At 63.6% G+C, this 115,343-nt stretch carries 95 protein-coding genes (2 of these 95 running past the window's edge); 40 read left to right on the forward strand and 55 right to left on the reverse strand.

What is annotated here, in order from left to right:
- Together KIT10_06865 and KIT10_06870 are read left to right on the forward strand one after the other, a co-directional pair.
- Positions 1 to 454: the final stretch of a hypothetical protein gene (locus KIT10_06865; GenBank protein ID MCW5898974.1), read on the forward strand. 1,376 nt of this gene lie to the left of the window's left edge; only the last 454 of its 1,830 coding nucleotides appear in the window; its start codon lies off the left edge, out of view; its stop codon occupies positions 452 to 454.
- Between the two features lie 78 nt (positions 455 to 532).
- The gene (locus KIT10_06870) at positions 533 to 988 is read left to right on the forward strand and encodes a DinB family protein (GenBank protein MCW5898975.1); all 456 of its coding nucleotides are present in this window, start codon (positions 533 to 535) and stop codon (positions 986 to 988) included.
- A 58-nt stretch (positions 989 to 1,046) separates the two neighbouring features.
- Here the strand turns inward: KIT10_06870 and KIT10_06875 are convergent, their stop codons facing one another.
- The 4 genes from KIT10_06875 to KIT10_06890 form a co-directional block, all read right to left on the reverse strand.
- A complete protein-coding gene (locus tag KIT10_06875) occupies positions 1,047 to 1,751 on the reverse strand; it encodes a hypothetical protein (protein MCW5898976.1) in 705 nt (234 codons plus the stop codon).
- An 11-nt stretch (positions 1,752 to 1,762) separates the two neighbouring features.
- A complete protein-coding gene (locus tag KIT10_06880; protein ID MCW5898977.1) occupies positions 1,763 to 5,065 on the reverse strand; it encodes an N-6 DNA methylase in 3,303 nt (1,100 codons plus the stop codon).
- Positions 5,066 to 5,079: 14 nt separating this feature from the next.
- Positions 5,080 to 6,234 carry an MFS transporter gene (locus tag KIT10_06885; GenBank protein ID MCW5898978.1) on the reverse strand — a complete coding sequence of 385 codons (1,155 nt, stop codon included), beginning with the start codon at positions 6,232 to 6,234 and terminating at the stop codon, positions 5,080 to 5,082.
- A 178-nt stretch (positions 6,235 to 6,412) separates the two neighbouring features.
- Positions 6,413 to 7,087 carry an OmpA family protein gene (locus tag KIT10_06890; protein MCW5898979.1) on the reverse strand — a complete coding sequence of 225 codons (675 nt, stop codon included), beginning with the start codon at positions 7,085 to 7,087 and terminating at the stop codon, positions 6,413 to 6,415.
- 333 nt (positions 7,088 to 7,420) lie between these two features.
- On the opposite strand from KIT10_06890, the gene KIT10_06895 reads away from it, so the two are divergent.
- Positions 7,421 to 7,744: a TraR/DksA C4-type zinc finger protein gene (locus KIT10_06895; GenBank protein MCW5898980.1), complete on the forward strand. Its 324-nt coding sequence runs from the start codon at positions 7,421 to 7,423 to the stop codon at positions 7,742 to 7,744.
- A gap of 8 nt (positions 7,745 to 7,752) precedes the next feature.
- On the opposite strand, the gene KIT10_06900 is transcribed toward KIT10_06895, so the two are convergent.
- From KIT10_06900 to KIT10_06915, 4 genes are all read right to left on the reverse strand, one after another.
- Positions 7,753 to 9,282 carry a SulP family inorganic anion transporter gene (locus KIT10_06900; protein ID MCW5898981.1) on the reverse strand — a complete coding sequence of 510 codons (1,530 nt, stop codon included), beginning with the start codon at positions 9,280 to 9,282 and terminating at the stop codon, positions 7,753 to 7,755.
- A 91-nt stretch (positions 9,283 to 9,373) separates the two neighbouring features.
- Positions 9,374 to 9,589 (reverse strand): hypothetical protein, encoded by a 216-nt coding sequence (locus tag KIT10_06905; GenBank protein ID MCW5898982.1) that lies wholly within the window; start codon positions 9,587 to 9,589, stop codon positions 9,374 to 9,376.
- 88 nt (positions 9,590 to 9,677) lie between these two features.
- Complete coding sequence (locus KIT10_06910; GenBank protein MCW5898983.1) at positions 9,678 to 10,418, reverse strand: sulfite exporter TauE/SafE family protein; 741 nt, start codon at positions 10,416 to 10,418, stop codon at positions 9,678 to 9,680.
- 6 nt (positions 10,419 to 10,424) lie between these two features.
- A complete protein-coding gene (locus tag KIT10_06915) occupies positions 10,425 to 10,865 on the reverse strand; it encodes a 6-carboxytetrahydropterin synthase (protein ID MCW5898984.1) in 441 nt (146 codons plus the stop codon).
- Positions 10,866 to 10,997: 132 nt separating this feature from the next.
- Here KIT10_06915 and KIT10_06920 point away from each other — a divergent pair, with 132 nt between their 5' ends.
- Positions 10,998 to 12,641 carry an STAS domain-containing protein gene (locus KIT10_06920; protein ID MCW5898985.1) on the forward strand — a complete coding sequence of 548 codons (1,644 nt, stop codon included), beginning with the start codon at positions 10,998 to 11,000 and terminating at the stop codon, positions 12,639 to 12,641.
- A 10-nt stretch (positions 12,642 to 12,651) separates the two neighbouring features.
- Here the strand turns inward: KIT10_06920 and KIT10_06925 are convergent, their stop codons facing one another.
- The 4 genes from KIT10_06925 to KIT10_06940 form a co-directional block, all read right to left on the reverse strand.
- On the reverse strand, positions 12,652 to 13,320 hold the full coding sequence (locus KIT10_06925) for a carbonic anhydrase (protein MCW5898986.1): 669 nt from the start codon (positions 13,318 to 13,320) through the stop codon (positions 12,652 to 12,654).
- A 70-nt stretch (positions 13,321 to 13,390) separates the two neighbouring features.
- On the reverse strand, positions 13,391 to 14,803 hold the full coding sequence (locus tag KIT10_06930; protein MCW5898987.1) for an MBL fold metallo-hydrolase: 1,413 nt from the start codon (positions 14,801 to 14,803) through the stop codon (positions 13,391 to 13,393).
- 181 nt (positions 14,804 to 14,984) lie between these two features.
- Positions 14,985 to 15,401, reverse strand: coding sequence for a hypothetical protein (locus tag KIT10_06935; protein ID MCW5898988.1), 417 nt, complete (start codon positions 15,399 to 15,401; stop codon positions 14,985 to 14,987).
- A 101-nt stretch (positions 15,402 to 15,502) separates the two neighbouring features.
- On the reverse strand, positions 15,503 to 16,117 hold the full coding sequence (locus tag KIT10_06940) for a hypothetical protein (protein ID MCW5898989.1): 615 nt from the start codon (positions 16,115 to 16,117) through the stop codon (positions 15,503 to 15,505).
- 122 nt (positions 16,118 to 16,239) lie between these two features.
- Between KIT10_06940 and KIT10_06945 the strand changes: the two genes are divergently transcribed.
- Entirely contained in the window at positions 16,240 to 18,756 is a 2,517-nt protein-coding gene (locus KIT10_06945) for a cation-translocating P-type ATPase (protein ID MCW5898990.1), read from the forward strand.
- Between the two features lie 232 nt (positions 18,757 to 18,988).
- Here KIT10_06945 and KIT10_06950 read toward each other — a convergent pair whose 3' ends face one another.
- Positions 18,989 to 20,254 (reverse strand): hypothetical protein, encoded by a 1,266-nt coding sequence (locus KIT10_06950; protein MCW5898991.1) that lies wholly within the window; start codon positions 20,252 to 20,254, stop codon positions 18,989 to 18,991.
- A complete protein-coding gene (locus KIT10_06955; protein ID MCW5898992.1) occupies positions 20,241 to 22,859 on the reverse strand; it encodes an AAA family ATPase in 2,619 nt (872 codons plus the stop codon). Before KIT10_06955 ends, KIT10_06950 begins: the two co-directional genes overlap by 14 nt.
- An 85-nt stretch (positions 22,860 to 22,944) precedes the next feature.
- Here KIT10_06955 and KIT10_06960 point away from each other — a divergent pair, with 85 nt between their 5' ends.
- Complete coding sequence (locus tag KIT10_06960; GenBank protein MCW5898993.1) at positions 22,945 to 23,346, forward strand: hypothetical protein; 402 nt, start codon at positions 22,945 to 22,947, stop codon at positions 23,344 to 23,346.
- 7 nt (positions 23,347 to 23,353) lie between these two features.
- Positions 23,354 to 24,679, forward strand: a complete 1,326-nt coding sequence (locus tag KIT10_06965) for a hypothetical protein (GenBank protein ID MCW5898994.1) — start codon at positions 23,354 to 23,356, stop codon at positions 24,677 to 24,679.
- Positions 24,680 to 24,691: 12 nt separating this feature from the next.
- Here KIT10_06965 and KIT10_06970 read toward each other — a convergent pair whose 3' ends face one another.
- The gene (locus KIT10_06970; protein ID MCW5898995.1) at positions 24,692 to 28,636 is read right to left on the reverse strand and encodes an N-6 DNA methylase; all 3,945 of its coding nucleotides are present in this window, start codon (positions 28,634 to 28,636) and stop codon (positions 24,692 to 24,694) included.
- Positions 28,633 to 31,977, reverse strand: a complete 3,345-nt coding sequence (locus tag KIT10_06975) for a helicase (GenBank protein ID MCW5898996.1) — start codon at positions 31,975 to 31,977, stop codon at positions 28,633 to 28,635. The genes KIT10_06970 and KIT10_06975 overlap by 4 nt, the downstream gene beginning before the upstream one ends.
- A gap of 480 nt (positions 31,978 to 32,457) precedes the next feature.
- On the opposite strand from KIT10_06975, the gene KIT10_06980 reads away from it, so the two are divergent.
- From KIT10_06980 to KIT10_07005, 6 genes are all read left to right on the forward strand, one after another.
- Complete coding sequence (locus KIT10_06980) at positions 32,458 to 33,210, forward strand: outer membrane lipoprotein-sorting protein (protein MCW5898997.1); 753 nt, start codon at positions 32,458 to 32,460, stop codon at positions 33,208 to 33,210.
- Positions 33,211 to 33,213: 3 nt separating this feature from the next.
- A complete protein-coding gene (gene rsgA, locus KIT10_06985; protein MCW5898998.1) occupies positions 33,214 to 34,275 on the forward strand; it encodes a ribosome small subunit-dependent GTPase A in 1,062 nt (353 codons plus the stop codon).
- 24 nt (positions 34,276 to 34,299) lie between these two features.
- Positions 34,300 to 35,514, forward strand: coding sequence for an ABC transporter permease (locus tag KIT10_06990; protein ID MCW5898999.1), 1,215 nt, complete (start codon positions 34,300 to 34,302; stop codon positions 35,512 to 35,514).
- The gene (locus tag KIT10_06995) at positions 35,514 to 36,725 is read left to right on the forward strand and encodes an ABC transporter permease (protein MCW5899000.1); all 1,212 of its coding nucleotides are present in this window, start codon (positions 35,514 to 35,516) and stop codon (positions 36,723 to 36,725) included. Before KIT10_06990 ends, KIT10_06995 begins: the two co-directional genes overlap by 1 nt.
- Positions 36,722 to 37,450, forward strand: coding sequence for an ABC transporter ATP-binding protein (locus KIT10_07000; protein MCW5899001.1), 729 nt, complete (start codon positions 36,722 to 36,724; stop codon positions 37,448 to 37,450). Before KIT10_06995 ends, KIT10_07000 begins: the two co-directional genes overlap by 4 nt.
- 101 nt (positions 37,451 to 37,551) lie before the next feature.
- Positions 37,552 to 38,826, forward strand: coding sequence for a hypothetical protein (locus tag KIT10_07005; protein ID MCW5899002.1), 1,275 nt, complete (start codon positions 37,552 to 37,554; stop codon positions 38,824 to 38,826).
- 40 nt (positions 38,827 to 38,866) lie between these two features.
- On the opposite strand, the gene KIT10_07010 is transcribed toward KIT10_07005, so the two are convergent.
- Positions 38,867 to 39,295, reverse strand: a complete 429-nt coding sequence (locus KIT10_07010; GenBank protein MCW5899003.1) for a hypothetical protein — start codon at positions 39,293 to 39,295, stop codon at positions 38,867 to 38,869.
- 92 nt (positions 39,296 to 39,387) lie between these two features.
- On the opposite strand from KIT10_07010, the gene KIT10_07015 reads away from it, so the two are divergent.
- Positions 39,388 to 39,831 (forward strand): hypothetical protein, encoded by a 444-nt coding sequence (locus KIT10_07015; protein ID MCW5899004.1) that lies wholly within the window; start codon positions 39,388 to 39,390, stop codon positions 39,829 to 39,831.
- Between the two features lie 157 nt (positions 39,832 to 39,988).
- Positions 39,989 to 40,294 (forward strand): nucleotidyltransferase domain-containing protein, encoded by a 306-nt coding sequence (locus KIT10_07020; GenBank protein ID MCW5899005.1) that lies wholly within the window; start codon positions 39,989 to 39,991, stop codon positions 40,292 to 40,294.
- A 16-nt stretch (positions 40,295 to 40,310) separates the two neighbouring features.
- Here the strand turns inward: KIT10_07020 and KIT10_07025 are convergent, their stop codons facing one another.
- The 16 genes from KIT10_07025 to KIT10_07100 form a co-directional block, all read right to left on the reverse strand.
- The gene (locus tag KIT10_07025; GenBank protein ID MCW5899006.1) at positions 40,311 to 40,553 is read right to left on the reverse strand and encodes an acyl carrier protein; all 243 of its coding nucleotides are present in this window, start codon (positions 40,551 to 40,553) and stop codon (positions 40,311 to 40,313) included.
- Entirely contained in the window at positions 40,550 to 41,800 is a 1,251-nt protein-coding gene (locus tag KIT10_07030; GenBank protein ID MCW5899007.1) for a 2-oxo acid dehydrogenase subunit E2, read from the reverse strand. The genes KIT10_07025 and KIT10_07030 overlap by 4 nt, the downstream gene beginning before the upstream one ends.
- A complete protein-coding gene (locus KIT10_07035) occupies positions 41,797 to 43,974 on the reverse strand; it encodes a hypothetical protein (protein MCW5899008.1) in 2,178 nt (725 codons plus the stop codon). Before KIT10_07035 ends, KIT10_07030 begins: the two co-directional genes overlap by 4 nt.
- Before the next feature lie 18 nt (positions 43,975 to 43,992).
- On the reverse strand, positions 43,993 to 44,970 hold the full coding sequence (locus KIT10_07040; GenBank protein MCW5899009.1) for an alpha-ketoacid dehydrogenase subunit beta: 978 nt from the start codon (positions 44,968 to 44,970) through the stop codon (positions 43,993 to 43,995).
- Positions 44,967 to 45,944, reverse strand: coding sequence for a pyruvate dehydrogenase (acetyl-transferring) E1 component subunit alpha (gene pdhA / locus KIT10_07045; GenBank protein ID MCW5899010.1), 978 nt, complete (start codon positions 45,942 to 45,944; stop codon positions 44,967 to 44,969). Before pdhA ends, KIT10_07040 begins: the two co-directional genes overlap by 4 nt.
- Entirely contained in the window at positions 45,941 to 47,656 is a 1,716-nt protein-coding gene (acsA, locus tag KIT10_07050; GenBank protein ID MCW5899011.1) for an acetate--CoA ligase, read from the reverse strand. The genes pdhA and acsA overlap by 4 nt, the downstream gene beginning before the upstream one ends.
- A 174-nt stretch (positions 47,657 to 47,830) precedes the next feature.
- Complete coding sequence (locus KIT10_07055) at positions 47,831 to 50,389, reverse strand: adenosylcobalamin-dependent ribonucleoside-diphosphate reductase (protein MCW5899012.1); 2,559 nt, start codon at positions 50,387 to 50,389, stop codon at positions 47,831 to 47,833.
- 462 nt (positions 50,390 to 50,851) lie between these two features.
- Complete coding sequence (locus tag KIT10_07060; GenBank protein ID MCW5899013.1) at positions 50,852 to 51,418, reverse strand: fasciclin domain-containing protein; 567 nt, start codon at positions 51,416 to 51,418, stop codon at positions 50,852 to 50,854.
- Positions 51,419 to 51,537: 119 nt separating this feature from the next.
- Positions 51,538 to 52,008 (reverse strand): hypothetical protein, encoded by a 471-nt coding sequence (locus KIT10_07065; GenBank protein ID MCW5899014.1) that lies wholly within the window; start codon positions 52,006 to 52,008, stop codon positions 51,538 to 51,540.
- A complete protein-coding gene (locus tag KIT10_07070) occupies positions 52,008 to 52,775 on the reverse strand; it encodes an ABC transporter permease (GenBank protein MCW5899015.1) in 768 nt (255 codons plus the stop codon). The genes KIT10_07065 and KIT10_07070 overlap by 1 nt, the downstream gene beginning before the upstream one ends.
- A gap of 74 nt (positions 52,776 to 52,849) precedes the next feature.
- On the reverse strand, positions 52,850 to 53,608 hold the full coding sequence (locus tag KIT10_07075) for an ABC transporter ATP-binding protein (GenBank protein ID MCW5899016.1): 759 nt from the start codon (positions 53,606 to 53,608) through the stop codon (positions 52,850 to 52,852).
- The gene (locus tag KIT10_07080) at positions 53,595 to 54,929 is read right to left on the reverse strand and encodes a nitrous oxide reductase family maturation protein NosD (GenBank protein ID MCW5899017.1); all 1,335 of its coding nucleotides are present in this window, start codon (positions 54,927 to 54,929) and stop codon (positions 53,595 to 53,597) included. Before KIT10_07080 ends, KIT10_07075 begins: the two co-directional genes overlap by 14 nt.
- A gap of 1 nt (position 54,930) precedes the next feature.
- A complete protein-coding gene (locus KIT10_07085) occupies positions 54,931 to 55,368 on the reverse strand; it encodes a nitrous oxide reductase accessory protein NosL (GenBank protein ID MCW5899018.1) in 438 nt (145 codons plus the stop codon).
- Between the two features lie 6 nt (positions 55,369 to 55,374).
- The gene (locus KIT10_07090) at positions 55,375 to 55,965 is read right to left on the reverse strand and encodes a hypothetical protein (protein MCW5899019.1); all 591 of its coding nucleotides are present in this window, start codon (positions 55,963 to 55,965) and stop codon (positions 55,375 to 55,377) included.
- Between the two features lie 86 nt (positions 55,966 to 56,051).
- Complete coding sequence (gene nosZ / locus KIT10_07095) at positions 56,052 to 58,043, reverse strand: Sec-dependent nitrous-oxide reductase (protein MCW5899020.1); 1,992 nt, start codon at positions 58,041 to 58,043, stop codon at positions 56,052 to 56,054.
- A 30-nt stretch (positions 58,044 to 58,073) separates the two neighbouring features.
- Positions 58,074 to 58,532 (reverse strand): cytochrome c, encoded by a 459-nt coding sequence (locus KIT10_07100; protein MCW5899021.1) that lies wholly within the window; start codon positions 58,530 to 58,532, stop codon positions 58,074 to 58,076.
- Between the two features lie 120 nt (positions 58,533 to 58,652).
- On the opposite strand from KIT10_07100, the gene KIT10_07105 reads away from it, so the two are divergent.
- The 4 genes from KIT10_07105 to ric all read left to right on the forward strand — a co-directional run bounded on the left by KIT10_07105 (position 58,653) and on the right by ric (position 61,911).
- On the forward strand, positions 58,653 to 59,882 hold the full coding sequence (locus tag KIT10_07105) for a hypothetical protein (GenBank protein MCW5899022.1): 1,230 nt from the start codon (positions 58,653 to 58,655) through the stop codon (positions 59,880 to 59,882).
- 40 nt (positions 59,883 to 59,922) lie between these two features.
- On the forward strand, positions 59,923 to 60,363 hold the full coding sequence (locus KIT10_07110) for an Rrf2 family transcriptional regulator (protein MCW5899023.1): 441 nt from the start codon (positions 59,923 to 59,925) through the stop codon (positions 60,361 to 60,363).
- Positions 60,364 to 60,384: 21 nt separating this feature from the next.
- Entirely contained in the window at positions 60,385 to 61,074 is a 690-nt protein-coding gene (locus KIT10_07115; protein ID MCW5899024.1) for a Crp/Fnr family transcriptional regulator, read from the forward strand.
- 99 nt (positions 61,075 to 61,173) lie between these two features.
- Entirely contained in the window at positions 61,174 to 61,911 is a 738-nt protein-coding gene (gene ric / locus KIT10_07120) for an iron-sulfur cluster repair di-iron protein (GenBank protein MCW5899025.1), read from the forward strand.
- A gap of 62 nt (positions 61,912 to 61,973) precedes the next feature.
- Here the strand turns inward: ric and KIT10_07125 are convergent, their stop codons facing one another.
- The 3 genes from KIT10_07125 to KIT10_07135 all read right to left on the reverse strand — a co-directional run bounded on the left by KIT10_07125 (position 61,974) and on the right by KIT10_07135 (position 65,054).
- Positions 61,974 to 63,347, reverse strand: coding sequence for a tryptophanase (locus KIT10_07125; protein ID MCW5899026.1), 1,374 nt, complete (start codon positions 63,345 to 63,347; stop codon positions 61,974 to 61,976).
- 112 nt (positions 63,348 to 63,459) lie between these two features.
- On the reverse strand, positions 63,460 to 64,377 hold the full coding sequence (locus tag KIT10_07130; GenBank protein MCW5899027.1) for an SDR family oxidoreductase: 918 nt from the start codon (positions 64,375 to 64,377) through the stop codon (positions 63,460 to 63,462).
- The gene (locus KIT10_07135; protein ID MCW5899028.1) at positions 64,374 to 65,054 is read right to left on the reverse strand and encodes a phosphoadenylyl-sulfate reductase; all 681 of its coding nucleotides are present in this window, start codon (positions 65,052 to 65,054) and stop codon (positions 64,374 to 64,376) included. The genes KIT10_07130 and KIT10_07135 overlap by 4 nt, the downstream gene beginning before the upstream one ends.
- A 146-nt stretch (positions 65,055 to 65,200) precedes the next feature.
- On the opposite strand from KIT10_07135, the gene KIT10_07140 reads away from it, so the two are divergent.
- Positions 65,201 to 66,067, forward strand: a complete 867-nt coding sequence (locus KIT10_07140) for a hypothetical protein (protein MCW5899029.1) — start codon at positions 65,201 to 65,203, stop codon at positions 66,065 to 66,067.
- A 3-nt stretch (positions 66,068 to 66,070) separates the two neighbouring features.
- On the opposite strand, the gene KIT10_07145 is transcribed toward KIT10_07140, so the two are convergent.
- The 5 genes from KIT10_07145 to KIT10_07165 all read right to left on the reverse strand — a co-directional run bounded on the left by KIT10_07145 (position 66,071) and on the right by KIT10_07165 (position 72,112).
- Entirely contained in the window at positions 66,071 to 66,919 is an 849-nt protein-coding gene (locus tag KIT10_07145; protein MCW5899030.1) for a ChaN family lipoprotein, read from the reverse strand.
- Between the two features lie 197 nt (positions 66,920 to 67,116).
- Positions 67,117 to 67,848 (reverse strand): aquaporin family protein, encoded by a 732-nt coding sequence (locus KIT10_07150; GenBank protein ID MCW5899031.1) that lies wholly within the window; start codon positions 67,846 to 67,848, stop codon positions 67,117 to 67,119.
- A gap of 158 nt (positions 67,849 to 68,006) precedes the next feature.
- Positions 68,007 to 69,500: a glycerol kinase GlpK gene (gene glpK / locus KIT10_07155; protein MCW5899032.1), complete on the reverse strand. Its 1,494-nt coding sequence runs from the start codon at positions 69,498 to 69,500 to the stop codon at positions 68,007 to 68,009.
- A gap of 226 nt (positions 69,501 to 69,726) precedes the next feature.
- A complete protein-coding gene (locus KIT10_07160; protein ID MCW5899033.1) occupies positions 69,727 to 71,295 on the reverse strand; it encodes a glycerol-3-phosphate dehydrogenase/oxidase in 1,569 nt (522 codons plus the stop codon).
- A 7-nt stretch (positions 71,296 to 71,302) separates the two neighbouring features.
- Complete coding sequence (locus KIT10_07165) at positions 71,303 to 72,112, reverse strand: formate/nitrite transporter family protein (GenBank protein ID MCW5899034.1); 810 nt, start codon at positions 72,110 to 72,112, stop codon at positions 71,303 to 71,305.
- A gap of 67 nt (positions 72,113 to 72,179) precedes the next feature.
- On the opposite strand from KIT10_07165, the gene KIT10_07170 reads away from it, so the two are divergent.
- The 3 genes from KIT10_07170 to KIT10_07180 are packed head-to-tail and all read left to right on the forward strand — an operon-like array spanning position 72,180 to position 74,997.
- Entirely contained in the window at positions 72,180 to 72,860 is a 681-nt protein-coding gene (locus KIT10_07170) for a DUF4918 family protein (GenBank protein MCW5899035.1), read from the forward strand.
- Positions 72,861 to 72,904: 44 nt separating this feature from the next.
- The gene (locus KIT10_07175) at positions 72,905 to 73,531 is read left to right on the forward strand and encodes a hypothetical protein (GenBank protein MCW5899036.1); all 627 of its coding nucleotides are present in this window, start codon (positions 72,905 to 72,907) and stop codon (positions 73,529 to 73,531) included.
- Positions 73,532 to 73,587: 56 nt separating this feature from the next.
- The gene (locus KIT10_07180; GenBank protein ID MCW5899037.1) at positions 73,588 to 74,997 is read left to right on the forward strand and encodes an amidohydrolase family protein; all 1,410 of its coding nucleotides are present in this window, start codon (positions 73,588 to 73,590) and stop codon (positions 74,995 to 74,997) included.
- A gap of 72 nt (positions 74,998 to 75,069) precedes the next feature.
- Here KIT10_07180 and KIT10_07185 read toward each other — a convergent pair whose 3' ends face one another.
- Positions 75,070 to 75,423 carry a hypothetical protein gene (locus KIT10_07185; GenBank protein MCW5899038.1) on the reverse strand — a complete coding sequence of 118 codons (354 nt, stop codon included), beginning with the start codon at positions 75,421 to 75,423 and terminating at the stop codon, positions 75,070 to 75,072.
- Positions 75,424 to 75,560: 137 nt separating this feature from the next.
- Between KIT10_07185 and KIT10_07190 the strand changes: the two genes are divergently transcribed.
- The 7 genes from KIT10_07190 (at position 75,561) to KIT10_07220 (ending at position 82,643) form a co-directional block, all read left to right on the forward strand.
- Complete coding sequence (locus KIT10_07190; GenBank protein ID MCW5899039.1) at positions 75,561 to 75,992, forward strand: hypothetical protein; 432 nt, start codon at positions 75,561 to 75,563, stop codon at positions 75,990 to 75,992.
- A gap of 36 nt (positions 75,993 to 76,028) precedes the next feature.
- On the forward strand, positions 76,029 to 77,792 hold the full coding sequence (locus KIT10_07195) for a long-chain fatty acid--CoA ligase (protein ID MCW5899040.1): 1,764 nt from the start codon (positions 76,029 to 76,031) through the stop codon (positions 77,790 to 77,792).
- 37 nt (positions 77,793 to 77,829) lie between these two features.
- Positions 77,830 to 78,228, forward strand: coding sequence for a hypothetical protein (locus KIT10_07200; protein MCW5899041.1), 399 nt, complete (start codon positions 77,830 to 77,832; stop codon positions 78,226 to 78,228).
- A gap of 2 nt (positions 78,229 to 78,230) precedes the next feature.
- The gene (locus KIT10_07205; GenBank protein MCW5899042.1) at positions 78,231 to 78,938 is read left to right on the forward strand and encodes a DUF2490 domain-containing protein; all 708 of its coding nucleotides are present in this window, start codon (positions 78,231 to 78,233) and stop codon (positions 78,936 to 78,938) included.
- Positions 78,939 to 78,963: 25 nt separating this feature from the next.
- Positions 78,964 to 79,644, forward strand: coding sequence for an SCO family protein (locus tag KIT10_07210; protein MCW5899043.1), 681 nt, complete (start codon positions 78,964 to 78,966; stop codon positions 79,642 to 79,644).
- A gap of 78 nt (positions 79,645 to 79,722) precedes the next feature.
- Positions 79,723 to 80,697, forward strand: coding sequence for a phytanoyl-CoA dioxygenase family protein (locus KIT10_07215; GenBank protein ID MCW5899044.1), 975 nt, complete (start codon positions 79,723 to 79,725; stop codon positions 80,695 to 80,697).
- 38 nt (positions 80,698 to 80,735) lie between these two features.
- On the forward strand, positions 80,736 to 82,643 hold the full coding sequence (locus KIT10_07220; protein ID MCW5899045.1) for an ABC-F family ATP-binding cassette domain-containing protein: 1,908 nt from the start codon (positions 80,736 to 80,738) through the stop codon (positions 82,641 to 82,643).
- Positions 82,644 to 82,712: 69 nt separating this feature from the next.
- Here KIT10_07220 and KIT10_07225 read toward each other — a convergent pair whose 3' ends face one another.
- The 3 genes from KIT10_07225 to KIT10_07235 are packed head-to-tail and all read right to left on the reverse strand — an operon-like array spanning position 82,713 to position 89,812.
- The gene (locus KIT10_07225) at positions 82,713 to 83,714 is read right to left on the reverse strand and encodes a type IX secretion system membrane protein PorP/SprF (protein ID MCW5899046.1); all 1,002 of its coding nucleotides are present in this window, start codon (positions 83,712 to 83,714) and stop codon (positions 82,713 to 82,715) included.
- Positions 83,707 to 85,278 carry a PD40 domain-containing protein gene (locus KIT10_07230; GenBank protein MCW5899047.1) on the reverse strand — a complete coding sequence of 524 codons (1,572 nt, stop codon included), beginning with the start codon at positions 85,276 to 85,278 and terminating at the stop codon, positions 83,707 to 83,709. Before KIT10_07230 ends, KIT10_07225 begins: the two co-directional genes overlap by 8 nt.
- A 16-nt stretch (positions 85,279 to 85,294) precedes the next feature.
- Positions 85,295 to 89,812 carry a PKD domain-containing protein gene (locus KIT10_07235; protein MCW5899048.1) on the reverse strand — a complete coding sequence of 1,506 codons (4,518 nt, stop codon included), beginning with the start codon at positions 89,810 to 89,812 and terminating at the stop codon, positions 85,295 to 85,297.
- Between the two features lie 199 nt (positions 89,813 to 90,011).
- On the opposite strand from KIT10_07235, the gene KIT10_07240 reads away from it, so the two are divergent.
- Positions 90,012 to 91,508 (forward strand): NAD(P)/FAD-dependent oxidoreductase, encoded by a 1,497-nt coding sequence (locus tag KIT10_07240; GenBank protein ID MCW5899049.1) that lies wholly within the window; start codon positions 90,012 to 90,014, stop codon positions 91,506 to 91,508.
- A gap of 3 nt (positions 91,509 to 91,511) precedes the next feature.
- Here the strand turns inward: KIT10_07240 and KIT10_07245 are convergent, their stop codons facing one another.
- Genes KIT10_07245 through KIT10_07255 form a run of 3 tightly spaced genes read right to left on the reverse strand, consistent with a single transcriptional unit; the run spans position 91,512 to position 94,293 of the window.
- Positions 91,512 to 92,633 carry a cytochrome-c peroxidase gene (locus tag KIT10_07245; GenBank protein MCW5899050.1) on the reverse strand — a complete coding sequence of 374 codons (1,122 nt, stop codon included), beginning with the start codon at positions 92,631 to 92,633 and terminating at the stop codon, positions 91,512 to 91,514.
- On the reverse strand, positions 92,633 to 93,643 hold the full coding sequence (locus KIT10_07250; protein ID MCW5899051.1) for a cytochrome-c peroxidase: 1,011 nt from the start codon (positions 93,641 to 93,643) through the stop codon (positions 92,633 to 92,635). The genes KIT10_07245 and KIT10_07250 overlap by 1 nt, the downstream gene beginning before the upstream one ends.
- Positions 93,640 to 94,293: a hypothetical protein gene (locus KIT10_07255; protein ID MCW5899052.1), complete on the reverse strand. Its 654-nt coding sequence runs from the start codon at positions 94,291 to 94,293 to the stop codon at positions 93,640 to 93,642. The genes KIT10_07250 and KIT10_07255 overlap by 4 nt, the downstream gene beginning before the upstream one ends.
- 282 nt (positions 94,294 to 94,575) lie before the next feature.
- Between KIT10_07255 and KIT10_07260 the strand changes: the two genes are divergently transcribed.
- The gene (locus KIT10_07260; protein ID MCW5899053.1) at positions 94,576 to 97,707 is read left to right on the forward strand and encodes a UvrD-helicase domain-containing protein; all 3,132 of its coding nucleotides are present in this window, start codon (positions 94,576 to 94,578) and stop codon (positions 97,705 to 97,707) included.
- Positions 97,704 to 98,153, forward strand: a complete 450-nt coding sequence (locus tag KIT10_07265; protein MCW5899054.1) for a GNAT family N-acetyltransferase — start codon at positions 97,704 to 97,706, stop codon at positions 98,151 to 98,153. The genes KIT10_07260 and KIT10_07265 overlap by 4 nt, the downstream gene beginning before the upstream one ends.
- Before the next feature lie 4 nt (positions 98,154 to 98,157).
- Here KIT10_07265 and KIT10_07270 read toward each other — a convergent pair whose 3' ends face one another.
- The 3 genes from KIT10_07270 to KIT10_07280 all read right to left on the reverse strand — a co-directional run bounded on the left by KIT10_07270 (position 98,158) and on the right by KIT10_07280 (position 103,028).
- Complete coding sequence (locus KIT10_07270; GenBank protein MCW5899055.1) at positions 98,158 to 100,770, reverse strand: PKD domain-containing protein; 2,613 nt, start codon at positions 100,768 to 100,770, stop codon at positions 98,158 to 98,160.
- Between the two features lie 80 nt (positions 100,771 to 100,850).
- Positions 100,851 to 102,725, reverse strand: coding sequence for a gliding motility-associated C-terminal domain-containing protein (locus tag KIT10_07275; protein ID MCW5899056.1), 1,875 nt, complete (start codon positions 102,723 to 102,725; stop codon positions 100,851 to 100,853).
- 24 nt (positions 102,726 to 102,749) lie between these two features.
- Positions 102,750 to 103,028, reverse strand: a complete 279-nt coding sequence (locus KIT10_07280; GenBank protein MCW5899057.1) for a hypothetical protein — start codon at positions 103,026 to 103,028, stop codon at positions 102,750 to 102,752.
- Here KIT10_07280 and KIT10_07285 point away from each other — a divergent pair.
- Positions 103,027 to 105,771 carry a PD-(D/E)XK nuclease family protein gene (locus KIT10_07285; GenBank protein MCW5899058.1) on the forward strand — a complete coding sequence of 915 codons (2,745 nt, stop codon included), beginning with the start codon at positions 103,027 to 103,029 and terminating at the stop codon, positions 105,769 to 105,771. The genes KIT10_07280 and KIT10_07285 overlap by 2 nt on opposite strands.
- 82 nt (positions 105,772 to 105,853) lie before the next feature.
- Here KIT10_07285 and KIT10_07290 read toward each other — a convergent pair whose 3' ends face one another.
- On the reverse strand, positions 105,854 to 106,630 hold the full coding sequence (locus KIT10_07290; protein MCW5899059.1) for a T9SS type A sorting domain-containing protein: 777 nt from the start codon (positions 106,628 to 106,630) through the stop codon (positions 105,854 to 105,856).
- A 320-nt stretch (positions 106,631 to 106,950) separates the two neighbouring features.
- Positions 106,951 to 107,655 carry a response regulator transcription factor gene (locus tag KIT10_07295; protein ID MCW5899060.1) on the reverse strand — a complete coding sequence of 235 codons (705 nt, stop codon included), beginning with the start codon at positions 107,653 to 107,655 and terminating at the stop codon, positions 106,951 to 106,953.
- Between the two features lie 34 nt (positions 107,656 to 107,689).
- Between KIT10_07295 and KIT10_07300 the strand changes: the two genes are divergently transcribed.
- Genes KIT10_07300 through KIT10_07325 form a run of 6 tightly spaced genes read left to right on the forward strand, consistent with a single transcriptional unit; the run spans position 107,690 to position 113,963 of the window.
- On the forward strand, positions 107,690 to 108,109 hold the full coding sequence (locus tag KIT10_07300) for a hotdog fold thioesterase (protein ID MCW5899061.1): 420 nt from the start codon (positions 107,690 to 107,692) through the stop codon (positions 108,107 to 108,109).
- A 1-nt stretch (position 108,110) separates the two neighbouring features.
- Positions 108,111 to 109,205 carry a chorismate-binding protein gene (locus tag KIT10_07305; GenBank protein MCW5899062.1) on the forward strand — a complete coding sequence of 365 codons (1,095 nt, stop codon included), beginning with the start codon at positions 108,111 to 108,113 and terminating at the stop codon, positions 109,203 to 109,205.
- 5 nt (positions 109,206 to 109,210) lie between these two features.
- The gene (menD, locus tag KIT10_07310; protein MCW5899063.1) at positions 109,211 to 110,911 is read left to right on the forward strand and encodes a 2-succinyl-5-enolpyruvyl-6-hydroxy-3-cyclohexene-1-carboxylic-acid synthase; all 1,701 of its coding nucleotides are present in this window, start codon (positions 109,211 to 109,213) and stop codon (positions 110,909 to 110,911) included.
- On the forward strand, positions 110,898 to 111,797 hold the full coding sequence (gene menA / locus KIT10_07315) for a 1,4-dihydroxy-2-naphthoate octaprenyltransferase (protein MCW5899064.1): 900 nt from the start codon (positions 110,898 to 110,900) through the stop codon (positions 111,795 to 111,797). Before menD ends, menA begins: the two co-directional genes overlap by 14 nt.
- A complete protein-coding gene (locus KIT10_07320; protein MCW5899065.1) occupies positions 111,798 to 112,853 on the forward strand; it encodes an o-succinylbenzoate synthase in 1,056 nt (351 codons plus the stop codon).
- 12 nt (positions 112,854 to 112,865) lie between these two features.
- Positions 112,866 to 113,963 (forward strand): AMP-binding protein, encoded by a 1,098-nt coding sequence (locus KIT10_07325; GenBank protein ID MCW5899066.1) that lies wholly within the window; start codon positions 112,866 to 112,868, stop codon positions 113,961 to 113,963.
- A gap of 6 nt (positions 113,964 to 113,969) precedes the next feature.
- Here KIT10_07325 and KIT10_07330 read toward each other — a convergent pair whose 3' ends face one another.
- Positions 113,970 to 115,061 (reverse strand): RluA family pseudouridine synthase, encoded by a 1,092-nt coding sequence (locus KIT10_07330; protein MCW5899067.1) that lies wholly within the window; start codon positions 115,059 to 115,061, stop codon positions 113,970 to 113,972.
- Positions 115,061 to 115,343, reverse strand: partial view of a T9SS type A sorting domain-containing protein gene (locus tag KIT10_07335; protein ID MCW5899068.1) — the 3' portion only. It continues 1,991 nt past the right edge of the window; the window shows 283 of its 2,274 coding nt (coding positions 1,992–2,274); its start codon lies beyond the right edge, outside the window; it ends in the stop codon at positions 115,061 to 115,063. Before KIT10_07335 ends, KIT10_07330 begins: the two co-directional genes overlap by 1 nt.

A 115,343-nucleotide genomic window follows, 5' to 3' on the forward strand; every position in this document is an offset into this window, starting at 1 on the left:
CGAACGCGACAACGACCACTTCGAGGTGGAACGCTCGGTGGACCTGATCGATTGGCACACCATCGGATCCCTCGCTGGAGCCGGGACTTCCCAGGCCATGCACGAGTACGACCTTTTCGATGAAGCTCCTCTGCCGGGTTGGAACTACTTCCGGCTGAAGCAGGTGGATCTCGATGGTTCCGCCTCCTGGTCCGAAGCGGTCCCGGTCTGGTTCGATCCTCCGCCGGACGTACTGGTGTACCCACAACCCAGCACCGGTGAGTTCCAAGTGATGGCGATACTGCGGGCGCCGGTGCTATTGAACGCCATGGGGCAGCGAGTCCCGATCGAGGTGGGCCACGACCTGGAACATGGATCCACGCGGATACGGCTCAAGGAGCCGGCCGCCGGCACTTACGTTCTCATGGATCCCGATACCAAAGGACGCTTCCGCTTGTTGATCGTGGAGCCATAGCGTGGATCGTGGTCATACTGAACACATGCCTGGCGTGCCATCGGTCCAAGTACAGAGCTCCCGATGCATCTTCGACCCATGGATCCCCGCACCGCCTCCCTCCTCGCCCTCTTCACCGAAGGCCGCACGCGCTTCACCAAGGTGCTCGACACCCTCACCGAGGCTGACCTGCCGAAGAAGCTCGCACCCTCGCCCAACAGCGCCGGTTTCCTCATCCGCCACATCGGTGATGTGGAGTTGCTCTTCGCGAAGAACGTCTTCGGCCTGGAAGGCGTGGAAGTGCGCGCCAAGACCGTGTCCAAGGGCTTCGATACCGGCGAATGGACCGACCTCGCGGCGCTGAAGGCCTATGTGCAGGAGAGCGCCGACACGCTGCGCCGCGCGGTCGAGGCCACGCCCGAAGCGGATTGGGACACCTTCATCGAGACCAAGGAGTTCGGGCGGAAGACCAAGGCCGAAGCGCTGGGCCGGATCGTGACGCACACGGCCTACCACGCGGGGCAGTTGGCGATGGTGGAGAAGTACGGCAGTTGATCACTCCTTCCGCAGCGTGCGTATCCACTTCTCCGATGAACGGTCCAACACGGACGGTCTATCCGCGCAGCTTCGTGATCCGTGATGCGATCGCCGATGGTTGCCGCTGCAACACCTCGCTGATGGCGAGCCGCGCGAGGCCTTTGTCCAGCATCTCCACGATCAGCTGATCCTCCGCCGGGCTCCAGCGCATATAGGCCCGGGGGTGCTTGCGGCGCACCTTCTCGAGATGCGCGGGCAACGCATCATTCGCTTCCAGCGGGGTAACGATGGCCGCTGCACGCCTGCTCCACGCCTCGCGCGGTGCATCCAGCTTGCGGTCGGGAATGGTGCTGTGGATCAGGTCGGCCACCCGCACGATGCTGCGCGCCTCCTTGCACATGGCGGCATAGGCATCCGCATCGCCGTCCACACTCAGCAGCACGCCCATCTCCCGGTTCTGACGCTCCGATCCGCCCAACAGGTTCAAGCTGGTGATCACGCCTTCGCGCTCGTTGAAGTAGCATTTGGCGTGCAGTTCCTTCAAAAAGTACAAGCGCATGTTCGGCAGCTCACGCAGGTCGCGGAACACGCCCTGATCCATGGGTTTCTTTCCGAAGAGGATGGTGATCTCCACCCCGCCCTCACCGGCATCCTGCAAGCGTTGCAGGTGAACGATACGGGGGAACACGAAGGCGCTGATGAGCGTGAGGGACGCATGGGCCTCGCGGATCACCCGCTCAATGGCGGCGCTGCTGTCGGTGGTGGTGAGGAAGGTGGCCATGGCTCATTTTGTCACACCACCCCCACCGTATCCACCTCCTCCATCACCTTCCCCGTTTCCGTGAGCGCCACGATCATGCGCTGGTAGTGGCGGATGTCATCGAAGGTGAGCGTGCGGCCGTGGCGGTCCTTCAGCCATTTCTGGGCGGGCTGGTAGCCGCCGATGTAGAAGTTCCAGGCCACCTCGGGCACACCGGCGAAGTACTGTGTGTCGTTGATCCACACCTTGCCCAGGCCCTTGCCGGTGGCCTCGAAACCGGGACTCTTCGCGCTCATCTTGCGCGTTACCTCGTTGCTGCCGCCCACGGGGTATTGCGTGATGTACCGGTCGATGCCCTCCCACTCCAGCAGGTGCAGTTGCCGCAGTTGGGCGCCCAGTTGCACCAGTGCGCGGAACTTCTTCGCATCGGTGGGGAACGGGATGCGCGGAAAGTCGCTCTTGAGGAACTCCTTATACTTGGCGCGGTACGCGGGGCTGTGCAGCACGGCGTAGCAGAAGTCCAGCACATCCAGCGGCGTTAGCTCCTTGGCCGTTCCATGTGCGAAGAGCCTGTCTGCCGGCAAGGCAGGCGCCTCGGGCTTGAAGGTGTACGTGAGTCCTACGCCCTTGGCCAGTTGCTCCACCAGCTTCGCATCCAAGTTGGGTTGCACTGCTTGGGCTACGGCTCTGGTCTGTTTGGTGGTTTCGGGGTAGAGGTAGAGCGGTGAAGCCATTACCCCACCGCGGTAGAACATGTTGAAGTCGGTAAGCTGATCCGTGCAGTACACCAGATTCCATTCCATGGCCCCCACGACTTGCCCTTGTCGGCCGATGACGATGCCAAGGTTCTTGCCATCAATGAAGTGACGCATGATCTTCCGTTGAGGACTTGCGTAGATGCCTCGCGAGTTTCCCGAATAGAAGGTCATTCTTGTGTCGAACGGCCGATACGCACAAGGCACAAGCTTCTCATCGCTGAAGTTCGCTATCACATCTCGCTTTGCCGTTGGCACAGCCCAGTCCCGTGCATCCTTCGCCTTCAAGCCAAAGCGTGACCGAATCGCTGCATCATCATTCTCTTTCAGGAAGAGCATGTTCGCTCTTACAACGGCTTTGTCGAAGTCAATCGTGATGCCATCCTTGCCAGTGACGAATCCAACTGTTGAATTGGTGAAGATGTCCTGAACGGAGAATCCTTTTTGATACTGCTTGGATGCACCGTCATCGACTGGCTGGAAGAAATACGCTGGATCTGAATAGTTAGCTTCTGCAAACGAGACATTCGTCAACCGCTCATCTTTCAATGTGTCGTACTTCAATTCGCGCGCACCCCAGAGGTCCGCGTGAAAGACCTTTCCGAGCTGGCCTTTCTTCTTCTGTGCGGTGCGGACGAATAGATTGATGCTCACACCTTGTTGGATGTCGAACACGTTCTCGTCCTTGCTGCCATCGGGTGCCACTTCCTTCTTCTTGCTGTTGCCGTGCAGGTCGATCACGTAGATCTTGTCGAAGGTGTTCAGCAGATGCCAGCGCATGCCCCGGAAGGTGGGGTTGTCCAGAAAGCTGTGGTTGTTGATGTAGGCCAGCACGCCTTCACCGGTCTTCTCAATGAAGTGCTCCCCGAAGCGGATGAACTTCACGTAGTCGTCACCGAGCCAGTGCTTCTTCTCGCCGAAGTGCTGCCCGTCCACGTACTTGTAGTCCTCGATCAAACTGCTGATCCACTCGCCCTTGTTGGTGCTGATGCCGCTGTACGGCGGGTTCCCCAGCACCACCATCACGGGCGTATCGCGCTTCACGGCGTTGGCCTCGTTGGCCTCCTGGCTCAGCCAACTGGCGAAGAGGGTGCCGGTATCGGGGTGGGCTTCTTCAAGAGAGTTGGTGAGGAAGACTCGTAAGCGTTGTTGGGCCTCGGCTCCGCTCGGCCTGACAACGCCTCCGCGCGCATTCGCGTTGGGTGTTCCATGCGGCTGGCCCATGTCGTAGCCGGTATCGCGCAGCACCAGGTCCAGTTTCAAATGTGCCATGGCATAGCTGGCCATCAGCAACTCGAAGCCGTTAAGGCGCGGGATCAGGTGTTGCTCCACGTATGCCGGCCATAGGCCCTGCTGCCCCTCGAACTTGGCGTAAACCTGCCGCACCACTTCGGCGAGGAAGGTGCCGGTGCCGGTGGCGGGGTCCAGCACCTGCACGCGGTGTACCTCTTCTTCAATGGCCACCTCCTTCACCTTGGCGTTCCCATGCCTCCCCTGGGTCACCACCTTCCGTTTGATCTTCACCTTGCTCGCATCCGCAAGCCCTGCCACCAGGCCGAACTCGCTCTTCAAGATCTCGTCCACCGCGCGCACGATGAAGCGCACCACGGCATCGGGGGTGTACCACACGCCGCGGCTCTTGCGCAATTTGGGGTCGTATTGCGCGAGGAAGTCTTCGTAGAAGTGCATGAAGGCATCCTCGCGGCCGCTGCCCTTGCCGAAGCCGCCGAGCAGCTTGGCGATGTCGGTGGCGCGGAAGATGTCGGCCAGCGCATCCACGATCCACTCGATGCGCGTGTCCAGGTCGTTGCCGCTGATGCTGTTGAAGAGCTTGCGCAGGAAGGGGTTGCTCTTGGGGATCAGCTTGGCGGCTTCTTCGCGGCTGAAGCTGTCCGGGCTGGGGTCGTGCAGCCGCGCGGCGAACATGCCGTAGGCGATGGTCTGCGCGTAGAGGTCGGCGAAGGCCTTGGGGGTGATGTCGTGGATGAGGATGACCTTGAAGGCATCAAGCTGCTGGCGCAGGTCGGTGTTGGCCTGGCTGGCTTCATCGCTGCTCACGGCCTGCTCGATCACATCGGCCAGCAGGCGGGCCTTGCCCGCCATCATGCTGGCGAGCTTCTTCGCGCTGGTGATGGTCTGCCCCTGCCACGCGGCGAAGTCGGCGATGAGGGCGGTGAACTTGTCGAACTCGGCGGGCAGCGGCTTCACCTTCCCGTTGCTCACCTCGCCGATGCGGATGCTGGTGGTGGGTTCGCCGTTCCGGAAGAAGCAGAACTCGAGGTAGTCGGTGATGATGAGGTTGTCCAGCGATCCCCGGTAGCGGTCGAACTGTTCCTTCAGGCTCTTGCTGCCCAGGTCCACGCCGATGTCCTTGGCCTCGATGTAGCCCACGGGGATGTCCTTGCGCGTGAGGATGTAGTCCGGCGCGCCGCAGGCGATGCGCTGGGGCTCGTTGGTGACGGCCACACCGGGGCACAGGGCGCTGAGCAGGCGTTGCAGGTCGCCCCGGTAGCTGTGCTCGGTGGCGCGGCCGCTGGCGTGGAGCTTGGCGAGGGCGGTGAGGTATTCGGGAAGGGTCATTCGGGATCAAAATATCAAAGCGGAACCGAATGCTCCGGTCGCGGCACCATCAGGACCAGGTAAACCGTTGTGATCAACGCCACCATCCCCGTCACCCCGAACGTCACCTCCGGCCCGAAGGCGAACCACAGCCAGCCCGCGAAGGCGCTGGCGAAGAGCGCGGCGATGCTCTGGAAGCCCGCGTAGGTGCCGATGGCCGTGGCCGTCTCGGTGCGCGGCACGATGCTGCCGATCCACGCCTTCGCGATGCCCTCGGTGGCGGCCGCGTATAGCCCATAGCCTGCGAAGAGCAGCGCCACTGCGACCAAGGTGCCGCCCATGGCCATGCCGAAGTACACCGCCGCGAAGAGCAGCAGGCCGAGGATGAAGACGCGCTTCAGGCCGATGCGGTCCGCCAGGGCGCCCAGCGGGAAGGCGAACAGGGCGTACACCAGGTTGTAGCCGATGTACACGCCGATGGTGCCGGTGTCGCTGAGGCCGATGTTCTTCGCCTGCAGGAGCAGGAAGACATCGCTGCTGTTGAAGAGCGCGAAAAGCAGCAGCCCGGTGGTGAGCTTGCGGTAGGCCACGGGGCTCTCCTTCCAATAACGCAGGAAGCCGAAGAACCCCGTGGGTTTGGGTGCCGCAGGGTCACCTCCTGCGTCGGGAGACCCGGTGGAGGCTTCAGGCACAGTGCGCGGCTTGTCCTTCACCAGCAGGCTGAGCCCTATGGCCGCCACGCCCGGCGCGAAGGCGATGAAGAAGAGCGGCACATAGTCGCCAGGGTTGTAATGCAGGTAGAGCAGCGCCAACGCAGGACCGATCACCGCGCCCAGCGTGTCCATACCGCGGTGCAGGCCGAACACGCGGCCTTTCGTGGCGGGTGTCGCTTCATCGTTGAGGATGGCATCGCGGGCACCGGTGCGCAGGCCCTTGCCCAGTCTGTCCAACGTACGGGCGAAGAAGATCCACAGCGGCGCGATGAGCACGGCCATCATGGGCTTGCTGATGGCGCTGAGCGCATAGCCCCATTGCACGAAGGGTGCGCGACGACCCAGCCGGTCGCTGCGCATGCCGAAGTAGCCCTTGCTCAACCCCGCCGTCGCTTCGGCCACACCTTCCAGCACGCCTATGAGCAGCACCCCGAAGCCGATCTCCTTCAGGTACAGCGGCAGCACGGGGTAGAGCATCTCGCTGGCCGTGTCGGTGAACAGGCTGATGAGCGAGAGGATCCAGACGGTGCGGGTGATGACGCGTTGTGAAGCCACTCGGCAAAGTTGACGCGTTGTCGCTGAGCACGAACGCGGCGACGATCAGGGTCCTGCCCCGATCATCGCCCCGCAAGCGGCGCATGGTGAACAGCCGGGATCACAGTTCGCCTTTCTCCGCCGCCTTCTTCATCCGCTTGTTGGCATAGATGGCGATCTCCACGCGGCGGTTGCTCGCCTTGCCGGCGGCGGTGCCGTTGTCCGCAACAGGCTGCAATTCGCCATAGCCCACGGTGGTGAATCTGGCGGACCGAACGCCCTGGCCCACGAGGTAGGCCTTGACACTGTTCGCCCGGCGTTCCGAGAGGGCCTGGTTGTGGTCCTCGGATCCGTCCGAATCGGTATGGCCCTCCACGAGGATGTCGGTATCGTCGTACTTCTTGAGCGTGGCGGCCAGGTCGTTGAGGTTCCCCTGTGCCTTGGCGTTGAGTGCGCTTTGGTCCACCCCGAAGAGCAGCCCGCTGTCAAAGGTGATCTTGATGCCTTCGCCGACACGCGTCACCGTGGCGCCTTCGAGGTCCTTCCGCAGTTCCTCCGCCTGCTTGTCCATGTGGCGGCCGATCAACGCGCCGGCCGTGCCACCCACCGCCGCGCCGATGATGGCGCCCACGGCGGTCCCGTTGTCACCGAACTGGTTGCCGATGACGGCACCGACACCGGCGCCCGCACCTGCGCCGATCATTCCGCCCTTCGCCGTGCGCGACATGCGGCAGGCGGGCAGCACAAGGGCCAGGCACAAGCCGATGGCCGCGAAACGTGACAATTGCGCTCTCATGTTCTATGGGGTTTTGGTTGTTGATGGTGGCGGAAGTGTTCCGGCGACCCGGTCCTCCACGCCAGGGATCCACGTTCGCCCACTGCGATCCCCAAGCGAGTGCCACGGACCATGCGACCGATGGAATGGCGCACCGCACCACGATCCACAGGTCCTTGGGCGTATCCAGAGCATGCGTTCCAGAGCGCCCGGATGGGGAATCCTCTTCCCAACGGTGGGGGATGCGGCGCCACACGCGTAGCATCGCCCGGCGACACCGCCCCATGCCATCGGGCCCATGTCAACGTCGTTCCGGTCCCATGGCCAATATCACCCCGACCCTACCTTCACGCCATGGACACCTCCGCCTTCAAGGCCGCTCTGGACGCCGAACTGGAGAAGACCCGTGCCTCCATCGCCGCGCTGCGCGACCTCACCGCTCCGGTGGCTCCCGACGAGGCCATCGGCCGCATCTCCCGCATGGACGCCATCAACAACAAAGCGATCAACGATGCGGCGCTACGGAAGGCCGAGGAGAAGTTGCAGCAGCTGGATCGGATGACCGTCCTGGTGGATGAACCCGGCTTCGGGCTGTGCAAGAAGTGCGGGGCGGCGATCCCCATGCAACGGCTGATCCTGATGCCGCAGAGCATGTTCTGCGTGCGGTGCGCGAACTGATCGGATGGTCAGATCCTGTCCAGCACCACCTTGTAGCTGGGGTCCTCCATGATGTTCACATCAATGACCTCCTCGGCGTCCTTCAACAGTTGGCGGCAATCGGCGCTGAGGTGCCGCAGGTGGATCCTCTTGCCCGCCTCGCGGTAGCGTTCGGTGATGCGGTCCAGCGCCTCGATGCCGCTCATGTCCACCACGCGGCTCTCGGCGAAGTCGATGATGACCTCGTCGGGGTCTCCCGTGATGTCGAACTTCTCGTTGAAGGCCTGCACGCTGCCGAAAAAGAGCGGACCGAAGATCTCGTAGTGCTTTACCCCTTGCTCGTCCACGTACTTGCGGGCGCGGATGCGCTTGGCATTCTCCCAGGCGAACACCAGTGCGCTGATGACCACCCCGGTCAGCACGGCCACGGCCAGGTTGTGGAAGAACACGGTGATGGCCATCACCACCAGCATCACGAACACATCGTGGCGCGGCATGCGGCCGAAGCTCCGCAGACTGGCCCACTCGAAGGTGCCGATGGCCACCATGAACATCACACCCACCAGCGCGGCCATGGGCAATTGCTCGATCATCGGCGCGGCGAACATGACGAACACCAGCAACATCACCGCCGCCACGATACCGCTGAGGCGGGCGCGTGCTCCACTGCTCACGTTGATCAGACTCTGCCCGATCATGGCGCATCCGCCCATGCCGCTGAACACGCCGCTGAGGATGTTGGCCGCGCCTTGTGCCACGGCTTCCTTGTTGCTGCGGCCGCGCGTGTTGGTGATCTCGTCCAGCAGGTTCAGCGTGAGCAGGCTTTCGATCAGGCCCACGCCCGCCACGATCGCCGCATAGGGCAGGATGATGGTGAGCGTCTCCAGCGTGAAGGGCACGGCCGGCAAATGGAAAGGCGGGAAACCACCGGCGATGCTGGCGATGTCGCCCACGGAGCGCGTTTCGATGTTGAGGCCGATGATGATGCCCGCCACCACCAGGATGGCCACCAACGAGCCGGGCACCACCTTGCTGAGCTTGGGCATGGCCCAGATGATGAACATGGTGAGCAGCACGAAGCCGAGCATGATGAACAGCGGCGTGCCGGTGAGCCAACCTCCGTCCGCTCCCTTGAACTGGTCCAGCTGCGCCATGAAGATCACGATGGCCAGGCCATTCACGAAGCCGAACATCACCGGGTGCGGCACCAGGCGGATGAACTTGCCCAAACGCAACAGTCCTGACGCCACCTGGAAGATGCCCGCGAGCACGACGGCCGCGAAGACATACTCCACGCCATGCCGCGACGCCAGCGCCACGATCACCACGGCGATGGCACCCGTGGCGCCGCTTATCATGCCCGGCCGGCCGCCGAAGACACTGGTGATGAGACCCACCACGAAAGCGGCGTACAAGCCTGTGAGCGGCGAAAGGCCCGCGATGAGGGCAAAGGCCACGGCCTCGGGTATCAGGGCCAGGGCCACCGTGAGGCCGGCAAGGACCTCGGTGCGGTAGTCCACTTTCTGGCTGAGATCGAACAAACGGATGTACTGGCGCATGCTGCGTCGAAAAGAGTTCGTGAAAGCTCTGGTGTGCGGACCGCCGGACGATCACGAGTGCCGCGGCCCGGAGGCCACCCTCGACCCCGGATCACCGGGGGAGCTCCACTGCAAGCGGCGGCGAAAGTAGCTCGCTTGACCGGATCCCCTTCGCGTGGGACCGCGGAACCGGAAGAAAGCTCGCCTTGTTCGGCCCTTCCTCCACACTCATCAGCGCCACGAAGACATGACTCTCGGGGCTGAGCACCTCGGACAGCTCCACCGCGTCGACCGCTTCTGCGAGAAGTATGTCCTTCGGAGCTTGCATGGCGCAAAGCTACCTGGGCCATTTGCTGCGCGATCTACGCCGGATCTATGCTTGTGTCAAGCTTGTCCCGACCTGGCGATCCAGTGGATCACCCCGCGATCAACAGCTTCACCCCGGCGGTCATCAGCACCAGGAAGAGCGCGGCCAGAATGGCCCGGGCCCCAAGGCGCGACACGCCCAGCCACGATCCGAGCAGCCCGCCCAGCACCACCGCCAGCAGCCACCAAGGGATGAAGGGGTGCAGCTCCAGCCCGGTGCTTATGCGGCCCGCCAGTCCGGAGAGGGAGTTGACCAGGATGAACAGGGCCGAAATGCCGGACACATCGCGCAGCGCCGCCCAGCGCCCCTGGATGAGCACCGGCGAAAGGAAGATGCCGCCGCCCACGCCGATGATGCCACTGACGAAGCCGATGGGCGCACCCACGGCGAGTGAAGCGGTGAACGGCATGGGCCGATGTCCCCCCTTCTCGGGCTTGCGCAACGCCCGCCAGGCGATGAGCAAGGCCGAAGTCAGCAGGAACACGCCCGCCACGATGGCGAAGACGCGTACGGGAAGTTCCAACCTTCCGCCGACGAAGGCCAGCGGAAGGGCGATCGCCGTCACCGGCCAGAAGACTTTCCAGTTGAAGCGGCCCGCGCGCAGGTAACGCCAGCTGGCGATGCCCGCCACCACCACGTTGAGGATGAGCGAAGTGGGCTTGATGGTCTCCGGCGCGAAGCCCAGCAGCGCCATCACCGCCAGGTAGCCGCTGGCGCCCGCGTGGCCCACGCTGCTGTACAGGGCGGCGATGAGGAAGAAGATGGGGAGGGCGAGGAAAGCGGGGTCCATCCGGGATCAGGCTGCCCACTCCGCCCAACTCGTCGCCGTCTCCTGCAGGCGTGCGGCCGCCAACTTCACATCGGCCGGCATCTTCGGCGCCAGTTCCTCCATGATCGCCAGCAGGATATTCTCGCAGGTGGGCTGCCAGGGCGTGAAGATCACCCGGCCGAAGAGGGCGTTGGAGAGGTCCACCGAGCCACGCTCCTTCTCATGCAGGAAGAGCGCATGGTCGTACCGGTCCACGATGGGCTTCACCAGGGCCTTCAGGTCGGCGAAGTCGATGACCATGCCGTCCTTGGGGTGGCCGGGGGCTTCGGCGGGCACACCGCTGATGGTGATGTCCAGCACGTAGCTGTGGCCATGGACATTGGCGCACTGGCCATCGTGGCAGCGCAGGGCATGCGCCATCTCGAAGGTGAAGCGTTTGGTGACGCGGACTGTGCGGGAGAAGCTCATCGGTGCGAAGATCGGACAGCGACGCCTTCATGTCCGCCGTTATGCGCCTCGGAAACCAAGGAACAGCCTCCGGTGGATAGCCCCTGACCATGGTCACCCGCGCAACACGGTGCCCCCCGGTAGCTTCGCCCCGTGGCCCAGGAATTCGTTCCCAAGCTCCTCACCACGCTTCGTTCCGGGTACACCCGGAAGCAGTTCGGCAGGGATGCGACAGCCGGTGTGATCGTCGGCATCGTGGCGCTGCCCCTGGCCATCGCCTTCGCCATCGCTTCGGGCGTGCCCCCCGAGAAAGGCCTGATCACCGCCGTGGTGGCCGGTTTCTTCATCAGCGCCTTCGGAGGCAGCCGTGTGCAGATCGGTGGGCCCACCGGCGCCTTCATCGTCATCGTGTACGGCATCGTGCAGCAACACGGGCTCGCCGGACTCACCGTGGCCACCTTCCTCGCGGGGCTGCTGCTCATCGTGATGGGGCTGCTGCGCTTCGGTGCCCTGCTGCGCTACTTCCCACACACGCTCATCGTGGGCTTCACCACCGGCATCGCGGTCATCATCTTCTCCACGCAGATCAACGACCTGCTCGGATTGGGCATCAACAAGGTGCCGGCCGACTTCCTGGAGAAGTGGCCGGTCTACTTCCGGAGCGGGACCATCGACCCCACCAGTGCGGCCATCGGTGTGGGGACCATCCTGGTCACGGTGCTCGCGCGCCGGATCACCAAGGTCATCCCCGGCTCGTTGATCGCCATCGTGCTGGCCACGGTGGCCGTGCAGATGCTGGACCTTCCCGTGGCCACCATCGGTTCGCGCTTCGGCAGCATCCCGGACAGCATGCCCATGCCGGAGTTCCATGGGGTGGACCTGTCCACGGTGAAGGAACTGCTGCGCCCCGCCCTGGCCATCGCCTTGTTGGGCGGCATCGAATCGCTGCTGAGCGCCGTGGTGGCCGATGGCTCCATCGGTGGCCGCCACCGCAGCAACATGGAACTGGTGGCCCAGGGCGGCGCCAACATGCTCTCGGCGCTTTTCGGCGGCATCCCCGCCACGGGCGCCATCGCGCGTACGGCCACCAATGTGAAGAACGGTGGCCGAACTCCCGTGGCCGGCCTGGTCCACGCCATCGTGCTGCTGGTGATCATGCTCGTGGCCGGGCAATGGGCCGCCATGATCCCCATGGCCTGCCTCGCGGGCATCCTGGTGGTGGTGGCGTGGAACATGGCCGAGTTGCACGGCTTCATCGCCGTGTTCAAGACCAGCCGGCACGACATGGCGGTGCTGCTCGCCACCTTCCTGCTCACCGTGCTGTTCGACCTGATCATCGCGATCGAGGTGGGCATGGTCCTCGCCGCCTTCCTCTTCATGAAGCGCATGGGCGATGCGCTTGTGCTGAAGCCGCTGTCCATGGACCCGAACAATGGCGATGCGCTGCTGGAGGCGGAACTGGGGCGCATCCCTGCCGGGGTGATGGTCTACGAGATCAACGGTCCGCTCTTCTTCGGTGCGGCCCAGACCTTCGTGGACGCGCTGCGGACGATCGGGGACAAGCACCACACGCTGGTGCTGCGCATGCGCCACGTGCCCTTCATCGATGCCACCGGGCTGCACCGTTTGGGCGACATCCGGGCGACGATGGACCAGCGCAAGGTGAAGCTGTCGCTCACGGAGGTCCAGCCCGAGGTGCTGCAGGCCATCGTGAAGGCTGGAACGCTGGATGCCACGGAGGTGCATGCCACCGTGCAGGAGGCCATCGCCAAGGCGGGCGCGCGGGGTGGCGCGTGACGACCGCCCGTCAAAGCCACTCCACGTGGCCGTCCTCGATGTGGTACACGGCCCCCACCACCTTGGCATGCATGGGGTTCCCGCCCTCCTCGATCTCGCGGAACAGCCATTCGATCTCCTGGACGCCATGCGCGATGTTGGCGCGCGTGGCCTCATCGATCGTGAGGCCATCCACGGATGCCTCCTGCTGTTCCGACTCCGCCTCCAGGTAGGCCACCAATTGCTTCATGTGTCCGTTGCAGGGGTGTTCGCTTTCGTTCAGGTAAGCGTTGATCGCCCCGCAATGCGTGTGGCCCATCACGATCACCAGCGGTGCGCCCAGGTGTTCCACCGCATACTCCACGCTGGCCAGCTCGTACTCGCCCACCACGTTGCCCGCGGTGCGCACGGTGAAGAGGTCGCCCAGCCCTTGATCGAACACCAACTCGGGCACTACGCGCGAATCGGAGCAGCTGATCACCACGGCCCAGGGATGCTGGCCACCCAGCAGTTCCTTGATGCGCTCCGGGCCCTGGTCCGGGTGGATGGCGTGGAAGTCGTGGAAGCGTTCATTGCCGGCGCGGAGCATCCGCAGCACTTCATCGGGGGTGCTTGGCGCACGGGCCGGGGTGGCCTCGCCAGGGCGGGTGCAGGCCGCCAGGAGCAGCGCCGGCAGCACCAGAAAGTGTATCGGTCTCATCGGGGATCGGTTCTTGAAGCGCGCCCGGCCAACGTGCACCGGGCGCTTCGTCCTGCAGGTTCCTTGTTGCTTAGAGCAGGGTCGTGGGGCACACGTATTCCGTGCGTTTCACATCCGTGTTCTTGATGGCGTTGAAGCCACCGGCCACGTCCACGAAGTTGTCCCAGCCACGCTGTTTCAGGATGGAAGCGGCGATCATGCTGCGGTAGCCGCCGGCGCAGTGCAGGATGAAGGGCTTGTCCTTGGGGAACTGGGCCAGGTGCTGGTTGATCCGGTTCAGCGGCACGTTGATGGCGCCCACCACATGCTCGCTGTCGAACTCGCTCTGCTTGCGCACGTCGATCACCACGGGATCCTGCTTGTACCGCTTGGCGAACTCGGCGGCATCGATGCGCTGCACCGTGTCCACCTCCTTGCCGGCCGCCTTCCAGGCCTCGAAGCCGCCCTTCAGATAGCCGATGGTGTTGTCGTAACCCACGCGGCTCAGGCGGATGATGCTCTCCTCCTCCTTGCCGGGCTCGGTCACCAGCAGGATGGTCTGTTTGATGTCGGGGATCATCTCCCCCACCCACATGGCGAAGTTGCTGTCCAGCCCGATGTTGATGCTGTTGGGGATGAAGCCCTTGGCGAAGACCCCGTTGGCACGGGTGTCCAGCACCAATGGGCGTTCCTCGTTGGCCACCACCTCGAACTCCTCCGGCGTGTAGCCCCGCTTGGCGCGCTCCATGATGCTGTCCAGGCTCTCGTAGCCCTGGATGTTCATCAGCACGTTCTTGGGGAAGTAGCCCGGTGGCGGGGCGAGGCCGGAGAGCACCTCCTTGATGAACTCCTCCTTGGTCATGTCGGCACGCAGGGCGTAGTTGGTCTTCTTCTGGTTGCCCAGCGTGTCGGTGGTCTCCTTGCTCATCATCTTGCCGCAGGCGCTGCCGGCCCCGTGGTTGGGGTACACGATCAGGTCGTCGCTCAGGGGCATGATCTTGTTGCGCAGGCTGTCGAACAGGTGGCCTGCGAGCTTCTCCTCGGTGAGGTCGGCGATCACGTGCTGGGCCAGATCGGGGCGGCCCACATCGCCGATGAAGAGCGTGTCTCCGGTGATGATGCCGTGCTCCTTCCCATGCTCATCGATCACCAGCCAGGTGGTGCTTTCCATGGTGTGGCCGGGCGTGTGGATGGCCTTCACCCTGGCCTTGCCCACGTGGAACACCTCTCCGTCCGAGGCCACATGCGCCTCGAAGCCTGGCCTGGCCGTGGGGCCATACACGATGGTGGCGCCGGTCTTGGCGGCCAGGTCCAGGTGGCCGCTCACGAAATCGGCGTGGAAGTGGGTCTCGAAGACGTACTTGATCCTGGCCACGTCGGCGTTGGCCTGGTCGATGTAGGGCTGCACCTCGCGCAGGGGGTCGAAGATGGCCACCTCGCCATCGCTCTCCAGGTAGTAGGCGGCGTGGGCGATGCATCCGGTATAGATCTGCTTCAGCTTCATGGTCGTGGTCATTGACGGGTCCGTGGTGATCGTGACGGCACAAAGGTCCGCCCCGCCCATGGCCTTGCGCAGTGATCTCCGTCACGTGACGATCGTCAGATCCAACGCGTGGAGCACGCGGAACGTCGGCAACGAAAAAGGCCCGGATCGCTCCGGGCCTTTCGATGTGATCAATGCGGGATCAGTGGTTCGGCTGTTCTGCCGGAGCCTCTTCGGTCCTGGTGTCACCGTGGTTGTGGGCTTCGGCCTTGCCGGAGCATCCGGCCTTGTCGGCGGTCTTGCCGGCGCAGCAGGCTTTCTTGTCGGCATCGGCCATACCGGCGCAGCAGGCCGCTTTGGGCGCGGCGGCGGCTTCGGTGGTGGCGGCCGCATCCATGGCCGTGGAAGCATCCGTGGACGCTTCGGCCTTGCCCGCCTTGCTGGAGCACGACGCGGCGGCGGTCTTGCCAGCGCAGCAGCCGGCCTTGGGCGCAGCATCGGTGGTGCTCACCGCCGTGGTCTTGTCGGCCTTGCGGGCCTTCTTCTCGGTGGAAACGTCTTGTGCCGACGTGGAGGCCATGAAGGCCACAGCGGCGATGAAGGTCAACAGGATGCGCATGGTCTTGAGGGTGTGTTGGATGACCAAATGTACGGGGATCGGCCCGCGCCGTTTCCCAACAGCTTGTTAAGGTTCCCCGTGGATGGGGATCCTGGACGGCCTTACTCCTTCATGAATCGCCCCTGGAAGCCGCGTCCATCGGCCCGGGCCACATAGCCGTAAAGGCCTGGCCGGGCACCGGGCAGCACTATGCGGTGTTCGCGGCCCGTGCGGCCCTCCTGCTCCAGAACGACCCTGCCGGCCATGTCGAAGATCAGCAGGTCCACCCGCGCCGAGGCGGGCACGTTCAGCAGCAGCGTGGCCTCGTCGCGCATGGGCGAGGGAAAGAAGCGCTGGTCACTGGTGGTGAGCTGGGCAAAGGCCACGGACTTCACCGAGCTGTAGCCCTCCAGCCCCAGGCGTATCCGGTAGGACACCGTGCTCAACTCGGGCGGCGACGCGTCCATCCACAGGTAGGGTACATCCAGGGCGGCATCCCCGCAGATGCCTTCCAGCCGGTGGACGGGGGTGAAGTCCACGCCATTGGTGGAGCGGAGCACCTCGCTGCCGTCGCAGGTGCTGCCGCCCTGCATGGTCCAGGTCACCAGGATGCGGCCATCGAGGACGGTCAATTCGAAGGTCTTGATGAAGGGATGCTCCACTTCCTGCCCGGACGCGGCCCTCCAAGGCATTCCTGCTGCAAGCAGAACCAGAAGAACGGCGGAGCGGCTGGGCATCAGGCAAAGGTATCATGCAAGCTCCCGGAGGGGATGGCCTGCCCCGCTGGTGCGGACCGACCCGCCCACTCTGCCGATCATGTCGCACCCAATTGAACTGCGGACTACCTTCCCCTGCTTTCATGTCGTCTCCCGCCAACCCCTTCCCCTTCACCGGCCTCACCCAGCAGGAGGTGGAAGCCGCGCGCGCCGCACACGGCAGCAACACGCTCGATGGGCAACAGGGCAGCGGCTTCTGGAAAGCCCTGCGCACGGCCGTCACCGAGCCTATGTTCCTGCTGCTGCTCGCGGCGGCCACCATCTATTTCATTCTCGGCGAGCTCAGCGAGGCCTTCTTCATGGTCGGCGCCATCGTGCTCATCAGCGCCATCTCCCTCTACCAGGACCACCGCAGCCGCCGCGCGCTGGAGGCGCTCGAGCAGTTCACCCACCCACAGGCGCGCGTGATCCGGGGCAATGAAGTGATCGACATCCCCTCCGACGACATCGTGCTCGGCGACCTCGTGGTGGTGCAGGAAGGCGAGCTGGTGCCGGCCGACGGACAGGTGGTGCATGCCAACGACTTCTCGGTGAACGAGTCCATCCTCACCGGCGAGGCCTTCAGCGTGCCCAAGGAAGTGAGCGATGACAAGCCCGGACGCGTGTACCGCGGCACGCAGGCCGTGGGCGGGCTCGCCGTGGTGCGCGTCGCCGCCGTGGGCAAGGCCACCGAGATCGGCCGCATCGGCACCTCGCTGGCCGCCATCGAAGAAGGGCGCTCGCCGCTGGAACGGCAGATCCAGCGCTTCGTGCGCAACATGGCCATCGTGGGCGCGCTCTTCTTCCTCATCGTGTGGGGCCTCAACTTCATGGACTCGCACGACTGGCTGGACAGCCTGCTGAAGGGCCTCACCCTCGCCATGAGCATCCTGCCCGAGGAGATCCCCGTGGCCTTCACCACCTTCATGGCGCTGGGCGCCTGGCGCATGATGCGCGCCGGGGTGCTGGTGAAGCACGCCAAGACCGTGGAGACCCTCGGCGCCGCCACCGTGATCTGCACCGACAAGACCGGCACCATCACCGAGAACCGCATGGAACTGGTGACGCTGCAACTGCGCAACGATGCCACGCCGCGCACACCGGAGCAGTGGTCCACACCCGAGGTGCAGCACCTGATCGAAACCGCCATGTGGGCCAGCGAGCCCGTGCCCTTCGACCCCATGGAGACCGCGCTGCATGCCGCCTACGCCCGCAGCACCGCCACGGATCGTCGTCCCGCCTTCCGCATGGTGCACGAGTACCCGCTCAGCGGCAAGCCGCCCATGATGACGCACGTCTTCGCCAACGACGCGGGCGAACGCATCATCGCCGCCAAGGGCGCGCCCGAATCCATCCTCGCGTGCAGCGACCTGCCCGCCGCCGAGCGCGACGCAGTGCTGCAACACGTGCATGCCCTTGCCACGCAGGGCTACCGCATCCTGGCCGTGGGCGAGACCACCCATCAGGGCAGCGAATGGCCCAAGGAGCAGCAGCACTTCACCTTCACCTACCTCGGGCTGGTGGCCTTCCACGATCCGCCGAAGAAGAACATCGAGCGCGTGTTCCGCAGCTTCACCGAGGCCGGCATCCGCACCGTCATCATCACCGGCGACAACCCGGTCACCGCCACGGCCATCGCCCGGCAGGTCCACTTCCCCATCGCCGGCGAACCCGTCACCGGCGATGCCGTGCACGCCATGGACGATGCCGCACTGGCCAACACCGTGCGCACCAGCAACCTCTTCACCCGCATGTTCCCCGAGGCCAAGTTGCGCGTGGTGAAGGCCCTCAAAGCGCAGGGCGAAGTGGTGGCCATGACGGGCGATGGCGTCAACGACGGTCCCGCGCTGAAAGCCGCGCACATCGGCATCGCCATGGGCAAGCGCGGCAGCGAGCTGGCCAAGGAGGCCGCCGCGCTGGTGCTGCTGGACGATGACCTGGGCCGCATGGTGGATGCCGTGGCGCAGGGCCGCCGCATCTACGGCAACCTCAAGAAGGCCATCCAGTACATCATCAGCATCCACATCCCCATCATCCTCACCGTGGCGCTGCCCCTGCTGCTCGGCTGGCTCTACCCCAACATCTTCACGCCGGTGCACGTCATCTTCCTGGAGCTGCTCATGGGCCCCACGTGCAGCATCGCCTACGAGAGCGAACCGCCCGAGCCCGGCAGCATGCGCCGTCGCCCCCGCCGCATGGACCTCACCTTCCTCTCCTGGACCGAGCTGCGCACCAGCCTCGCCCAGGGCCTCATGATCACCGCCGGCACCCTCTTCTGCTACCAGTATGCCGTGCATGACGACCTCGGCGAAGAACTCACGCGCACCCTCGTCTTCACCTCCCTCGTGGTGGCCAACATCGCCCTCACGCTCGTCAACCGCTCCTTCGAGCATTCCCTCCTCGACACCCTGCGCTACCCCAACGCCCTGCTGCGCGGCATCCTCGCGGGCACCGTGGTCATGCTGCTCGCGCTGCTCTACGTGCCGCTCTTCCGCGACTTCTTCCACCTGGCGTCTCCGGGCATCGGGCTGCTGGCGCTGGCCAGCGGTGTTGGGCTGGCGAGCGTGCTGTGGTACGAGGGGGTGAAGGGGTGGAAGCGCAAGAGGACCTTGGCTGCTTGAGCCGTGGGGGTTGGGAGTTGGGTGTTGGGTTGGGCGTGTCGGCGCTCAAATGCAGCGCCGTCGCGTGCTCCGCTGTAGTTGCCTTGTCCCGGTCCGCATCGCATCGGGCTGCGGGGCCTGCTCGTTCCTCGCAGTCTCCTCGCTCCGTGCGCTGCTGGCCCGGTCCGGCAGCAAGCTGCCGCTGCGCCCGCTCACGCAGCTTCCGCCACTACACGAAGCCTTCTCTATATGCTCAGGTCAACTCGCCAAGCACCTTGGACCCGCAACCTTGCTTGAGGGATCCATTCGCATTGAACAGGTCCGCATAGGCCATCCCGCATCCATGCGGCCAATCGGCCAAGGGCCCTGCCAGATGATATCCCGATGAGATGCTCGAGTTTCCCGGTACGGCTGGATACATCAACACGCTCCTCCCCGCATCGAACTGCACATTGTACACGAACATCTGTTTCAGGTCCGCATCGTTGGGCTTGCCGTTGGGCGGCACCTTCCACTTCGTATCTACGATGACGCGTTTGCGTTCATTCGCCTTCGTGTACTCCAGCACCATGTCCGGGCGGATGGTCTTGCGGTTCCAGAAGCGCATGGAGCGCTGGTTGCGGATGGAAAGGTCGAGCGCGCGGAACTCCGGCGCTTTGGCAGCATTGCGCAGCACGCGGAACACGAACTCCTCGAAGAGCCGGTTCATGTCGAACATCAGACCGATGAGCGGCATGTTCCCGCCTTTCACGTCCGGAGCGTGGTTCAGTACGATCATTTTGGCAAGCTGTACCGCACGGGCATAAGGCGCGGTCTTGCGGTCCAGTATGATGCGGTCGAGGGCTTGGGGCGTGAGTGCCCTGTCGGCGACGGTCTCAAAAGCCCAATCCAAACCCTTGGCGCGGCCGGTCACCTCGGTGTCGCGGCCTAAGTCGGACACAAGGACCAGAGCGCGTTTGAGCAGACTGTGCAACAGGTGGTCGGTGTCGTACACCTGATGCTCCACATAGAACCGTTCCTGGTGTATCAGGTTTTGTTGGATGTGGCGCGGGAAGTCGATGCGGCCTTTCAGCGCCATCTGGTTGCCGCGGGTGCGTCGGTAGCGCTTCACCAATCCTTGGTGCACCAGTTCCTCCACTTCGCTAACGAATAGTCCGAAAAAGAAGTCAAGGATGCTGCTGCTGCGCTTGTGCAGGTCAGCCTCCGTGGTGCTGGAGAGAGGTAGGTCGTACACCTCGCGGAGCATGGTAAGCAGTGCGTTCTGCCACTTGGCCTTGGCCGCAAGACCATTGTCTTCAGAGCGATCGGCTTTGGGCAGCACTTCAATGACCGTGCGTCCCACCTGCACCACGCCCACATGCTCGGTGAAGGTGAAGCTCTTGTGCCCCACGGTGAAGAAACGGTTGCCGCTCGACTCGTTCCAAGCGATGAGGCGGTCCACTTGGGCAACGGTCAAACCTGCCTCCTTCCACGAGAGGCGTTGATGCTCGAAGACCTTGATGGGCTCAGACCTTCTCATGGAGCGAACGGAAGGCCTTTTCGTCCCACGTGCTCATGGGGGTTACCGCATAGACCATACGCGGCTCATGCGACACTGCTGCTTCATCGCCCAGGAACAGGTCATCGGCGGGGTCTGTGCCTTGCACGAAATACTCGCCGAGGACGAGTTGGAGCTTGGCCCTGTCGCGATGGAAGTACTCTTCCAGCTGTGGGATCACCTTGTCCTTGAACACGCGGCGCAGTGCGGGTAGTGGGTCCGCCTCCTTGTGCAGTTCCCAGAAGTGGCTGTGGCCGATCTGGTGGTCCTCGTCCAGCAGTTGCACCAAACGCGCGTTGATGCGGTCCAACATGGCGGTGATGTTGATGGCCGAACCCTGCAATGGCTTGAGCATATCCGCTTTCGGCATCATGGCCACGAAGCTGAAGCGACGGCGCAAGGCAGCATCGAGCGCCTCCACGCTGCGATCGGCGGTGTTCATGGTGCCGATGATGTAGAGGTTGTCCGGAATGCTGAATGGTTCCTGGGAATATGGCAAGGTCACTTCTAGCGCTTCCGGACGGCCTTTGCGTTTGTTCTCTTCGATGAGCGTGATCAGCTCTCCGAAGATGCCCGCAACATTGCCGCGGTTGATCTCGTCGATGATCAACACGAAGTGCTTGACCTCAGTTGTAGCCTGTGCAGATGCGGATGCCCGTACGAAGAAGTCGCGCTTGATGTCCTCCTTCCTCAGTTTATAGATGGTCTGCTGAGAGAACTGCTTGTTGTAGATCTCTTGGTACGGAATGTCCTCGTCGACGACCAGCCACTCCACCGTCCGGAAGTGAGGGTAGCCGATGGGTGAGTCTGCGTGGTAGGTGTAATCGCCGGTGACCTTGCCTATCGCACGCACACTGTAGAGGCCGTTGGTGATCACGACGTAATCATCCTTACGCAAATGGTGTACGAAAAAGCTCATCGCCTTGGGGCCGTAAATGGTCTGATCTGACCGCCTTTCCAATGCTCTGATCTCCTGTTCGCTTTTACCGGTCAGGTCGTGCTGGTCCAGAAATCCGATAGCGATCACGTTGTTCTTGATGCAATACTCGTAGATGAGCTGGTCTTCGGGGTTCTGTGAATCGCCCAAGGAGATCTTGTAGAATTCGGGCTTGTCGTACTGATCCGGAGTGAAACTCAATATGGTCCTCACTTTAGCCGCCTCGCCGCTGGCGTGGTAGTCGGCCAGGCGGACCATCTGCTTCAAGATGCCTGGTCGCACATCATACTTCACGAACGTATCGCCCTCTTCCGGTTTCAATGGCTTGATGCCCTCCACAAAGTCCTCATAACTGAAGCTCTGGTGGAAGGTGCAGAAGCCGATCCGCCCATCCGCCTTCCCCCAGTCCCGGATCAACAAGGCGTTGAACCGCTCACGCAGCTTGTCGTGGTCGTCCTTGTGCTGGGCATAGTAGGCGGGGTCGCATACGGCCACAGCGGCGCCCACGGTGTGGAAGGTCTTGCCGGTACCGGGTGGACCATAGAAAATGCGGTTCAGGGGAGTGCTCATTCGCTTCTGCTCAATTGCGGTGCTGTTCGTTGGCTGCGGCGATCCCTGGCTGACGACCCAGTTCCGCAACTTGTTCAATGTTCCTGCCTGCGCAGGATTGAGACCAATGGCCTCATCAATGATCCGTAGAGCCGTGTCGGGGTGCTCCAGGTAGATGAAGCCGTTCTGGCCCATGCGCTGCTTGTCCTCCAGGTAGCCCTTGGCCTTGATGTCGTCCAACTTGTTCGGCAGGACCAGGGATAGGGAGCGGTCGCCGATCACGTTGTAGAGATTGCCATCACTGGCTTGTGGCTTGTCCTTCAAGAACCGCCCCTTGCCATAGAAGCCCACCACCTTGCCTTGGCTGTGGAAGATGACCAGGTTATTTTCGCCCTCCAGCTTTGGTGGAGCCGTATGCTGCACGAACCCAAGAACCTGTCCAGCCGGGTTGCGGGCGTTCTCCAGGTCGAAGTTCCAGCTCTCCATGGGCGTGTTGCCCGCCTTCACGTAGTCATGGTTGCTCTTGTCCTGACTTGGTCGCGTCCAATCATTGCTGTTCCACGTAAGGTTCACCATGATGAGCCCCAGTGGACCCGCCAGTTCCGACACCGCAACACCGTTCACCACCGCATACCGCAACGCTTCGTTGTCCGTGCCGGAACCCCGACGGATCTCCACCAGCTTGGTGCCCTTGATCTTCTCATACTCCCATCGCATGGCCTTCTCGTTCAAGGCCAACAGTTCAGGCGGAATGTCCGCCCAAGTGGGCACGGTGAACTTCACGATGGCCGTTTCGCCCCTGGGCTGGAAGTAGTGCACGTTGGGATTGAGTTCCTGCGGTACCAAAGGCACATCGGCCTCCATCAACAGCAGGCCCACACGAATGCCACCCACGCCCTCGCTATGCCGGAAGGCCGCCCTCACGCCGAACTCCATCAGGCTCTTGCCCCGGTGCAGGGCCATGCGCACATGGTAGGGGTCCGCGCCGATGCGCTGGAACAGATCGTGAGCGCTGCGGATGAAAGCATCGTAGCTGGCCTTGTCCTGAAGCCCAGTATAATGCGCCCGCAAGGCTCGCAGGTGGTCCTCCGTGTAGTCCATGGCAGGCTAAACTAGGCCTCATCCATTTACCAGCCGCTGGTGCTCAAGACATTGCCCTTCATCCACTTGTGTACTTTTGACCGCCATGCGCATCCGCAAACCCACGCACAGCAGGAACAAGGCCCGGCGTATCAGCCCCTTGGCTGGTGTGGACTATGCCGCGCTGTCGCGCAAAGCGAAATTCGTAGGAAGCCCCGTGCATAAGTCCGTGCATACCTGGCTGGGCAACCCGCAGCTCATCCCAAAGGCCAATCGCAGCATTTGCCCGGAACAATGGCGCACAGAGAAGGACAGGAAAATGTTGGAGAAGCAATTGAAGAAGGCCATCAACGATGGAAAGGTTTCCGCCATGCATCTGGGCGGATTCCCCAAACAGGTGTGGTGCCGCATCGAGGGCCGGGTGTACGAGGGCTTCCTGATCGAACAAGGCCAGGGCACATACAAAGGCTATCCATTGGACCAGGAAGAATGCCCACCGGGCTTATGAACAGGCTATGAGCGGATTGAAATTCGAACACGGTTGGGAAGACCCAGCAGGGGCCGAGGGGGCCGAATACCGAGCCACCTGGGGCAGCCTTACGGTGCGTGTGAACGACTGGCCGGTATCGAAGTACTACGACCAGGAAGTGCGGTCCGTATCCACGCGGCTCTACCTGCCGCTCTATCCGGTCGCGGAATGGATGGTGGAGAACTGGTGGTCCATCCTGCACGAGGTGGAGAACGGCCACAACCTATCCGATCCCGAATATCCCGTACGCCACGACCTGAACCGCGCCACCGGAGCCTTTGCGCTGCCGCCATTGCGCTTCAGCTCCCTGGGCGAGGCGATCGAACTGCGTTGGCGGCGGGCGGAACTGCCCTCCAAGCGGGTGGAGTTCCTCTCCTACGGCAAAGCCATTCTGGACCTGCAACAAGTCGAGGACGAACTCACGCGCTTCATCTCCATCGTCATCGAACGGCTGCATTCCTTCGAGGTGAAGAATACACCCCTCCAGCAGGATTGGGCCGCCATCCAGGCGCTGGATGAGGACGAGCGCGCCTTCTGCAAAGCCGCAGCCTTGGCGGGCATGGACCCCTTCGCCATCAGCAAGGCCGATGTGCGGCGGCTCGAAGAGGCGGCCAAGCTGCTGCCCGAGCACTTACTCGAAGACCTGCTGGCCATCCTGCGGACCGACGAGTTCAGCAAGGCCCGCAAGGAATTGGACGCCTTGGACCAACTCACCCAAACGAACGCCGCGCCCCAGCGCCGTCTGGCACGCCTGAGGGGTTCCTTGAGCCATGGCTCAGGACCAGTGCCCTACCGTGTGGGTTATGCCCGCGCCGGTGAGGTACGCGAGGCCTTGGGCCTCAACGGCGATCTGCTTGCCACCACGGACCGCTTCATGGAAGCGGTGAAACTGCAGGCCCAAGGCGGCGTGCAAGGGCACCGGTTCCAATTGACCGAGCTGGAAGGCTACCTGGGCTACGCAGGCAAGGACAACGCCTGCTTCGTGCTGGGCTCCGAAACGGACAGCCCGCGCGGCCGCTTCAAGCTGGCCCGCTGCCTGCACGATTTCCTGTACGGCTCACCGGGCACCGCCCAGGTGGTGACCAAGGCTGACAGCTTCCAACAGCGGGTGAACCGCAGCTTCGCCGCGGAACTGCTGGCGCCAGGGCGCGTGCTGGCCAAGCGTGTGCGCAAGCCCTTCGTGGTGCCCAGCGAATTGGAAGACCTTGCCGTGGAGTTCGGCGTCTCATCCTGGCTCATCAAGCACCAGTTGGAGAACCACAAGATCGCCAAGGTGCACAGCGGGTATGACGACGGCGACGGTTTCTACTGATCGGCGCCCGGCTCACCCGGCCACCCTATACCTCGCCCCCTTCTTCTCCCCCTGCCGCTCCACCTTCCCTTCGGCCAGCAGTTGTTTGATGGTCGGGTTCCATCCATCGGCACTTACGCCGCTGCCTTCCAGTATGGCGCTCTTGCCGTGCCAGCCCGTGTTGGCCCGCAGGAACTTGAGGATGGCCGCTGAGCCTGCCAGCCGGGGCTGGGCTTGGCCGTTGCTGTGTGCGCTTTCCGGGGCACGACTTGCCGCGCGTTTCGGTGGTGGCGGTTCATCCAACACCTGCCCGAACAAGGTGCCCTCATCCGTCAACCCCGTTACACCGGGGTCGCTCACCATGCCGCCAGGTGCCTCCTCCTCCTGGGGCAGCTCAATGGCATCGTACTCCTCCTTGCTCAGCGCCAGCTCCGGGTCCACCACCTTGGCCTGCTCCCAGCTCAAACCATACAGCTTGCACACCAGCGCGTCGATCTCGCGCTCCAGGGCGGTGGTGTCTTGCTTCTTGCGCTTTCCGTTTAGAATACCATCGACAAGAGCCTCAATTGGCTTCGGGTTGTAGACTCGGAGCAATGGCGCATCCAACAGAGGCTCGCTGTCAATCTGAAAGTTGGAGCCTTGTAGCTTCCCTTGGGTACGAAACCAGAACTCCATCAATTTGGAGTTAAGTATCGCGGTCAGGAACTTGGGGCTGTTGCGCTTTGTCTTGATGACGTTGAATGCCATCATCACATACATCTCAGCCTCTGTGTAGGTGAAGCTTGGCCGCTCGCACTTTCGAATCGATAGTATCCTCGGTCCACTAAAGAAACCCTCTGTCCGTGGCCAATGAAGATGGTAGTACTCCAAACGCCCGTTGAGATTTTCCCTGCGCGCAGCCATAATGCTGCGATAAGGGGAAAGATGCTTCACAAGGGATGGTGCGTCACCCTTGTATCCGGTTTTCGTCAGGTAGAGTAGTTCTTGGCGATAGCCTGCGACATCGAGATAGCGGCCCGTATCGCTCGGGTCGATGCACGGCTTCACATAACTGCGTTCCTTCGGGGACAGGTGGTCAAATGCTCCGCGTTGCACAACGAACACGCCGTCTCCAATGCGAATCTTCGATTGCTCAATCAGTTCTGGCGAGATGCGCTTAATGTTCCTTGAGTTGACAATGTCCGGATTAGGAACAATCCCCTGCGCTATTTCAGCATCCTGTAGTCTGAAGTTCGAAGCATTCCGAATTGCTGCAACGACATCGGCCTCGCTGACATCATCAAACGTGATGTACCTACCTTTAAGGATGGCTGGCGTAACGACAACACTTGCCTTGCGTGCTGGAATGCCCCGGTCCGTGAAGTCGAGAAATTGGACGAGCTCTGAATCACTTATGTCTGGTGCAGTAAGCAGAGAGTACTTCACCGGGTATGATGCACGCGGAATTGATTTGGATAGTACAAAGACCATCGTTTGAACACCCGCCGACTTGAAGACTTTGCGATCTCCAAAATCGGTGAAGGTCAGGATCTCCGTTTCGGCTAAAACCTTTGCTCGAAGGGTCGATGCGCCTGCGCTGGTAATCCAGTTGTTCTGTGCGATAAAGCAAACAACACCCTCGGGTCGAAGCTTGTCGATAGCGCTACAGGCAAATGCGTACCACAGGTCCATCTTTCCCTGATAGTAGTAGCCCTTGGTTTTGATGCCATCAAAGGCCTCTCGATTCGTGTACTCCTTAATGTAGGGCGGATTGCCGATGAGTATGTCAAAGCCAGGGATAGCCGTTGCAACTGGGTTGAGTATCTCGGGAAAGTCCAGTTGCCAGTTGAAGTAATCCAGCGGCTTGTCCTTCTGCTTAGCGAGTCTCAATTGACCCAACGTTTCCTCAAATGCTGCCAGTTCCTCCTTCTGCTCGGTGGCTTTCACCATTTCTGTCTTGGTGAGGTCACCGATGCGGCCCACGCTGCTCATGTGTGCCTTGAACCTGTCCCTGTTCAGTTCCAATTGCTTGCTAAGCAGGTCGATCTTCAAGGCGCGCACCTCGGTCGCCAACTTCTCCTTCTTCGCCTTTGGCTGGTCCCGGAAGTAGAGCTCTGTCTTTGTGTGCAGGGCATCGATTAACGCACGCATTTGCTTTACGCGATCGGTGGTGCCCTTCAGTTCCCAATCGATCTCAAGCACCTTGCCATTGAACTTGCCCAGCAGGCTGTCGCCCACCACGATCTTGTAGTCCAAGTTGGGCAGGGTGCGGGGCCGCGGCTCATCCACAATAATGCTGAGCCAGAAGCGCAGCCGCGCGATGTCCACCGCGCCGCGTTCGATGTCCACACCGTAGATGCTGTGCTGGATGATGCGCAGCTTCACCTCGGCGGGCTCCCATTCCGCCAAGCCCCAGGTGCTGCTGAACTCATCGGGGCTGAACTCCTGCAGGTGGTACACGGCCTGGAACACCTCGTGCAGGATGCCCATGGGGAAGGCGCCGCTGCCAATGGCCGGGTCGCACACCTTCACTTCGTAGAGCGCCTTCAGCAGCAGGCCGCTGTAGCGGCTCAGGCCCGCGCCGGTGCCGTCCTTCAGGAAGCGGCGCAGTTGGTCTTCGAGGCTTGGGCTTTGGTGAGACTCCGGATAGGCGGGTCCCGCAGCGCTTTCGCGCTGCCCGCCTTCCGGAGTGACGGCTGCGCCGTGGCGCTCCAAGTAGTTCTTCAGGTACTGTGTCAGGCTCTCCTGGCACATGTAGTGTACGATCTCCTTCGGTGTGTAGAAGGCGCCCTTGTCCTTGTTGTCCTCCAGCAGGTTCTCGAAGATGTGCCCGAGCATCTCGGGATCCACGGCCAGGGTCTGTTCCTCCGGCCCGGCCTCGTGTACCGTGAAGTTGTAGGCGTTCAGGAAATCCAGGAAGCCGCGCTTGTCGGGGTCCTCGGCCTGGGCGGGTTTGCTGAAGAGCTCGGGTGGGAAGGTGAGCAAGCGCGTCTTGCGGTCCAGTTCATCCATGTCAAACAAGCCGCCATTGAGGAATGGCACCTTGCGGATCGTGCCGTCGGGCATACGGTATTCGTCCTCCTTTCGGTCACCGTTGTTGAGCGTATCGAAGAAGAGGTCCACCAGTACGTTCGGGTAGAAGCCATCGTTGCCGCCGCTTTCGCCAAAGAGCTTGAAGACGAAGTCGTGTTCGCCGTCCTTATAGTTGGTAGCCGTGGCGCCGAGCCAGCGCTTCTTCTGCAAAAAGTAGAGGAAGACCAGCCGGCCCATGAGCTTCTTGCAGAAGTCGCGGGCGTCCTTCTCGCTGCCGTTGAAGTAGGTGGCCAGCTTGGGGCTGGGTGCGCCGGTCTTCTTCTCCACCCACTTGCCCTTCTCCTTCACCATGCGCTTGCCGGTGAGGTGCTCCACGAAGGCCTGGTAGTGCTCCTTGTATTCTTTGAAGAAGGCCTTGCTCACCTTCTCCACGCTGAAGGCATCGAGCAGGTCCTTCAGGATGGACCTTCCGGCCTTGTCGGTGAGCGCCTCGAACTGGCGCGCAGCGGTGAGGCATTTTTCGCCCCGGCCCAGCAGATAGGTGTAGCGCTTGGGGTTGGTGGTGTCCCAGGTGCCATCGTCCTTCAGCGTGTTGCTGTAAAAGCTGAAGCGCCACAGGCCCTGGGCGCTGTCCACAAAGGCAATGAGTGCGCCGCTGAGGCCGCTTTGCTTCACGGGCTGCTCAATGGCCTTGCGCACGGCCACGCGGTTGCGTGTGAGGTCCACGCCGGGCATCACCTCCACCTCGAAGAGGGCCACCTGGTTGCCATCGGCCAGCTGCACATCGCCGAACTGGAGCATGCGCTGCACCTGTCTGCGGCCCTGCTGGGTGGTGGCCGCGTGCTCCACGGGCCGGGCGAACACGTCGCGGCCGGGGAAGAGGGCGGTGATCAGCTGCTTCCAGTGCTCGCGGTCGTAGGGCTTTTCCAGCAGCGCGCGGATCTCTCTCTCGGTCATGACGGTCAAACGAACGATTCGGAAATGATCACTTGGGGCATGGGCTTGAGGCCACCGGTGCGCTCCACCTTGTGGCGGTCGGCCTTGGCGCCCTTCAGGGGCAGGTGCTCATCATCGGCCGCCTCCAGCAGGGGGAACTCGCGCAGGATGGTCATGAGCTTCTTGAAGGTCTGCTCGCGGGCGGGCACCACCACGCTGGGCAGCTCGCCCGGGGCCACCGCCACGGGCTTGCCGGTGTGGATGCTCTTGAGCAGTTTGTTCAACTCGCGCGGCAGCTTCTGGAAGCGGCCCCGGCGGATGCTCACCTTGGCGTTCTCCAGATAGACCTTGTCCTCGCCGGTGGCGTACTCCATCCATCCGGCCTGGTTCAGGAAGTGCAGGGCCTTCTGCTCGTTGGGGCCCAGTTTGGTGCTGGCGCGTTCGCCCAATGCGGCCACCTGCTGCTCGGTGTGGAAGCTGTTGAGGGCGGCCTCGATCTGCGCGTGGTGCTGCGCGTGCAGGGGCCTGGCCTTCTCGGTGGCGTGCGCCTCGAAGATCTTGGCGGCCTCCACGAAGGTCTTCTCGTCGATGCCGAGGTCTTCGTTGATGAAGTAGAAGGCGTCGCGCTTGCGGTCCTTGATGAAGGCGATGGTGGTGCCGCTGGTGAGGGGCAGCTTGCGGCCTACGCGGGCGCGCAGCGGCACGGTGGCGCGGATGCGCAGGTACTCGTCCGGGCTTTCGGCCCGGAAGCGGCGCAGCACTTCCAGGTAGTGCAGGCGTTCGTCGCGCTCCTCCTCGGGCACGCGCTCGAAGAGGCCGAAGGTGCCGTAGGTCTCGCGCTGCGAGTAGATCTGGCTGTCCTCACCCAGCGCGCTGTGGAAGGCCTGCAGTTTCATGAAGGCCTTCTTCTCCAATTCGATCTCCTTCTCGGTACGTGCCGTGGGGAAGAAGTTGAAGATGTGGATGAGATCGCTGCGTGTGCCGATGCGGTTCACCCGGCCGATGCGCTGCATGAGGCGCGTGGCGTTCCAAGGGGTGTCGTAGTTCACGATCACGTTGGCGCGGTGCAGGTTCACGCCCTCGGCCAGCACCTCGGTGGTGAAGATGATGTCGATGTCATCGGCCTGCTCCTTCACCGGCGCATTGGCATCGAAGTTGGCGCGGATGGTGGCCTCCAGCTCCCTGCGGTTGCTGCTGTCCACCGCCAATACGCGGGTGATGCCGTCCTGCCGCATGCGCTCCACCACGTAGCCGGTGGTCTCCTTGCTTTCGCTGAAGATGACCAGCTTGTGGTTGTCGTTCACCTCGCGCTTGAAGAGCTCGGCATCCAGCCGGCGCTTGAACTCGTCGTACTTGGGGTCCACGGCCACAAGGTCCCACGCGGCCACCAGTTCGTCCAGGATCTCCTGGTCGCGCGCCATGCCCTGGATGAACTCCTCCATGAAGTCCTCGCGCTGGTACACCTGCACCTCCTTGCTGTCCTCGGCCTCGGCCAGCAGGCGCTCCAGGGCGGCATCGTCCTCGTTCAGCACGTATTCGTTCACCTCGTACTTGGGCGCGATGAACACGCGGTCGCTGGCCAGCATCATCAGCATGGCCTTGTTGGCCTGCTGGTAGCGGCGCAGGGTGGCCTTGAAGGCGAAGAAGCTGCTGTCGATGCGTTTCACCAGCAGGGTCTTGATGATGAAGGCGAGCTGCTCGCTGATGCGCACGGCCTGCTGCTGTTTCACCCCGGTGGCGCGCTCGTGGGCGGCGCGGGCCTCGGGGTTCATGTAGCGGATGGCCTGGTAGCGGAAGAAGCCCAGGCCGTTGATGCTGTCGCTGGCGTAGAGGATGGTGCGGTCGTAGAGGGCGTCCAGCTCGTCGTCCAGCTGGTAGAGGATCTGGTGCGGGGGCACCACATCGGGGAAGCTGAGGCCCTGCTCCTGGATGTCCTGCTGGTACTCGGGCGTGTTCTTGATGTCCGTGCGGGTACGGCGCACGATCACGGGCTCCAGCACCTTGGTGCGGATCTTCTCGCCCATGATCTTCAGCTCGTGGGCGAGCGTGCGGGGGTCGGCCTCCTTCTTCAGCTTGCGGTAGTGCTCGATGAGCGGGGTGAAGAAGTTCTGCAGGTTGCCGATCTCCAGGGTGCTGCGCTTGCTGTCCTGGAAGAGGTAGAGCTGGTTGCGGATGTCCTCCGGCCGGTTGTTCAGCGGCGTAGCACTGATCAGGATCACCTTCTTCTGCACGCTGCCATCGGGCGCGGGTCGCTTGCGGGGCGTTTTGCAGATGCGCTGCAGCTCGTGGAACATGCGGGCCTCGTCGCTGCGGAACTTGTGCGCTTCGTCCACGATGATCAGGTCGTACTGCTCCGCGCGGTTGATGCTGTGCAAGCTGCCGTTGGTGACGAAGTCCACGTTGGGCACCTCGAAATCATCCTTGATGGTGCGCTTCCAGGAAGTTTCCAGCGCGGGCGGATGCACCACCAGGATGCGCGTACGGTAACCGTTGCTGAAGTAGAACTTCTTGGCGATGATGCTGGCGATGATGGTCTTGCCCAGGCCCACCACGTCGGCCAGGAAGAAGCCGTTGTGCTTCATCAGCTTGGCGTAGCCATCGTTCACCGCATCGATCTGGTACACCAGCTTCTTGTAGCCCTTGGGCAGGTCGGTGATGCTCTCCGGGTCGTACTCGATGGCCGTACCGAAGTACTCCATCAGGAACTTGATGTACACCTCGAAGGGCGTGAAGCCATCGCTGAGGTAGGTCTTGTCCTTCAGCTCGGCGATGTTGCTGGACAATACCTCCACCGCCTCCAGCCACAGCTGCTCGAAGGTCTTGGTGGCAAAGGCGACATCGTCGTAGTCGCGGATCTCCACGTTGAACTCGAAGTTCGTTTCGAGCCCCTGCACGCTCAGGTTGCTGCTGCCGGTGATGACGCAGCCACCGCTGTGCTCATTGAAGGGCTCCGGCCGGAAGATGTAGATCTTGGCGTGGATGTTCTTGTCCGGGTGCGCCTTGATCTTGATGCGCCCGTTGACCACATCGGTGATGAACTCCAGGATGCCCTCCTCCACCTCCTGGGTGTAGGCGCTTTTCTCGATGTCGTCCCGCAGCTCGCGTATCAACTCCTCCTGCGTGACCTCGGTATTGAAGTTGAACTCCAGCCCCTTCTTGGCCGCCTCGCTGATGAGGTGGTCCACATCGATGCCCACCAGGATGCGGATCTGCCCCACCCCCCGCAGGTGCTCCCTGAGCCTGAAGTAGCCGCTGCTCCGGAAGAAGCCCACCAAGGCATCGAACTCCGCCACGCGAACGTGGCTGAAGATGCCCTTGAACTTGTTCAGGAGGGTGTTGTCCCCGGTGTTGGTGAAGAAACGCGTCGACATGGGCGGTGAAAATAGGAACCCCATCCCGTCAAAACAGGACGTTGTGCGGGGCATGGGGCAAAAAGGTGCGCAGCAATTGGTCGCCGCAGGCGAAAGGGCGTGTGGCAGATCGGGGGATCGGGCAATCAGATGATCAGAGAATGTGGGCGCGTACCTCGATCCCGATCTCAGCGGTGGCCGGTGGGCCTCAAAGCCTGTGGCCCAAAAGCCAATCCGCCTTTGGTGGCCTGATGGCCCTGTTTGCCTGGCGTGCAGCAAGCGGTCGCCGCACGCGGAAATGCTTGTGGACTGTTGACCTCTCCGCCCTTGGCGGCCTGTGGCCTGATGGCCTCAAAGCCTTTGGCCGCTCCCTGCGGGCCAATGCCGACCAGGCGCTCTCTTCCTGTTTCGGCGCCCTAAGGACGATCGGATGCTCCCACGCTCCCCCACCCTGATCCCCATCAAGATAAGTTCCCGTTCCCTTCCAGACCTTCGGCTTTCATGGCGCACTTGAAACACCTCTTCACCACCGCATTGCTCGCCGCGTTCGCCGCGCCCCTCGCCGCGCAGGACGCCACGGAGATCGTGCGCCGCGCCGATGCCCACGCGCGCGGCAAGACGAGCCAGGGCGAGATGACGATGACGGTGGTGCGGCCCACCTGGCAGCGCGAGATGGGCATGAAGACCTGGAGCCAGGGCAACGACTTCGCGATGGTGCTGATCACCGCGCCGGCAAAGGAGAAGGGCATCGTGTATCTGAAGCGGGTGCGCGAGGTGTGGAATTGGATCCCGAGCGTGGAGCGCACCATCAAGATGCCGCCCAGCATGATGAGCCAGAGCTGGATGGGGACCGATTTCACCAACGACGACCTGGTGCGCGAAAGCAGCATCGTGGAGGACTACACGCATGTGCTGGCCGGCGATACGGTGATCGACGGGCGCGCCTGCCACACCGTGGTGATGACGCCCAAGCCGCGCGCCGCCGTGGTGTGGGGCAGGGTGCTGCTGTGGATCGACAAGAAGGACTTCCTCATGCTGCGCGCGGAGTACTACGACGAGTACGGCGAGCTGGTGAACACGCTGGTGAGCAGCGAGGTGAAGCTGATGGGCGGCCGCCTGCTGCCCACGCGCACGGAGATGATCCCCGCCGACAAGCCCGGGCACAAGACGGTGATCGTGTACAAGTCGCTGGTGTTCGACCAGCCGATCCCGGAGGGTTTCTTCACGACGCAGAACATCACACGGGTGCGGTGAACCATGACGCTCGACGACCTTGGATACACCGATGCGCTGGAGCGCTTCAGGACCGAACAAGGTCTTGAGGGCTACACCGTCGGCCGCGTGGTGGCGGAGCACCGGGAACGTTACGTGGTGCGGACCACCGAAGGCGATCTGGAAGCGGAGATCATCGGCAAGCTGCGCGCGGAGGCCCGTGACCGGATGGACTTCCCGGCCGTGGGCGACTGGGTGGCGCTGCGGTTGCACGAGCCGGGGCATGCCACGATCCATCGGGTGTTCCCGCGTTCATCGGCGATCACCCGGAAAGCGATCGGTGAATACGGCGGCACCCAGATCATCGCCACCAACATCGACCATGCCTTCCTGGTGCAGGCCATGGACCGCGACTTCAACATCAACCGGCTGGAGCGCTACCTCACCATCTGCCACGCCAGCGGGGTGCGGCCGATCATCGTGCTCACCAAGACCGACCTGTTCGGAGCGGAGCAAGTGGACGAGCTGAAGGAACAGGTCCGGGCACGCATCGCGCACGTGCCCATCATCGCGCTGAGCAACTTGACCACGAATGGCTGCGATGCCGTGCGCCGGATCATGGAAAAAGGGAAGACCTATTGCCTGCTCGGTTCTTCCGGCGTGGGCAAGTCGAGCCTGCTGAACAACCTGGTCGGCACGGAGACCCTGCGCACCGGCGCCATCAACGCCAGCACCGGCAAGGGCCGGCACATCACCAGCCACCGCGAGCTCTTCGTCCTGGGAACGGGCGGCATCATCATCGACAATCCCGGCATGCGGGAAGTGGGCGTCACCGATGTGGAAGGCGGACTGGAGCTCACCTTCGAGCAGATCGCTTCACTCGCCCAGGACTGCAGATTCTCGGATTGCACACACACTCAGGAGGTCGGTTGCGCGGTGCTGGCGGCGTTGCAGCGCGGCGAAGTGGACGAGGCCTCCTATGCGAACTACCAGAAGATGAAGAACGAGGCCGCGTTCTTCCGATCGACCCTTGCCGAGCGCAGGAAGAAGGACAAGCAATTCGGGAAGATGGTGAAGCGCTACAAGAAGGACCTTGGCAAGATGTGATCCGCAACGACCGAACGACCACCCATGATCGCCAAGCTCATCTGGCGGAACCTCTGGCGCAACAAGCGGCGCACGCTGATCACCACCTCGTCGGTGACCTTCGCCGTGCTGCTGGCCGTGGTGACGCAGGCGCTGGTGAAGGGCACCTTCGGTAACCTGATCGACAGCGTGGTGGGCGGCTACAGCGGCCACATCCAAGTGCACGCCACCGGCTATTGGGACGAGCCCTCGCTCGAGCTGCTGATGGACGACGACGATGCGCTGCGCGGAACGCTGGAGGCCATCCCCGGTGTGACGGCCGTGGTGCCGCGCATGGAGACCTTCATGTTGGTGAGCGCGGACAGCCTTACGCGCGGCGCGATGGTGATGGGCGTGGACGGTGCGCTGGAGCAGCACCTGATGAAGCTCGACGAGCGCATCGTGCGCGGGGCTGCGGTGCGCAACGGCGTTCACGGCGTGGTGATGGCCGAAGGGCTGGCGCGACGCCTGGCCGTGGACGTGAACGACACCATCGTGCTGCTGGGCCAGGGCTACCACGGCAGCATGGCGGCAGGCAAGTACCCGGTGCGCGGCATCGCCCGCTTCGGCGCGCCCCAACTGAACGACGGCCTCGTCTACCTGCCGCTGGCCACCGCGCAAGAGTTGCTCTCCACGCCGGGCATGGTGACCACCTGGGCCTTCGCGCTGGACGAGCCCAAATTGATGGACGCGGTGCAGGCAAGCGTGGTGTCCACGATCGGCGAAGGGCGCAGCGTGATGAACTGGAAGCAGATGATGCCCGAGGTGGACAACCACATCCGCAGCGACCAGGCCAGCACGGGCATCATCATCGGCGTGCTCTACCTCGTGGTGGCCTTCGGCATCTTCGGCACCATCCTGATGATGCTGCACGAGCGCACCTACGAGTTCGGGATGCTGCTGGCGGTGGGCATGGGACGTCGACTGCTCGCGTTGGTGATCGTCATCGAATCGGTGCTGCTCTCGCTCTTCGGCGCGCTCATGGGCGTGCTGCTGGCCTGGCCGGTGGTGTGGCTGATGCAGGAGCGGCCCATCCGCCTGAGCGGCGCCATGGCCGAGGTGTACGCCGACTACGGCTTCGCACCGATCATGCCCGCCGTGCTCGATCCGCGCATCTTCATCGACCAGACGCTGGTGGTGCTGGCGATCGCGCTGGTGCTCGCCATCTACCCGTTGCGGCACGTGCTGAAGCTGCTGCCCCTCACCGCCATGAAACGTTGATGTTATTGCGGCTCGCCTGGCGCAATGTGTGGCGCCACCCCGGACGCAGCGGCATCATCATCGGTGCAGTGGCCATCGGCCTCTTCGCCTCGCTCTTCCTCATGGCCTTCTACCAAGGGATGATCGAGCAGCGCATCGACAGCGTGGTGCGGCACGAGACCTCGCACATCCAGCTGCACCATCCGGACTACGTCGCCGACCAGGACATCAACTTCCGCATCGCCGGTGCCGATTGCCTGGTGCACGAGCTGGCGCAGCTGCCGCGCGTAGTGGGCGTGGCGCCGCGCGTGGCGGTGCCCGGCATGATCCAATCGCCCACCGGCAGCGCGGGGCTGCGCATCAACGGCGTGGACCCGGAGCTGGAGGACCGCACCACCGGCCTGTCGGCCTTCGTGAAGGAGGGCGAATGGTTCGGTCCCGAGCGGCGGCACGGCATCCTCATCAGCGCCAAGGTGGCCCGCCAGCTGAAGGTGCAACTGCGCGGCAAGGTGGTGCTGATGGCGCAGGGTCCCAGCGGCGAGATCGCCAGCGGCGCCTTCCGCGTGATCGGCATCTACGGCACCCTCAACGGTCCACGCGATGATGCCAACGCGTACATCACCCGAGAAGATGCCGCTGAGATGCTGGATCTGGGCGATGAGGTGCACGAGATCGCGATCCTGCTCGACCACAGCGATGCGGTCGATGCCTCGGTGGCGCGGCTGCGAACGGCCTATCCCCAGCTGCTGGTGCGCGGCTGGACCGAGTTGAGCCCCGAGATGGAGATCCTGATCGGCACCTTCGACCAGATGATGTTCATCATGCTGGGCATCATCTTCATCGCGCTCGCCTTCGGGCTGGTGAACACCATGCTGATGGCGGTGCTCGAACGCACGCGTGAGATCGGGATGCTGATGGCCGTGGGCATGGGCCGCGCGCGCATCTTCGGCATGGTGGTGCTGGAGACGCTGCTGGTGGTGCTGGCCGGCGTGCCGGTGGGCGGCGCGTTCTCGGCAGCGGCCATCGGCTGGGGCGCCGCGAAGGGCATCAACCTGAGCGCCTGGGGAGAGACCGCCACGCAGTTCGGCTACGACCCCCACGTGATCCTCGCCCTCAAGCCCTACCATGCGTTGGTGGTGCTCGCCATGGTGGTGGCCATCTCGCTGCTCTCGGCGATCTACCCCGCCGTGAAGGCCCTGAAACTGAACGCCGCTGAAGCCATCCGGAAATGAAGCACGACCCCGCAAGCCATTTGGCCTCGAAGCAGAACAGCAACGTGGTGATCGACGCACACGAGCTGGTGAAGACCTATGACGCGGACAAGATCCCCGTGCATGCGGTGAACGGCGTGCACCTGCACATCGAACGGGGCGAGTTCGTGGCACTGCGCGGACCCAGCGGCAGCGGCAAGACCACCGTGCTGAACATGATCGGCGGGCTGGACCGTCCCACCAGTGGCCACGTGTCGGTGAACGGCGTGGACATCGGCAAGCTCACCGACAACCAGCTGATCGACTTCCGCCTGCGCCACATCGGCTTCGTGTTCCAGAGCTACAACCTGATCCCGGTGTTCACCGCGCGGGAGAACATCGAGTTCACCATGCTGCTGCAGGGGCGGCCGCGGAAGGAGATCGATGCGCGTGTGGACGAGCTGCTGCGCGAGACAGGGCTGACGGACAAGGCGGACAAGCGTCCGAACGAGTTGAGCGGCGGTCAGCAGCAGCGCGTGGCCGTGGCGCGGGCCCTCGCCCCCAAGCCGCAGTTCGTGCTGGCCGACGAGCCCACCGCCAACCTCGATTCGGTGGCCGCCTTCAAGTTGCTGGACACCATGGCGAAGCTCAACGCCGAGGAGCACATCACCTTCCTGTTCAGCACCCATGACCAGCGTGTGATCGAACGGGCGCGGCGGGTGATCACCTTGGAGGATGGGAAGGTGGTGGATGATAAGATGCAGTGAAGGCGATGCGCACCGCAGAGAAGCAGGGACGCAAAGGACGCAGAACGCAGAGGCGCGGAGAATGCAAAGGTTTTCCTCTGCGAGCTCCGCGTTCTCTGCGGTTGACTGCATTCCACATCGCGCTCCGGTCGCTCCGCGTCTTTGCGCCTCTGCGGCTTATCGCATTCCACATTGGGCTTCGTTCGCTCAGCGTCTCTGCGTCTCTGCGGCTAATTGCATTCCTGCTGTTCTCTTCCCCCGCAAACGCCCAGGACACCACCTCCTTCAAGCCCACCCTCACCGCCGGCGGTTACCTGAAGTACCTGCACGGCACGAGTTGGGTGAACGCCATCGACCAGCTCACCACCAACGAGCTGATCCACCACCGCCTCAACCTCAGCAGCGACATCGCCCCGCACACCACATTGCGTGTCGGCATGCGCAACCGCTTCTTCTATGGCGAGGCCGTGAAGCTGCAGCCGGAGTTCGGCACCATCGTGGATACCGACACCGGCAACGTGCGCATGAGCATCCTGTGGGTGGACGAGCCCGGCGCGGTGCTGCTCACCACCTTCGACCGGGCCATGGTGCGTTACGCCCGCGACAAGTGGGAGGCGCACATCGGCCGCCAGCGCATCAACTGGGGCATCAACAACGTGTGGAACCCCAACGACCTCTTCAACGCCTTCAACTTCCTGGACTTCGACTACGAGGAACGCCCCGGCAGCGACGCCGTGCGCGTACTGCTCCACCCCGCCATGGACCACACCGTGGAACTGGCCTACGCGCTGGGCAACGGCCCGGACGACCACATCGCCGCAGGGCTCTATCGCTTCAACCGACGGCGTTTCGACTACCAGGTGCTCGCCGGCTTGTACAGGACCGACCTCGTGCTGGGCGGCGGCTGGGCGGGCCACATCCGCGATGCGGGCTTCAAGGGCGAGGCCTCGTGGTTCCTGCCGAAGGACAAGCCGCTCGACAGCACCGGCGTGTTCACCGCCTCGCTCATGGCCGACCGCACCTTCGGCAACAACTGGTACGTGTCGGCCAGCTACCTCTACAACTCGCTCGGCGATGCCGCACCCATGACCGGTGCCGGTGCGGGCGACATCCAAAGCCCGCTGCTCAGTCTGCCGCTCACCGCCAAACGGCTCCTCCCCTTCGAGCACACCTTCTACGCCGGCTTCAACAAGGCCTTCTCACCCATCACCGGGCTGAACGTTTCCTTCCTCTACAGCCCCTACAACAACACCGTCGTGTTCTTCCCGGCCTTCACCTGGAACGTGGCCACCGGCTTCGACCTGGACCTCACGGCACAATCGTTCCTGAACGATGATGGGGAAGCGTGGCGCACGCAGGGGAATGCGGTGTACTTGAGGATCAGGTGGAGTTATTGAGGTCGCTCAGCAGATCTCCTGAACACAGTATCAGCAACACTTATCCATTCGTTCGGCCCAGCACCCATGCCGCGCAAGCCGCCGCGATGGTCATGATCAATGAACTGCTGATCAGGTCCGCAAAGACCGCCACCGTGGAGAAGTGGTTCGAGGAGGAATAGAGGCCGAAGTTCACGGCGCTCCAGAACAGGAAAGCGAAAAGCCCGCCCTGTTTCACTCCCTGCGGAAAAGTCCTGGCGCCCGACCATTTCATGACCAAGGCGATGAGGAAGCCCATCGCGATGGAGGTGGCGATCATGGCCCACACGATCATCTCCTCCATCGGTCGTGAGAGCTGCGCTTGGAACTCCGCGGAGACCGCTGGATGGGTGCGGTAAACGTCGTTCAGCACCACCGTGAAAGCCACCGCATGGAGCACCAGATTGACCACGGTGGCAAGCAGGCCGCTGAGCAGGAAGGACTTGTTCATGATGCTGAACGACCAAGTTGGCGCCGACCTCGATGCCATGGAATGATCGTCGTCACCTGCTGCGAACGAGTGATCATTGACCTTTCCGTGCAATGCATGCACATGAGGAAGCCGGAACAAGGCCGGTGAAGTGGCTCGTCTCCATCGGCAGCGGGATCATGATCGCGTTCGGGGTGTGGCATTTCTTCGTGCCGGGCATTTGGGATTGGTATGCGCACATCGATGCGGACGCCACGGAGCTGGTGATCGCGGTGCGGGCCATCAATGTCTTCTTCTCGCTCTTGATGGTCCTGCTCGGCCTGGCCAATCTCCTGCTCACCTTCCGCGAACGGCAGGACCGGTACTCCCTGGCCGTGCTCCTTTCGGTCTCCACCGTGCTCTGGGCCGTGCGGTGCATCCTGCAAGTGATCCATCCGCAAGGGTCGCAGCAGCCCGGCCTGGCACTGGGCATGCTGCTCACCTTCGTGTTCGTGTTCGCCTGCTTCGCTGGTGCGCTTGGGCTGACGATCGTGCGCAGGGCAACGCGGAGCACTTGAGGGTGAGGTGGCGTTATTGAGAACATGGATCGGGCGCGCAAGTCGGTCGTTCGATCCAACCACTGACCACCCGCTCGGTAACTTCGCAATGCCATGGCCCCTGATATAGATGGACTTCTCGCCCCCAACGCTTGACCTCCATCCCGACCACCTCGCCATGGTGCGCGCGATCCTGGAGCACCATGCCCCCGGTGTACGTGCCTGGGCTTTCGGTTCGCGGGTGAACGGCACGGCCAAGCGCTTCAGCGACCTGGACATCGCGCTAAAAGGCGATGGGGAATTGCCGCTGATGACCCTGGCTGACCTGCGCCATGCCTTCGCGGAAAGCGACCTGCCGATGTGCGTGGACCTCGTGGACCTGCACAGTGTGCGGCCAGCCTTTCGAAAACTGATCGAGGCCGAACGGGTGGCCTTGACTGCGCGATCATCCACCAAGGGAAGAGGGGTACGCCAAGCGGTCTGAAGACTCCCGCCTACTTCTACCTGCTCCGCTCGACGAATTCCTTGAGCGCCTTCAAGCTCACCAATTTCCCGTGCTCGCCTTCTGGAACAGGCACCCCGAAGCGTTCGCTCACGGCCGTCATGATGCGCAGGTGATCGAAGGAGTCGATCTCGAAGGCCTCGCGGAAGTTCTCCTCGGGCGCGAGGGTGGCGGGGTCGGTGTCCGGCGCCACCTGCTTGAGGATGGCGCGCAGGGCGGAGAGGATCTCGTCGTCGCTCACAGCTGGTCGGGGTGTTGCAGCAGTTCGCCCAGGGTCTGCAGGAAGCGGCTGCCGGTGGCGCCGTCGGTGGCGCGGTGATCGGCGGCGAGCGTGGCGGTGACCACCGGCCGCACATCGAGCATGCCCGCCTCGGCCCACGGTTCCTCGCGGATGCCACCGAAGCCCACGATGGCCACCTGCGGCGGATAGATCACGCCATACACGGTGTTCACGCCCCGGTCGCCCAGGCTGGTGAGGGTGACGGTGCTCTCAGAAAGCTCGGAACTGCGCAGCTTCAAGGCACGGGCGCGGGGGATCAGGTCATTGAGCACGGCCATGAGTTCGGGGAGTGACTTGGTGTCCGCATCGTGGATCGCGGGCACCACGATGCCGCCCGTGCGCAACGACACCACGAAGCCCACGTTGATGCGCTCCTTCGGCACGGGCCCGTCCACCCACCAGGCGTTGAGGGCGGGCACCTTGCGCAACGCGAGCGCCGTGGCCTTGATCAGCAGGACGGCGGGCAGCAGCTGTTCCTGCACGGGTCGTTGCGCATTGGTGGCCCGCAACCAGTCCATCGCCGCGTGCAGGTCGATGCGCGTCTCCAGGTAGTAGTGCGGGATCTCGCGGTTGCTCTTCGCCATGGCGGCGGCCACGGCCTTCCGCACGCCCGACGCGGCATCCTCCTTTGCGGCGGGTGTCCGCGAGATGGCTTCCACGAAGGCGTGGTGCTTCCCGGCGGGCTTCTCCTTCGCTGCAGGTGGCGGGGCCATGCGCGCGGCGATGGCATGCTCCACATCCTCCTTGGTGATCGCGCCCTCCGGCCCGGTTCCGCTGAGCGTGGCGAGGTCGATGCCCTGCTCCTGCGCAAGGCGATTGGCCAAGGGGGATGCGCGCACCCGTTGCGGCGCGGCGACCGGTGCCTGTGGCGTTGGTGCCTGTGGTGCAGGTGCCTGCTCAACAGGTGGCTTGGGTGTCGCTTCCTTGCCGGGCGTTCGCTTCGGCGCAGGCTGCGTTGGGGTCACCTCCTCCCCTTCCCCACGCAGCAACGCCAGCACGGTATCCACGGGCACCTTCTCGCCCTCCTTCACCACCAGTTCGTGCACCACGCCCTCATCGAAGCATTCCACCTCGATGATGCCCTTCTGCGTCTCCACATCGGCGATGATGTCGCCGCGCTTCACCGCATCGCCGGGCTTCACGCGCCATTCGCGCAGCGTGCCGTCCTCCATGTCGGCACCCAGGGAGGGCATCTTGAACTCGATCATCGCTTGCGTTGGGGGGCTTGGCGTTGGGGCGCGGGAGCAGGCCTTGGCGCGGGTGCCGGGGCCGCGGGACGCTGGCGGTAGTGCTCCAGGTCCCGCACGCGCTGGTCGCCACGATCGCGCTGCTCGAAGATGGAACGCGGTATCGTGCGCGGCGGCGTGGGATCGGTGCGTGGCTTCTCGCGTGGGATGCGCTGCCAGCGACCGTCATCGTAGCGTTCGATGCGGTCCCTGTTGTCGCGCCGGAAGATGTTGCCATCGCGGTCCGGGATGTGGTCGCGCTCCTTGGATGGACGCACCACGGGCTTGGTGGGCCTGCCTTCCACCTGCATGGAAGGGCGATCCACCGTGGTGGGCCGAACCCCAGGTCGCTTCACATTGCTGTAGAGATCGGCCTGCGCAGCCGTGGCCGGCGGCCGCGTGGACGACAGCGATGGCCGGTGACCATAGTACACCGGCCGGGGCTCGGGACGCCATGGCGGGCTGTAGGACCATGGCCCCCACCAACCCCATGCGCCCCATCCGTACCATGGCCCCGCCGGACCGTACCAGCCCCAGTACATCCAGCTTGGGTAGTACCAGTACCAACCCCAACCGTAGCCGAAGGTCCAGCCGATCCAGGGGTCGTAGTACATGGGGAAACCCCAGGTGAAGGGCCGTGGGTACCAGAAGCGCGGCCAGCGGGGATAGTAGAAGCCGGTGCCCAGGATCACCACACCACCCTGCACATAGCAACCAAGGTATCCCGGCGTGTAGCCCACGAAGACCACGTCCGGTGTCCAGTCGTAGATGTACACGTAGCGTACATGGTAGGCCGGGCTGCCGGGCGGTATGTCGTTCACTGCGGAAGGCACCTCGGTGCTCACCATCCATGGACCGAAAGGCGACGAACTGTCGAACCACACCGCGTTGTGGCAGGCGTGGTAGTGCCCACCGATGCGCAGGACCGTGGTGTTGGCGTTCACGGCGAGGTGTACGTTGGTGCCGTCGATGCGCTCGAAGACCGGCTCGCCATCGTACTTCACTTCCAGGGTGGCGCTCTGGCGATCCACCGATGCGGTCTGTGGGATGTAGGCATCGCGCACCGCCTCGCGCGCAGCGTTGGTGCCGGGCACGTGGGCCAGCACACCATCCTTGGCCGAGCCCTCGGGAATGCGTGCGAAGACACCGGGAAGTTGAGCAGCGGGCACATGGCGCCATGGCCCGTTGCGTGGATCACGCGTGCTGTACCAGCGGCCCGAGGCCACGAGGTAGTACTCCTGCGTGGCGATCTCCAGGAAGAGGTCCTTGTCGGTGTTGGTGGCGTAGAGCAATTCCACGCCCTGGATGGGTTGCATGGATGGCGGGCCGTTCAGATCGAGCAGCACCGCCGGTGTGGTGCGGACCACGATCTCCGGCACCACGCCACCCGAGGCGATCTCGGCGGTCTTGTCCACCTCGCGGGCCAGTTCCTGCAACGGGATGGGCACGCTGCGCTCCTGCGCATAGGGTCCGGTGATGGATGTGGACCTGAACCAATGACCGCTTCCATAGAGGTAGTGCTGGTCCTTGCGGTAGCGCAGCAGCAGGTAGGGCGTGTTCAGCACGCGTTCGATGTCCTTGGAGATGCCCGCGTAGACCGGATCGCCCAGATGATCGCTGCGGCGTTCCAGCACGAGGTACTCCGGTTCGCCATCGATGAACACCAGCACCGAAGGCCGCTCGGTGTAGATGATCTCCGGCGCATCGTTGAGGTAGGTGGTGCCCATGTCCAACTCGCTGTCCAAGGCGGCCACCAGCCAGTCGATGGCGATGGGCGGCGCATGGCGCGGGATCTCGCGTGAGAACATGGCCTTCAGGGCCTCCTTGTCGCGACCCGCGGCTTCGGGGAAGCGCACATCGCCCACCTCGAACTGCGTGAGGGTACCGAGGCGCGTGGCGCGGTCCACCGCCAATTGGCCTTCACCCCAGATCGCACCGAACACCGGCACCTTCTCGCCGGAGCGAAGCAGTGATACCGCCGCGCGCGCCTGGAAGCGGTCGCCGTCGATGGCTTCCGGCTGCGGGGTGTAGACCTTCACCTGGTAGCCATCGGCCTCGAAGGCGATAGGCCATTGGCTGAGCTGCACCTGCTGCGCAACTGCGCCCATGCCCAGCGAGAGCATGGGGATCATGATGAGAGGGCGGAAGGTTTTCATGGTGATCGGGTTGTTGGTTCACTTGCCCAGCAGGGCTTTCACTTCGCGCACGATGTCCGCCACCTGCGGGATCGACGCGTCCTCCAGATGTTTCGGGTACGGGATGTGCACCTCCACGCCGCACAGCCGGCGCACGGGTGCGTCCAGGTCGTAGAAGGCTTCTTCGGTGATGCGTGCGCTCACTTCCGCAGCGATGCCCACCGAGCGCCAGGCTTCCTCCACCACCAGCGCACGATGCGTCCTCCGCACCGAGGCGAGCACGGTATCCATGTCCAGCGGACGCAGCACGCGCAGGTCGACCACCTCCACGTCGATGCCCTCCTTCGACAAGGTCTCCGCCGCTTCCAAAGCCTTGTATACGCCGGGCCCATAGGTGATCACCGAAAGGTCCTTGCCACTGCGGCGCACCCTGGCCTTGGTGATGTCCACCGCACCGGCATCAACTGCTACTTCGGCCTCCAGGTTCAGCATGGCGGTATACTCGAAGATGATCACGGGATCGGGTTCCTTCAGGGCGGAGATGATCATGCCACGGGCGTCCTCGTGCGTGCCGGTGCTGAGGATGCGCAGACCGGGGAGGTGGGCGAAGAGCGGCTCCCAGCTGTGGGAATGCTGCGCGGCCAACTGGCGGCCGATGCCGCTGTTCATGCGGACCACCACAGGCACGTTGAACTGCCCGCCGCTCATGTGGCGCAGCGTGGCGGCGTTGTTCACGATCTGGTCCAGCGCCAGCAGGCTGAAGTTGATGGTCATGATCTCCACGATGGGACGCATGCCACCCAGCGCGGCGCCGATGCCCGCGCCGGTGAAGCCGGCCTCTGAGAGCGGCGCATCGAGGATCCGCTCCGGACCGAATTCCTGCAGCAGGCCCTTGCTCACGGCGAAGGCCCCGCCGTAGCGGCCCACGTCCTCGCCTACGAGGAACACGCGCTCATCGGCCAGCATCGCCTCGCGGATGGCCTGCTTGATGCATTCGCGGTAGGTGAGCTTCATCATTCCGTGGTCATGTGGCGTATCAGTTCCTGCACCGGCTCCCAGGTGCCGGCTTCCGCGAAGGCCACCGCGCTCTTCACGATGGTCTCCACCTCCTGCTGCACGTCCTTCACCTCCGCCTCGGTGATCAGCCCCTGCTCCTGCAACAGTCGCTGGAAGGCCGGGATGGGGTCGCGCTGCTTCCACTGCTCCACCTCGGCCTTGTCGCGGTACAGCTCGGCATCGAACATGGAGTGCGCACGGAAGCGGTAGGTGTTGCACACCAGGAAGTAGGGTTTGCCGGTGTCGCGGATGTATCGCACGGCTTCGTTCGCCGCGGCGATCACCGTGGGCAGGTCCATGCCATCGATGCCCCTGCTCTCGATCCCATAGGCCGGACCCTTGGTGGCGAGCTCCTCCACGGCATGCGAATAGTGCAGCGCGGTACCCATGGCGTAGCGGTTGTTCTCGCAGAGGAAGAGCAATGGCAGCTCCCACAGCGCGGCCAGGTTCATGGCTTCGTGGAAGGCGCCCTCGGCGGCCGCACCCTCACCGAAGATGCAGCAGGTGATGCGCGGCTCCTTCAGGCGTTTGGCGGCCAGCGCAAGGCCCACCGCCATGGGCAGGTGCCCGGCCACGATGGCGTTGCCGCCGAAGAAGCGCGTGGCCTTGTCGAAGAGGTGCATGGAACCGCCGCGTCCGTGGCTGCAGCCCTCCTGCTTGCCGAACAGCTCGGCCATGATCACATCGGGCGAGATGCCGCGCACCAGCGCATGTCCGTGCTCGCGGTAGGTGCTCAGGATGTTGTCGTCCGGACCCAGCGCGTGCAGCACACCCACGTTCACCGCCTCCTGCCCGATGCACAGGTGCAGGAAGCCGCGGATGTGGCCCTTGGTGTACTGCTCGGCGCAGGCCTCCTCGAAGCGCCGCACCAGCATCATCTGCTGCAGGTACTTGCGGCCCGTGGCCTTGTCGAAAGTGATCGTGGCGTCGCTCATGCTTTCTCCAGAGTTGACAGGTCGCCTTCCGGCAAACCCAGCTCGCGGGCCTTCAGCAGGCGGCGCAGCACCTTGCCGCTGCGGGTCTTCGGAAGGTCTTCCACGAAGTCGAGTTCCTTGGGCGCCACGGCCGGGCCGAGCGCCTTGCGCGCGAAACCGATGACCTCCATCCGCAACTCCTCGCTGGCCTGCTGTCCGCTCCTCAGCACCACGAAGGCCTTCACGAGTTCGCCGATCAGCGGGTCGGGCTTTCCGATCACCGCCGCTTCCGCCACGGCGGGATGCTCCATCAGGCGGCTCTCCACCTCGAAGGGCCCCACCATGTGGCCGCTGGTCTTGATGATGTCGTCCGCGCGGCCCACGAACCAGAAGTAGCCGTCGGCGTCGATGCGCGCGAGGTCGCCGCTGAGGTACCAGTCGCCGCGGAAGCACTTGGCGTAGCGCTCCTCCTCGTGCAGGTAGGTGACGAACTGCGAGGGCCAGCCGCGCTTCAGCACCAGGTGGCCGCTGCGATCCGGGCCGTTGAGTATCCGTACGGCGTCGCCCTCCACGTCGGCCACCTCGGCGGTGATGCCGGGCAGGGGCTTGCCCATGGAGCCGGGCTTCACGGGCATGTCCTTCGTGTTGCTGATCATGATGCCGCCGGTCTCGGTCTGCCACCAGTTGTCCAGCACAGGCACGCCGAAGGTGCGCTGCGCCCACACCACGGCCTCGGCATGGAGCGGCTCGCCCACGCTGAGCATCAGGCGCAGGGCGGAGAGGTCGTGCGTGCCGCGCACATCGATGTCCAGGCGCATCAGTCTGCGGATGGCGGTGGGCGCGGTGTACCACACGTTCACGCGCTGTTCGGCAAGGATGCGGTACCAGCGCACCGCGTCGAACTCCTCCTCGTCCACGATGTTGAGCGCGCCGTGCACCAGCGGTGCGATGATGCCGTAGCTGGTGCCCGTGACCCAGCCCGGATCGGCGGTGCACCAGTACACGTCGCCGGGATGCAGGTCGAGCACGGCGCGGCCGGTCATGGCGTGCATCTCCACGGCGCGGTGCACGTGCAGGGCACCCTTGGGCATGCCCGTGGTGCCGCTGGTGAAGTGCAGCAGCGCAGGGTCATCAGGACGGGTGTGCACGATGTCGAAGCGCTCCGGCGCCGCTGCCATCAGTTTCGGCAGCGAACGCACGCGATCGTCGATATCGCTCTCGGCATCGGTGAGCAGCACGTGCTTCAGCCCGGGCAGGCGCTCGAGCAACTGGGCCACCTTGCGGGTGTAGAGTTCGCTGGTGGTGACGAGCACGCGTGCATCGCCGCGCGACAGGCGTTGGAACACGGGTTCCGGGCCGAAGACCGAGAAGAGCGGGCAGAAGACGGCACCGGCCTTCAAGGTGCCAAGGGCGGTGACGTAGAGCTCGGGGATGCGGCCGGTGAGGTTGAAGACGCGCTCGCCCTTGCTTACGCCCAACGCCGTGAGCACCCCGGCGAAGCGGTCGGTGCGGGCCTTCAGTTCCGCGTAGGTGAACTCTTGAATGCTACCGCCCTTGCGGAGGCAGCGCACGGCGGTGCGGTCGCGTAGTTCGCCTTCAGCATGGCGGTCCACCGCTTCATGGGCGATGTTGAGGGCGTCTGTATCCAGACCAGACAAATGGCCGTGCCCGATCGCATCACCTGCCTTGCGCGGACCTTCCTGGGAGTTCAGCAGTGGAAATGGGTCATTCATGACCACATCGGGGTCAGAAGTATCAACGATGAAGGTCACTCCACAGGCCGAAGTATCACCTGACGCATGTCAGGCATTGATAGGACCTCCAATGCCTGAATGGAACGGAACGGAAGCCGGTCACTGAGGCGATGTGACCAGGCATGATGGAAAATGCGGTGCTGGAAGGCTCCCTCACCCACACTTCGTCCCCCCGCAGCTCTTGCACTTCAAGCACCCTTCCTCGTAGTACAGGCCGTCCTTATCGCCACACTCCTGGCACTTGCGGCCCTTGGCCTGGGTGCCATCGGGGATATAGCGCGAGAGGGCGCGCACCACGCCGTTCTTCCACGTATTGAGCGTGGCGTCGTAGAGGTGCAGATTGGCCACCACGTCCACCACCTGCGGCACAGGCATGCCTTGGCGCAGCATGCCGCTGATGAGGATGGCGTAGTTCCAGAACTCGGGGTTGAAGGTGCGGCTGAGGCCCTGCACGGTGACGCGATAGCCATCATCATCGGCGTACTCCAGATCATAGCGGTTCTTGCCGCGCTGCTCGTCGCGGCGCTTCACCACCCAACCCTTCGTGACCCATTTGGGCAGCTCGAAGCCGCCGTTGGCCTTGCCGGTGAAGATCTCGTAGGGGTTGCCATCGAGCAGGCCCACCACGGCCAGCCAGGGTTCTGTCTCGTTGTTGAAGCGCAATACGTCGGCCTCCAGAACTTCCGGCCGCTTCACGTGGCCCGCCTTCTCCTCACTTTCCCCCTTCTCACCTTTCTCACCCGTATTGGCCACCAGCACGCCGCTGCGGCTGCCGTCGCGATACACCGTGATGCCCTTCAACCCGTGGTGCCAGGCCTCCAGGTAGATGCCGCCCACCTCCTCCACCGTGGCGGTTGCGTGCAGGTTGATGGTGCTGCTGATGCTGTGCGTGGTGTACTTCTGGATCACCGACTGCATGCGTATGCGCTTGTGCCAGTCGATGTCGTTGGCGGTGGCGCCAGCGTAGGGACTCTCGGACGTGTCTTCCTTGCCGGTGGCCTTCATCCAGTCCAGCACGCGCGGATGGTGCACGGTGAACTCCTCCCACTGATCGCCGAGATCGTCCGTGAAGCTCACCTTGGCCTTGCTGTCCGCGTGTGTGATCTTGCGGCGACGGGTGTAGCCCAGCATGTACACCGGTTCGATGCCGCTGCTGGTGCGGGTGAGCAGGCTGAGCGTGCCGGTGGGCGCCACGGTGCTGAGGCTGATGTTGCGACGGCCGTGGCGCATCATGCGGTCGTGCACCTCGGGCAGTTCACGCTCCAGCATGTCGGTGAATTCGCTGGTGCGCTCCACGGCGGGCGAGAAGCCTTCGAAGGCGCCGCGCTCGATGGCCATGTCGATGCTGCTGTCGAACTCCGCGCGGCACTTGGTGCGCATGATCTCCTCGGTGGCCTCCACGGCGGCATCGCTGTCGTACTTCAGGTTGAGCCCGGCCAGCGCATCGGCCAGCCCGGTGAAGCCGAGACCGGTGCGACGGCCCTTCTTCCCGGTGTCTCGCAACAGTTCCCAAGTCTCGCGCTCGGTGCGCTTCAGCTCGTCGGGCTCGGGGTCGGCGGCCACCTTGGCAAGGATGCGGTCCACGGCTTCGAGCTCCAGGTCGACAAGGTCGTCCATCAGGCGCTGCGCCTCGTACGTGACGGCCGCGAAGCGCTCGTGATCGAACCAGGCCTTCGGCGTGAAGGCCTCGTTGACGAAGCTGTACATGTTGATCGCGATGAGGCGGCAGCTGTCGCCGCCCTGCATGGCGATCTCGCTGCAGGGGTTGGTGCTCTCGTTGCGGAAGCCGGGGTACACGCTGCTGGTGCTGTAGCTGTGCTGGCGATCCCAGAAGATCACGCCGGGCTCGGCGGTGGCGTGCGCGCAGGTGATGAGCGTGTTCCACAGCTCGCGGGCCTTCACCACTTTGGTGACGCTCGGCTTCCTCGCATCAATGGGCCAACGCAGGGTGAAGTCGGCATCGGCCTCCAAAGCCTTCAGGAACTCGTCGCTGACGCGCACGCTGACGTTGGCGCCGGTCACCTTGCTGAGATCCTGCTTGATGGTGATGAACTTCTCGACATCGGGATGGGCGATGTCCATGGTGAGCATCAGCGCGCCCCTCCTGCCCTTCTGCGCCACTTCGCGGGTGGTGTTGCTGAAGCGCTCCATGAAGCTCACCGCACCGGTGCTGGTGCGCGCGGCGTTGCTCACGTGCGCGCCTTCGGGCCGCAGGGTGCTGAGGTCGAAGCCCACGCCGCAGCGCCGCTTGAAGAGCTGCGCGAGCTGCTGGTCGTTGTGGAAGATGCCCGCGTAGCTGTCCAGTGGTGAAGGGATCACCACGCAATTGCTCAGCGAGGCCAGGCGGTAGCGATCGCCGAGGGAGGCCATCACGCTGCCCTGTGGCACCACATCGCGGAAGCCGTCGAAGAGTTTGAAGATGCGCTCCTCGTCAAGGCGTTCGCGCTGTTGCCCATAAGTGGAGAGCAGGGCGCGCTTCTCGGCCGGCACCGCCGTGTACTTCGCTTCGATGCGCGCGAACTCCTTCGCCATGCGCCGGTGCATGTCGGCCGGACCGCTTTCCACCAGGTGGCCGTCCCCATCACGCAACGCGTACTTGTTCAGCCAGGTGGTGGCCGCCAGGTCATCGCCTTTGAAGTACGCGAGCGCGTTGCGCAGCACCTCCTCCTGGGTGAAGGTCTTCTTCGCTTCGGGTTCGGGTTTGCGCTTCATATCGGGGGTGGCGGAGGTGCTGGCGGCGGTGATCGTGGCCATGAGGTGATGCGGATGTAAAGTTCGTGGGTGGCGAAAGTGGACCGTGAAGCAACGGCGATCGGTGACATTCATCATTCGAAAAATGGCGGCCCGATCCCACATCGTTTTCCACCGCGGACACAAGCGCCGATCGGTGCGGGGATCGGGAGCAGCACGGCTGGAAATCACCGTCAACGTTGATCTTTCCGGGCCGACCGCACATCCATGGCCGCATTGCGGAGGCTTTCAACAGGCTGTGGATGGGCAAGGAAGTTTCCACCGGGGATCGTGGGATCAGATGGATCAGGATGAGGCACTTTGGCATGGCCTCTTCGCACAGCAAGTCGAACAACAAAGGCGCCCTTGCGGACGCCCTTGCTGCCTTTCACCATGCCGCACGGCCAGGCCCTTGGTGCGAAGCGTGCGGGACACAGGAACACTTCAACTGCCGGGTGGCAAAAGCACCTTGTCGATCACCACCACGATGCCGTTGCTGGCCTCGGCCACACCAAGCACCTTGGCGTCATTGATAAACACGGTGCCATCGTCCTCCACCTTGAACTGCGTGTCCTTCAGGTTGGCCATGTTCAGCTTGCGCCCCGTGCGCATGTTGTCCGGCCGGAAGACGCCCACGGCGACATGGTACTCGAGAATGTCTTCCAGCGTGGCTTTGTTCTCAGGCTTGAGCAGGTTGTCCAAGGTGCCCGCCGGCAGTACCGCGAAGGCCGCATCGGTGGGCGCGTAGACCGTGAAGGGCCCCGCGTTGGAAAGGACATCCTGGTACTTCACGTGAAGAACGGCCGTCACCAAGGTCTTGTGGTCCGGGGAATTCACCGCGATGCCCACCACATTGGGAACGCTGGTCTCGTCCACCACGGCGCTTTGGCCGGGAGCGGGGGCGTTCGTGGAAGTGGCCGCGGCCGGTGCGGAAGCCCCCTCACCGCCGCAGGCGACCAGGAAGGGGATCGCGAACACCGCCATCAGGGACGTATTCGGGAAGGCTTTCATTTGAAAGGGTTTGAGGGTTGATCTCTACGCGGCGAATATCAATGGACATTTCCATCCGCTACATGACCGGGATCACCCTTTGACCTGTGGTCCATCAGGTTGGAGGATCGGCCGGCCGATCACTCGAAGTAGCGGTCGAACAAGGTGTTCGAGCGATCCAGTTCCGCCAGCACCTGCGCCACGCTGTCCGGGTCGGACGTCCGCTCCAAGCGTTGGAGCAGCGACATGTGCGGCATGAGCCAATCGTGCAACACATCGTGCCCCTTGCCCTTCATGTCGCAGGCCCGCACCAGCTCGTCCATGTCTGCGAACAGGCTGTCGGCGAGCCGCGCCGCGGACCCTTCGGCGGTCAGTTCCCGGGCCGAAGTTGCGGAGAGGCGTTCCTGCATGCGGCGAACGGGGCCCATCATGTGCGGACCGAGACGCCATTTTGAACCGTCGTCCAGTTCCAGGCCGCCCACCTCCTGTGCGGCCACCTGCGGAACATCGCCATGCCCGGCCTTTTCCCCACCCCCGCAGCCCACGAAGCAGACACCGCTGGCCACCAGGAGCATCAGCACCAGCTTGTATTTCTTGTTGCGCAACATCATCAAAGGTCTTTTTTGCGGAACACGCGGAAAGAGGCCCATGCGGGCAGGCCCACCCAAAGCAGCAGGATCAGCCCGGCGACGAACATGCCCATGGTGCTGCCGAAGAAGTTCCTGTAGATGGCGCCGCTGTATCCCATCATGGCGGCCAGGTCGATCTCCAGCATCACCATGATGCGCGCCAGATCGATGGGGTTCAGGCCGGCGAGTGGCACGATGAAGGGTTCGATCGGATGGTCGCTGAAAGCGAACATGCCCCACATGAGCAACGCATCGTACACCAGCACGAAGAGCAGCCACACGACCAGTGCGATGCCCACCCCGCGCGCCTTCTCCCGCTGGCGCAGCGCGATGAGCGCACCCAGCACGGCGAAGACGAGCACCAGGCCGGAGCCGGCCACCGAGAGTATGAAGGAGGCCATGACCGGCGCGTGCACCAGCAGGGGCAGGCCCAGGCCGAACGCCTGTGCGCACAACAAGGCCACGGCCAGCGCCAGCAACTGCCCGCCCAGGATGGAGCCCCGTGCGATGGGTTGCACGGCCAGCAACTGGGTGAACTCCTGGATGTCGTACATGTACACCACGGTGAAGATCAACGCGATCAAAGGCACCAGGGCCATCACCACCTGCACCAGGCTGAGCAGGGCTTTCATGGGATCGTCCTCCAGCAGGAAAAGACCCTGCCCCACCAGGAGCATGAGCAGCGCATAGCCCATGACGAAGCGGTTGCGCGCCAGGTCGATGAGTGTGTATTTGAAGACTTTCAGCATGGGAGTATTGTCCTATGTCCAATGACGGTTGACAGTTGCGGGAAGTACCCGGCCTGGGGGACAGTCGTCAACTGTCATTGGACATTGGACAATGCATTGGTCTCCAACAACCTGGGCAAGGCCTGCGACAAGCGCATGGCGCCCGTGCTTTCCAGGATCTCCTTCACGGGCAGCAGGAAACGCAGCTGCCCATCCTCCAGGTAGGCCACCCGGTCGGCGAAGGATTCGACCTCCTCCATCAGGTGCGAGGTGATGAGCACGGTGCCGCCCGCATCGCGCACCGCCTCGGCCCGCCTCAGCACGCGCTGGGCCGATACGGGATCGAGTCCGGCCGTGGGTTCGTCCATGATCAGGATCGTGGGCCGCGTACGCAGGGCCAGCACGGCGCTCACCTTCTGCTTGGTTCCACCACTCAGCGTGGCGAGCCGCTTGTCCAACTGCGCATCAAGACCCAGCTCCTCCACCAGGCTGTCCTCGGGTCCTTCCGGACCGAAGCGGCGGATGTCGGCCATCATCATCAGCAATTGGCGCACGGTGAGCGCGGCGGGGAACTGGGAGATCTGCGGCATGTAACCGATGGCCCCCCTGTAGGAAGGCTCCGGTATGGGTCCGTGCGAGTCGATCACCGTGCCATCGATGGCGATGTTGCCTTCGGCAGGATGCACCAGACCGAGCAGGCATTTGATCAAGGTGGTCTTTCCGCTCGCGTTGGGTCCTATCAGCATCACCACCTCCCCGGGCATGAAGGCACAATCCACACCGCGCAAGGCCCACAACCGGCCATAGCGCTTGCCGACACCGGCACAAGTGATGCGTGCCTCAGCCATGGGCATGGAGGCGTGTTTCCCCGGCACGGATCGCGACCAAGGGCAAGGTGGTCCGTTCCCCATGGTGGTCCTCCTGCCGGCCGGATGTCACGGACCGCGTAGGATTGGGCGGCCTCATCAACGGCCGTTCATCCTTCAAGGCCTCCGGCCCAAGCGAGGGGATGAGGCGTTCGGCGCGGTCCAGGAGCGACACGAAGAGGCTGCGCGAGAACACCAGGGCGTGCGGCATGCGCTCCACCAGCAGCGTGAAGAAGCCCAGCGGCCGGTGGGGCACATCACCGTGGCCATCGCGGTCCAGGTCGTAGCCGCTGTAGCGGTCCCAATAGTTCCCTTCCATCACGTTGTCCTTCAGCGATCCGTTGGTGCTCACATCGAAGGTATTCCCCGAGAAGGTGTTGCCCGTGAAGCGGCAATCGAAGGCGTTGGCGAAGAGCCGCAGGGCCCAGCCGTTCATGCGGAAGACGTTGTTGTGCACGTCGATCCGGTTGCAGCCGTCCACCATGATGCCCGTGGTGTTGTCGGTGAAGAGGTTGTCGTGTATCACGCCATCGTTGATCTCCTTCAGCAGCAAGCCGTAGGCGCTGGCGCCGCGGTTGGCGATGAAGCGGTTGCGGCGCATCTCGATGGTGTGGCTGAACATCACCGCCACCCCGGCGCCATTGTCCTCGAAGTGGTTGTCCTCGTATGCGTCGCGATGGCTGAACATGAAGTGCAGCCCGTAGCGCGTGTTGCGCACGGTGGTGTTGTGGTGGATGCGCGAATCGGTGACGAACTCGAAGTAGATGCCGTCGCGGTGATGCTCCACCCGGTTGTGGCGTATGGTGGCATCACCGCACTTCCACAGGTGGATGCCGTTGGCCATGCGGTCCTCATCGCCGGGCTCGCCGCGCACGGTGTTGTTCTCCACCACGGCACCCCGTGAGCCGCTGAGGTAGATGGCGAAGAAGCACTTGTCCAGGATGTTGTCGGCGATGACGGTGCGGCGGCATTCATTCACGAAGATGCCCGCCAGATCGTCCATGCTGCTGTACCGGGTGCCGCGGATCGTGAAGCCCCGCACGGTCACATCATCGGCCGTTATGGCCAGCACATGTCCTTCGCCCCCGCCGTCGATCACGGCATCCTTCCCGGCCAGCAGCACCAGCGGCTTGTCGATGTGCACCAGTCCTTCATCCACCAGGCCGTGCACCACGATGGTATCACCCTCGGCCACGCGCCCGATCAGCGCTTTCAAGGTGCCACCTTCAGCCGGCCTGTAGGTCCATGTGCGGGCGTTCAACGCGTTGGCGGAACAGAAGAGAAGGATGGCCAGCAGGGATGGGCGCATCTCAATCCTTCAGGAATTCGCGCACGCGCCGCCAATCCATCGCTTCGTCCTTGTCCTTCACTTGCGCCCGGCCGCGCTTCTCCTCGCTGGCGAAGGCCGCCACATCGCCGCGCATGGGGCTTCGGAAAGAGGGGCCGTGCAGGTAGAAGGCGGTGGTGGCGTCGATCAGGGTGCCCGGCGCACTGTGGTCGCACACGTACCAAGCGGCCACCTGGCCTTCGGCGATGGTGCCGGCCTGCACATGCTTCACCATGCAGCTGATATCGTCGAACACGTACTGCCGGCCTTTCAGCGTGATGAGCGCCGCGCCGAACTGCTTGTCCACCACGTTCATACGGCAATGCGCGCATTCGGCCTGGCCGAAATCGATGCGTGCTTCGGACTGCCCGCACGACAGCAGCGCCATGGACAGCAGAAGCGAGAGGATGGAGGTTCTCATGTTCGTTCAGGTTTCGCGCACGGCCCTTGAACGGCGGCGCATGTCGCGTATCTCCATGAAATACACGCCCGCCAGCAAGGCCATCACCCCGAAGAGGATCCAGCCACCGGTGTCGGGGGTGCTCCAGGCGTCGAAGTTCAGCAGTTGCTTGTGGCCGATGAGTGGCGGCTGGTAGGCCTGGTCCTCGATCTTGATCGCAGCGCGCGGATCGAGGTTGTGGCCGTACTCGTAGCCCCAGTCCCACATGCGCCACAGGGCCCAAAGGCCGAAGAGCGAAAGGGTGACCAAGCCCAGGAAAAGCAGGATGCGCCTGCCCCACGCTGCCGCCACCAGGCCCAACGCGGCGAGCACCATGATGATCCTGGGCAGGTAGATGAACTCCTTGAACATCTCGTTCTTGATGTGGGCCATGCCGATGTAGTGGTTCAGGCCGTTGATCTTGTCCACGTCGCCCTCGAAGCGGTCCGCGTAGATCTGGAGGTAGAGGCCCTCGGGGTATTGCGGCGCGGCCAGGTCGATGCGCCAGATGGGCACAGTCAACAGCACCAGCAGCGCCAGTGCGGCGAGGGCGATCATTACGCGGGAGATGGGTCTCATGATGTGCAAGGTCAGGCTTGCCGGCTCCGAGGACGACGGCCCCGGCTGTTCACCGGGGCCGTCCATCGGTCAGGCATGTTCAAAGATCACAACTCGGCGTCCACGCTCACGGTGTAGGCCTTCAGAGGTACGCTGCTGCCACGGGGGCTCACGCGCAGGTAGCCCTGCATCTCCTGGTGCAGCGCGCTGCAGAAGTCGGTGCAGTAGAAGGGCACCACGCCCACCTTGGTCGGCACCCATTTCAGCGTGGCGGTCTCGCCGGGCATGATCAGCAGTTCAGCGTTGGCCGCCCCCTTGATCGCGAAGCCGTGCGGCACGTCCCAATCCTGCTCCAGGTTGGTCACGTGGAAATACACCGTGTCGCCCAACTGCACTCCTTCCACGTTGTCCGGCGTGAAGTGGGACCGGATGGTGGTCATCTTGATGTGCACGTTGCGGCCGCGGCGCTCGATGCCGCTCTCCTTTTCGCCCTTGGCCACCCAGGGGTGGTGGTTGTCCTCGATGCGGAAGAACTTCACCTCGCGCGGCTTGATGAGGTCCGCCGGGGCGGCCTGTGCGTAGTGCGGCTCACCCGTGGTGGGGAAGTCCAGCAGCAGCTCCATCTTGTCGCCGTCGATGCTGTAGAGCTGGGCGCTCTGCGTCAGTTCCGGTCCGGTGGGCAGGTAGCGGTCCTTGGTGATCTTGTTGTAGGCCACCACGTATTTGCCCCAGGGTTTCGCGCTGTTGCCGCCGGGCACCATCAGGTGGCCGATGCTGTAGTAGGTGGGTACCCGGTCCAGCACCTCCAGCTTCTCCACGTTCCACTTCACGATCTCGCTGCTCACGAAGAAACTGGTGTAGGCGTTGCCGTTGGCGTCGAACTCGGTATGCAGGGGGCCCAGACCGGGCTTCTTCACCTCGCCGTGCAGCACGCTCTCGTACTTCAGCACGGGGATGCCGACGAAGTCGCCCTCGAAGTCCTTGCTGGCGATGGCCTCCTGGATCTTCTTGAAGGAGAACACCGGCAGCAGGGCGGCCAGCTTGCCGCTGCCCACGATGTACTCGCCGGTGGGGTTCACGTCGCAGCCGTGCGGGCTCTTGGGGCAGGGCATGAAGTAGAGCAGGCCGGGGTGTTCCCGGTAGTCGAGTTGCAGCACATCCTCATAGATGGTGCTTTCCACCGTGTGGGTGTGCTCGTTCAGCCAGTTGCTGTAGTGCTTGCCGGGAGCGCGCTTGCCCTTGCCCTCCTTCGCCAGTTGTTCGGCGAGCTTCCAGTTCACGGCCATGATGAAGTCCTTGTCGCGCTGGCTGGCGTTCACCTCCAGCAGGCTGTAGGCCTTCTCGGTGTTGTAGCAGCTGAAGAAGAACCAGCCATCGCTGGCGCCCTTGCCGGTACGTGCCAGATCGAAGTTCACCGGCGGGGTGAGGATCTGGAAGGCGATGCTCATCTTGCCCGTCTCGGGTTCGGGCTTGATGAAGGACACCGAGCCCTTGAAGTTCTCCTTGTAGGTGTTGATGGGCACATCGCGTTCGGCCTCGCTGCCCACCGGCACGCTGAAGCGGGTGCCGGCCACCACGTACTCGGTGTTCGGGGTGGCGAAGGGCGAACTGTGGTTGCCCGCGCTGTGCGGGATCTCGATCATGCTGTGGGTGCGGAAGGTGCCCAGGTCGATCAGCGCGATGCGCGGCGTGTTGTTGCCGTTGATGAAGCACCAGCGCCCATCGGGCACCGCATTGGTCATGGACAGTTCGGGATGGTGGCTGTCGTCCCATGGGATGAAGCCGTGGCTGGTCGTGAGCATGGGCTTCGTCTCCTCGCTGAAGCCATAGCCGCTTTCGGGATCCACGCTGAACACGGGGACCTCGCGGAGCAGACGCCCGCTGGGGAGTCCGTAGATGGCCAACTGGCCACTGAAGCCGCCGCTCACGAAATTGTAGAACTCATCATGTGTTCCTGGCGCGACGTATACCCGCGAGGCGGCATCGCCCGTCACGGCCGTGCGCGTGGTACCCGGCCGGCAGCCGGGGCTGTTCATCATCAGGAACGCCATGGCCGAGAAGCCGATGACGATGCCGGTGATCTTGAAGGACTTGTTCATGTTGCTTGGTGTATGGGTGGTGTCTCTTCGTCAAAGGGTGCGCATGTACTCGAGCACATCACGGCCATCGGACTTGCTCAGTCCCTGGTTCGGCATGCGCACGAGGCATTCCTCCAGCAGCCGCTGAGCTTCGTCGTCGGTCTCCAACATCGCATCGATGTTGAGGATCATGTTCATGATCCATTCGGGTTTGCGGCGCTCCAGGATGCCTTTGAAGCCCGGGCCGACCACCCGGTTGGCACCGAGGCTGTGGCAGGCCTGGCACTTCATGTCGTATATCCCACGGCCCTTGTCCACCATGCCCTGGTCGATGTCGCCCATGGTGATGTCCGCGGCGGTGAAAAGTTTCGCCGTGCTCTTGCCCGCTCCGCCCGCTGCGGCGCCCGATGCGCCCGGCGGACCGGCCGGGGCGCTTTCGCCACCGCCACAGGCGGCCATGGTCAGGATGAACGTCGCGGCCAGGATGTGTTTGATCTTGCGTGTCTTCATGGTGATGGGGTGTTCTTTGGCCGGGCCAAAAGTCAGTGGATAAAGATATCCGCTTCATGACAATGGTCACCTTTGCCGATGATCCATGGCATCTCCTTGCGGTGTGAAGCGACGAACATCATGACCTCCACTTTCCGCCTCTGGTTCCTGGTGGCCCTGGCCGATCTGCTGGCCGCCGCCGTGATCGGCGTGCTGCTGCGCGGCATGTTCCTGTGGGAGATCCCCTTCGTGCGATTCCGGCCCTGGCTGCACGGCCATTCGCACGTGGCCATGCTGGGCTGGCTCTTCATCGGTGTGGTGGTGGCATTGCTGCACGATGGTGGGAAGCGCGGTCTCACGCGGACCACCGGGGCGCTGCTCCTCGGCCTGCAGGCCGCCGTGGTGGTCATGCTCTTCAGCTTTCCGGCGCAGGGCTACGGACCAGTGAGCATCGGCTCCTCCTCGGTGCACATGGTCCTCGCGTACATCATCACGGGTTCCCTCTGGCGCGCCAGCCGCGCCTGGCCGGCAGCGGGCAGTGGCAGGCTCGTGCGCTGGGCGGTGGTGTTCTTCATGCTGTCCACCCTCGGTGTGATCGGCATCGGCCCCATCATCGCCCTGGGCCATCAAGGCAAGGAGATCTACTACTGGGCCGTACAGTTCTTCCTGCACTTCCAATTCAACGGCTGGCTGTGGTTCGCCGCCATGGCGCTGGGCGTGCGCTGGGCTGAACGCCAGGGCATCGACCTGCGGCTCGACCGCCTGACGCTGGCCCTCTGGGTGGTCTCGGCCATCCTCACCTATGCGCTGGCCATCGCCTGGAGCGAGCCCCTACCGGCCGTATTCGCCACCGTGAGCATAGGCGTGCTGCTGCAGGTCTGGGCCGCCTTGCGCACCTTGCGCATTCTGCGGCGCCTGGAGTCGCGCGCCCGCGACCGCTTCCCGGCATGGACCAAGGTGCTCATCGGGGTGGCGCTGGTGTCCATGGCGTTGAAGGTGATGGTCCAGGCCGCCGTGGCACTGCCCGATATCGCCGTGGTGGGCTTCACCCTGCGCCACTATGTGATGGGCTTCATCCATCTGAACACCCTGGCCACCATGAGCAGCCTGCTCCTCGCCTATGCGCTGACGCAGGAGTGGCTCGGCATCCATCGGACGATGGTCCGCATCGGCCTCATCCTGTTCATCGCCGGAGTGCTGCTCAGCGAACTGTTGCTCTTCGTCCAGGGCACCTTCTTCTGGGCGGGCCAGGGCCTCATCCCCGGCCACTACTGGCACCTGTTCATCACTTCCGCCCTGATGCCATCAGGGATCGCCTGTCTGCTGGCCGGAGCCTGCCGGCCGGAGAAACGTGAACAAGTCGCCCAGTGAAGGTCAGGCTTCCGATACCTTCGCGCGCCGCCATCGACACATGTTCTCCAAAGCCTGCGAATACGCCATCCGCGCCACGCTCCACATCGCGCAGGCCACCGCCGCCGATGAGCGCGTCACGGTGAAGGATATCGCGAAGGCGACCGGCTCCCCGGAAGCCTTCACCGCCAAAGTGCTGCAGCATCTGGTGCGCGATGGGCACATCGGATCCATGAAGGGCCCTGGCGGCGGATTCACGCTCACCGAGGCCCGGGCGAAGAAGCTGAAGCTCGCCGCCATCGTGAAGAGCATCGATGGCGATGATGTGTACACGGGCTGCGCGCTGGGACTGCACCAATGCGACGACAAGAAGCCCTGCCCCCTGCACGAGCGGTTCAAGGACGTGCGGGATCGATTGCGCCAGCTGCTGGAGAACACCACGGTGCATGATGTGACCATGGGCCTGGGTGTGGCTGTGGGCACGTTCCGCCTCAAGGGCTGAGGTCCCGGTTAATTTCTCGGCATGGAGCCCATCCCGTTGCCGGATACGCTCGCGGAGATGATCGCGCTGCATTGCGGCAAGAGCTGGCAGGACCGGATCAAGCGACATCGCCTCACCCAGCGTTTCGATGCCGGACAGGATGTCTTCCGGGAAGGCGACCCCGCCGACCAGCTCTTCATCGTGCGCAAGGGCAAGGTGAAAGTGTTCTGCACCTACGGTCCGGACGCGAGGCGGATACTCCGTTTCGCGCGCGATGGCCAGGTCCTGGGCCATCGCGGGATCGGTGCGGGATTCACCTACTCGGTCAGCGCCACCGCCCTCACGCCCACCACGGTCGACGCCCTGCCCATGCCATTGTTCATGCAAGTGCTGGAGGCCAACGCCGCGTTCAGCTTCCACTTCATGCTCTTCTTCGCCGAAGAGTTGCGGCGCAGTGAGGAGCAGACCAGGGCCATGCTGGACCTGAGCGCTGAACAACGGGTGGTCAAGGCCCTGCTCGCCACGCTGCGTTGCTTCGGCTTCGACAAGGACGACAGGACCCTGCTCGCGTTCACGCCCAGCCGCCAGGACCTGGCCGACTACGCGGGCACCACCTACGAGAGCACCATCCGTGCGCTATCGGCGCTGCAGAAGAAGAAGCTCATCAAGTCCGTGGGGCGCGAGTTGCGGATCGTGGACCGCGGGAAGCTGGAAAGTCTCATGCGCGGCTGACCGGCGCTCCCTGCGCGTCATCGCGACTGTCAAAGGTCATTTTTACAGGATATTTTTGTCCGTTATTTTGCGCATCATCCATCCAGAAAAGCGACCATCATGGACACCACCACCATCACACCCGACCGCACCATCGGCTCCATCGTGGCCGAGGACTTCCGTACCGCTGCCGTATTCAACCACCATGGCATCGACTTCTGCTGCAAGGGTGGCCGCAGCCTGGCGGAGGTATGCCGCTCCAAGGGTCTCGATCAGGCCACTCTTGAACGCGAGATCCGGGATGCGGTCGACCGGAACATCGGCGCCAGCGAGGATCACCGGACCTGGCCGCTGGCACGGCTCATCGAGCACATCGAACGCGTGCACCACCGCTATGTGGAGAGCCGCACCACCACCCTGCTCCAGTTCCTGGACAAGTTGTGCAAGGTGCATGGTGACCGCCATCCGGAGTTGTTCGCCATCCAGCGCGAGTTCCAGGAATGCGCCGGTGCCATGGCCGCCCACATGAAGAAGGAGGAGCTCATCCTCTTTCCCTTCATCAACCAGTTGGAGAAGGCGAAGCAGCATGGTACCACCCCGCCCACACCCGGATTCGGTGCGGTGGACAACCCCATCGCCATGATGGAGGACGAGCACACGGCCGAGGGTGATCGCTTCCGCCGCATCGCCGAACTGAGCGATGGCTACACCAATCCGCCCGACGGCTGCACCACCTACGCCACGGCCATGGCCATGCTGCAGGAGTTCGAGCAGGACCTGCACCGCCACATCCACCTGGAGAACAACATCCTGTTCCCCCGGGCGATGGCGCTGGAGAAAGTTTTGCGTGCAGCCTGAACGGTTGTCCCAAGCCTGCACACACGGACCACATTGGCAAGCCGCCTGCCCATGGATGTCAGCTACACGTTCTCAAAATGCGCCGTGAAGTGCCGGAGGAACCTCGGCTCCTTCACGATGCGGAAACCACGCACTTGCTCCCGCGTGCGCATGACCTCCTCGAAGGTCTCGGCCACGTACTCCATGTGGCTCTGGGTGTACACCCGCCGGGGAATGGCGAGGCGAACCAGTTCCATGGATGAAGGCTTCAGTGAGCCATCAGGCAGGTAGGTGCCGAACATGACGGAGCCGATCTCCACGCTGCGGATGCCGCCCAGCCGGTAGAGTTCGCACACGAGCGCCTGGCCGGGATACTGGTGCGGCGGGATGTACGGGTAGAGGGCCTTGGCATCGATGTACACCGCGTGGCCACCGATGGGGCGCATGAGGGGCACACCCAATTCGTGCAGCTTTCGGCCCAGGAAGGTGGTGCTGCGGATGCGGTAATCGAGGTAGTGCGGATCGAACACCTCCTGCAGGCCAATGGTGATGGCCTCCATGTCGCGCCCGCTGAGGCCGCCGTAGGTGGTGAAGCCCTCGGTGATGATCAGCAGGTTGATGCAGGCCTCCGCCAGGGTGGCATCGCGGAGGGCGAGGAAACCGCCCATGTTGACGAGCGCGTCCTTCTTGGCGCTCATGATGGCACCATCCGCAAGGGCGAACATGTGCTGGGCGATCTGACGGTACGTGAGGCTTTCCATGCCCTTCTCACGGTCCTTGATGAACCAACTGTTCTCCGCGATGCGGCAGCAATCCAGCACCAAGGGCACACCGTGACGCTTGCAGATGCTGGCCACACCCTCGGCATTGGCCATGCTCACCGGCTGGCCGCCACCGCTGTTGTTGGTGACGGTGAGGATCACTGCTCCAACATTCCCCTGGTGCTCCTTGAGCAGATGGTCAAGCGCGGCCACGTCCATATTGCCCTTGAAGGGGTGCTGCAAGGACGGGTCCCGTCCCTCGGCGATGGGGATGTCGATGGCGGTGGCACCTGTGAACTCGATGTTGGCACGCGTGGTATCGAAGTGCGTGTTGCTGATGAAGACCTTGCCGGGACCGCCCAGGTGGCCGTAGAGGATGCGCTCGGCGGCACGGCCCTGGTGGGTGGGCAGCACATGCTCCATGCCGGTGAGGTCACGCACCTCGGCCAGCATGCGCTCCCAACTTCGACTGCCCGCATAGGCCTCATCGCCTTCCATCATGCCGGCCCACTGGTGCGCGCTCATGGCGCTGGTACCGCTGTCGGTCATCAGGTCGATGATCACATCGCGCGAGCGCAGCAGGAAGGGATTGCAGTGGGCCTCCTTCAGATGGTCCAAGCGCTCCGCTTCGGAACTGAGGCCGATGGGTTCCACGGTCTTGATGCGAAAGGGTTCGATGATGGTGCGGTGCTGCATGGGCATTGCTATTCGGGACAAATATGTCCGCTCTTGCAACACCACCGGATGACCCCCATCAGTCGAACCGGCTGGATAGGAAGTGGAAACACGCACCTGGGATGGTGATCCTTCACCAAGCGAACCGCGCGCGCATCCCCTCCAGTTCCTTCACCAAACCTCCTGGGCGTTGTGGCTGGATGCCTTGCAGCCGTGCATCACGCGGCACCTTCAGGCTGAGCAACTCCAGGTGCTGGTCCACGAAGAGGAACTCCAGCTGGGGATAGAGCGATCGCAGCGCCTCCACCAGGTCCAGTACGGAGAGGTCGTGCTCCACCAGGTCGAAGGTGCCCGAAAGCGGTGCACCATGGACCAAGGCACCGAGCGTACCGATGACACCATCAATGTGGATGAAGGGCCGCTGCTGATGACCACTGCCGCTGATGGAGATGCGCCCCTTGTGGTGGGCCTCGAAGAGAAAGCGGTTGATGACGGCATCGAAGCGCACACTGCGTCCCGGCCCGTACACGTTGCCCAGGCGCAGTATCGTCACCGGACGGCTGTGCATGAGGCGTTCCATGTGCGTTTCGCCACGCCGCTTGCTGTTGCCGTAGGCTGATCTCGGAGCAGGCCGTGAGCCATAGCTGGCCGCCGCCTCGCCGGAACCATAGACCGCCGTGCTGCTCAGGTACACCACGTGGGCATCGGGCGCCACGTCCTCTATGGTGTAGACCACCTCGGCCGTGCCCCAGTGGTTAACCTGCTCGAAGTGGTGGTGGCCCGCCTCCGCGAAGGGCGTGGTGACCTTGGCCGCCAGATGGAACACGCGGTCCATGCCCGCCAGTTCCTTCCGCAGTTTGCGCGAATCCAGGATGTCGCCCTGCACGATACGCACGGGTACCTTGCCCAAACGCGGCCCCATGAAGAGCCCGTGGTGCCCCCGGCTCAGGTCATCATACACCACCAGCTCGGTGATGCGCTCATCCGTGGAAAGTGCGGCCACGAGTTCCGCACCGATGTATCCGGCCCCGCCGGTGATCGCGATCTTCATGGGTCAGCTTGCGTTGCGCCGTCCTTCAGCAACTCCGTGTTCAACCCGCACTCCGTCTTGTTCAGTCCGAACCATCGGCTGGTCCGCTCATCGTAGCCGTCCATCAGCTTGCGTGTGCAGGGCTCGCAGCCGATGCTGCCATAGCCCTCGGCCTCCAACGGGTGCTCGGGCAGGTCGTGCGCCTTGCGGTATTCGTACACCATGCGGGCGTTCCAATCCAGCATGGGGTGGTAGCGCAGGCAGCCGAAGCCGGCGGGCTGCTCCACCTGCATGGCGCGACGCGCGGCGCTCTGGTCGGCCCGCACACCGTTGATCCACACATCGAACTCCGCGAGCACCCGCTCAAGGGGCTGCACCTTGTTCAGGTGGCAGCAGCGGTCGGGATCCCAGGTGTACATCAGCGCACCGCTGGCATCGCGCTGCTGGCTCTTGGGCACGGCGGGCCGCAAGCCGATGAACTGCAAACCGAGCCGCTCTTTCAGCACATCGCGGAAGCGAAGCGTGTCCGGGAAGAGATAACCGGTATCCACGTAGTACACCGGAATGCGCGCATCGATCCGCGACAGCATGTGCAGCATGGGCACGCTATGCCCTTGGAAGCTGGTGCTGGCGAAGAGGGTCTTGCCTTCGGCTTGGAAGGCATGGACACGATCGCGGAAAGCGTCGAAGGTGGGCATGGGGCAAAGGTGGCCAATGTGACCTTGAACGACACCTGACGGACGGCAGGGAGAGGCGATCCACATGGGATGGCATTCACGGCTTGAGACCAGGAAGCGCACCACCAACACGTCAAGCGGTCGCACTCGCTCACGACCTTTGCGCCATGGTACTCCCGCTATGGAAGGTCGCAAGCACCCTGGCCTGCGTTGTGTCGGTGGTCCTCCACAGCCCCTTCGACCTGGCGAAACCGTCACGCACACACATCCTGCCGGCCGAGTTGCAGGAGATCAGCGCCCTCACCGATGTGGATGAACACACGGTGGCCTGTGTGCAGGATGAAATGGCCATGATCTACTTGATCGACCTGCGCACCGGCAAGATCGTCCGGCGCATCCCTTTCGGACCGGCCGGTGACATGGAAGGGCTTACCCGCGTGGGCCAGGAGTATTTCGCCTTGCGCAGCGATGGTTTGATGTACCGCCTTTCGCTCTTGGAAGGGGTTGCGGTGGTCCAGGACTCCATGCGCCTTCCACTGCCCGATCGTGACCTGGAAGGCCTGGGCTTCGATGAACGCAGGGGGCTGGTCCTGATCTCCCCGAAAGACTTCCTGAAAGGGGATGCGCACCAACGCGACCAGCGGTTGATCCATGCGTTCGACCCGGTGACGCGGCGCCTGCTGCCGGAGCCCGTGCTCTCGCTATCCCTTGCGGACATCACGGCCCAGGCCGAAAGCAAAGGCATGCAGGTGCCCCGGCGCACCACGAAAGAGGGCCGAAGCGTCAACGCGCTGAAACTGCGTTTCTCCTCCGTGGCCGTGGATCCGATCACCGACCGCTACTACCTGCTTTCCGCTGTGGACAGGACCCTGCTGGTATTGGACCGCCAGGGTGCACTGGTCGCTCTGGAACAACTGCCCCCCAAGCTCTTTCCCAAGCCTGAAGGCATCACTTTCATGCCTTCCGGGCAGATGGTGATCAGCAATGAGGGCAAGGACGGCCGTCCCAACCTGCTGGTGTTCGAGCGCCGCTAACGGTCAATACGTGCCCGGCACCGCCTCATCCACCACCAGGATGAAGTCCGCCTTGCCCTTGTGCTCCGCTTCAAGCTTGCGCGCATCAGCCTGTGTGGTGGTGGCGATCGTCACGATGCGCAGCTCCGGTCGCGCGCGCTTCAAGTACCAGCCGATGCCCTCGTAGTTGTCCGAGTGGTAGGTGCCGTTGAAGTGCAGGAAGCGTGTACCGGGTTTGAAATTCTCCAGGATGAAGTGCGCCATGGTGGCATCCTTCAGCGCCTGCGCCATGGGCATGGTGGGACTCGTGTGACCGTGGCCCATGTCCAGCATCGCCTTGTAGCCAGGCAGCTCGGGATCGTAAGCGATTGGCAGGGGGGCGATCCACTGCTTCTCGTTCTCAGGCAGTGTATCCAGCGCAGCGAAACCGCCCTTGTACACCATGGACGCGTAACGGCGTGGCACGTTGGTGGCGACGAACCGCAGACCCTTGTCCTTGGCCAGATCCACCATTGGGGCATAGTCGCTGTGGTTATTCCACAGGCGGGCAAGTGTGTCGAAGGCGGCCTGGTCGATCTCTCCACGCAGGTAGCGGTCCAGCGTGGCCTGGTCATCGGCCTCGATCATCTCGGCACCCATGGTGAGCGGACCCTTGGCGGCCAGCTCGCGCGCCACCACCAGTTGCAGCCAATGTGCGATGGCGCTGTTGTGCTGCTCGCCGAAAAGGATCACATCCGCCCCACCGAGCGCCTTCATGAACGCCTTGTGCTTGGCTGGTTTGCCTTGGCCGGTGAAGAGGCTGTAGGCCACGGGATCTGACTGGGCCTGCACGGCACCGCAGAGGAACAGGAATGGCAGGATGATGCTTCGCATGGTGCGAAGGTGCGGAGATGGGATGGAATGCAGAAAGCGCAGCCGCAGATGGCGCAGATGCCGCAGATGAATTCCAATAAGCGCCGACCTGTCCGAGGCCTGGCTCTACAGCCATCTGCGAGATCTGCGTCATCTGCGGCCTCATGGTTAGCTGCGGTGAGCGCAAGCTCACAGCTTGAAAGGACCGCATCAGCGGATCACCGCAGCCACAGGTACAGCCATGCCGCAACGGCCGCACCCAGCAACGGGCCCACTACTGGCACCCACGCATAACCCCAGTCGCTCAACCCGCCGATGCGCATCACGGTGTGCATGATGCGTGGGCCCAGGTCGCGCGCGGGATTGATCGCATAGCCCGTGGTGCCACCCAGCGACAGACCGATCACCCAGACGAGAAGCGCCACAGGCAGCGCACCGATGGAACCGAGTCCGATGGCGACCTCCCGTTCATCGCCCAGATCCAGCGTAGGCCCCACCAGGAACAGCACGGTGAACACCAGTACGAAGGTGCCCACAGACTCACTGATCAGGTTGCTGAGCGGCTTGCGGATGGCCGGGCCGGTGGCGAAGCAGGCCAGCTTGGAGGCCTCGTTGCGTGTGGCCGCGAAGTGGTCCTTGTGCGTGAGCCACACGAGGAAGGCGCCGAGCATGGCACCGATCATCTGCGCCAGCACATAGCCGGGCACAGCCTCCCACGCGAATTTGCCGGTGATCGCCAGTGCCACGGTTACCGCCGGGTTGAGGTGCGCGCCACTGAACGGCCCCGCCACCACCACGCCCACGAACACGGCCATGGCCCATCCGGTGGTGATCACGATCCAGCCCGATGCATGGCCTTTGGTGCCTTCCAACAGGGTGTTGGCCACCACGCCGTTGCCCAGCAGTATCAGCAGCATGGTGCCGAGAAGTTCAGCGGTGAAGGGGGTCATTGCTGGCTGGAACGCTTTCGTTGGGGACTGACATTTTTCGCTGCTTGGTGATCACTGCTGTCCGATGTCTTATGTCCAATGCAAATGCCCTCGTCCATCGGGCATTTGCATTGGACATCGGACAGCCGTCATCGGACACCGTCTACTTGCATTTACGTTCACTGATCCCATTTCCGCACCCCATTCACCGCACGTTGCCAGCGTTGGATCTGCTGTTCAGTAGTTACCTCATCGGCAGCTGGTTCAAAGCTGCGGTCGGCGGTCCATTGCTCCTGAAGGGCCTCGATGCTGGGCCAATAGCCCACAGCAAGTCCCGCGAGGTAGGCGGCACCCAGCGCGGTGGTCTCGATGGATGCCGGGCGCACGATGCGCGAGCGCAGCAGGTCGGCCTGGATCCGCAGCAACAGATCGCTGGCGGAGGCGCCCCCGTCCACGCGAAGCTCGGTGCAGGGTGTGTCCGCATCGGCCTCCATGGCCCGCACGATGTCATGCACCTGGAATGCGATGCCTTCGAGCGTGGCGCGTGCGATGTGCGCATCGGTGGTGCCACGCGTGATGCCGAGGATGGCGCCCCGGGCATGTGGATCCCAGTAGGGTGCGCCCAGTCCGGTGAGGGCGGGCACGAAGACCACGCCATCGCTGTCCGGGACGGTGGCGGCCAACGTGTTGATGTCGGGTGAGGCATCGATCATCTTCAATCCATCGCGCAGCCACTGCACGGCCGCACCGCCCACGAACACGCTGCCTTCCAACGCGAAGGTGGTGTGCCCCCCGATGGTCCAGCCCACGGTGGTGAGCAGTTGGTGCCGCGAGGCGACGGGCTTGTCGCCGGTGTTCATCAGCAGGAAGCAGCCGGTGCCGTAGGTATTCTTCACCATGCCGGGGCGTGTGCACAACTGTCCGAAAAGCGCCGCCTGCTGGTCGCCTGCGATGCCCGCGATGGGGATGGCGGCGCCGAAGCGTTCGGGGTCGGTGTGGCCATATAGCTCGCTGCTGGGGCGCACTTCGGGTAGCATGACGCGCGGCACGTCGAAGAGCGCGAGCAGCTCATCGTCCCACTGCAGGGATTGGATGTTGAAGAGCAGCGTGCGGCTGGCGTTGCTGGTGTCGGTAACGTGCAGCTCCCCTCGGGTGAGTTTCCACACCAGCCAGCTGTCCACCGTGCCGAAGCAAAGTTCGCCGCGTTCGGCGCGATCGCGGGCGCCGGGCACATGGTCCAGGATCCACCTCACCTTGGTGCCGCTGAAGTAGGCGTCGAGCACCAGGCCGGTCTTCGCGCGGATCAGGCCGGCATGGCCTGCGGCCTTCAGTTCATCGCAGAACCCGGCGGTGCGGCGGTCCTGCCACACGATGGCGTTGTACACGGGTTCTCCCGTGGCGCGGTCCCATACCACGGTGGTCTCGCGCTGGTTGGTGATGCCGATGGCGGCGATGTCCGCACCACCCAGTCCGCGTTTGGCCAGCACCTCGGCGGCCACGGAAACCTGCGAGGACCAGATCTCCTTCGGATCATGTTCCACCTGGCCGGGCTTGGGAAAATGCTGCGGGAAGTCGCGTTGCACCACATCCACGATGCTGCCGGCGCGATCGAAGAGGATGGCGCGGGAGGAGGTGGTGCCTTGGTCGAGAGCGAGGATGTAGGGGCCTGGCATGGGAGGGATGAAGATGGGGAAAGGATGGGAACCCAAATGAACGTTCAGCCCCGGATACAAGAGAGGCGCCTGGCGGCGCGGTCGAATTGCAGCCGCAGATGGCGCAGATGACGCAGATGAATGCACTGATGTACCGGGCAAACAGCTGTATCAAATGAGGATCCCATCTGTGCTATCTGCGCCATCTGCGGCCCCAAGCATTTCCCAAGGCGTCATGCAGGAGGCGTCAAGCGTTCATCCGATAGCCCGCGGCGAGCGCAGCAAAGGTGGCAAGCTGCTCCGCGACCCACGCTTCATCCTCGCCAAGCTCATGGGCCATCAACAGCGCCACCTTAGGTGCGGAATCACTGGCCGCTCGTGCATCAAGGAAGAGCAACCTCACACGACGCGCCAGAACATCCTCCAACGTACTGGCCATCTCGAAGCGAACGGCATAGACCACCTCTGCCAGCGTGTAAGGGAAGGTTGGATGCAAACGTTCGGACAACGATGGATCTGCTTGCATCATCGAACGGATAAAGGCCGCATCGCTTCCGTAGATCGCAAGATGCCCCTTGGCATCCACGGCCCCTGCGGGCTTGCCATGGATGGGCAGCTGCGCAGTATTGCATGGCCCGGCCTTCAACCCGAAGCGTGCCATCGCCTGGTCGAGCACATCCTCGGCCATGCTGCGGTAGGTGGTCCACTTGCCACCGATGAGCGAAACCAACCCGCTGTCCGAGACCAGCACCCGATGCCCGCGCGAGATCTCCGATGTGCGCTGGCCTTCGCGCTGTTTGGCCAGGGGGCGGAGACCGGCGTACATGCTGAGCACATCGGACCGCAAGGGTGGGCGAACGAGGTACCGGCCCACGGTCTCCAACACGAAGGCGATCTCCTCTGGCAAGGGCTTCGGCTCCTCGCTCACCCCGGCCACGGGGATGTCCGTGGTGCCCACCACCAGCTTGTCCTGCCAGGGGATGGCGAAGAGCACACGGCCATCGGGGGTGCGCGGGATCATCAGCGCGGCATCGCCGGGCATGAACGAACGGTCCAGCACCAGGTGGATGCCCTGGCTGGGAACGATGTGGTCGCGCGTATCGGAGCTGTCCATCGCCAGCACCGCGTTGGTGAATACACCCGTGCAGTTCACCACCACCTTGGCGAGAATGGTGTGGCGCTTGCCATCGAGCGCATCCTCCATCACCGCGCCGATCACCTTGCCTTCATCATCCTTCAGCAGTTGCACCACCCGCGCATGGTTGAGCACACAGGCGCCGTGCTCCACAGCGGTGCGGGCCAGTGCCACGGCGAGGCGTGCATCATCGAACTGGCCATCGTGGTAAAGGATGCCGCCGCGCAGTCCTTCCGAGGTGATGCCTGGCAGGTGCTGAAGTGTTTCCGCCTTGTTCAGCATCCGTGTCCGGCCCAGGCTGAGCTTGCCCGCCAGCAGGTCGTACAGGCCCAGGCCGATGCGGTACCACGCGGCCTCCCACCAGCGGTAGCAGGGGATCACGAAGGCTTGGTCGTGGCATAGGTGGGGGGCGTTGCGCAGCAGGCGGCCGCGCTCGCGCAGCGCCTCGCGCACCAAGCCGACATGCCCCTGCGCCAGATACCGCACACCACCATGCACCAGCTTGGTGCTGCGGCTGCTGGTTCCCTTGGCGAAGTCATGCGCTTCCAACAACACCGTGCGCAGGCCGCGTGCGGCGGCATCCACGGCCACACCAAGGCCGCTGGCACCACCACCGATGACGAGGATGTCCCAGGGACCTTCTGCATCGCGCAAGGTTCTGAGTTGAGCGGGTCGGTCCATGGCAGTGCTACTTCACGCCCATGCCTCGCCGGTACACCAGGTGGTACACCAGCGCCACGAAACCGCCGCCACCCACGATGTTGCCCAGGATCACCGGCAACAGGTTGGTGAACATGCCCTGCACGGTGACGCTGCCACCCGAATCGAGCAGGAGGCCCATGGGGATGAGGTACATGTTGGCCACGCTGTGTTCGAAGCCGGCCGCCACGAAGGCGGTGATGGGGAACACGATGGCCAAGGCCTTGTCCACCACGGTGCGCCCGGCGTAGGTCATCCACACGGCGAGGCACACCAGGGCGTTGCAGAGAATGCCACTGAAGAAGGCGGTACCGAATGGCAGGTCGCACTTGGCCGCAGCGATGCGCACGTAGCTCTCCCCCACCGCGCCATCGGCCATGGCGGCATGACCGGAAAAGTGTACCAGTGCCGCGAGACCGGCCGCACCCACGAAGTTGGACAACAGCACCACCGTCCAGTTGCGCAACAGTTCTCCCGTGGTGATGGCACGATCGGCCCAGGCCATCACCAGCAGGTTGTTGCCGGTGAACAGTTCGGCACCGGCAACCACCACCAGCAGCAGCCCCAGGCAGAAGACCAGACCACCGAGCAGGCGTGTGGCCGCGAAGCCGAGTTCGATGTCGGCCGCCACGATGTTGTAGAAAAGCGCGCCGAACCCGATGAAGGCGCCGGCGAGAAAACCCAGCACGGCCAAGGGTGCAAGTGATAGTCGCGCCTTTGTGACACCCACACGCTGTACACGTTCGGCGATCTCACGCGGCGAAAAGGCGTCCGATCCGAAAAGGGGTGGCTGCTCCATGGTCGCGGCCACAAGATCGCACGCGTATCGATCGTCCGTTGATCGCCGACCCCGATCTTTCCGACCCATGCTCGCCGACCGACTCCTCGAACATGTCCTCTCCTTCTCCCTCAAGGACACCAAACTCCCCAAGGGCATCGGCGTCCTCGACCCCTTCAATGGCGAGCATGCCGAAGAGGTCGGCCGCATCGTCACCGCCTTCCACCGCAAGTACTACAGCGATGACAGGCCACGCACCCTGATGCTCGGCATCAACCCCGGCCGCCTGGGCGCGGGCAGCACAGGCCTCTCCTTCACCGACACGAAACGCTGCGAAAGCGACTTGGACATCCCAGTGAACGGCCTGCGCACCCACGAGCCCAGCAGCGACTTCTTCTACCGGATGATCCGCGCGGCAGGTGGACCCGAAGCGTTCTACAGCCAGGTCTACGTGCACGCCGTGTGTCCCCTGGGTTTCGTGCGCGATGGCCTGAACCTGAACTATTACGACGACAAGGCGCTGGAGAAAGCGGTGACACCCTTCGTGGAACAGTGGCTGCGCACACTTGTGAAGTGCGGCATGCGGACGGACACCGTGCTCTGCATCGGCACCGGGAAGAACGCGGCCTACTTCACCAAGCTGAACGACCGGCTGGGCTTGTTCGACAAGATCATCGCGCTGGAGCACCCCCGCTATGTGATGCAGTACAAGGCGCGGAGCATGGAGGTGTACATCGGCAAGTATCTGACGGCGTTGGAAGGGGCGTGAACTTTTTCACCTGTCCGATCCTTGTACGACCAACCCATGCGACCTTGAGAACCCCTGTCGTGTGCCTTGCCGTTCTTGCCCTGGCCGGCTCCTTGAACGCCCAATCCCTCCGCATCAACCTCAATGGCGGCTACGTGTTTCGCGACCGTTTCCCCATCTACACCACACAGGGCGCCGTGGAGGCCGCCATCGTGGAGGCCCCGGTGTTCGGCGGCGGGCTGGAATACCTGGTGAACCCGGACTACGGCATGGAGTTGTACTACCTGGGCATGCCCACCGAAGGGCGGCTGCGCAGCGGGTCCTTCCGGTATGCCGAGCAGGTGATGGTGAACTACATCATGGCTGGTGGCTTGCGCTATGCCCCTTTCTCGGAGAAGGTGAAGGGCTTCGGCGGGGTGAGCCTGGGTATGGCCCTGTTCGAGGGCGAGACCGTGTCGCGCGCGTATGCGGCCTGGGGCCTGCGCGGAGGGGTGCTCATCAATGCCACGGACCGCATCGGTCTGCGCATCGGAGCCCAACTGCACAGCCCCATCGAGGCGGTGGGCGGCGGCCTGTACATCGGCACGGGCGGCACCGGTGGCGGCGTGCAGACCTACAGCACCATCTACCAGTTCGGCTTCACGGGCGGGTTGGCGATCGCATTCGGGGGCAAAGACGTCCAACGGCCTTGAAACGCCCTCCGCTACATTCGGGCACCTCCACCCAACGCACATCCCATACCCTCAGCATGCACAATTTGAAGCTCTCTCTGGCCGCCCTGATGTCCCTGGCCTTGTTCGCCTGCGCCCAGCCGGAGCGGACCAAGGAGTCCCCGACCCTGGTGCACGACCACGGCCATTCGCACGATGCCGGGGAGGAAGAGTCCCCGGCCGCCCCAGCACCGGCCCCTTCCACGCTCATCACCAACGTCCGCATCTTCAACGGCGTGAGCAGCACCCTCTCCGCAGCGAGCAACGTGCTCATCGTGGGCAACACCATCGCGCGCATCAGTTCGGAGGCCATCGACGCGGAAGGTGCACTGGTGATCGACGGAGGTGGACGCACCCTGATGCCGGGCCTCATCGATGCGCACACCCACATCATGTTCTCCACCCTGCCGCAGGTGGCCATCCTCACCAGCGACATCGGCTTCGTGAACCTCGCTGCGGGCAAGGCGGCGAACGAAATGCTCATGCGTGGATTCACCAGTGTGCGCGATCTGGGTGGCCCCATCTTCGGACTGAAGAAGGCCATCGACATGGGCATCGTGGAAGGACCGCGCATTTGGCCCAGTGGCGCGTTCATCTCCCAAAGCGGCGGGCACGGCGATTTCCGACTGCCCAACGAGATCCCCGCCAAGCCGGATGACTTCTCCTACGGCGAAAAAGTCAACGCTGCGGCCATCGCCGACGATCCCGCCTCGGTGCGCAAGCGCGCCCGGGAACAACTCATGCTCGGCGCCTCACAGCTCAAGCTCATGGCCGGTGGAGGCGTTTCCTCGGTGTACGATCCGATCGACGTGACGCAGTATACCGTGGAGGAGATCCGCGCCGCGGTGGAAGCCGCCGAGAACTGGGGAACCTATGTCACCGTGCATGCCTATACGCCCCGGGCGGTGCAACAATCCATTGAGGCGGGTGTGAAGTGCATCGACCATGGCCAGATGCTGGACGAGGCCACCGCACGAACCATGGCGCAGAAAGGGATCTGGTGGAGCTTGCAGCCTTTCGTGGAGGATGGCCGTTCACCCTTTGCGGAAGGCACGCCCAACCGCATCAAGCAGCAGAAGATGTATGCAGGCACGGACCAGGCCTATGCATTGGCGAAAAAGCATGGCATCAAGACCGCCTGGGGTACGGACATCCTGTTCAGCGCGGCGAACGCCAAGCGGCAGAACGAGAAGCTGACGCTGATGACGCGCTGGTATACCCCGGCCGAGGTGCTGCGCATGGCCACCAGCGTGAACGCGGAACTCCTCGCCCTCAGCGGCGAACGCAGCCCCTATGCAGGCAAGCTCGGTGTGGTGGAAAATGGCGCCCTGGCCGACCTGCTGCTGGTGGACGGCGACCCGCTGGCGGACATCTCCATCCTGAGCGACCCGGCAAAGAACCTGGTGCTGATCATCAAGGATGGCCGCATCGTGAAGAACGGCCTTTGATCGGCATCCACCATCTCAAAGGAACGCCCCGGCCTTTCGGACCGGGGCGTTGGCACGGAAGACGGAGGCCGATCAGATCGGCTTGCGGAACAGGTAGCGGGTGATGAAGATGCCCGTGCCGCCCTTGCCTTCAGCGGCGCTGTTCACACCGGTGACCACCGTGTGCAGTTCCCAGCCATCGTTGACGTAACCGTTGATGGTCTCCACGATGACACGGTCGTTGTTGGCGATGTTCTTGAAGTTGATGCCCACCATGCTGTAGAAGTTCAGCAGGTCCTTGCCCACCTCCTGGTCGCCCTGGTCGCTGATGATGACACGCGAGCGGCCGACGCCACCGGGCACGACGCTTTCGATGGTGCTGAACTGACGATAGGTGTAGGCTTGTGGGGCAGGCGGCTGTGGGCGGAAGCTGTAGCCGAGGAACATGGCCAGGGGCAGGGAGGCGCCCAGCAGCAGGGAGCGTAGGTTGACGGTCATGGTGGTTGGTCTGTTTTGTGTTTGGATGTGGGCCGAAAGCGGCACGTAACTTGGCGGGCCGCTGGTCAAAGTAAATGCCAAACCCCATGGAACGTTCCGCCCTCTTCCTCATCCTGGCCTTCGCCGCCTCCGCCCTGCAGGCCCAGACGCAACTGCGCATCACCAATGTAACCGTCACCGAGAAAGGCAACGTCCTCACCGGACAGGACGCCGTGGCCCAGGTGCGCGGCGCCGAGGGTGACGACCGGGTGACGCTCTTCGACCGCGACGGCATCCGCGTTCGCACACAGGCCCGCATCCGCACCCACAGCAGCAACCGCAGCAGTGTGAAGGAAAGCGCCGTGTACGTCACCTTCGAGCTGCGCCTGAACATGGACGGCAAGGAGGACCGCCGCACCGTACAGAAGGTCTTCTATGGCGAGCAGGAGCGCACCACCCGGGTCACGGAGAAGTACACCATGAAACGCGGCATCGACGTGCGGGTCATCACCGTGAGCTTCGACGCCACCCTGGAATAGGGGCGCGGTGATCGGCTCCCCGGCTATCTTGGGGCCATGGAACCGAAGCGCCTGCATGACATCCCCGAGTACCAGCTCGCCCATTTCCCCAAGGACATCGCCATCGCCACCAAGGAGGGTGGTGCTTGGAGAGGGTATTCCACACAGGAACTGATCGATACCGCCGAGCGCATCGCCTTGGGCTTGATGAAGCTGGGCGTGGCGCCTGGTGACAAAGTGGCCATCGCCAGTGGCAACCGCAGCGAGTGGTGCCTGGTGGACCAGGCCGTGCTGCGCATCGGCGCCATCGGCATCCCCATTTACCCAACCAGCAGCGCCGAGGACTACGCCTATGTGCTGCAACACTCGGAAAGCAAGGTCATCTTCAGCGCGAACGCGGAGATCCACGCCAAGGCCGCGGCCGCCCACCCGCAATGCCCCGGGTTGGGCCACCTCTTCACTTTCGATCGGGTGGAGGGGGCCCGCCATTGGTCCGAAGTGCCCGCCCTGGCCGAAGCATCCGACCGCCCCACCCTGCAGCGCTACAAGGAGCAGGTGCGGAACGCCGACCTGGCCACCATCATCTACACCAGCGGCACCACCGGCCGTCCCAAGGGCGTGATGCTCACCCACGACAACATCCTGAGCAATGTGGTGGCCAGTGCCACACGTTTCCCGGTGGACAGCCAGGCGCGCTGCATCAGCTTCCTGCCCCTCTCCCACATCTACGAACGGATGCTCATGTACCTCTACATGTACGCCGGCGTGAGCATCCACTTCCAGGAAACGCTGGATGACCTGGGCGACCGCATCCGCGAAGTGGAGCCCGATGTCTTCACCGCCGTGCCGCGCCTGCTGGAGAAGATCTACGACAAGATCGTGGCCAAGGGCGACGCGCTCACCGGCATCAAGCGCAGCCTGTTCTTCTGGGCCCTGGACCTGGGCCACCGCTATGAGGTGCACGGCCGGAGTCCCTGGTACGACCTCCAGTTGGCGCTGGCCCGCAAACTCATCTTCAGCAAGTGGCAGGCGGCCCTGGGCGGCAAGTGCCGCGTGGTGGCCAGTGGCAGCGCCGCGCTGCAACCGCGCCTTGCAAGGGTCTTCAACGCCGCCGGCATCCCGGTGATGGAAGGCTACGGCCTTACGGAATCAAGCCCGGTGATCAGCGTGAACGAAATGGACAACGATGGCCTGCGCTTCGGCTCGGTGGGCCGCCCCATACCCGGCGTGCAGGTGAGGATCGCCGAGGACGGCGAGATCCTGGCCAAGGGACCCAACATCATGGTGGGCTATTACAAGGATGAAGAGATGACGCGCCAGACGCTCGACGAGGACGGCTGGCTGCACACGGGCGACATCGGTGAGATCACCGCCGAGGGTTTCCTGCGCATCACCGATCGCAAGAAAGAGATCTTCAAGACCAGCGGCGGGAAGTACGTGGCCCCCCAGGTGATGGAGAACAAGCTCAAAGCCTCGCGCTTCATCGAGCAGGTCATGGTCATCGGAGAGAACCGCCACTTCCCCGCCGCCCTCATCGTGCCCGAGTTCGTGTTCCTGAAGGACTGGTGCGCGCGGAAGGAGATCCCCTTCGAGAGCCGCGAACAGGCCATCCGGGACCAGCGGGTCATCGACCGCATCTTCAAGGAGGTGGAGGCCGCCAACGAGGGACTGGGCCAGTGGGAGCAGGTGAAGAAGATAGCCCTGCTGCCCAAGGAGTTCGCCATCGACACCGGCGAACTCACGCCCACCTTGAAGTTGCGCCGCAAACCCATCCTGGCCAAATACGCCGCCGAGGTGGAGGCCATCTACCGGGAAGGTTGATACCCTTACTTTTACCCGGGATCAACCTGCAAGCAACATGAGGATAATGGTGACGGCCTGGATGGCCATGGCGGTGGTCTTGTCCGCCGGATGCAGCAAAGAACCCGGCGAGGGCGGAAGAGGCGAGATCCGCGGGCGGGTGATCGAACAACGCTACAGCATGAGCACGCAGCAGCCCGTGGGCCAGCCCTATGCCCTGGCCGACCACCGCGTGTACATCATCTATGGCGACGGACAATACCACGACGATGACGTGCGCACCGGCCCGGACGGCGGTTTCCGCTTCCCCTGGCTGCGCAAGGGCGACTACACGATCTACACCATCTCCGAGTGTGGCCAATTCAACGGCTGCACCTACGGCGTTTACGCACGCGCCAGCATCGGCAGCCGCAAGGATGCGGTGGACGTGGGCGTGCTGAACGTGCAGAACTTCTGAGGATGCGCAGCGGGCAGATACGCCTGGTGGCCGCCTGCATGGCCCTGCTGCCGCTGTTCGCCGCGGCCCAGGAGCGCCTGCGCCCCGGCTTCTCCGACGAGCTCTGGCTAAGTGCCCAGATACGCAGCACCCTGCCCAAATTCCTGAAGAAGCCCCTGGGCGACCACTACAAGAAGCTCCGCATGTCCGGCGAACTGGGCTACCGCTCGGCGGACAACTTCTTCGCCGGCCGACAGATCTACACGGACCTGGCCCTGCGCTACCGCTTCAACAAGCACTTCAACGCCAACATCGAATACCGCTACGCGGACCGTGGCGCCTACCTCCCCAACCGCCAACGCCTGCTGCTGGTGGGCCGCGCAGGCACCGCTGTTGAACGGTTCGACCTGGGCTACCGCTTCATCCAGCAATGGGTCTTCCTGGACCGCGGCCGCACGCGCAACATCATCCGCAACCGGTTCAGCGTCGAATACGACATCCGCAAGTGGAAGCTGGATCCTGAATTCTCCTTGGAGTTCTTCACCCGCACCGATCAGCCACAGGGCTGGAACCATATCGGCACGCGCTACAGCCTGGGCACCTCCTTCTCCCCCTGGAAAGGCCACACCTTCAGCCCGTCCATCATCCACGACCGCGACGCGCGCGTGGCCTGGCCCATGAACCGCATCATGTATTCCATCGACTACGTGGTGGATCTGCGGCGGCTCTGACGAACTTCGCGGCGTATCCGCGACCATGACCCGCATCGTTCTCTTCCTGGCCATCTTCCTAGCGGCGGTCGTCGCGGGGTGGCTCATCCTGCGGCCGTCCGGCGAACTGCCCATCTACCATCCCAGCCAGCTCGATCCCCGCCTGGTGGACCGCGACACGCGCAAACAGCGCGGTGAGCACCACATCATGGATTTCAAGCTCACCGACCAATTGGGCCGCACGGTGACCCTGGACGAGGTGGGCGATCGCATCATCCTGGCCGATTTCTTCTTCACCACCTGCCCCACCATCTGTCCGAAGATGACCGCCGAGATGGCCCGCGTGCAGGAGACCTACAAGCACGAGGACCGCCTGATCCTCCTCTCCCATTCGGTCACGCCCGAATTGGATTCCGTGCCCGTGCTCAAGGCCTACGCCGACCTCCACGGCGCCGACCACGAACGCTGGCGCTTCCTCACCGGCCCCCGCAAGCAGATCTACGCCCTCGCCCGCCGCAGCTACTTCGCGTGCCTGGACGAAGGCGACGGTGGTATGCAGGATTTCGTGCACACCGAGAATTTCGTGCTCGTGGACCCCCAGCGCCGCCTGCGTGGTTTCTATGATGGCACAAGCCCGAAGGACGTCGACCGTTTGATCAAGGATATCCGGATGTTGCTGAAGGAAGTTGAGCGCCCCGATGCGATTCGGGGCGAGATTGGAGTTTGACCATCCTGGAAGAGACCATCGCCAATCCCTCGATCACCTGCGACCACCAACCACCAACAGCCTGCCATAGTTGAAGCCATGCGCAAACTCCTGGACCGCTACTATGGCAAGTTCCGCAAGCTGAAGGCGAGCTACGTACTGATGAACCTCTTCAATCTGAAGAAGCTCCGGCACACGCGGCGCATGTACCGCAAATACGGCATCCACCGCAGCGTGCTGCTGCCGATCAACAGCGGCATGCTGCCCCAGGACCCCGGCGAGCGACCCTGGCTGGACACGCCTGAGGGTGTGGCCCGCCTGCCGCAGCATCCCGGACTGGGAAAATTCGATCCCGCTGTGCGAGAGGCCATTCTGCAATGGCCGGAGAACGGCTACCTCGTGGTGCGCGGCCTCTTCAGCGTGGACGAAGTGGCCGCCGTCAACGCCGAGGTGGACCGCCTGATCCGCGACCAGGTGGTGGACTTCAACTTCACCGGCCGCAAGATCATGTTCGCCTTCCACCACAGCGAACTGCTGCGCAAGGCCGTGCATGACCGGCGCATCCTGGACCTGATGGACTTCCTGCTCGGGAAGAGGATCAAGGTTTTCCAGAGCATCAACTTCCTCACCGGCAGCGAGCAGGCCGCGCACAGCGACAGCATCCACATGACCACCTACCCGCTGGGCTACATGATCGCCGCGTGGATAGCGCTGGAACCCATCACCGCCGACAACGGCCCGCTGATCTACCACCCTGGCAGCCACAAGCTGCCCTACCTGCTCAACGACAAATACGACCACGGTGGCGACCGCTTCACCATCGGCGACGACGCCTACGCCCGCTATGAAGAGGCCGTTGCGCGCACCATCCGCGAGGGCGGCTTCCCCGCCAAGGAACTGCACGCCCAACCCGGTGATGTGCTCTTCTGGCATGCCAACCTTCTGCACGGCGGCAAGAAAATGAGCACACCCAATGCCTCCCGCAAGAGCATGGTCATCCACTGCTTCGCGGATGATGTACTGTGCTATCACGAGCTGACACAGCGGGCGGCGATGATGGAGGAGGACCACTGAGGGGCGATCTTCGCACCCGCCTTCTCCGGCAGCCTTGCATGAACCTGCTCTCCGTCGAACGCCTCGCCAAGCACTACGGCCCCCGCCAGCTCTTCCAGGATCTCTCCTTCGGGTTGGAGAAGGGGCAGAAGACGGCCATCGTGGCGCGCAACGGCAGCGGCAAGAGCACCCTGCTGAAGTGCATCGCCGGAGTGGAGACCCCGGATGCGGGCATCGTCACCTTCAACAAGGGCATCCGCACAGGCTACCTGGACCAGCACGTCCAAATGACCTCCGCCCGCAGTGTGGTGGATGAGATGCTGGACCGCGACGATCCGGTCTCCGCCGCCATACGCGCCTATGAGCACGCCGTGGCGCAGGGACTCGGCGGCAAGGCCCTGCAGCAGGCCATAGACCGCATGGAGGAGTTGCACGCCTGGGACCATGAGGCACGCGCCAAGGGACTGCTGCACCGCTTCGGGCTGCGCGACATGGAGCAGCCCGTGAACACCCTCAGCGGCGGCCAGCAGAAACGCCTGGCCATGGCCAAGGTGCTGATCGACCTGCCCGATCTGCTGATCCTGGACGAACCCACCAACCACCTGGACCTGCCCATGATCGAGCAGCTCGAGGAGGAGTTGTCCACCCAGGGTCTCACCCTCCTGCTCGTCACCCACGACCGTTACTTCCTGGACAACGTCTGCGATGAGATCATCGAACTGGAAGGCGGGGTCATCACCCGCTTCAATGGCAACTACTCCTACTACGTGGAGAAGAAGGCGCTGCTGGATGAGGTGCGCGATGCCACCCAGCACCACCTGCGTGGCTTGATGAAGCGTGAACTGGAATGGGTGCGCAAGATGCCCCGCGCGCGTGGCACCAAGAGCAAGAGCCGGCTGGACAAGTTCGAGGACATCAAGGCCCAGGCGACGCGCCGCTTCGACAAGGAGGATGTGAAGCTGGAGGTGAAGACCGACCGCCTGGGCGGCAAGGTGATCGAAGCCCGCAACCTCACCAAGGCCTTCGGCAAGCCGGAGGATGGCGACAGGTACAAGCCGATCGTAGCGCACTTCAACTACTCCATCAAGAAAGGCGACCGCATCGGCATCGTGGGACCCAACGGCATAGGCAAGAGCACCTTCATCGACCTGCTCACCAAGCACATCGAACCCGATATGGGCAAGGTCACCATCGGGGAGACCGTGGCGCTCGGCACTTTCGGGCAGCAGGGCCTGCGACTGAAGGAGGACCAGCGCATCATCGAGGTGGTGCGCGACATCGCCGACGTGATCCCCCTGAACAAGGGCCGCACGATGACCGCCTCACAGCTTTTGGAGCGCTTCCTCTTCGACAAAGAGCAACAGTTCCAATACGCGAGCACCCTCAGTGGCGGCGAACGGCGGCGGCTCCACCTCTGCACCGTGCTGATGCGCAATCCGAACGTGCTGATCCTCGACGAGCCGACCAATGACCTGGACATCCCCACGCTCAACGCACTGGAGGATTTCCTCATGGACCTCGATGCCTGCCTGCTCATCGTGAGCCACGACCGCTTCTTCATGGACAAGCTCTGCACGAAACTGCTGGTCTTCGAGGGCGAAGGCAGGATCAAGGAGTGGGTGGGCAGCTACACCGATCTGCGGGAGATCCAGAAGGCGAATGCCGCAAGGCCGAAAAAGACCGCGCCCGAACGTGCCCCGGAGACTCGCGCGGAAGCCCCTTCAGCGAAGAGCACAACGGTGACCCCGAAGAAGAAGCTCACCTACGCGGAGCGCCTGGAACTGCAGCGCATCGACAAGGACCTGCCCGGATTGGAGAAACGCAAGGCCGAACTGCTGGCGATCCTCTCCGCCGGCGGCACCGACCACCACGCCATGATGGAGAAGTCCATCGAACTGGAGCGCATCATCAAGGACCTGGACCGGATGACGGACCGGTGGTTGGAATTGAGTGAGCGGGCAGGTTGAAGATCGTCGCGGACCATTGGCGCGAACCAAGGTCCGAACCCGCGACCTACAAGCACCAGCGGCCCCTGGTCAGAACTTGGCGCAGGGCACGATGCGCCGCTTGGACATCGAGCGTTTCTTGTGCTGCTGCGCCAGCTCATAGCCCAGCGTCAGTTCATGCGCACCACCGGAATGACCGGCCAACCGGGAGATCGTCACATCATGGCTGTAGCCGATGCGCAGATCGTTGACGATGACCCCCACGAGCACCGCGACCGCGTCGTTGTTCATGTAGGCCTGCTCGTAACGCTTCAACAACGGTAGCCCCCGGTACCACAGCCCGGCGAAGAAGGGCTGCCGCTCGAAGTAGGCGCCGATATCCAGCTGGTCGTACTTCTCCTGTGCCCTGTAGTTGAAGGCGAACACGATGCTCTGCGCATGCTCGCGGATCACCGGGCTCCGAAGCTCGGTGCGGTAGCCGCCGTGCATGCTGAAGCGGCGCGGTATGCGCGCCTCACCATACAGCAGCGATTGGTTCGGCCGGTTCAGGTGGTGCATGGCCACCCCCAGCCACATCTTCGGGGTGAAGAAGAGCAGGCCCGTGCCCATGTCGGTGTAGGAAACGCTGTGGCCGTTGTAGGACTCGAAGGTGCCCACATCACCACCGCGCACAAGCTGGTCGCCGAAAACGAGCCGCGAGTAGTCCACCGCATGGTTCACCCAGCCGAACTGCAGCGCCGGGCGTAGGAAGACCTTGCGCTTGAGTTCGATCTCGTAGGCGTACTGCGCTGTGACGCTAGTGTAGCGCAGACCACCACTGCCGGCCTTGTCGTGGTTCACCAGCAGGCCGATGCCGCTGTTCACCTCGGGCATGTAGTGGTCGAAGGCGAAGTTGCCCGTGACGAAGCTGCCCGGCATGCTCGGCCATTGGTCGCGGTAGGCCAGGCCGAATCTGGTCTGGAGACCCGTGCCCACGAAGGCCGGGCTGATGTACGTGGGCACGGCATAGAACTGCGTGAACTGCGCGTCCTGCGCATGGAGCGCCAGGGCGGACAGGCAGCAGAGCACCGTGCCAACGTGGCGTTCAATCATGCCTGGTGAGGCTTTGTTCCCCGCGCGTGAGCAGGATGTCCATGGGAAGCTCCCGCGTGCCGTTGATGGTGCGCGCGTGCAACTCCATGCTGCGCGTGGCGAAGCCCGGCGCCTCCACGGTGAGGCTGTAGCGCATGCCCGGGGTGAGCACCAGCAGATAGCGGCCGGTGCGCTCGTTGCTGTTGTACACGCCCTGCAGTTCCTCGCTCTTCGGGTCGGTCACCACGATGCGGGCCTTCACCGGTTCCTCGGCGGTATCGGTCACGACGCCGCGCACCACCAGATAGTCCAGCTGGCTGCCGGGGAACTCCACCTGGTAGATGTCCTGCATCCCAAGTCCGCCAGGGCGTTCGGAGGAGAACCAGCCGGTGAGGCCGTCCTCGCTCAGGCAGAAGTAGATGTCGTCATTCACCGTGTTCAATGGATAGCCCATGTTCTCCGGGATGCTCCAGCCGTTCATGTCGGGATCGGTGAGCACGGTCTTGAAGATGTCGTAACCGCCCATGCTGTTGTGGCCCTTGCTGCTGAAGAAGAGCGTGACGCCATCGCTGTGGATGAAGGGCGCGTCCTCATCATGCGCGGTGTTCACATTGGGTCCCAGGTTCAGCGGCAGGCTCCATTGCCCGTTCGGCAGGCGCCTGATGCGGTAGATGTCCCGTCCGCCGTAGCCTCCGGGCCGGTCGCTCGTGAAATAGATCTCATCGCCGCCGGGCGCGATGCTCGCGCTGGGTTCGTGGTGCTTGGAGTTGATGCGGTCCGTGAGCAGCATCGGCTCGGTCCATTTGCCGTTCGTGTACTCCGAGCCATACAGGTCGCCGCTCACCAGGTTGGGATGCGTACGATAGATGATCATCGACCGCCCGTCCGGGCTCAGGCCCACCGTGGCGTCGTGCATGGCGGTGTTCAGCGGTCCGCGCACATTCACCGCGTTGGTCCACTCGTCGTCGATCCGCCGCGCCATCCAGATGTCCTCGAACCATTGGCCGCTGCCGTCCTTGCGTTCGCCCGTGGTGCCGCGCCGGCGTGAGGTGAAGTACATCGTGTTGCCGTCCGCAGTCACCAGCGGACAGTAATCGTGCGCGGGCGAGTTTACCATGGGACCCAGGTTCCGGATGCGCACGTCGATCGGTTCGCGCACCAGGGCCTTGGCGTTGACGGCATGGCCGATGCGGTGGTCCACCTCGGCGTCGCGCACCGCGCGCCCATGAAGTTGCTTGTAGCTACGCAGCAGGTCCACGGATTCATCGAAGCGCTGCTGGCGATGGCGCGCGAGTCCCAGTTCATAGAAGGACTCCAAATGCCCCAGCCGCATGGCATGCTCGAAGTGTGGCACCGACTTCTCCTTCTGCCCGGGGATGTTCACCAGGCAGACTCCCATCTCGTGGAACACCTCCGCGAAGCCGCTGTCCATCGGGAGCAACCGCTTGTAGATCTTGGTGGCCTCCTCATAGTACCCATTGTTCATCATCAATTTGGCCTCGTCCAGCATGCGGTTGTGCACGCGCTTGTAGTTGCGCTGGGCATATGCCGCCATGGTGGTGGTGATGAAAAGGATGAGTATCAAGTGTCGCATCATGGTCTCAGCGTAAGAGGGTGACATCGCCTTTCAGGATGGTCTCACGGCCATCGCTGAAGCGCGCGAAGCATTTCCAGACATAGACATCCTGCTTGGCGGGCTGGCCGCGGTACCAGCCGTCCCATCCCTTGCGGACATCCTGGGAGACGAAGAGCAGCTCGCCCCAGCGGTTGAAGATCTCCAGGCGATAGGCCTCCACGCCCTCGTACACCGGGAAGAACACATCGTTGTCATAGGCGTTGGCGTCGTAGCTGCCATCGCCCGGTCCCGAACCGTTGGGCGTGAAGGCGTTCGGGAACTGGATATCGCCCGAAACGCGCGTGGTGACGGCACTCTCCAGCAGGAAGGTGTCCGGGCAGTTCCATTGGTTGTTGGCGATGAGCATCACGTCGAACTGGCCCGCCTGCTGGTAGTAGTGGATCGGATTGAAGGTGGTGTAGGTGGTCCCGTCGCCGAAGTCCCAGAACCAACTGGTGGCATTGCCGGAGAGGTTGTACGTGAACACCGGCTGACTGGGTACCACCACCTCGGTGGGCTGCAGCACGAAGTAGGCGATGGCGCGCGGGTGCACCACCACACTGTCCACCTTGGAGATGGTGTGTACACCGCCCTCGAAGCCGAAGGCCGTGAGCGTGACCGTGTAGGTACCGGGCGTATTGTAGGTGTAGGTCGGGCTCTCCGCGACGCTCGTACCGCCATCGCCGAAGTTCCACTGGTAGGTGAAGCCACCAAAGGAGGTGTTCGTGAAAGCCACTGTGAGCGGCACACAGCCCTCACCCGATCCGATGAAGCTGGCGTTGGGCAGCGGAGGCAGGATCTCCACCACCTGCGTCACCGTATCGCTGCAATAAGCGCCGCTCACCACCAGGGTGATCGTGTACTGTCCCCAGCTTCCATAGGTGTGCGAGCCTGGGTTCTGCCCCGTGGAGGTGTTGCCATCGCCGAGATCCCAGGCATAGGTCCAGGGCCCGTTGTTGCTGTTGTTGTTGATGTTCACCGTGGCGTCAGGGAACTGCTGGATGAAGGGCGTGGCCTGGAACGCGGCGAAGGGCGTGGGATGCACATGCACATCCTGCGTCATGACACTGGCACAGCCATAGGGGGAAGTGGCGGTAAGCGTGATGGTGTACACCTGTGGCGCCAGAGTGGTGTTCACGTAGGTGAAGACCGGCTCCTCCGTGACGAAGACGGTGCCTTCGCCCATGCTCCACATGTAGCTGTTGGCGCCCGTGCTGTTGTTGGCGATCTGCACGGTCAGGGGGGAACAACCCACCGTGTCCATGGTGAAGGCGGCCACGACCGGCGGATAGACCTCGATGCTGCTCTGCGTGGTGTCCGTGCACCCGTGGATGGAGGTGGCGACCAGCACCGGGTCGTAGGTCACCGGCTCGTTGCTCGTGTTGGAGTAAATGTGTGTGACATTGCCCGGCGCGGTGGTCTGCGATTGGCCATCACCGAAGTTCCAAAGCATTTGCGCCGCGCCGATCGAAAGGTCCTGAAAGTCCACCGTCAACGGCGTGCAACCCGCCTGCGCGGACGGAATGAACTGTGCAAGGGGTTGCGGCCAGGTGTGTATCACGGCCGCGGTGGTATCGCTGCAACCGAAGGAGGATGTGGCGACCAGGGTGGCGGTGAAGGAGACTTCGTTCAGACCCTGGTTCTGATAGACATGCGTGGGTGAGGTCTCCGCACTGAACTGGCCGTCGCCGAAATACCACTGGTAGGCCGTGGCACCGCTGCTGACATTGATGAAGGGCACGGTGAGCGGTGCGCAACCCGTATCGGGTGCCACGAATGCCGCAGTGACGGCAGGATGCACCTGCACCTGGGCGGTGGCCGTGCTCGTGCAGCCCTGTGTGGTGGTGGCGGTGAGCGTGATCGGATAGGTCACCGTGCCGGGGCCGGCGAAATTGTTCCAAGTGTGGCTGTGGATCGCGCTGTCCACGGTGGAGTTGAGTCCATCACCATAGCTCCAACTGAACATGTCCGCACCGGTGGATCCGTTGATCAGCTGCGTGGTGAAGGCATGGCAACCGACCGGCTCGGCCACGGTGAATTGCGCGGTGGGGTTCGGGAACACCACGATCTGTGTGGTGGCCGTGTCCGTGCAACCGAAGGCGTTGGCGCCCACCATGGTCACCACATAGACCATGTTGTTGGTGGTGCTGTTGAAGAAGGTGTGCGTGGGGCTGGGACCGCTGCCCGAGGCGCCATCTCCGAAGTCCCATTGGTAGGTCACCGCGCCCACCACCGAGGGAAAGGTCACCGTGAGGGGGCTGCACCCGCTGTCTGGCGTGGCCACGAAGGTGAAGTCCGGTGTGGGATAGACCATGATGTTCATGGTCGCCGTGTCGCTGCATCCCGCCGGCGATGTGGCCACCAGGGTCACCGTGTGGATGTCGAGGAAATAGGTGTCGTTCACATAGGTGTGCTGGGGCGACACGGCCGTACTGGTGTTGCCGTCACCAAAGTCCCAGAAAAAGCTGCTCGCACCCGTGCTGTTGTTGGTGAAGGTCACCGCCATGGGCGCGCAGCCCGGCTGGCCGTTGTGGGTGAAGAGCGCATTGACCATCGGCGCCACGGTGATGTCCACGCTGGTGGTGTCGTTGCAGCCGAACGCGGTGGCGACCACGAGCTGCACGGTGAAGGTGGTGTCCGCCGAACCCGTGTTGAGGTAGGTGTAGGACGCGTCCCAGGTGCTGGTGCCCGCGCCGTTGCCGAAGGCCCAGACCGCCTGTGAAGCGCCGGTGCTGTTGTTTGTGAAGGTCACCGTCATGGGCGAGCAGCCATAGGTCACATCCGGCGTGAAGGCGGCCACCGGTGGGGCTTGTACCTGTATCGGCAGGCTGCCCGTGCCGGAGCAATAGGCTGTGGTGGCCGTGAGCGTCACCGTGTAGTCGCCCGCGGTGCCATAAGTGTGCGTCGGTGCGGGTTGGTCGCTGTTGGTGCCATCACCCAGGTCCCATGCCCAGGCGACGATGGGGTTGCCGGGTTCGGTCAACGAGAGGTCCATGAACTGTGAGGGCGAGCCGAGACAGACGTTCTGCGCGCCAATGGTCACCTGCGGTGGTTGGAACACGTGCACCTGCTGCGCCGCCGTGGCGGTACAGCCTTCCTCGTTGGTCACCGTCAGGGTGATGGTATAGGTGCCCGGACTCGTGTAGTCCTGCGGTGGCGGTTCCTCCAGGTCGCTGGTGTTGCCGTTGCCGAAATTCCACAGGAATGCGGTGCCGTTCACCGAAAGGTTGGTGAAGGCCACGGTGAGCTGGTCGCACGCCGCATCGTTGTCCACGGTGAACGCTGCCGTGGGACTGGGCAGCACGGTGATGGTCACGCTCGCGGTATCCGCGCAGCCCGCCGTGGCGCCTTGGATGCTCGCGGCATAGGACGCTTCGTACACGCCCGGCACTTGGTAGGTGAAGGCCTGGCCACCAGCGCCGGTGTTCTGCCAGCCCATGCCCGTACCGAAGTTCCATTGGAAGTGGTTCGCCCCTCCATTCGTGATGGGCGTGAAGTAGACCGTTCCACCCGCGCAGATGGTCGTGGGGTTCGCCGTGAGCGACACGGTGGGCGGCGGCACGATGGTGATCTGGATGAAGGCCGTGTCGATGCCACAATAGTTGCTGTCCAACAGCATCACCTCATAGGTGCCGATGCCCGGGTAGGCGATCGTGTAGGGGAAGGTTGGTGGCCAGGGCGTCCAGTCGATGATGGAATCCTGCCCCAAGCCCCAGTAGTCGCCGAAATTCCAGTACTCGAAGCGCTGGAAGATATTGCCCTGCTGGAAACAGTTGCGGTAGGTGGTGTTCAGGTAGGTGACCTCATTGTCCGGCCAGCAAAGCAGCGTGGCACTGGGGGTGATCGCCGCATCGTCGATGTCCCAGATGCGGATGGGATTGAAGGTGGCCACACTGGCGCCGCCCTGCAGCATGTTGCAGGTGTTCTGCGCGGTGAGCGTCACAGTGGTCTCACAGTCCACCGTGCCCTGCTCGTACATGTGGGTGATGGTCTGCAGCCAGTTGGTGTGGTCGAAGGTGAGTGGCGGTGAACCGTCGCCGAAGTCCCAGGTGAAGACCGTGTTGGGCGAAACGTTGGTGCTGCTGTTGATGAAGTCCACCGGATGCGGGGCGCACACCTGGGTGAGTCCGCCCACGGGGATCTGGATGGAGGCGCTGGTGCTCTGCTCCATGGTGAGCGTACCGGTTACGACGCAGCCGGTGGCGGTCTCCGTGAACGTGATGGTGTAGGTGGCCACGGCGGCGGGGTACACATGGCTCACCGACATGGGCGGCATCAGGGCCGCGCCATTGTGCAGGGGGCTGCCATCCCCCCAGTCGATGGTGTAGGCACCCACGGTCTGGGGCGTGGCGATGAGCAGGGTGAAATTGGTGCCGGAACAGCTGTACCACTGGGGCGTGGGCGAAGGCACCCCGTAATAGTCGTAGAGCAGCGGGCATTGGGCCTGGGCACCACCCAGCAGGGCCACCACCGATAGGGTGGCCAGGGCCCTGCGCGTGTCCATCCAATGCTTTCCCATCACGCGACCTGCTACGACCCGCCACAGGCAAAGGATACCGGGTGCCCTCACGATCCGACCAAAGCACCCGATCGGCCTGACCGATCACCAGCGGACACCGATGACCACCCTCGGGAACCCACGTCCTGCGATCGCGTATGAACCGGCTCGACGCGCACCCGATCGCGCAGCACAGCACCCCGGCATGCAGCATTTCAACCTCTGTGTCATCGGTGGCGGACCCGCAGGATACGCGGCCGCCATGCGCGGCCTGGACCTGGGCCTGAAGGTGATGATGGTGGAGCGCGACCGGGTGGGCGGTACGGGCATCTACAATGGCGCGTTGACCAGCAAGACGCTCTGGGAGATCGCCCAGCGCGTATCAAGCACCAACGAATTGATGCGTACCCGGGGCCGGGAACCATTCCGGCTGGGCTGGAATGAGATCCAGAAGACCTTGAATGAGGCCACCTTCGAGCGCAAGTACCTCCATGCCTGCCACATGCAGCTGCTCGCCGCGCAAGGACGGGCCGAGGGCCTGGGCGAATTCCGGCACGAACGCGGGCTGGCCCATCTCACCGGCCCGCATACCGTGAGCATCAAGCGCGGCTCGCAGCTCACCGATGTATCCGCGGACCATATCATCGTGGCCACCGGCAGCCGCCCCCGTGTGCTGCCCAACATCCCTGCCGACGAGAAGCACATCCTCACCAGCGACGGCATCTTCCAACTGGAAGAGCAGCCCGCGAGCATCGTCATCATCGGCGCCGGTGTCATCGGCTGCGAGTTCGCCACCATCTTCTCCAACCTGGGTGGCACGCGCGTCCATTTGATCGACCGTGCGGAACGCATCCTGCCTTTCGAGGACGAGGACGTGTCCGAGCTCATCGCCAAGAACCTCGAGCGCAAGGGTGCCATCATCCACCGCAGCGCCAAGTTGGAACGCATCGCCGTGATGGACGGTGAGGTGGAATACCTCCTCTCCTATCCCGAAGGCCGCACCGAAACGGTACGCGTGGAAAAAGCCCTGCTCTCCGTTGGGCGCATCCCCAACCTGGAGGGACTCGGCTGGGAGAACACCGGTGCCGCCCTCGATCCCATGACGGGCATGCCCTTGATCCAGGACAACGCCACCAGCCTGCCCCACCTGCATGTGGTGGGCGACGCCACCGGAAAGAACATGCTGGTGAACCTGGGTGAGATGCAGGCCCGCCGCGTGGTGGCCGCCATCGCGGGAGGCACCTCCAGCGAGGTGAAGAACGACAATGTCAGCACCATCATGTTCCTCGACCCCGAAGTGGCCGGGGTCGGCCTCAACGAGCAGGAGTGCCGCCAACGGGGCATACCCTATCGCCTGGCGCGGATCGACTACTCCTGCCTGGCACGCGCTATCGCCATGCGCCGCACCAAGGGCTTCTTCAAACTGCTGGTGACCAATGACGACCAGATGCGTGTGCTGGGCATGCGCGCCGTGGGGGAACACGCCTCCAGCGCCATCCAAGCGGTGGCACTGATGATGCGTCTGGGCACACCCATCGAGGAACTCGCCTGCCTGGTACATCCGCACCCGAGCATCACTGAAGGCGTGCAGGAATGTGCCCGCATGCTCCTCGGCCGGTCCATCTTCAAGCCACAGGTCTTCGGCGACCGCATGCGCTGCTATGCCTGGTCGCCCGCCGTGGAAGGACTGGTGGCCGCGTGATGGCTACGGTGGCCCCGGATCGCTGAAGCGATCGTCCGTCAAGAAATCCTGGTCCGTGAGCGTGTGCAGGAAGGCGATCAACTGGGCTTTTTTCTCAGGCGTGAGGGACAACCCGCCCTGTGTGTACTTCATGTTCGGGTCAATGGTGGTGCTGGGGTGGCCACCGCTGTTGTAGTGGTCGATCACCTGCTGCAGCGTCTCAAAGCGTCCATCGTGCATGTAAGGTGCCGTCAAGGCCACATTGCGCAGGCTGGGGGTCTTGAACTTGCCATTGTCCTGCGGCAGACCGGTGACACCACCGAGCCCCAGATCCGCCCAAGCGCCTTCGGGATCCAGGCCGTTGTTGCGCAGGATGCCATCGGTGAAGCGTCCACCGCCATGCGGGTGGCAATGGAAACAATCCGCGCCCCACTGCCCACCCAACCCCAGGGCCGGATCACCGCCCTCCAGAAGCGTGAGCTGGAAACCGAGCTGCTCCTCGATGGTGAGCAACTCCTCGCCGCGCATGAATCGGTCGAACTTGGAGTTGCCGCTGATCATGGTGCGCAGGAACTGGGCGATGGCCTTGCTCACCAGCACCGAGTCGATGGTGGTGGTGCCGAAGGCTTTGCTGAAAAGGTCCCGGTAGGCGGCATCGTCCTGCAACTTGGCCACGGTGGCGGGCCAGCTCTGGTGCATCTCGATCGGATCGGGCACCGGGAAGAAGATCTGCTGCTCCAAGGTGAGCGCACGGCCATCCCAGAAGAAGCGGTTCTCCCAGCCCAGATTCTGCAGGGCCATGCTGTTGCGTGTGCCCTGCAGGCCCTGTATGCCAGTGCTGAAGCGATCGCTGTCCGTAAAGGCGATGGACTGCGCATGGCAGCTGGCACAACTCATGGTGTTGTCGCCGGAGAGGCGGTTCTCATGGAACAGGTGCCGCCCCAGCTTCACGCCCTCCACCGTCAACGGATTGTCCGGCGGGATGGGCATGGGCGGGAAGTTCGCCGGTATCTGCAGCGTATACGGCGTGGGCTGGTGTCCGCCCGGTCCCGGGGGGGCGGGATCGTCCGGATCGGGTCGGCGGCAGGACGTTTGGGCCAGCACCAGGATTCCCAGGCCAAGCAGGGCGATGTTCCGCAGCTTCATCATGGTACCTGGTCGATATCGCGTTCGTCGGTCAAGGCGTGCAGGAAGTTGATCAGGTCGGTCCTGTCCTTCGCGGTCAGGTTGAGACTGTGCATGAGATGGCTCAGATTCGGGTGGGCCTCGCCGCCTGAAACATAGTGGCTGATGACCTCATTCAACGTGGCCATGGATCCGTCGTGCATGTAAGGTGCGGTCAGGGCCACGTTGCGCAGCGAAGGGGTCTTGAACTTCCCCTCATCGGCGGCATCCAGCGTGATGCGCGCACGGCCGGGATCGGCGTAGACCTGGTACAGGCCGATGTTATGGAAGTCATGGTCGCTGAGGTCGAAGTCCGAATGGCATTCACGGCAGCCGGTGGAGGGGCTGTTGAAGAGCAGCCAACCGCGCGCCTCCGAAGGCGTAAGTGCTTCTGACTCGCCTTGCATGTAACGGTCCCAGCGAGACCAGCCACTGATCAGCGTCCTCTGGTAGTTGGCCAGTGCCCGGGTGATCACCCAGCCATTCATCGGCTTGCCATAGGCCACCTGGCTCAGCCTGGCATAGGGCTCCACATCGCGCAGCAGGGCCGCGGCCGCATGGATGTCGTGGTCCATCTCCTTCGGGTCATGGATCGGTGCTATGGCCTGCTGCTCCAGGGTGGGCACGCCGCCATCGCGGAAGAAGCTCGAGTGATAGCCCACATTGGCCAGGCCTGGAGAGTTGCGCTCACCCAGGCGCCCTTCGATGCCCGTGCTCACCGCCGTCACATCGCTGAAGGCCTTCTCTGGCAAGTGGCAACTCGCGCAACTGATGGTGCCATCGCGCGACAAGCGGGGATCGAAGAAGAGCGCCTTGCCCAGCTGCACGGAGGCCGTCGTCAGCGGATTGTCCGGGGGCGTTCCAGGCCACGGAAAGCCCACCGGCAACTGGAGCGCGAAAGGCGTGTCGCCATCCTGCGGCATGGTATCCAGGTCGCGGCGGCAGGACACCAACAGCAGTGCGAGCAAGGCGATGTACGCGGACGTCCTCATTCCACCGAAAAGCTGGCCACCACGTTGTTCACCAGTTTCCATTGCAGCGGCAGGTTGTTGCCGTGCGCGCTGTTCTCTGTGGCCAGATCGATGCTGTACTGGTCCGTGTGGAGGAATCCTTCGACCGCCACGCCCACCACCAATTCTGTCACCTGCCCGGGTTCCACCACGATCCCAGCACCAGGCTGCAACTCGAACTCGACGTAGCTGGGTTCCATGCCCGGGTGGATGGAATAGGAGGCGATCAATGGTCCGGTGCCTTGTGGATCGGTGTCGTAGCGGCCCTCGAACATCACATAGCGATAGCCTGTGGCCCAGGTCCAGTAGGTGCCGTTGCTCACGCTCAGCGGGTGGCCCGGACCATAGTTGGCCGGATCGGCATAGTTCAACTCCTCCGGCACACCGAGGCCCGCCCGAAGTTTCGCCCAAGTGCCCGTTGCCACTGTCCACTCCAGGCTAACCGGCCCGTTGTCGAAAACGAAAAGGTCCACATCCTTCACCGCCAGGGTGTCGTCACCGGCGATCAGCCGCACATCGCCGAAGTACATCTTCAGCAGTTCCACCGTCACGCGATAGTCATTGTGGTCGCGGTACTCGGTGAACCGCTGGAAGGGCTGCCCATCCCAGGTGGCTACGAGCGTGATGCGCAACGTGCCTTGGTCCAAGACCGTGGTGTCAACGGGAGGTGCCACCGGTGGCATCGGTGGTACGGGCGGATCCACCCGACAACCGGCCAAAGCCAGGGCCACCCCGGCAGCGATGATGTATCGGCTGATGCGCATCGATCCCATTCCCATGCAAGACGCCCCATCCCTGCCCGAAGTTCGATCGGCAGGAAGAAAACCGGCGCCCCAAGAGCACATGATCAAAGGTACGGCGCCATCGACCGGGGGAAGGGTGACACGCATCACGCCAGGGCTATCTTCCCCGCGATGTTCACCCTCCTGCACAGCGGTGCCGGCGCCGGGAAGACCCACGCGCTGGTGAAACATTACCTGAGGCATTGCCTTTCGGGCGATGACCCAGCCGCCTATCGCCATGTGCTGGCCCTCACCTTCACCAACAAGGCCGCGGCGGAAATGCGCGCGCGCGTGCTGCGCTACCTCAAGGCCCTGGCGGCGCAGGACACCGGCAACAAGCAACTGGAGGATGTGATGACCAGCCTGACCCACGCCGCGAAGTGCGATGCGGTCACGTTGGCCCGGCGAGCGGAAGCGACCCTGGGCCACATGCTTCACCATTGGGGAGATGTGTCCATCAGCACCATCGACGCCTTCACGCGCCGGGTGGTGAAGCCCTTCGCGCGCGACCTGCGGCTGGACCACGACCTGCGCATGACCACCGAAACGGACCACTACCTCGGCCACGCCGTGGAGCAATTGGTCGCGCAGGCGGGCGTGGAACCCAACCTAACGGGCCTGCTCTCGGACGCCTGCCTGCAGTTGCTCGACGATGAAAAGGGCTGGGACCCAGAACCGCCCTTGCGCGAACTGGGCAAGCAACTCTTTCGCGAGGATGCCATCCGGCCCCTGGCGGAACTCGGCGCCATGGACGCCGAGGCGGTACAACGGCTGGCGCGGCGGTTGCGCGAACAGGTGGCGGGCTTTCGCAAGCAGGTGCAGGCAGTGGGCCGCGAGGCCTTGGAGCTTCTCCAGAAAGCCGGTGTCACGGCCGAGGACATGGCCCACGGCACGAATGGTATCCATGGCTGGTTCCGCAAACTCAACCTGCTCGATGTCAAGTGGGACGAACCGGGCAGGAACACCTTGAAGCCGTTGGAGACCGGCGTGTGGCACAGCGCCAAGGCCCAGCCTGCAGCGAAGCGTGCGTTGGAGACACTGTCGGGCGACCTGACGGAACTCTTCCACCGCGCGTTGGAACTTCGCGATGCAGGGTATCGAACGTTCCTCCTGCGCGATGCGGTGGCCCGGGAACTCGTCACCGCCTATGCGCTATGCGCTCTGGGAGAGCAACTGGAGAAGGCCAAACTCGAGGAGGGTGTCACCTTTTTCAGCGACCTCACACGCAAAGTGGCCGAGGTGGTGCGGGGTGAGCCGGCGCCCTTCATCCACGAACGCCTCGGCGCGCGATACAGGCACTACCTCATCGATGAGTTCCAGGACACCTCACTGCTGCAGTGGGGTTCCTTGCTGCCCTTGATCCATGAAGCGCTCTCCACCGGCGGCAGCGCATTGCTGGTGGGCGATGCCAAGCAGGCGATCTACCGCTGGCGCAACGGCGAAGTGCGGCTCTTCCGCGACCTGCCCCGCGTCTTCGGACGCGACCCCGCGGACGAGGCCGAGGCCGAGCGCGAAGCGACCCTGAAGCGGTACTACCAGCCGACCCCACCACTGGACCACAACTACCGCTCGGCCTCCACCATAGTGCACTTCAACAACACGCTTTTCGCCCGGCTGCAGGAGGGTCTTCCTGAAGAGTTGCGCGCCATCTATGCGGACCATGGGCAGCGTGTGGTACAGCAACGGGAAGGCTACGTGCGCCTGGAGCGCCTGCCAGCCGACGCGACCGGCGATGGAAGGGAAAGGGCCATGCTGGACCACATGTTGCGCCAGGTACAGATGGCGCTGGATGATGGCTTCGCGCCGGGTGACATCGCCGTGCTGGTCCGCACCGGATCGCAGGGAAGATCCGTCGCCAAACATATGGTGGCGCAAGGCCACGCTGTCATTTCACCGGATGGGCTCCGGCTCGGCGGCGACCCGGTCATCAACCTGATCATCGATCTGCTCCGCTTCCTCCATGCCGGGGAACAGGCCCTGGCCGCACGAGTGATCCAAGGCCAGGCGAGACTGCTGGCCGCCAGCGACGACCTGTTCGTGGAACCCTTCGCTGGCGATGCCGGACAGAAAGACCCGGCCGCTCGGCTCCGACGTTGGCTGATCTCCCATGGATCGCCGCGCCTCCGCACCACACTCACCGCACTCATCGCGCAACTGGCCCGTGCGCATGGCATCAGCCCGGCCACCGATGCGCAAATGCTCACCCTGCTCGATGAAGCGCACCAATACGCCACGCGACATGGACAGGACATCGGCGGTTTCCTGGACCATTGGGAACGTGCCGGTGGGCAGCGCTCCGTCGCGGTTCCCGCGCATGGCCGCGCTGTGCAGGTGATGACCGTGCACAAGTCCAAAGGGTTGGAATTCCCGGTGGTGATCTTGGCGGACAGCACAATGGGTTCCTCGCCAAGACAAGCGGAGCGGCTCTGGGTGCGGCCCGGCGTATCAATACCGGAATTGCCTGTGGCGCTGGTGCGCGACACAAAGCCGTTATCGGAAGCGGGGCTGCCTGAGATCGAGGAGGAACATGCCATGCGCGGACTGGATGCCCTCAACCTGCTCTATGTGGCCTGTACGCGCGCGGTGCAACGGCTGCACCTGCTGGTGCCGGAGCGTGGCGCCGACGTCCTGAACAAGGGCGTGCTCGCCCACATGGATGAACATGGCCGGGATGGCGTGCTGGAGATCGGGCAGCGAATGCCGCCATGGGAGGAAGATGATGGTACCCAGGCGGACATGCTGCAGGATGCGGGCGGCCTGGACGGCATGCCCTCCCTGGCGATCCGCTTTGAAGCACCGGAGGAATGGGACCCGCAAGATCCCCTGGCCGCCGACGCCCAACGCCGGCATGGCGAAGTGGTGCACGCCATCCTCGCGCGCATCATCACCGCCGATGATGTGGAAGCCGCTCTGGCGCAGGCCGTAGGGCGCGGTGAACTGGCCCCGTCGGAACCCGACGCACTGGCCAGCCAGCTAAAGGAAATACTCGCCGCTCCGGCCATGCTCAACTGGTTCGGGGCCGGGTTGCAGGTGCGCAACGAGGCCACGCTCATCACTGCCGAGGGCAAAGCCCTGCGGCCCGATCGGGTGGTGCGGGAAGGCGATCGCTTGCGCGTGCTGGACATCAAGACGGGACGGCGCAGCGACAGGCACCACGAGCAGGTGCGCGAATACATGCGGCACCTCGGCGCCATGGGGCATGCCGGCGTGGAAGGTGCGCTGCTCTATATCACCGAAAGAGAACTCGTTCCCGTTTCGCCATGAGCATCCATTGGTCCCTCGGCGATATCGAAAGTCTTGGCGTGCATGGCCTGCACGAAGTGCTTCGCTTGCGCACGGACGTGTTCGTGGTGGAGCAACGTTGCGCCTACGCCGAAGTGGATGGACGCGATCCCGAAGCCCTGCATCTGCTCGGCCGCGATGATATCGGCGGGCTGGTGGCCTATGCCCGCATCCTGCCGCCCGACGGGAACGGTCATCCGCACATCGGACGTGTGGTGGTGCGCGCCGATGCGCGTGGACATGGACTGGCACGTGAGCTCATGCTACGTTCCATCGAAGCCGTGCGCGAACGCTTCGGACAGGTGCCCATCGCGGTCTCCGCCCAGACCTATCTCGAAGCGTTCTATGCCGGGCTGGGCTTCGAAAGACAAGGACAGGACTACGACTGGGACGGCATAGCACACGTGGACATGCTGCTGCCCGCGTGAGGGATCAGCGCAGCAGCGAGAAGTGCCCTTGGTACTCCTTGCTATATGCGCCCCATTCCTTGATGCGCGCCGTGTAGACATACACGCCCTGCGGATGGTCGGCGCCATTCCAGCCCTGCTTCGGATCGTCGGTGCTGAACACCAGCCGGCCCCAGCGGTCGTGGATCATCAACTCGTAGAAACGCGCACCGATCACCGTGGGCAGCCACACCTCGTTCACCTCGTCGTCATCGGGCGTGAAGGCGTTCGGCGCCCAGAAGATATGGTCCGAGACATAGACCATGCGCAGGGTGCTGTCCGGACAGCCGTTGGGCGAGACCACATACTGCCAGATCTCGTACTGCCCGCCATCGGAAAAGAAATGTGTGAAGGTGGGCGAGTTGTACGTCTGTCCATCCACCGTGTAGTACCAACTCACCGCATCGTAGGCGAAGTCCTCTATTGACACCACGGGATCGAATACGCTCACCTCATTGGGCAGGGCGGTGAAGGCCGCGATGGGGTTCGGATAGACCACCACCTGGTCCGGCCGGATGCGCGTATCGCTGGCGATGCAGCCCATGGTCGTATTCACGGTGAGCGTCACCGTGTAGCTGCCCGGCGCCTGGTATTGGTGCACCGGATCGCTCGCCGTGGAAGTATTCCCGTCGCCAAAGTCCCACAGGTACGCCATGGGCGTGAGGGCTTCACTGAGATCGGTGAAGGCGAACCAAGCCCCTACGCAGGCCTGGCTTTCGCTTGTGAAGTCGGCCACAGGGAAGGGATGTATCTCCACCGTTCCGGTATAGCTGCCCTCGCATCCGTTCGCTTCCACATCCACGGTCACCTCGTGCACACCCACCTCCGCAAAGCTTGAACTGGCCGTGACCCCGGTGCCGGCGGCAGGCATGCCCGAGCCGAAGTTCCATACGAACTGGGTGCCCGCCCCGAAGTTGCCCTGCGCGGTGAAGACCACCGGCTGGCCCGGGCAGGCGATGGGCGGCTCCGCGAAGGAGATCGGGATGTCCGTGTAAACATCGAAGACCGCCGTGGTGCTGTTCGGGCAGGGTCCATTGGGATCGGCGGTGAGCGTTACCGTGTAGGTGCCGGTCTGCCCGTAGGTCCAATTGGGGTTCGTGGCGGTGGAGTTGTCATTGGCGCTGCTGGGATCGCCGAAGTCCCAGAGGTAGCCGGATGCGCCCTGGCTCTCGTTGGTGAATTGCATCGTGAGTCCCGTACAGAAAGTGGTCTGTTCCCCGATCGCCGCCACAGGAATCGGAAACACCGAGACCTGGCCGGTGAAGCTCTCCGTGCAGCCGTTCTCGCTCACTGTCACCGTCACGTCCTGAGTTCCGATCGGTTGGAAGGTGACGTCCACAATTGCGCCTTGCGCCATGGATGGCGTGGCCGTGGGGCCGAGGTTCCAGGTCACCGTTGCCGCACCGGTGAAATTGCCCGTGGCGGTGAGTTCGGTCATGGAGGCCCCACACAAGGCCTCCGGGGGCTCAAAGACCGGGTCGAGTGGCAGGAACACGCTGTACACCGAGGTGCTAGTATCGGCGCACGGCCAGCCGGGGTTGGCGATGAGTGTGACGGTATAGCTGCCCGGTGCGGGATAGGTGTAGGTGGGTGTGGCCAGGTTCGAGGTGTCGGCCAGCGTGGTGGGATCGCCGAAGTCCCAGAAGAAGAACTGGCCGTTGACACTGTTGTTGCCGAAGGTCTGTGTAAGACCCAGGCAAGCCGCGCCCGATGGCTGCCCCGCCACCACGGAAACGATGTTGGCGTCGCATACCACCACCACGAACATGAAATCGCGGCGGCCTTCACTCAACAGCACGCCGTTGCGGTACTCCTTCACACAGACCCCCACGGCGTAGAAGCCGATCTGCGTGGGCGTCACCGTGAGGATGCCGTTGTCGGCGTTCACGGTCATGGCCGGGTTGGAATTGATCTGGTTGTTCACGTTGTAGCCGGCCGCCCAAGGCACGAAGGCGTAAGGAGGCGCTGCCGGAAACGGTGCCGGATCGAACTGGCTGCCGCCGTGGTACGGCGTGCACAACTCGTACACCAGTTCATCGCCATCCGGATCGCTGGCACCGTGATCGAAGACCAGTTGCTCACCCACACACAGCACAATGGGCGGATAGTTGTCGAAACGCGCGCTGCTGTTCTGGCTGTTGGGCGTACCGGGGATCTTCACCGTGCAGGTGAGGCCCTGCGCACCGGGGTTCACCAGGTTGAGGATGGCCGGCACCCGGCAGCAACGCTGGTAGGTGAGCGTGTAGCCCCCGGGTGTGGGGGGCAGGCTCACCACGGTGGAATAGGTGGTGGTGGCGATGCACAGATTGGGGGGCGCCTGGAGGCAGGGATTGCCCACCACGATGGGGATCTGGATCTCGCCGGGAAAAGGGATGCTCAACGTGGAATGCAGGCCTCCATTGGCATTGAAGATCCCGATGGTGACATTGGCATCGAAGCCGGTGATGCCCGGGCCGCAGTCGCGATACAGCTTCAGGTGGACCTGGTAGTTGTTGTTGCCCAGGTGGTCGTAGTAGATCTCCCCGCCGATGATGTGGGCACCCTGCAGGCCAGTGACACAGGCCGCGGTCAGCAGGAGGGTGAGGAGACGGCTGCCCATGACAGGTTCACGACCTGAAGATAGGCCTTCCGGTTGCCCGGTGCTGTCCAAGGCCCGTTCCGTTCCGAACGATCCCCGGTTCAGCGCAAAAAGGTGACGTGACCGGTGAACTCCCTTCCATCGCCCAGCTTCAGCACATAGTAATAGGTACCATCAGGAACACCCACAGCCCGCCATTGGTTGGCATAGTTGCTCGTCGCGAATACCGACTGCCCCCAGCGGTTGTAGATGGTCAGCTCATTCTCGTAGTACTGCACATTCACGATCGTGAAGCTGTCGTTGAGGCCGTCACCGTTCGGCGTGAACACGTTGGGGATCTCGATGTCCTCCGGAATGATGACGTAAGTGATCGAGTAGCTGTCCGTACACCCGTCCGCGGTGGTCACCACCAGGGTGATCGTGTGTGTGCCGGGTGTGGCACCCAACCAGTCCCAGGTACCACCACCCTGCTGCGCCAGATTGTTGTCCAGCCACCAGGCCAGCCCCGTGATGGACGCTCCGTTGCCCTGGCTGCCATTGGTGAAGAAGACATTCGCGCCGGCTGGCTGCGGCGATGGCGGCTCGAAGGTGAAAAAGGCCGTGGGCTGCGGGTGGGAAATGACCGAGGCGGTGTAGGTGCCCGTGCAGCCGTTCTCCGACACGGTGACCGTGACCGGTTGAACACCATTGGTGCCGAAGGCCGCCTGCGCCGGGTTACCGGTGGCCTGGGGTGGTGTGGCACCCGGCCCGAAGGACCAATTCACCGTGGCGCCTGCACCGAACGTGCCCTCCGCCGTGAACAACACCTCGATCGGGCCGCAACTGGGCTCGGGTACCTCGAAGAATGGCGCCGGTGTCGGATAGAGCGCATAGACCGCCGTGGCCGTGTCGGCGCATACCGTGCCCGGGTTCACGATCAAGGTGATGGTGTACGTGCCCGGAGCGGCATAGGTCCAGGAGGGCGCGGCCAGGTTCGAGGTGTCCGCTTCCGTGGCGGGATCACCGAAATCCCAATGGAAGAACTGCCCGCCAATACCCGTGTTCACAGGTTGCACGGTCAGGTTGCCGGTACAGAATTCGGTCTGCGGCGCTATGGCGGCGGTGACCGTGGCATCGCAGGGCACCACCGAGAAAAGGAAATCCCGGATCACCACCGACAGGAGCTGACCGTTGCGGTACTCCTTCGCCGCGATCGCCACCACGAAATCCCCGATCAGCGTGGGGGTAAAGGTGAGTTGCCCCGTGACCGGATCGACCGCGATGGCGGGGTTGGAGGCGATCTGGTAGCTCTCCGAGTAGCCCGGCCCCCAGGGCACCTGGATGTATGGCGGCGGCGCGGACTGGGCCGGATAGGGCGTGGCCTGGCTGCCACCGGTGAAGGGGGTGACGAGCGAATACTCGAGCTGGTCACCATCGGGGTCCGTCGCCGAATGGTCGAACACGAGCGGTTCATTGAGGCAGATCGCCACCGGAGGCAGGTCGTTGAAGCGTGGGGAGCTGTTCACTTCAGCGCCTGTTCCAGGGACGGTGACCGTGCAGGTCTGCCCCACAGCGCCCGGGTTCACCAAGTTGATGATCTGGGGTTTGCGGCAACAGCGCTGAAAGGAGATCACGTAGCCATCCGGTCTGGGGGGCAGGTTGAGAATGGTGATGTAGGAAGTGGTCTCCACGCACAGGTTGGGTGGCAGGGTCAAACAGGGCGTATCCAGTACCACCGGGATGAAAGTGCTCCCGGCATAGGGGACACCTACGAGGCTCACGAAACTGCCATTGCCCCCGAATACCGTGATGTTCCCGAAATTGTCGAAGGGAGCGCCCGGGCCGTTGCAATCGCGGTAGAGCGTCAGCGTCACCTGGTAGTTGTTGTTGCCCAGGTGGTCGTAGTAGATCTCCCCGCCAATGATGTGCTCGGCCCGGAGAGGGGTGGCCAAGGCGAGTGAAAGCCAAAAGAACGAGCGGATCCGCATGCTGGTCATGCGGCCAAAATAGCCGTTCCACGTTCAAGACTCCGAACTTCCCTTCCAGCGGTCGTGAAGATCTTGCCAGTCGCCGGGGGCCAAGGGCACATAACGGCCATCGGCCAGGGCGATCATTTCCACGATGCGCAGCTTCTCCGGATAGGCCTTCGCCACGACCTCGTGCAACAGCACCCGGCGGCCAACGAACTGGATCTCCGTGAACCGGTCCGGCGCCTCGATCCGATAGGCATGGCGTCCATCCGCCGTGCGCCGGTATATCGGGAAGGTCTCCAAAGTGCCGGGTCTATCTTCCGCCGCCATGTCCGCCCATTCTCCCTTCCTGGAACGCCTGGCCGGGGCACTGCTCGCCGCGCATCCCCACGGACTCCAGGATGTGGCCGTGGTGCTGCCCGGGCGTCGTGCGGGAATGGTGCTGCGAAAGTATCTGGCGCAGGCCACCGGCCGGCCGCAATGGAGTCCGGCCCTTTTCGACATGGGAAGCTTCCTGGAAGCGGTCTCCGGAATGCGCCGGGGGGGGGCGGTGGAACTGCTCTTCATGCTGCATGCCGCACATCGCGAGGTGGCCGGTGCCCGGGCACAGCCCTTGGATGCTTTCCTCCAATGGGCGCCGGTGACACTGCGCGACATGAGCGAGGTGGACCAGCACCTGCTGGACCTGGACAGCCTCTACCGCCAGCTTTCCTCCTATGAAGGGATCGATGCCTGGAGTTCCAGGCTGGACGGCCCCAGCGCCGGTATGGAGCGCTGGTTCGGCCATTGGCTGGAAACGGGCGCCCTTCACAGGGCCATGTCCGAACGCATGCTGGCCGCCCAGGTGGGAACGGCCGGTGCCGTGGCCCGTGCGGCGGCCGGCAAGGCCATGGGTGGTGGCATCACCTGGCCATGGGAGGCGGTCTGGTTCGCCGGATTGAACGCCTTGGAGCCGGCGCCCACCGCGGTGGTGAAGGCAATTCAAGAGGCCGGAAAGGCTGAACTCGCCTGGGACACCGACCACTGGTACCTGGACGACCAAGGCCAGGAGGCGGGCCGGTACCTGCGGCGATCCATGTCCGCGCTGGGTGCGGGTGGGATCCCACCGCGCGATGACATCCGCAGCGCAGCAAGATCGATCGATATCGTGGCCGTCCCGGATCCCGTGGCTCAGGCCGCTTGGGCGGCCCAGCACATCACGGAAATGACCCCTCAGGAGCGGGCGCACACCGCCGTGGTGCTGGCCGACGAACAATTGTTGATGCCGCTCCTGGAAGCCCTGCCGGTGGACATAGGCCCGGTCAATGTCACCATGGGCCTGCCGCTCACGGCACTGCCCATCCACGGGTTCACGGAATGTTTCCTGGACCTGCATGCCGGGCATGCGCCGGATATCGGCTTCCGGCTGAGCGATGCCGAACGGCTCTTCTCCCACGCCATGGTGTCCCAGGGCTACGACGCACAGGCGCTCATTTCCGCGTGGCGTTCCGCAGGCAGCGCTTCGCTGGGAGCGGACCGGATAATAGCGGCCTGGGCAACGATCATATCGCCCCATGTCGATCGGCTCACCAGTGCTCTTCGCCCCGTCGCCGATCCGGTGATGGATCTGCCGGAGCGCTTCCAAGCGCTGTTCAGTTGGGCCATGGCCTTCGCCCAGGACGATCCACTGCGTCGCGAGCAGCTCTACCGCATGGCGCGTTCGCAAGCGGCACTGGACAACGAATTGAAACGCCATGCCCCAGGCCCCCTGGGCATGGAGACCTACATGGTCCTGCGTGACCGCCTGCTGCGCGAGGAGCGGGTAGACCTTGTTGGCGAACCATTGAGCGGCCTCCAGGTGATGGGGCTGCTGGAAACCCGTGCCATCGACCATGCGCAAGTGGTCCTGCTGGGCGCATCCGAAGGTGTATTGCCGAGGGCCGAAGGCGAGCAGAGTTGGATCATCAATGAGGTGCGCCGCAGCCATGGTCTGCCCCTGCATCATGACCGGGAGGCCATCACCGCCTACCACGTGACGCGCCTGCTGCATGCGGTTGAAACCCTGGTGGTGGCGCATCCTGCGGATGCCTCCGGCGAGCAACCCGGCCCATCACGCTATCTGGCACAATGGGCCCATGAACTGCCAGGGCGATCGGCGACCCGGATATCCTTCAGCACCTGTCATGCCGCCATGCCGGTGCGCCGTGCCCCCGGCATCGCGGTGGCCAAACAGGGCCAGGTCCTGGAAAGGTTGGAACAGTTGCTGGCCAGGGGACTCTCACCCTCCATGCTCGCCAATTGGCTCCAGTGCCCCTTGGACTTCTACTTCGCCCACCTCATGGGCATCCAGAAGGCCGATGAGCTTGACGGCCGCTTGGGCAGCGATGTGTTGGGCGAAGCTGTGCATCACGTCATGGAGGAGGTCTATCGTCCTTGGATGGGTGTCCAAATGGAAGGTCGGGTGCTAAGTGATCTGGCGGACCGTGCCCACGATCTGCTTGTCGGCCGGCTGCGCCGCACGATCCCCAATGCCACCCTGCAATGTGGGCAGCACCGGCTACGCGTCGAAATGGCCGCCCATGCCATGGCGCGCCATGCTCGTTCCGAGGCGCAAGCCGTCTCCGTGCGACATACGGTCGCCATCGCTTTGGAAAAGGTGGTGGCCGGGGAGTTGCCGAACGGGATCCGGCTCAAGGGCAGGATCGATCGTGTGGAGGAACGTGATGGACTCATCCACATCCTGGATCTCAAGACCGGTGGCGTGGATGGGACCGCGCTGAAGTTGAAGACCTTGGGGCGAGAAGGCATCCGAGGGGAACATGCGCAAGCCTTGCAGCTCCTCATCTACGTCTGGGCTTTCCTGCAACAGAACCCCGCGATCCCGGAGGTATCCGCGGCCATCATTCCATTGCGCCAGCACTCTTCGGCCGATGGGGTACCCTTGGTGGTGGAAGGCGACACACGTATCCACAGGAACAAGCTGCCGGGTATCACGGACCTGCTGGTGCGTCTGGTGGAGGAATTGCGCGATCCGGCACTGGCCATCACCCACACCGAGGGAAGCCGTTGGTGCCGTGCCTGCTTGAAGGATTGATCAAGGCCCCTGGCGCAGGGACCACAGAAAACAAGAAGGGCCGATCCAGCAGGATCGGCCCTTTGATGGGAATTTGGCGATGTTACTGCCGCACGATCTTGTGCACGGAGGTCACATCGCCACGCTTGATCTTCAGGAAGTACACACCGCTGGCCATGGAGCGGATGTCCATGTCGCGGCGGTAAGTGCCTTCGAGGGAGAGTACCGCATCGGTGAAGATCACCTGGCCCATGGGGTTGTGCACCTCCACGGTGGTGTTCACCGCGGATGAATTGGTGAAGCTGAAGGTGAACTGGCCGTTGTTGGGGTTGGGCTGGATCGATACGCTACCCTCGTCCATGGAGGCGAGGCCCTTATAGATGATTCCCGTACGATCGACGCCACCCAGGGAGAGGTAGAAATCACCATTGTTCTTGGCCTCCCGGGTCCAGTCGTCGTTCATCAGCTCGAAATCGGCGGTACCCGCCACTGGGATGCGGGCGATGGTGTACTCCTGGCCGGCCGCCCAAGCGGCATCCAAACTGGACATGGGTGTCAGACCGAAGCCGGCGAACACCTGGTAATTGTTGCCACTTGACTGCCGCACCGCGCCGGAACGCGCAATGGGCAGGTAGCTGGCCACAGCCCCTTCCTGCATGGGGGTGCCCAAGCTGGCGTTGGCTGAAGCATCCCACCGGATGGTGAACACCACGGCGGAGAAAATGCCATCGAAGGAGGTCTGGGGACGGACGGTCACTTCCAAGTGACCTTCACGCTGATAGAGGCCGATGTCCACCGGACTCTGGGACTGGACCATGGGTCCGGCCAGGAGGGCTGTCAACGCGGCTACGACGGGGAGGGAGTTGGGATTCCGGATCATGGCGGCAGGCTTGAGGTGTCGGTTCCAGTTGAGAATGAGGAGCGTTCTACGCGCGTGGCCCCCAAGAGGTTGGCGGCCCGGCGGACCGCAAGATAGAAGCGCACCCGGCCAGATGCAAAACCCGTTTCTCCACAGCTTGTGCGAATGGAGCGATCCCAAGCATGGCATCCGGCGGTCCTGAAAACCGAACAGGAGTCCCGGGGGACTCCTGCGCGGTAAACCTGCAAGGAAATTGGAACCAGTCCAAGGCTTGGAAGATCGGCCTTGGTGATAGGAAGACGCCGGCCCAAAGAAGTGGTTGCCGCCCCCCTGAAAAAAAATCAGTGGGTGAACTTGTAGCCCACCCCCCGTACGGAGTGGAAGTGCTTGGGCCGCCTCGGGTCGGGCTCGAAATACTTGCGGAAGGACACGATGAAATTGTCCACGGTGCGGGTCGTGGGAAACACATCATAGCCCCATACCTTTTGGAGGATCTCCTCCCGGCTCACCACCTCCCCGGCCTGCTCCATCAACAAGCGCAGCAGGAGCGCCTCCCGCTGGCTCAAGGCGTGCTGGCGGCCATCGTAGCCCCTGGCCTCATAGCTGTTGAAATCCACCTGGTTGCCACCGAAATCGACCTTTGCGGGGAGGGCCGGAGGAAGGACCTCCGCATGGCGGCGCAGGAGGTTGGCCACCCGCAGCAACAGTTCTTCCAGCTCGAAGGGTTTGCCCAAGTGGTCGTCGCCGGTGCGCAAGCCCCTGATACGGTCGGCGGCGGCCGTACGGGCGGTGAGGAACAGCACCGGGGTGGTATTGCCCTCCAAGCGGACCGTTTCCACCACGGAATAGCCGTCCATGCCGGGCAGCATCACGTCCATTACCACCAGATCGAAACGAGCACCACGCAGCCGCTCCAAGGCTTCCGGGCCGCTGGTGGCCATGGTCACATCATGGCCCTCCAGTTCGAAATTGAGCTTCAAGGTGAGGCGCAGGGAGGATTCGTCCTCCACCAACAAGATCCGGTGCCGGATGGCGTCAGCGTCCATGTGGCAAAGTTCGGCCGGATACCTTCGCAACGCGATGCGATTCACCCCGGAACATGCCACCCGCGCCAATGCCCTGCGCCCGGGCACCCTGGTGGAACACCTCGGAATAACCTACCACGTGGACGGTGATGGGAACATGTGCGCCACCATGCCCGTGGAAGCGAGGACCCATCAGCCCATGGGCCTGCTGCACGGTGGGGCCACGGCGGCCCTGGCCGAATCGCTTGGCAGCATGGCATCGGCGCTGATCGTGGACCTGGAAAGGCAGGCCGTGGTCGGCATCGAGGTGGCCGCCAACCACCTGAAGGGGGTGCGCAGCGGCCTGGTCACCGCCACCGGCGAGATCATCCACCTGGGGCGCACCACCCACGTATGGGACATCCGCGTGCGCGACGAACAAGGCGCGTTGGTGGCCGTTTGCCGGTTGACCAATCTGGTGATCGAACGGCGCTGATATGGTGGACATGCTCGGGGCCTTGCGCCATGTCCTGGAACAGGGGATCCCCTTCGCGGCTTTCCGCTGGAAGGGAATTACCCGGCTTTGGGCCACCCAACAGTTCGTGCATGCCGATCCCGCCCAACTTGAGCTCAACAGCCGGTGTTTTTTGGTCCGGCCGTTCGACCGGAATGGTCCATGGGGCGCCATCCTGGACCCTGAGGTGGAGTTGGACCTGGATGCCCAGCGGATCGACCTGGATGCTATCACGCCGCTGCAGGGCTTCACCATTCCCTTGGCAGATAGGCCGCCGGTGGCTTGGGCGCGGGAGGACCACCTGGTCGCCGTGGAAGAGGCGAAGCGGCACATGCAGGATGATGGTCTGCACAAAGTGGTCCTCGCGCGCACCCTCTCCATCCCCTTCCCCATCCAGCGACTGCCCGAGCTTTTCATCGAAGGTCTCGCGGCCCATCCGAACGCCTTCGTATGCATGGTCAACTCCCCCTTCGGCTTGTGGCTGGGCGCTTCACCGGAGAGGCTGGTATCGGCGGAAGGTGGCCAGGTGGCCGTGGATGCCATCGCGGGCACGATGCCACTTGATGCGGCTCCGAAGCATGAGGCCGGATGGGGCGCGAAGGAGCGGGAGGAACAGGAGATCGTGACCCTGGCCGTGGAGGAAGCGTTCCGGGAACTTGACCTGCGGGAGGTGACCAGGGAAGGTCCGGACGTATTGCGCGCAGGCCACATGGCCCATTTGCATACGCGCTTGCATGCCCGCATGGGTGGCGTGCCGCTCGCCCGGATCGTGGACCGGTTGCACCCGACGCCTGCCGTGTGCGGCACGCCTACGGAGGCGGCCATCCGCTTCATCCGGGAACACGAGCCGCAGGACCGTTCGCTCTATGGCGGCTGCTGGGGGCCATGGGACGTGGACGGCCGAACGGAATTGTTCGTGAACATCCGTTGCCTGCGTGCCACCCAGGACCACGTGCACATCCATGTGGGTGGGGGCATCACGGCGGCCAGCGTGCCGGAGGATGAATGGCGTGAGACGGAACTCAAAGCCCAGGCCTGGCTGCGACCCATCGAGGCCATGCTGGCCCGGATACCTTAGCGCCCATGCCCACCAGCGACCATTTCGCCGCCGCCGAACTCGCTCGGCTCTGTGCCGCCAAGGGCATCCGCCGCGCGGTGGTCAGCCCAGGCTCGCGCAACGCTCCCTTGGTGATCGCCTTCGATGGCGAACCGGCGATCCAGTGCCTGCAGGTGATCGATGAGCGCAGCGCGGCCTTCTTCGCCCTGGGCATGGCACAGCGGGCACATGCACCCGTGGTGCTCATCTGCACCAGTGGCAGTGCCGTGCTCAACTATGGACCCGCCATCGCCGAAGCCTTCTACCAGCGCATACCCCTGCTGGTCATCACCGCAGACCGTCCCGAGGAATGGGTCGATCAAGGCGAGGGGCAGGCCATCCGCCAGGCGGGTGTGCTGGCCCTGCATATGAAACGCAGTGTGCAGTTGCCCAGAAACCCGGCCGATGAACTATCCCGCTGGCACTGCGGCCGGTTGATCAATGAGGCGATCGACGCCACACTGCTGCCCGTGCCGGGTCCGGTGCATGTGAACGTGCCTTTCGCGGAACCACTGTATGGTCAGGTGGAAAAGCACGACCACCCGGCGCGTCCGATCGCGCAGGTGATGACCGAGAGCTTCATCCTGCCCGAACATGCACGCTGGCTGATCCAGCAGGTGTCCAGCACGAGGAAGATGCTGGTGCTCGCCGGGCAGGGCCTATGGAGCCCGCAGTTGAAGGAACAACTCGAACGCTTCGCCGCCCTGCCGCAATGCGCTGTGCTCACCGAGGCCACATCCAATTTGGACGACAGCGCCTTCATCACCTGCATCGACCGGGTGATCGAAGGCGTGAACGATGGCCATGCCGCCGCTCTGAGGCCCGATCTGCTCATCACCTTCGGCGGGGCGGTGGTGAGCAAGCGCATCAAAGGGTTGATGCGTCAATGGAAACCCGCCATGCACTGGCACATCGACATCGGGCAGCGGCACTACGACACCTATCAGAGCCTGACGCATGACATCGCCACCAGCCCGGAGGTCTTCTTCGCGCAACTGGCCGAACAGGTGAAGCCTTCGGAAAACGGGTACGGGGAAGCGTGGCGCGCGATCGACCGCCGGACCACCTCACTGCACCACGCCTACCTGAACGACACGCCATGGTGCGACCTGAAAGCGTTCGAGACCATCCTGGCGAGGATCCCGGAAGGAAGCGATGTGCACCTGGCCAACAGCACGCCCGCGCGCTATGCGATGCTCTTCGAGCGCAACGGCACCCACCGTTGGTACAGCAACCGCGGCACCAGCGGCATTGACGGCTGCGTGAGCACGGCCGTGGGCGCGGCCTTCGTTTCCGAACGCCCCACCACCCTGATCTGCGGCGACACGGCATTCCTGTATGACAGCAACGCGTTCTGGAACAAGCACCTGAGCGGAGACCTGCGCGTGATCGTCATGGACAACGGCGGCGGCAACATATTCCGCTACATCCCCGGCCCGGACAGCGATCCCGCAAGGCTGCACTGGTTCGAGGCACCGCATGGCCGCGACCCCCTGGCCCTGGTGCGCAGCTACGGCCTGCCCAACTACGAGGCCTTCGACAGGGCTTCACTGAAGAACGCGCTGGAACAACTCTACGCGCCCCATGACCGGCCTGCCGTGCTGGTGGTGCGCACCGACGCGGAGATCAGCCCGAAGGTGTTGCGCGGATATTTCAAAGCCTTGCGCGATCCACATGGCCCACCTTGAGACCTGGCTCCACGCCTTCCGTCTGCGCACGCTTCCCCTCGCGGTGAGCAGCATCATCGTGGGCAGCGGGCTGGCCGCCTTCGCCGACGGCTTCCGGCCGCTGGTGATGGCCCTCGCCGTGCTCACGGCCGTTCTGTTGCAGATACTCAGCAACCTCAGCAACGACCTGGGCGACCACCAGCACGGCACCGACAACCCCGACCGCGTGGGACCGCAGCGGGCCGTTCAGAGCGGTGCGATAACGCCCGCGACGATGAAGCGCGCCATGTGGACCTGTGGCCTGCTCGCCTTCGCCAGCGGCCTCGCGCTCATCGTCACCGCGCTCGGCTTCTCCTGGCCCACGTTGGTCTTCCTGTTCATCGGACTGCTGGCGCTGGGCGCGGCGGTGCGCTACACCTACGGACGCAACCCCTATGGATACGGCGGCTTCGGCGATGCCAGCGTATTCCTCTTCTTCGGCCTGGTGGGCGTGCTTGGCACCTGCTACCTCCACACGCAACGGTTCGAGATCGGCCTGCTGCTGCCCGCCGCGGCCTTCGGCTTCTTCAGCGCCGGTGTGCTCAACGTGAACAACCTGCGCGACATCCGCAACGACAAGGCCAGCGGCAAACTGACCCAGGCCGTGCGCATGGGCTTCGAGGGCGGCAAGGGCTACCACGGCATCCTCATCACCGGCGGCCTTTCGTTCCTGATGCTTTTCACCGCGCTGCACTTCCGTGGCATGCCGCAATGGGGCTTCCTCATCACCACCCCCATGCTTGCCGCGCATCTTCGGCAGGTGTTGCGGACGCACGATCCCGCGGCCCTCGATCCGCAGTTGAAGAAGCTGGCGCTGGGTACCTTCGCCACGGCCGTGGCCTTTTCCATCGGCCTGTGGATGGTCTGAATGCTACGCGCACGCTGGATCGAACGCACGCTCACCCCACGCTTCACGCTGGGCACCAGCAAAGGCAGCATCAAGGCCCGTACGGTATGGTACCTGATCGCCTGGGACGATGAACGTCCGGCCGTGAAAGGCATCGGTGAGGCCGCGCTCTTCCCCGGCCACAGCAAGGAATTCCCGGCGGATGTGAAGGTGAAGCTGATCGAGTTGTGTGAACGGACGGACAATTGGGCGCAACGCCTTGGCACCGACCTGGTGGACGTGCCCAGCGTGCGCTTCGCGGTGGAGCAATGCCTGAAGGACCTCGGGGCCGGCGGCACCAAAACGCTCTTCCCATCGGACTTCACCCTGGGCCGCAGGCCGATACCGATCAATGGCCTGGTGTGGATGGGCGACCTGGCCACGATGAGGACACGCATCCGGGAGCGGATCTCCGAAGGCTTCACCACGGTGAAGATGAAGATCGGCGCCATCGGGATCGATGACGAGCTGGCATTGCTGCGGTCGGTGCGCGATGAATATGGTCCGCAGGACATCACCCTGCGCGTGGATGCCAACGGCGCCTTCTCCCTGCAAGAAGCTTCGCGCATTCTGGAAGAACTGGCGAAGCTGCAGGTGCACAGCATCGAACAACCCATCGCGCCTGGCCGCTATGAGGCGATGGCCGAACTCTGCGCCAGCTCACCGGTGCCCATCGCGCTGGACGAGGACCTGATCGGCCTGAACATGCCAGACAGCAAGGTGGACCTGCTCGATCACGTGAAGCCACATTACATCGTGATCAAACCCAGCCTCGTGGGCGGGTGGGCCGCCACACGCGAATGGATCGATCTCGCCGAAGAGCGCGGCATCGGCTGGTGGATCACCTCGGCACTGGAAAGCAGTATCGGCCTCAACGCCATCGCGCAGTTCACCGCCACCCTGCCCATCGCCATGGCGCAGGGACTGGGCACCGGGCAGGTCTACATGGACAACATCCCATCACCGTTGCTGGCGGAACGCGGCTTTCTCCACTACCGCCCCGAAGAAGCCTGGGACCTTTCCTCCCTGGGCATCTGAACATCGCCAGGCATGATGGCCGCCGCACGCGAATACACGGGCATCGCCAAGGCCTTCGAGCGTATCGTCATCGATGGCGAGGAACTCACCGCGTTGATCGCCTATACACGGTTCCACCAAAAGGTGAAGCGCAATGGCCCGGCGTGGATGAAGGCCGTGGAGGACACCCTGTTCGACCTGGGGATGCGCCGTGGCGGCATGCGCGCCACCAGCAGCGGCACCACCGGCCCGCCCAAGCGTTTCACCATAACGCGCCGCGACCTGGTGATGAGCGCACGCCTCACCGGCAAGGCTTTCGGCCTGCGCCCGGGTGATCGGGTGCTGCATGCCCTGCCCAGTGATTTCATCGCAGGCAAAATGATGCTGGTACGCGCCTTCGCCCTGGGCCTCGACCTGCATCTGATCGATCCACGCGGGAGCGTGCTGGAGAAGCTGCGCACCGAAGAGCGCTTCCGTTTCACCGCGCTCGTGCCGCTGCAACTGCATCGTGCCATCCAGGAGGACCGGGCAAGGGTCGAGCGGCAGTTCCGGACGATACTGCTCGGTGGCGGACCCGTGAGCGAGGCTTTGATCGAGGACCTTCAGGACCTGGATGTGGAGGTGTTCCAGAGCTACGGCAGCACGGAGACCGTCACGCATGTGGCGTTGCGCCGCTTGAACGGACCTGATCGCGAAGAGCGGTTCATGGCCATCGGCGATTGCCATTTCGCCCGTGACCCGCGCGGCTGCCTTGTGGTATATACGCCGCACCTCACGACCAGGCAGCATCTCACCAACGACCTGGTGGAATTGATCGACGACCGCCGATTCCGCTGGCTGGGCCGCCACGACAACGTGATCCTCAGCGGCGGCAAGAAGATCTTCCCCGAGCAGCTCGAATCGAGGACCGCCGGGATCATCCCCTATCCGCATTACTTCACCAAGGTGGCCGATGACGTGCTGGGCCAGGCGGTGATGCTGGTGCTGGAGACCGATCGCCCCCAGGAGGATGTGCTGCCCGAGGTGTTGGAAAAGGTGATGTCCGCCCTCCATCCGCACGAATGGCCGCGCCGCGTGCAGGCGCTGCGGCGGATCCAACGCACCAGCGCGGGGAAGATCATCCGCGAGTGATCCGGATCAGCGGAGGTTGTTCAACGCTTCCTTGTCCAGCGGCTCCTCATCGTCATCGTCCAGCGGCTTGGCACCCGTATAGGTCCGCCACTTCTCCAGGACCGCCCGCATATCCGGGGGGAGCCCGCTTTCAAAGTGCATGCGCTGGCCGCTGGCGGGATGATCGATACTGAGCGTACGTGCATGCAGCGCCTGGCGCGGCAGCAGGCGGAAGCAGTTCTCCACGAACTGGCGGTACCTGGTGAAGGTGGTGCCCTTCAGGATGCGGTCCCCACCATAGGCCGCGTCATTGAAAAGCGGATGTCCCGTCCACTGCATGTGAACGCGGATCTGGTGGGTGCGGCCGGTCTCCAACTTGCATTCCACCAGTGTCACATAGCGGAAGCGTTCCACCACCCGCCATCGCGTCACCGCCGTTTTGCCTTGGTCGCCTTCGGGATAGACGAACATCACCGTGCGGTCCTTCTGGCTGCGGCCGATATTCCCCTCGATCACGCCCTCATCCTCGGCGAAGTCGCCCCAGACCAACGCCAGGTAGCGCCGGTCACTGGTGCGCTGGAAGAACTGGCGCGCCAGATGCGTGAGCGCCTCCTCGGTCTTGCCCACCACCATCACACCACTGGTGTCCTTGTCCAGGCGGTGCACAAGCCCAGGCCTGGGGATCTCCGCGCCAGGCACAGCAGGCAGCTTGCCGAAGTGGAAGAGCAGCGCGTTCACCAGGGTGCCGGTCCAATTGCCATGGCCCGGATGCACCACCAGGCCGGCGGGCTTGTCCAACACGATCAGGTGCTCGTCCTCGAACAGGATGTCCAGCGGGATATCCTCCGGCAGCAGCTCCACTTCGCGCTGCGGGTAGGGCAATACGATGCTGATCTCGTCCCCGGGCTTCACCTTCAAGCTGGGCTTGGCGGCCTTGCCGTTCACCAGCACGTTGCCCGCCTTGGCCGCGGTCTGTATGCGGTTGCGAGAGGTGTTCGGCAACCTGTCGAACAGGAACTTGTCCAGCCTGATCAGCGACTGCTTGGGATCGCAGACGATGCGGTGGTGCTCATAGAGCTCCTGCTCATCCTGCGCAATGTCGATCGCATCCTCCGCCATCAGCGCAGGATGAGCAATCGTGCCTGGCCCAGTGGCAGTCCCGCATGGTCCAGCACGCGCACCAGATGCAGGCCGTTGGCCATGGCGTCCGTGGACACCGGCTGTCCGGGGCTCCACGCCTGCTCCAGCACCAGCCGCCCCGTGGCGTCCAGGCATTGCACACGCTCGCCGCCATGCGTTTCGGGCAGGCTCAATTGGAAGCTCTCCGTGGCGGGATTCGGGTATACGAGGAGCTCATCCCCCATCACCACCGGCTCCTCCACACCAAGGAAGGGATCCACC

The organism is Flavobacteriales bacterium (assembly GCA_026129465.1).
Taxonomy (GTDB): Bacteria; Bacteroidota; Bacteroidia; order Flavobacteriales_F; family PHOS-HE28; genus PHOS-HE28.

Coding starts and splice junctions, on each gene's coding strand:
- KIT10_06870 (MCW5898975.1), top strand. CDS start 533: ATGGATCCCCGCACCGCCTCCCTCCTCGCCCTCTTCACCGAAGGCCGC.
- KIT10_06875 (MCW5898976.1), bottom strand. CDS start 1,751: ATGGCCACCTTCCTCACCACCACCGACAGCAGCGCCGCCATTGAGCGG.
- KIT10_06880 (MCW5898977.1), bottom strand. CDS start 5,065: ATGACCCTTCCCGAATACCTCACCGCCCTCGCCAAGCTCCACGCCAGC.
- KIT10_06885 (MCW5898978.1), bottom strand. CDS start 6,234: ATGCTCTACCCCGTGCTGCCGCTGTACCTGAAGGAGATCGGCTTCGGG.
- KIT10_06890 (MCW5898979.1), bottom strand. CDS start 7,087: ATGAGAGCGCAATTGTCACGTTTCGCGGCCATCGGCTTGTGCCTGGCC.
- KIT10_06895 (MCW5898980.1), top strand. CDS start 7,421: ATGGACACCTCCGCCTTCAAGGCCGCTCTGGACGCCGAACTGGAGAAG.
- KIT10_06900 (MCW5898981.1), bottom strand. CDS start 9,282: ATGCGCCAGTACATCCGTTTGTTCGATCTCAGCCAGAAAGTGGACTAC.
- KIT10_06905 (MCW5898982.1), bottom strand. CDS start 9,589: ATGCAAGCTCCGAAGGACATACTTCTCGCAGAAGCGGTCGACGCGGTG.
- KIT10_06910 (MCW5898983.1), bottom strand. CDS start 10,418: ATGGACCCCGCTTTCCTCGCCCTCCCCATCTTCTTCCTCATCGCCGCC.
- KIT10_06915 (MCW5898984.1), bottom strand. CDS start 10,865: ATGAGCTTCTCCCGCACAGTCCGCGTCACCAAACGCTTCACCTTCGAG.
- KIT10_06925 (MCW5898986.1), bottom strand. CDS start 13,320: ATGAGACCGATACACTTTCTGGTGCTGCCGGCGCTGCTCCTGGCGGCC.
- KIT10_06930 (MCW5898987.1), bottom strand. CDS start 14,803: ATGAAGCTGAAGCAGATCTATACCGGATGCATCGCCCACGCCGCCTAC.
- KIT10_06935 (MCW5898988.1), bottom strand. CDS start 15,401: ATGCGCATCCTGTTGACCTTCATCGCCGCTGTGGCCTTCATGGCCTCC.
- KIT10_06940 (MCW5898989.1), bottom strand. CDS start 16,117: ATGCCCAGCCGCTCCGCCGTTCTTCTGGTTCTGCTTGCAGCAGGAATG.
- KIT10_06945 (MCW5898990.1), top strand. CDS start 16,240: ATGTCGTCTCCCGCCAACCCCTTCCCCTTCACCGGCCTCACCCAGCAG.
- KIT10_06950 (MCW5898991.1), bottom strand. CDS start 20,254: ATGAGAAGGTCTGAGCCCATCAAGGTCTTCGAGCATCAACGCCTCTCG.
- KIT10_06955 (MCW5898992.1), bottom strand. CDS start 22,859: ATGGACTACACGGAGGACCACCTGCGAGCCTTGCGGGCGCATTATACT.
- KIT10_06960 (MCW5898993.1), top strand. CDS start 22,945: ATGCGCATCCGCAAACCCACGCACAGCAGGAACAAGGCCCGGCGTATC.
- KIT10_06965 (MCW5898994.1), top strand. CDS start 23,354: ATGAGCGGATTGAAATTCGAACACGGTTGGGAAGACCCAGCAGGGGCC.
- KIT10_06975 (MCW5898996.1), bottom strand. CDS start 31,977: ATGTCGACGCGTTTCTTCACCAACACCGGGGACAACACCCTCCTGAAC.
- KIT10_06980 (MCW5898997.1), top strand. CDS start 32,458: ATGGCGCACTTGAAACACCTCTTCACCACCGCATTGCTCGCCGCGTTC.
- rsgA (MCW5898998.1), top strand. CDS start 33,214: ATGACGCTCGACGACCTTGGATACACCGATGCGCTGGAGCGCTTCAGG.
- KIT10_06990 (MCW5898999.1), top strand. CDS start 34,300: ATGATCGCCAAGCTCATCTGGCGGAACCTCTGGCGCAACAAGCGGCGC.
- KIT10_06995 (MCW5899000.1), top strand. CDS start 35,514: ATGTTATTGCGGCTCGCCTGGCGCAATGTGTGGCGCCACCCCGGACGC.
- KIT10_07000 (MCW5899001.1), top strand. CDS start 36,722: ATGAAGCACGACCCCGCAAGCCATTTGGCCTCGAAGCAGAACAGCAAC.
- KIT10_07010 (MCW5899003.1), bottom strand. CDS start 39,295: ATGAACAAGTCCTTCCTGCTCAGCGGCCTGCTTGCCACCGTGGTCAAT.
- KIT10_07015 (MCW5899004.1), top strand. CDS start 39,388: ATGCATGCACATGAGGAAGCCGGAACAAGGCCGGTGAAGTGGCTCGTC.
- KIT10_07020 (MCW5899005.1), top strand. CDS start 39,989: ATGGTGCGCGCGATCCTGGAGCACCATGCCCCCGGTGTACGTGCCTGG.
- KIT10_07030 (MCW5899007.1), bottom strand. CDS start 41,800: ATGATCGAGTTCAAGATGCCCTCCCTGGGTGCCGACATGGAGGACGGC.
- KIT10_07035 (MCW5899008.1), bottom strand. CDS start 43,974: ATGAAAACCTTCCGCCCTCTCATCATGATCCCCATGCTCTCGCTGGGC.
- KIT10_07040 (MCW5899009.1), bottom strand. CDS start 44,970: ATGATGAAGCTCACCTACCGCGAATGCATCAAGCAGGCCATCCGCGAG.
- pdhA (MCW5899010.1), bottom strand. CDS start 45,944: ATGAGCGACGCCACGATCACTTTCGACAAGGCCACGGGCCGCAAGTAC.
- acsA (MCW5899011.1), bottom strand. CDS start 47,656: ATGAATGACCCATTTCCACTGCTGAACTCCCAGGAAGGTCCGCGCAAG.
- KIT10_07055 (MCW5899012.1), bottom strand. CDS start 50,389: ATGAAGCGCAAACCCGAACCCGAAGCGAAGAAGACCTTCACCCAGGAG.
- KIT10_07060 (MCW5899013.1), bottom strand. CDS start 51,418: ATGAAAGCCTTCCCGAATACGTCCCTGATGGCGGTGTTCGCGATCCCC.
- KIT10_07065 (MCW5899014.1), bottom strand. CDS start 52,008: ATGATGTTGCGCAACAAGAAATACAAGCTGGTGCTGATGCTCCTGGTG.
- KIT10_07070 (MCW5899015.1), bottom strand. CDS start 52,775: ATGCTGAAAGTCTTCAAATACACACTCATCGACCTGGCGCGCAACCGC.
- KIT10_07075 (MCW5899016.1), bottom strand. CDS start 53,608: ATGCCCATGGCTGAGGCACGCATCACTTGTGCCGGTGTCGGCAAGCGC.
- KIT10_07080 (MCW5899017.1), bottom strand. CDS start 54,929: ATGCGCCCATCCCTGCTGGCCATCCTTCTCTTCTGTTCCGCCAACGCG.
- KIT10_07085 (MCW5899018.1), bottom strand. CDS start 55,368: ATGAGAACCTCCATCCTCTCGCTTCTGCTGTCCATGGCGCTGCTGTCG.
- KIT10_07090 (MCW5899019.1), bottom strand. CDS start 55,965: ATGAGACCCATCTCCCGCGTAATGATCGCCCTCGCCGCACTGGCGCTG.
- nosZ (MCW5899020.1), bottom strand. CDS start 58,043: ATGAACAAGTCCTTCAAGATCACCGGCATCGTCATCGGCTTCTCGGCC.
- KIT10_07100 (MCW5899021.1), bottom strand. CDS start 58,532: ATGAAGACACGCAAGATCAAACACATCCTGGCCGCGACGTTCATCCTG.
- KIT10_07105 (MCW5899022.1), top strand. CDS start 58,653: ATGACCTCCACTTTCCGCCTCTGGTTCCTGGTGGCCCTGGCCGATCTG.
- KIT10_07110 (MCW5899023.1), top strand. CDS start 59,923: ATGTTCTCCAAAGCCTGCGAATACGCCATCCGCGCCACGCTCCACATC.
- KIT10_07115 (MCW5899024.1), top strand. CDS start 60,385: ATGGAGCCCATCCCGTTGCCGGATACGCTCGCGGAGATGATCGCGCTG.
- ric (MCW5899025.1), top strand. CDS start 61,174: ATGGACACCACCACCATCACACCCGACCGCACCATCGGCTCCATCGTG.
- KIT10_07125 (MCW5899026.1), bottom strand. CDS start 63,347: ATGCAGCACCGCACCATCATCGAACCCTTTCGCATCAAGACCGTGGAA.
- KIT10_07130 (MCW5899027.1), bottom strand. CDS start 64,377: ATGAAGATCGCGATCACCGGCGGGGCCGGATACATCGGTGCGGAACTC.
- KIT10_07135 (MCW5899028.1), bottom strand. CDS start 65,054: ATGCCCACCTTCGACGCTTTCCGCGATCGTGTCCATGCCTTCCAAGCC.
- KIT10_07140 (MCW5899029.1), top strand. CDS start 65,201: ATGGTACTCCCGCTATGGAAGGTCGCAAGCACCCTGGCCTGCGTTGTG.
- KIT10_07145 (MCW5899030.1), bottom strand. CDS start 66,919: ATGCGAAGCATCATCCTGCCATTCCTGTTCCTCTGCGGTGCCGTGCAG.
- KIT10_07150 (MCW5899031.1), bottom strand. CDS start 67,848: ATGACCCCCTTCACCGCTGAACTTCTCGGCACCATGCTGCTGATACTG.
- glpK (MCW5899032.1), bottom strand. CDS start 69,500: ATGCCAGGCCCCTACATCCTCGCTCTCGACCAAGGCACCACCTCCTCC.
- KIT10_07160 (MCW5899033.1), bottom strand. CDS start 71,295: ATGGACCGACCCGCTCAACTCAGAACCTTGCGCGATGCAGAAGGTCCC.
- KIT10_07165 (MCW5899034.1), bottom strand. CDS start 72,112: ATGGAGCAGCCACCCCTTTTCGGATCGGACGCCTTTTCGCCGCGTGAG.
- KIT10_07170 (MCW5899035.1), top strand. CDS start 72,180: ATGCTCGCCGACCGACTCCTCGAACATGTCCTCTCCTTCTCCCTCAAG.
- KIT10_07180 (MCW5899037.1), top strand. CDS start 73,588: ATGCACAATTTGAAGCTCTCTCTGGCCGCCCTGATGTCCCTGGCCTTG.
- KIT10_07185 (MCW5899038.1), bottom strand. CDS start 75,423: ATGTTCCTCGGCTACAGCTTCCGCCCACAGCCGCCTGCCCCACAAGCC.
- KIT10_07190 (MCW5899039.1), top strand. CDS start 75,561: ATGGAACGTTCCGCCCTCTTCCTCATCCTGGCCTTCGCCGCCTCCGCC.
- KIT10_07195 (MCW5899040.1), top strand. CDS start 76,029: ATGGAACCGAAGCGCCTGCATGACATCCCCGAGTACCAGCTCGCCCAT.
- KIT10_07200 (MCW5899041.1), top strand. CDS start 77,830: ATGAGGATAATGGTGACGGCCTGGATGGCCATGGCGGTGGTCTTGTCC.
- KIT10_07205 (MCW5899042.1), top strand. CDS start 78,231: ATGCGCAGCGGGCAGATACGCCTGGTGGCCGCCTGCATGGCCCTGCTG.
- KIT10_07210 (MCW5899043.1), top strand. CDS start 78,964: ATGACCCGCATCGTTCTCTTCCTGGCCATCTTCCTAGCGGCGGTCGTC.
- KIT10_07215 (MCW5899044.1), top strand. CDS start 79,723: ATGCGCAAACTCCTGGACCGCTACTATGGCAAGTTCCGCAAGCTGAAG.
- KIT10_07220 (MCW5899045.1), top strand. CDS start 80,736: ATGAACCTGCTCTCCGTCGAACGCCTCGCCAAGCACTACGGCCCCCGC.
- KIT10_07225 (MCW5899046.1), bottom strand. CDS start 83,714: ATGATTGAACGCCACGTTGGCACGGTGCTCTGCTGCCTGTCCGCCCTG.
- KIT10_07235 (MCW5899048.1), bottom strand. CDS start 89,812: ATGGACACGCGCAGGGCCCTGGCCACCCTATCGGTGGTGGCCCTGCTG.
- KIT10_07240 (MCW5899049.1), top strand. CDS start 90,012: ATGCAGCATTTCAACCTCTGTGTCATCGGTGGCGGACCCGCAGGATAC.
- KIT10_07245 (MCW5899050.1), bottom strand. CDS start 92,633: ATGAAGCTGCGGAACATCGCCCTGCTTGGCCTGGGAATCCTGGTGCTG.
- KIT10_07250 (MCW5899051.1), bottom strand. CDS start 93,643: ATGAGGACGTCCGCGTACATCGCCTTGCTCGCACTGCTGTTGGTGTCC.
- KIT10_07260 (MCW5899053.1), top strand. CDS start 94,576: ATGTTCACCCTCCTGCACAGCGGTGCCGGCGCCGGGAAGACCCACGCG.
- KIT10_07265 (MCW5899054.1), top strand. CDS start 97,704: ATGAGCATCCATTGGTCCCTCGGCGATATCGAAAGTCTTGGCGTGCAT.
- KIT10_07270 (MCW5899055.1), bottom strand. CDS start 100,770: ATGGGCAGCCGTCTCCTCACCCTCCTGCTGACCGCGGCCTGTGTCACT.
- KIT10_07275 (MCW5899056.1), bottom strand. CDS start 102,725: ATGACCAGCATGCGGATCCGCTCGTTCTTTTGGCTTTCACTCGCCTTG.
- KIT10_07285 (MCW5899058.1), top strand. CDS start 103,027: ATGTCCGCCCATTCTCCCTTCCTGGAACGCCTGGCCGGGGCACTGCTC.
- KIT10_07280 (MCW5899057.1), bottom strand. CDS start 103,028: ATGGCGGCGGAAGATAGACCCGGCACTTTGGAGACCTTCCCGATATAC.
- KIT10_07290 (MCW5899059.1), bottom strand. CDS start 106,630: ATGATCCGGAATCCCAACTCCCTCCCCGTCGTAGCCGCGTTGACAGCC.
- KIT10_07295 (MCW5899060.1), bottom strand. CDS start 107,655: ATGGACGCTGACGCCATCCGGCACCGGATCTTGTTGGTGGAGGACGAA.
- KIT10_07300 (MCW5899061.1), top strand. CDS start 107,690: ATGCGATTCACCCCGGAACATGCCACCCGCGCCAATGCCCTGCGCCCG.
- KIT10_07305 (MCW5899062.1), top strand. CDS start 108,111: ATGGTGGACATGCTCGGGGCCTTGCGCCATGTCCTGGAACAGGGGATC.
- menD (MCW5899063.1), top strand. CDS start 109,211: ATGCCCACCAGCGACCATTTCGCCGCCGCCGAACTCGCTCGGCTCTGT.
- menA (MCW5899064.1), top strand. CDS start 110,898: ATGGCCCACCTTGAGACCTGGCTCCACGCCTTCCGTCTGCGCACGCTT.
- KIT10_07320 (MCW5899065.1), top strand. CDS start 111,798: ATGCTACGCGCACGCTGGATCGAACGCACGCTCACCCCACGCTTCACG.
- KIT10_07325 (MCW5899066.1), top strand. CDS start 112,866: ATGATGGCCGCCGCACGCGAATACACGGGCATCGCCAAGGCCTTCGAG.
- KIT10_07330 (MCW5899067.1), bottom strand. CDS start 115,061: ATGGCGGAGGATGCGATCGACATTGCGCAGGATGAGCAGGAGCTCTAT.